Source organism: Streptomyces sp. NPDC045956 (genome assembly GCF_056430705.1).
This window is the reverse complement of the sequence record NZ_JBWKKZ010000015.1, coordinates 105,750-199,116: the sequence shown is the minus strand read 5'-3', so window position 1 is coordinate 199,116 and position 93,367 is coordinate 105,750. Positions and strand designations below refer to the sequence as shown.

At 73.7% G+C, this 93,367-nt stretch carries 89 protein-coding genes and 1 pseudogene; 37 read left to right on the top strand and 53 right to left on the bottom strand.

What is annotated here, in order from left to right; translation table 11 throughout:
- Together AC07FV_RS32280 and AC07FV_RS32275 are read right to left on the bottom strand one after the other, a co-directional pair.
- Positions 1 to 648: maltotransferase domain-containing protein (locus AC07FV_RS32280; protein WP_479091144.1), on the bottom strand; the 648-nt coding region annotated here is incomplete at its 3' end.
- Between the two features lie 52 nt (positions 649 to 700).
- Positions 701 to 1,021, bottom strand: coding sequence for a DUF5133 domain-containing protein (locus tag AC07FV_RS32275; protein ID WP_479091142.1), 321 nt, complete (start codon positions 1,019 to 1,021; stop codon positions 701 to 703).
- Positions 1,022 to 1,254: 233 nt separating this feature from the next.
- Between AC07FV_RS32275 and AC07FV_RS32270 the strand changes: the two genes are divergently transcribed.
- Together AC07FV_RS32270 and glgX are read left to right on the top strand one after the other, a co-directional pair.
- Positions 1,255 to 1,779: a pep a2 gene (locus AC07FV_RS32270; RefSeq protein ID WP_479091141.1), complete on the top strand. Its 525-nt coding sequence runs from the start codon at positions 1,255 to 1,257 to the stop codon at positions 1,777 to 1,779.
- Positions 1,776 to 3,923: a glycogen debranching protein GlgX gene (glgX, locus tag AC07FV_RS32265; RefSeq protein WP_479091139.1), complete on the top strand. Its 2,148-nt coding sequence runs from the start codon at positions 1,776 to 1,778 to the stop codon at positions 3,921 to 3,923. The genes AC07FV_RS32270 and glgX overlap by 4 nt, the downstream gene beginning before the upstream one ends.
- Before the next feature lie 13 nt (positions 3,924 to 3,936).
- On the opposite strand, the gene AC07FV_RS32260 is transcribed toward glgX, so the two are convergent.
- Complete coding sequence (locus AC07FV_RS32260) at positions 3,937 to 4,743, bottom strand: VOC family protein (protein ID WP_479091138.1); 807 nt, start codon at positions 4,741 to 4,743, stop codon at positions 3,937 to 3,939.
- A 227-nt stretch (positions 4,744 to 4,970) separates the two neighbouring features.
- Here AC07FV_RS32260 and AC07FV_RS32255 point away from each other — a divergent pair, with 227 nt between their 5' ends.
- On the top strand, positions 4,971 to 5,291 hold the full coding sequence (locus tag AC07FV_RS32255) for an ANTAR domain-containing protein (protein ID WP_479091137.1): 321 nt from the start codon (positions 4,971 to 4,973) through the stop codon (positions 5,289 to 5,291).
- A 10-nt stretch (positions 5,292 to 5,301) separates the two neighbouring features.
- On the opposite strand, the gene AC07FV_RS32250 is transcribed toward AC07FV_RS32255, so the two are convergent.
- Positions 5,302 to 6,096 carry a SigB/SigF/SigG family RNA polymerase sigma factor gene (locus AC07FV_RS32250; protein WP_479091136.1) on the bottom strand — a complete coding sequence of 265 codons (795 nt, stop codon included), beginning with the start codon at positions 6,094 to 6,096 and terminating at the stop codon, positions 5,302 to 5,304.
- 298 nt (positions 6,097 to 6,394) lie between these two features.
- Here AC07FV_RS32250 and AC07FV_RS32245 point away from each other — a divergent pair, with 298 nt between their 5' ends.
- Positions 6,395 to 6,919 carry a hypothetical protein gene (locus tag AC07FV_RS32245; RefSeq protein WP_479024189.1) on the top strand — a complete coding sequence of 175 codons (525 nt, stop codon included), beginning with the start codon at positions 6,395 to 6,397 and terminating at the stop codon, positions 6,917 to 6,919.
- Between the two features lie 18 nt (positions 6,920 to 6,937).
- On the opposite strand, the gene hemC is transcribed toward AC07FV_RS32245, so the two are convergent.
- From hemC to AC07FV_RS32225, 4 genes are all read right to left on the bottom strand, one after another.
- Positions 6,938 to 7,873: a hydroxymethylbilane synthase gene (gene hemC, locus AC07FV_RS32240; RefSeq protein ID WP_479091135.1), complete on the bottom strand. Its 936-nt coding sequence runs from the start codon at positions 7,871 to 7,873 to the stop codon at positions 6,938 to 6,940.
- 67 nt (positions 7,874 to 7,940) lie between these two features.
- Positions 7,941 to 8,720 (bottom strand): NPP1 family protein, encoded by a 780-nt coding sequence (locus AC07FV_RS32235; RefSeq protein ID WP_479091133.1) that lies wholly within the window; start codon positions 8,718 to 8,720, stop codon positions 7,941 to 7,943.
- A gap of 145 nt (positions 8,721 to 8,865) precedes the next feature.
- Entirely contained in the window at positions 8,866 to 9,846 is a 981-nt protein-coding gene (locus tag AC07FV_RS32230) for an ATP-dependent DNA ligase (RefSeq protein ID WP_479091132.1), read from the bottom strand.
- 96 nt (positions 9,847 to 9,942) lie between these two features.
- Positions 9,943 to 11,427, bottom strand: coding sequence for an MFS transporter (locus tag AC07FV_RS32225; RefSeq protein WP_479091131.1), 1,485 nt, complete (start codon positions 11,425 to 11,427; stop codon positions 9,943 to 9,945).
- Positions 11,428 to 11,657: 230 nt separating this feature from the next.
- On the opposite strand from AC07FV_RS32225, the gene AC07FV_RS32220 reads away from it, so the two are divergent.
- From AC07FV_RS32220 to AC07FV_RS32205, 4 genes are all read left to right on the top strand, one after another.
- A complete protein-coding gene (locus tag AC07FV_RS32220; protein WP_479091130.1) occupies positions 11,658 to 12,314 on the top strand; it encodes a TetR/AcrR family transcriptional regulator in 657 nt (218 codons plus the stop codon).
- Positions 12,315 to 12,495: 181 nt separating this feature from the next.
- Positions 12,496 to 12,876, top strand: coding sequence for a DoxX family protein (locus AC07FV_RS32215; RefSeq protein WP_479091129.1), 381 nt, complete (start codon positions 12,496 to 12,498; stop codon positions 12,874 to 12,876).
- Positions 12,873 to 13,340, top strand: coding sequence for a peroxiredoxin (locus AC07FV_RS32210; protein ID WP_479091127.1), 468 nt, complete (start codon positions 12,873 to 12,875; stop codon positions 13,338 to 13,340). The genes AC07FV_RS32215 and AC07FV_RS32210 overlap by 4 nt, the downstream gene beginning before the upstream one ends.
- Positions 13,341 to 13,394: 54 nt before the next feature.
- The gene (locus AC07FV_RS32205) at positions 13,395 to 15,737 is read left to right on the top strand and encodes a SpoIIE family protein phosphatase (RefSeq protein ID WP_479091126.1); all 2,343 of its coding nucleotides are present in this window, start codon (positions 13,395 to 13,397) and stop codon (positions 15,735 to 15,737) included.
- Between the two features lie 5 nt (positions 15,738 to 15,742).
- Here the strand turns inward: AC07FV_RS32205 and AC07FV_RS32200 are convergent, their stop codons facing one another.
- Entirely contained in the window at positions 15,743 to 16,573 is an 831-nt protein-coding gene (locus tag AC07FV_RS32200; protein WP_479091124.1) for an aldo/keto reductase, read from the bottom strand.
- 176 nt (positions 16,574 to 16,749) lie between these two features.
- Here AC07FV_RS32200 and AC07FV_RS32195 point away from each other — a divergent pair, with 176 nt between their 5' ends.
- Entirely contained in the window at positions 16,750 to 17,739 is a 990-nt protein-coding gene (locus AC07FV_RS32195; protein WP_479091123.1) for a TauD/TfdA dioxygenase family protein, read from the top strand.
- 29 nt (positions 17,740 to 17,768) lie between these two features.
- Here the strand turns inward: AC07FV_RS32195 and AC07FV_RS32190 are convergent, their stop codons facing one another.
- Positions 17,769 to 19,271 (bottom strand): metallophosphoesterase family protein, encoded by a 1,503-nt coding sequence (locus tag AC07FV_RS32190; RefSeq protein WP_479091122.1) that lies wholly within the window; start codon positions 19,269 to 19,271, stop codon positions 17,769 to 17,771.
- A 72-nt stretch (positions 19,272 to 19,343) separates the two neighbouring features.
- Complete coding sequence (locus AC07FV_RS32185) at positions 19,344 to 19,964, bottom strand: L-threonylcarbamoyladenylate synthase (protein ID WP_356609508.1); 621 nt, start codon at positions 19,962 to 19,964, stop codon at positions 19,344 to 19,346.
- Positions 19,965 to 20,160: 196 nt separating this feature from the next.
- Between AC07FV_RS32185 and AC07FV_RS32180 the strand changes: the two genes are divergently transcribed.
- Positions 20,161 to 21,693 carry a helix-turn-helix domain-containing protein gene (locus tag AC07FV_RS32180; protein ID WP_479091120.1) on the top strand — a complete coding sequence of 511 codons (1,533 nt, stop codon included), beginning with the start codon at positions 20,161 to 20,163 and terminating at the stop codon, positions 21,691 to 21,693.
- Positions 21,694 to 21,841: 148 nt separating this feature from the next.
- Here the strand turns inward: AC07FV_RS32180 and AC07FV_RS32175 are convergent, their stop codons facing one another.
- From AC07FV_RS32175 to AC07FV_RS32165, 3 genes are read right to left on the bottom strand one after another with little or no spacing between them, the layout of a single operon-like run.
- Complete coding sequence (locus AC07FV_RS32175; protein ID WP_479091119.1) at positions 21,842 to 22,882, bottom strand: NAD(P)-dependent alcohol dehydrogenase; 1,041 nt, start codon at positions 22,880 to 22,882, stop codon at positions 21,842 to 21,844.
- Between the two features lie 55 nt (positions 22,883 to 22,937).
- A complete protein-coding gene (locus AC07FV_RS32170) occupies positions 22,938 to 23,723 on the bottom strand; it encodes an SDR family NAD(P)-dependent oxidoreductase (RefSeq protein ID WP_479091118.1) in 786 nt (261 codons plus the stop codon).
- Positions 23,720 to 24,397, bottom strand: coding sequence for a TetR/AcrR family transcriptional regulator (locus AC07FV_RS32165; RefSeq protein WP_479091117.1), 678 nt, complete (start codon positions 24,395 to 24,397; stop codon positions 23,720 to 23,722). The genes AC07FV_RS32170 and AC07FV_RS32165 overlap by 4 nt, the downstream gene beginning before the upstream one ends.
- A 404-nt stretch (positions 24,398 to 24,801) precedes the next feature.
- On the opposite strand from AC07FV_RS32165, the gene AC07FV_RS32160 reads away from it, so the two are divergent.
- Entirely contained in the window at positions 24,802 to 26,460 is a 1,659-nt protein-coding gene (locus AC07FV_RS32160; protein WP_479091116.1) for a catalase, read from the top strand.
- Between the two features lie 22 nt (positions 26,461 to 26,482).
- Here the strand turns inward: AC07FV_RS32160 and AC07FV_RS32155 are convergent.
- Positions 26,483 to 27,027: pseudogene (locus tag AC07FV_RS32155) on the bottom strand (fructosamine kinase family protein); the annotation flags it as partial.
- A gap of 190 nt (positions 27,028 to 27,217) precedes the next feature.
- Between AC07FV_RS32155 and AC07FV_RS32150 the strand changes: the two are divergent.
- Entirely contained in the window at positions 27,218 to 27,541 is a 324-nt protein-coding gene (locus AC07FV_RS32150) for a hypothetical protein (protein WP_479091114.1), read from the top strand.
- A gap of 68 nt (positions 27,542 to 27,609) precedes the next feature.
- Positions 27,610 to 28,371, top strand: coding sequence for a maleylpyruvate isomerase family mycothiol-dependent enzyme (locus AC07FV_RS32145; RefSeq protein ID WP_479091113.1), 762 nt, complete (start codon positions 27,610 to 27,612; stop codon positions 28,369 to 28,371).
- A gap of 159 nt (positions 28,372 to 28,530) precedes the next feature.
- On the opposite strand, the gene AC07FV_RS32140 is transcribed toward AC07FV_RS32145, so the two are convergent.
- Both AC07FV_RS32140 and AC07FV_RS32135 read right to left on the bottom strand, forming a co-directional pair.
- Positions 28,531 to 29,847, bottom strand: a complete 1,317-nt coding sequence (locus tag AC07FV_RS32140) for an SLC13 family permease (RefSeq protein ID WP_479091111.1) — start codon at positions 29,845 to 29,847, stop codon at positions 28,531 to 28,533.
- A gap of 301 nt (positions 29,848 to 30,148) precedes the next feature.
- Entirely contained in the window at positions 30,149 to 31,483 is a 1,335-nt protein-coding gene (locus AC07FV_RS32135) for an MFS transporter (protein WP_479091110.1), read from the bottom strand.
- 321 nt (positions 31,484 to 31,804) lie between these two features.
- Between AC07FV_RS32135 and AC07FV_RS32130 the strand changes: the two genes are divergently transcribed.
- Positions 31,805 to 32,467 carry an NAD-dependent epimerase/dehydratase family protein gene (locus AC07FV_RS32130; RefSeq protein WP_479091109.1) on the top strand — a complete coding sequence of 221 codons (663 nt, stop codon included), beginning with the start codon at positions 31,805 to 31,807 and terminating at the stop codon, positions 32,465 to 32,467.
- A gap of 93 nt (positions 32,468 to 32,560) precedes the next feature.
- Here AC07FV_RS32130 and AC07FV_RS32125 read toward each other — a convergent pair whose 3' ends face one another.
- Positions 32,561 to 33,094 (bottom strand): DoxX family membrane protein, encoded by a 534-nt coding sequence (locus tag AC07FV_RS32125; RefSeq protein WP_479091108.1) that lies wholly within the window; start codon positions 33,092 to 33,094, stop codon positions 32,561 to 32,563.
- Positions 33,095 to 33,359: 265 nt separating this feature from the next.
- Between AC07FV_RS32125 and AC07FV_RS32120 the strand changes: the two genes are divergently transcribed.
- Positions 33,360 to 33,998 (top strand): GNAT family N-acetyltransferase, encoded by a 639-nt coding sequence (locus AC07FV_RS32120; RefSeq protein ID WP_479091106.1) that lies wholly within the window; start codon positions 33,360 to 33,362, stop codon positions 33,996 to 33,998.
- A gap of 38 nt (positions 33,999 to 34,036) precedes the next feature.
- On the opposite strand, the gene AC07FV_RS32115 is transcribed toward AC07FV_RS32120, so the two are convergent.
- The 3 genes from AC07FV_RS32115 to AC07FV_RS32105 are packed head-to-tail and all read right to left on the bottom strand — an operon-like array spanning position 34,037 to position 35,777.
- Positions 34,037 to 34,762 carry a metallophosphoesterase family protein gene (locus AC07FV_RS32115; RefSeq protein ID WP_479091105.1) on the bottom strand — a complete coding sequence of 242 codons (726 nt, stop codon included), beginning with the start codon at positions 34,760 to 34,762 and terminating at the stop codon, positions 34,037 to 34,039.
- Positions 34,762 to 35,058 carry a BON domain-containing protein gene (locus AC07FV_RS32110; protein WP_479091103.1) on the bottom strand — a complete coding sequence of 99 codons (297 nt, stop codon included), beginning with the start codon at positions 35,056 to 35,058 and terminating at the stop codon, positions 34,762 to 34,764. The genes AC07FV_RS32115 and AC07FV_RS32110 overlap by 1 nt, the downstream gene beginning before the upstream one ends.
- Positions 35,055 to 35,777 (bottom strand): nucleotidyltransferase family protein, encoded by a 723-nt coding sequence (locus tag AC07FV_RS32105; protein WP_479091101.1) that lies wholly within the window; start codon positions 35,775 to 35,777, stop codon positions 35,055 to 35,057. Before AC07FV_RS32105 ends, AC07FV_RS32110 begins: the two co-directional genes overlap by 4 nt.
- Positions 35,778 to 35,919: 142 nt before the next feature.
- Here AC07FV_RS32105 and AC07FV_RS32100 point away from each other — a divergent pair, with 142 nt between their 5' ends.
- On the top strand, positions 35,920 to 36,228 hold the full coding sequence (locus AC07FV_RS32100; RefSeq protein ID WP_479091100.1) for a hypothetical protein: 309 nt from the start codon (positions 35,920 to 35,922) through the stop codon (positions 36,226 to 36,228).
- 96 nt (positions 36,229 to 36,324) lie between these two features.
- Here AC07FV_RS32100 and AC07FV_RS32095 read toward each other — a convergent pair whose 3' ends face one another.
- Positions 36,325 to 37,509 (bottom strand): PP2C family protein-serine/threonine phosphatase, encoded by a 1,185-nt coding sequence (locus AC07FV_RS32095; protein ID WP_479091098.1) that lies wholly within the window; start codon positions 37,507 to 37,509, stop codon positions 36,325 to 36,327.
- A 178-nt stretch (positions 37,510 to 37,687) separates the two neighbouring features.
- Between AC07FV_RS32095 and AC07FV_RS32090 the strand changes: the two genes are divergently transcribed.
- On the top strand, positions 37,688 to 38,101 hold the full coding sequence (locus AC07FV_RS32090; RefSeq protein WP_479091097.1) for an SRPBCC family protein: 414 nt from the start codon (positions 37,688 to 37,690) through the stop codon (positions 38,099 to 38,101).
- Between the two features lie 78 nt (positions 38,102 to 38,179).
- Here the strand turns inward: AC07FV_RS32090 and ctaD are convergent, their stop codons facing one another.
- The gene (gene ctaD, locus AC07FV_RS32085; RefSeq protein ID WP_479091096.1) at positions 38,180 to 39,898 is read right to left on the bottom strand and encodes an aa3-type cytochrome oxidase subunit I; all 1,719 of its coding nucleotides are present in this window, start codon (positions 39,896 to 39,898) and stop codon (positions 38,180 to 38,182) included.
- Between the two features lie 688 nt (positions 39,899 to 40,586).
- Between ctaD and AC07FV_RS32080 the strand changes: the two genes are divergently transcribed.
- The 3 genes from AC07FV_RS32080 (at position 40,587) to AC07FV_RS32070 (ending at position 44,437) form a co-directional block, all read left to right on the top strand.
- Positions 40,587 to 41,621, top strand: a complete 1,035-nt coding sequence (locus AC07FV_RS32080; protein WP_479091152.1) for a polyprenyl synthetase family protein — start codon at positions 40,587 to 40,589, stop codon at positions 41,619 to 41,621.
- 777 nt (positions 41,622 to 42,398) lie between these two features.
- Positions 42,399 to 43,709 (top strand): cation:proton antiporter, encoded by a 1,311-nt coding sequence (locus AC07FV_RS32075; RefSeq protein WP_479091095.1) that lies wholly within the window; start codon positions 42,399 to 42,401, stop codon positions 43,707 to 43,709.
- Between the two features lie 284 nt (positions 43,710 to 43,993).
- On the top strand, positions 43,994 to 44,437 hold the full coding sequence (locus AC07FV_RS32070; protein ID WP_384698153.1) for a hypothetical protein: 444 nt from the start codon (positions 43,994 to 43,996) through the stop codon (positions 44,435 to 44,437).
- A 100-nt stretch (positions 44,438 to 44,537) separates the two neighbouring features.
- On the opposite strand, the gene AC07FV_RS32065 is transcribed toward AC07FV_RS32070, so the two are convergent.
- Positions 44,538 to 45,701 carry a S1 family peptidase gene (locus tag AC07FV_RS32065; RefSeq protein ID WP_479091093.1) on the bottom strand — a complete coding sequence of 388 codons (1,164 nt, stop codon included), beginning with the start codon at positions 45,699 to 45,701 and terminating at the stop codon, positions 44,538 to 44,540.
- 313 nt (positions 45,702 to 46,014) lie between these two features.
- Here AC07FV_RS32065 and AC07FV_RS32060 point away from each other — a divergent pair, with 313 nt between their 5' ends.
- The 7 genes from AC07FV_RS32060 (at position 46,015) to AC07FV_RS32030 (ending at position 53,538) form a co-directional block, all read left to right on the top strand.
- The gene (locus tag AC07FV_RS32060) at positions 46,015 to 46,533 is read left to right on the top strand and encodes an SRPBCC family protein (protein WP_479091092.1); all 519 of its coding nucleotides are present in this window, start codon (positions 46,015 to 46,017) and stop codon (positions 46,531 to 46,533) included.
- Positions 46,526 to 48,145: a phytoene desaturase family protein gene (locus AC07FV_RS32055; RefSeq protein WP_479091090.1), complete on the top strand. Its 1,620-nt coding sequence runs from the start codon at positions 46,526 to 46,528 to the stop codon at positions 48,143 to 48,145. The genes AC07FV_RS32060 and AC07FV_RS32055 overlap by 8 nt, the downstream gene beginning before the upstream one ends.
- Before the next feature lie 46 nt (positions 48,146 to 48,191).
- Positions 48,192 to 49,070 carry an SDR family oxidoreductase gene (locus tag AC07FV_RS32050; protein ID WP_479091089.1) on the top strand — a complete coding sequence of 293 codons (879 nt, stop codon included), beginning with the start codon at positions 48,192 to 48,194 and terminating at the stop codon, positions 49,068 to 49,070.
- Positions 49,071 to 49,502: 432 nt separating this feature from the next.
- On the top strand, positions 49,503 to 51,020 hold the full coding sequence (gene crtI / locus AC07FV_RS32045; protein ID WP_479091088.1) for a phytoene desaturase family protein: 1,518 nt from the start codon (positions 49,503 to 49,505) through the stop codon (positions 51,018 to 51,020).
- On the top strand, positions 51,017 to 52,024 hold the full coding sequence (locus tag AC07FV_RS32040; RefSeq protein WP_479091087.1) for a phytoene/squalene synthase family protein: 1,008 nt from the start codon (positions 51,017 to 51,019) through the stop codon (positions 52,022 to 52,024). The genes crtI and AC07FV_RS32040 overlap by 4 nt, the downstream gene beginning before the upstream one ends.
- Positions 52,021 to 53,034, top strand: coding sequence for a Rieske (2Fe-2S) protein (locus tag AC07FV_RS32035; RefSeq protein WP_479091086.1), 1,014 nt, complete (start codon positions 52,021 to 52,023; stop codon positions 53,032 to 53,034). The genes AC07FV_RS32040 and AC07FV_RS32035 overlap by 4 nt, the downstream gene beginning before the upstream one ends.
- Positions 53,035 to 53,049: 15 nt before the next feature.
- A complete protein-coding gene (locus AC07FV_RS32030; protein ID WP_479091085.1) occupies positions 53,050 to 53,538 on the top strand; it encodes an MSMEG_6728 family protein in 489 nt (162 codons plus the stop codon).
- 5 nt (positions 53,539 to 53,543) lie between these two features.
- On the opposite strand, the gene AC07FV_RS32025 is transcribed toward AC07FV_RS32030, so the two are convergent.
- Positions 53,544 to 54,266: a hypothetical protein gene (locus tag AC07FV_RS32025; RefSeq protein WP_479091084.1), complete on the bottom strand. Its 723-nt coding sequence runs from the start codon at positions 54,264 to 54,266 to the stop codon at positions 53,544 to 53,546.
- Positions 54,267 to 54,507: 241 nt separating this feature from the next.
- Here AC07FV_RS32025 and AC07FV_RS32020 point away from each other — a divergent pair, with 241 nt between their 5' ends.
- Entirely contained in the window at positions 54,508 to 55,446 is a 939-nt protein-coding gene (locus AC07FV_RS32020) for a DMT family transporter (RefSeq protein ID WP_479091082.1), read from the top strand.
- Here AC07FV_RS32020 and proP read toward each other — a convergent pair.
- The 6 genes from proP to AC07FV_RS31990 form a co-directional block, all read right to left on the bottom strand.
- Positions 55,410 to 56,975 carry a glycine betaine/L-proline transporter ProP gene (gene proP / locus AC07FV_RS32015; protein ID WP_479091081.1) on the bottom strand — a complete coding sequence of 522 codons (1,566 nt, stop codon included), beginning with the start codon at positions 56,973 to 56,975 and terminating at the stop codon, positions 55,410 to 55,412. The genes AC07FV_RS32020 and proP overlap by 37 nt on opposite strands.
- Positions 56,976 to 57,107: 132 nt before the next feature.
- Positions 57,108 to 58,442, bottom strand: coding sequence for a lipase family protein (locus AC07FV_RS32010; RefSeq protein ID WP_479091080.1), 1,335 nt, complete (start codon positions 58,440 to 58,442; stop codon positions 57,108 to 57,110).
- Between the two features lie 414 nt (positions 58,443 to 58,856).
- On the bottom strand, positions 58,857 to 60,929 hold the full coding sequence (locus AC07FV_RS32005) for an iron ABC transporter permease (RefSeq protein ID WP_479091079.1): 2,073 nt from the start codon (positions 60,927 to 60,929) through the stop codon (positions 58,857 to 58,859).
- 7 nt (positions 60,930 to 60,936) lie between these two features.
- A complete protein-coding gene (locus tag AC07FV_RS32000; protein ID WP_479091077.1) occupies positions 60,937 to 61,920 on the bottom strand; it encodes an ABC transporter substrate-binding protein in 984 nt (327 codons plus the stop codon).
- The gene (locus tag AC07FV_RS31995; RefSeq protein ID WP_356609577.1) at positions 61,917 to 62,777 is read right to left on the bottom strand and encodes an ABC transporter ATP-binding protein; all 861 of its coding nucleotides are present in this window, start codon (positions 62,775 to 62,777) and stop codon (positions 61,917 to 61,919) included. The genes AC07FV_RS32000 and AC07FV_RS31995 overlap by 4 nt, the downstream gene beginning before the upstream one ends.
- Positions 62,778 to 62,879: 102 nt before the next feature.
- On the bottom strand, positions 62,880 to 63,443 hold the full coding sequence (locus AC07FV_RS31990; RefSeq protein WP_479091076.1) for an MSMEG_1061 family FMN-dependent PPOX-type flavoprotein: 564 nt from the start codon (positions 63,441 to 63,443) through the stop codon (positions 62,880 to 62,882).
- Positions 63,444 to 63,597: 154 nt separating this feature from the next.
- Between AC07FV_RS31990 and AC07FV_RS31985 the strand changes: the two genes are divergently transcribed.
- From AC07FV_RS31985 to AC07FV_RS31970, 4 genes are read left to right on the top strand one after another with little or no spacing between them, the layout of a single operon-like run.
- Positions 63,598 to 64,635, top strand: coding sequence for a FecCD family ABC transporter permease (locus tag AC07FV_RS31985; protein WP_479091074.1), 1,038 nt, complete (start codon positions 63,598 to 63,600; stop codon positions 64,633 to 64,635).
- The gene (locus AC07FV_RS31980; protein WP_479091072.1) at positions 64,632 to 65,711 is read left to right on the top strand and encodes a FecCD family ABC transporter permease; all 1,080 of its coding nucleotides are present in this window, start codon (positions 64,632 to 64,634) and stop codon (positions 65,709 to 65,711) included. The genes AC07FV_RS31985 and AC07FV_RS31980 overlap by 4 nt, the downstream gene beginning before the upstream one ends.
- Before the next feature lie 53 nt (positions 65,712 to 65,764).
- On the top strand, positions 65,765 to 66,580 hold the full coding sequence (locus AC07FV_RS31975; protein ID WP_479091070.1) for an ABC transporter ATP-binding protein: 816 nt from the start codon (positions 65,765 to 65,767) through the stop codon (positions 66,578 to 66,580).
- A gap of 14 nt (positions 66,581 to 66,594) precedes the next feature.
- Positions 66,595 to 67,626, top strand: a complete 1,032-nt coding sequence (locus AC07FV_RS31970; RefSeq protein ID WP_479091069.1) for an iron-siderophore ABC transporter substrate-binding protein — start codon at positions 66,595 to 66,597, stop codon at positions 67,624 to 67,626.
- A 10-nt stretch (positions 67,627 to 67,636) separates the two neighbouring features.
- On the opposite strand, the gene AC07FV_RS31965 is transcribed toward AC07FV_RS31970, so the two are convergent.
- On the bottom strand, positions 67,637 to 68,815 hold the full coding sequence (locus tag AC07FV_RS31965) for a spore photoproduct lyase family protein (protein ID WP_479091067.1): 1,179 nt from the start codon (positions 68,813 to 68,815) through the stop codon (positions 67,637 to 67,639).
- A gap of 156 nt (positions 68,816 to 68,971) precedes the next feature.
- Between AC07FV_RS31965 and AC07FV_RS31960 the strand changes: the two genes are divergently transcribed.
- Entirely contained in the window at positions 68,972 to 69,157 is a 186-nt protein-coding gene (locus AC07FV_RS31960) for a hypothetical protein (protein ID WP_053126814.1), read from the top strand.
- Positions 69,158 to 69,175: 18 nt separating this feature from the next.
- Here AC07FV_RS31960 and AC07FV_RS31955 read toward each other — a convergent pair whose 3' ends face one another.
- From AC07FV_RS31955 to AC07FV_RS31920, 8 genes are all read right to left on the bottom strand, one after another.
- Entirely contained in the window at positions 69,176 to 69,967 is a 792-nt protein-coding gene (locus tag AC07FV_RS31955; RefSeq protein ID WP_479091066.1) for an SAM-dependent methyltransferase, read from the bottom strand.
- A gap of 114 nt (positions 69,968 to 70,081) precedes the next feature.
- Positions 70,082 to 70,474 (bottom strand): DapH/DapD/GlmU-related protein, encoded by a 393-nt coding sequence (locus AC07FV_RS31950; RefSeq protein ID WP_479091064.1) that lies wholly within the window; start codon positions 70,472 to 70,474, stop codon positions 70,082 to 70,084.
- A complete protein-coding gene (locus tag AC07FV_RS31945; RefSeq protein ID WP_479091061.1) occupies positions 70,393 to 70,722 on the bottom strand; it encodes a maltose acetyltransferase domain-containing protein in 330 nt (109 codons plus the stop codon). Before AC07FV_RS31945 ends, AC07FV_RS31950 begins: the two co-directional genes overlap by 82 nt.
- 97 nt (positions 70,723 to 70,819) lie before the next feature.
- Positions 70,820 to 72,868, bottom strand: coding sequence for a glycoside hydrolase (locus AC07FV_RS31940; protein ID WP_479091059.1), 2,049 nt, complete (start codon positions 72,866 to 72,868; stop codon positions 70,820 to 70,822).
- A gap of 124 nt (positions 72,869 to 72,992) precedes the next feature.
- On the bottom strand, positions 72,993 to 75,038 hold the full coding sequence (locus tag AC07FV_RS31935; RefSeq protein ID WP_479091057.1) for a beta-galactosidase: 2,046 nt from the start codon (positions 75,036 to 75,038) through the stop codon (positions 72,993 to 72,995).
- 78 nt (positions 75,039 to 75,116) lie between these two features.
- Positions 75,117 to 76,460, bottom strand: a complete 1,344-nt coding sequence (locus AC07FV_RS31930) for an ABC transporter substrate-binding protein (RefSeq protein WP_479091055.1) — start codon at positions 76,458 to 76,460, stop codon at positions 75,117 to 75,119.
- A gap of 81 nt (positions 76,461 to 76,541) precedes the next feature.
- Positions 76,542 to 77,492 (bottom strand): carbohydrate ABC transporter permease, encoded by a 951-nt coding sequence (locus AC07FV_RS31925; RefSeq protein ID WP_479091053.1) that lies wholly within the window; start codon positions 77,490 to 77,492, stop codon positions 76,542 to 76,544.
- A gap of 7 nt (positions 77,493 to 77,499) precedes the next feature.
- Entirely contained in the window at positions 77,500 to 78,426 is a 927-nt protein-coding gene (locus AC07FV_RS31920) for a carbohydrate ABC transporter permease (protein WP_479091051.1), read from the bottom strand.
- 312 nt (positions 78,427 to 78,738) lie between these two features.
- On the opposite strand from AC07FV_RS31920, the gene AC07FV_RS31915 reads away from it, so the two are divergent.
- Entirely contained in the window at positions 78,739 to 79,731 is a 993-nt protein-coding gene (locus AC07FV_RS31915) for a LacI family DNA-binding transcriptional regulator (protein ID WP_479091151.1), read from the top strand.
- A 130-nt stretch (positions 79,732 to 79,861) separates the two neighbouring features.
- On the opposite strand, the gene AC07FV_RS31910 is transcribed toward AC07FV_RS31915, so the two are convergent.
- From AC07FV_RS31910 to AC07FV_RS31860, 11 genes are all read right to left on the bottom strand, one after another.
- Positions 79,862 to 80,668 carry a ribonuclease BN gene (locus AC07FV_RS31910; protein ID WP_479091049.1) on the bottom strand — a complete coding sequence of 269 codons (807 nt, stop codon included), beginning with the start codon at positions 80,666 to 80,668 and terminating at the stop codon, positions 79,862 to 79,864.
- A 221-nt stretch (positions 80,669 to 80,889) separates the two neighbouring features.
- Positions 80,890 to 81,291, bottom strand: a complete 402-nt coding sequence (locus AC07FV_RS31905; RefSeq protein WP_383648707.1) for a hypothetical protein — start codon at positions 81,289 to 81,291, stop codon at positions 80,890 to 80,892.
- A 145-nt stretch (positions 81,292 to 81,436) separates the two neighbouring features.
- A complete protein-coding gene (locus AC07FV_RS31900; RefSeq protein ID WP_479091047.1) occupies positions 81,437 to 82,660 on the bottom strand; it encodes a cytochrome P450 family protein in 1,224 nt (407 codons plus the stop codon).
- Positions 82,657 to 83,889 (bottom strand): cytochrome P450, encoded by a 1,233-nt coding sequence (locus AC07FV_RS31895; RefSeq protein ID WP_479091045.1) that lies wholly within the window; start codon positions 83,887 to 83,889, stop codon positions 82,657 to 82,659. The genes AC07FV_RS31900 and AC07FV_RS31895 overlap by 4 nt, the downstream gene beginning before the upstream one ends.
- Complete coding sequence (locus AC07FV_RS31890) at positions 83,886 to 84,506, bottom strand: GTP-binding protein (protein WP_356609607.1); 621 nt, start codon at positions 84,504 to 84,506, stop codon at positions 83,886 to 83,888. Before AC07FV_RS31890 ends, AC07FV_RS31895 begins: the two co-directional genes overlap by 4 nt.
- Positions 84,487 to 84,834, bottom strand: coding sequence for a DUF742 domain-containing protein (locus tag AC07FV_RS31885; protein WP_479091044.1), 348 nt, complete (start codon positions 84,832 to 84,834; stop codon positions 84,487 to 84,489). Before AC07FV_RS31885 ends, AC07FV_RS31890 begins: the two co-directional genes overlap by 20 nt.
- The gene (locus AC07FV_RS31880; RefSeq protein ID WP_356609611.1) at positions 84,831 to 85,238 is read right to left on the bottom strand and encodes a roadblock/LC7 domain-containing protein; all 408 of its coding nucleotides are present in this window, start codon (positions 85,236 to 85,238) and stop codon (positions 84,831 to 84,833) included. The genes AC07FV_RS31885 and AC07FV_RS31880 overlap by 4 nt, the downstream gene beginning before the upstream one ends.
- Positions 85,235 to 86,932: a sensor histidine kinase gene (locus AC07FV_RS31875; protein WP_479091042.1), complete on the bottom strand. Its 1,698-nt coding sequence runs from the start codon at positions 86,930 to 86,932 to the stop codon at positions 85,235 to 85,237. Before AC07FV_RS31875 ends, AC07FV_RS31880 begins: the two co-directional genes overlap by 4 nt.
- Before the next feature lie 176 nt (positions 86,933 to 87,108).
- Positions 87,109 to 88,422, bottom strand: a complete 1,314-nt coding sequence (locus AC07FV_RS31870) for a cation:proton antiporter (protein ID WP_479091040.1) — start codon at positions 88,420 to 88,422, stop codon at positions 87,109 to 87,111.
- A gap of 75 nt (positions 88,423 to 88,497) precedes the next feature.
- Complete coding sequence (locus tag AC07FV_RS31865) at positions 88,498 to 89,190, bottom strand: GAF and ANTAR domain-containing protein (protein WP_479091039.1); 693 nt, start codon at positions 89,188 to 89,190, stop codon at positions 88,498 to 88,500.
- Between the two features lie 118 nt (positions 89,191 to 89,308).
- A complete protein-coding gene (locus AC07FV_RS31860; RefSeq protein WP_479091037.1) occupies positions 89,309 to 89,740 on the bottom strand; it encodes a hypothetical protein in 432 nt (143 codons plus the stop codon).
- Positions 89,741 to 89,886: 146 nt separating this feature from the next.
- On the opposite strand from AC07FV_RS31860, the gene nsrR reads away from it, so the two are divergent.
- Together nsrR and AC07FV_RS31850 are read left to right on the top strand one after the other, a co-directional pair.
- Positions 89,887 to 90,333, top strand: coding sequence for a nitric oxide-sensing transcriptional repressor NsrR (gene nsrR / locus AC07FV_RS31855; RefSeq protein WP_479091036.1), 447 nt, complete (start codon positions 89,887 to 89,889; stop codon positions 90,331 to 90,333).
- Between the two features lie 97 nt (positions 90,334 to 90,430).
- Positions 90,431 to 91,627: a globin domain-containing protein gene (locus AC07FV_RS31850; RefSeq protein WP_479091034.1), complete on the top strand. Its 1,197-nt coding sequence runs from the start codon at positions 90,431 to 90,433 to the stop codon at positions 91,625 to 91,627.
- A gap of 46 nt (positions 91,628 to 91,673) precedes the next feature.
- Here AC07FV_RS31850 and AC07FV_RS31845 read toward each other — a convergent pair whose 3' ends face one another.
- On the bottom strand, positions 91,674 to 92,024 hold the full coding sequence (locus AC07FV_RS31845) for a hypothetical protein (RefSeq protein WP_356609625.1): 351 nt from the start codon (positions 92,022 to 92,024) through the stop codon (positions 91,674 to 91,676).
- A gap of 156 nt (positions 92,025 to 92,180) precedes the next feature.
- Between AC07FV_RS31845 and AC07FV_RS31840 the strand changes: the two genes are divergently transcribed.
- The gene (locus AC07FV_RS31840) at positions 92,181 to 92,870 is read left to right on the top strand and encodes an adenosylcobinamide amidohydrolase (RefSeq protein WP_479091033.1); all 690 of its coding nucleotides are present in this window, start codon (positions 92,181 to 92,183) and stop codon (positions 92,868 to 92,870) included.
- A gap of 27 nt (positions 92,871 to 92,897) precedes the next feature.
- On the opposite strand, the gene AC07FV_RS31835 is transcribed toward AC07FV_RS31840, so the two are convergent.
- Positions 92,898 to 93,158, bottom strand: a complete 261-nt coding sequence (locus AC07FV_RS31835; RefSeq protein ID WP_356609629.1) for a hypothetical protein — start codon at positions 93,156 to 93,158, stop codon at positions 92,898 to 92,900.
- Positions 93,159 to 93,367: the final 209 nt, after the last annotated feature.

The following is a 93,367-nucleotide window of genomic DNA, read 5'->3' as shown; positions in this document are numbered from 1 at the left end:
CCGCTCGGGGGTGCCCTCGGAGCGGGGGAAGAACTCGTACCAGGCGCCGTACAGGGCGCGTTCGCGTTCCACCAGCAGCGGCAGCGGGTCGGAGCTGGTGACCAGTTCCCGCAGGGGGTGCCGGGCCAGCACCGCGTCCACCTGCGGCGTCAGCGCCGCCGCCAGCCGGGTGGCCACGGGCAGCGTGTCGTCGAGCAGGGCGGTGGCGGCGGCCAGCACCGCGTCGCGGCCGGAGTCCTTCGGGACCCCCGCGGCGGCCCGCCGGTACAGCTCGGCCCCCTCCTCCAGGACGAGGCCGGTGTCGATGCCCGCCGGGACCTTGATCCGCGCGTGGTGCTTCCAGGTGGTGACCGGGTCGCTCCAGGCCTCCACCCGGTAGGTCCAGCGACCCGGGGCGCCCGGGGTGACCTCGGCGCCCCAGCGGTCGCTGCCCGGGGCCAGCTCCCGCATCGGCGTCCACGGGCCCGGCCGGCCCTCGGGGTCCTTCAGCACCACGTTGGCGGCCACCGCGTCGTGTCCCTCGCGGAACACGGAGGCGGTGACCTCGAACGTCTCTCCGGCCACCGCCTTCGCCGGGCGCCGGCCGTACTCCACCACCGGGTGGACGTCCCGTACCGGGATACGCCCGATTCCCACGGTCGTGCTCATCCGTTCTCACCTCCGCCGTGCTCGGGGCCGGGCGCCTGCCCGGCCGATGGGGTCACGCAGCGCCGGAGGGGGTCTTCCGCCCCGACGGGGAGAGCCGGTCCGCCACCGGAGGGCCCCGGCGCGCCGCCCGGGCGGCGCGGGGCCGTTCGTCCTGTTCCCGCAGGTAGGTGACGAGGTTCGTGCGCAGATACCGCTCCGCGGCGTCCGCCGCCTCGCGTGCGCACCGCTTCCCCATCAGCACGCAGAGGGTGTAGCCGGCGTCCTCGAAGGTGGCCCGGACCCGCAGGTCCGCCGGGGACGCGAGCATCGAGCGTTCCCAGGTGCGGTAACGCCGCAGCTGCCGGGCGACTTCTGTCTTCGCAGGAAGCAGCATGGCCGGTCACCTTCCGGACGGTCCGGTACGGACGAGCGAGTCTTCACACATGGTGCACGCGCGGTGACTCCCCGTCTTGTTGGATCTTCAACTTCTCTCTCCTGTTGCACGAATGGACTACCGATCCCACTCTGGAGTGACTCAGAAGCGATCAGCGCTCACGCTTCGTGATCGGGGACCCGTCCCCCAAGGGACGGGAGGAGCGAGAGCTCTCGCGGTGAGGAGCCACGACGATGAAGACCGCAGTGCCCTGCTACTACCACCTCGACGTGGAAGTGAGCCCGGAACGGGTCGGACAGGTCAGGCGCATCCTGGCCGCTCACCTCCGGTTCTGGAACCTGGAGAACCTCGTCGAACCCGTCTGCTCAGGCGCCGAGATGCTGCTGCGGGCGATCGACGAGCACGCGAGCGACAAGAGCACGTCGATCGAGATGTGGTGGAACCACCAGCACCTCATCACGGCCGTAGGGGGCAACGACCACGCGCTCCGTCCCGACCAGGACCTGCGCACCTGTCTCCAGCACCTCGCCGCGACCAGCGACGGCTGGGGCTGCTGTGCCGCCGACACGGGGGCCAAGGTCATCTGGTTCTCGCAGCGCGCCCGGGCCGGCGAACGTGTCCCGCTGGTCGCCACCGCGCCGGAACCGATCACCCAGGAGGGGTTGGAAGTGCCGCGAGAGATCATGCCGGTGGCCAGGCTGGCGCGTCCGGCCGAACGGGCCAGCACGACGTACGGCGTACTGGAGGAGGCCCGGTGACCCGCGCCAGGCCGAACTGGAAGGGGTCGCCCGTGTGGAGCGGGCACCCCTACCCCCTGGGGGCCGCGTACGACGGACAGGGCACCAACTTCGCGCTGTTCAGCGAGGTCGCCGAACGCGTCGACCTCGTCCTCGTCGACGACGAAGGCCACCACAGCACCGTCCCGCTGCCCGACGTCGACGGCTTCGTCTGGCACTGCTACCTGCCCGGCGTCGGCCCGGGGCAGCGCTACGGCTACCGGGTCCACGGTCCGTGGGCCCCGTCCGTGGGCCACCGCTGCAACCCGGCGAAGCTGCTCCTCGACCCCTACACCCGGGCCGTGGACGGCATGGTGGACAACCACGCCTCCCTCTTCGAACGGGCCAAGGGCCGGGCCGACCCGGGCGACAGCGCCGGGCACACCATGCTGGGCGTGGTCACCGACCCCTTCTTCGACTGGGGCGACGACCGCCCGCCCAGGCGCGCCTACTCGGAGAGCGTGATCTACGAGGCCCACGTCCGCGGCATCAGCCGGACCCACCCCGAGGTGCCCGAGGAACTGCGCGGCACCTACGCCGGGCTGGCCCACCCCGCGGTCGTGGACCATCTCACCTCCCTCGGCGTGACCGCCGTGGAGCTGATGCCGGTGCACCAGTTCGTGCACGACGGCCACCTCCAGGACCGCGGCCTGTCCAACTACTGGGGCTACAACACCATCGGCTTCTTCGCCCCGCACAACGGCTACGCCGCCCTCGGCACCCGCGGACAGCAGGTCACCGAGTTCAAGTCGATGGTCAAGACCCTGCACGCGGCCGGCCTCGAGGTCATCCTGGACGTGGTCTACAACCACACCGCCGAGGGCAACGAGAAGGGCCCCACCCTCTCCTTCCGCGGCATCGACAACGCGTCCTACTACCGCCTGGTGGACGGCGACTGGCAGCACTACTACGACACCACCGGCACCGGCAACAGCCTGCTGATGCGCCACCCCTACGTACTCCAGCTGATCATGGACTCGCTGCGGTACTGGGTGACCGAGATGCACGTCGACGGCTTCCGCTTCGACCTCGCGGCCACCCTGGCCCGGCAGTTCCACGAGGTGGACCGGCTCTCGGCCTTCTTCGACCTCATCCAGCAGGACCCGGTGATCAGCCGGGTCAAGCTGATCGCCGAGCCGTGGGACGTCGGCGAGGGCGGCTACCAGGTGGGCAACTTCCCGCAGCTCTGGTCGGAGTGGAACGGCATGTACCGCGACGCGGTACGGGACTTCTGGCGCGGCGAGGAGCACACGCTCGGGGAGTTCGCCTCCCGGCTGACCGGCTCCTCCGACCTCTACCAGCACAGCCGGCGCCGCCCCCGCGCGAGCGTCAACTTCGTCACCGCGCACGACGGTTTCACGCTGCGCGACCTCGTCTCGTACAACGACAAGCACAACGAGGCCAACGGCGAGGACAACCGGGACGGCGAGAGCCACAACCGCTCCTGGAACTGCGGGGCCGAGGGCGAGACGAAGGACCCGGCCGTGCGGGAGCTGCGCGGCCGGCAGCAGCGCAACTTCCTGGCCACCCTCCTGCTCTCGCAGGGCATCCCGATGCTCTGCCACGGCGACGAACTGGGCCGTACCCAGCGCGGCAACAACAACGCCTACTGCCAGGACAACGAGATCTCCTGGATCGACTGGCGGCTCGACGGCGAGCAGCGCGCCCTGCTGGACTTCGCCCGCCGCCTCATCGCCCTGCGTGCCGACCACCCGGTGCTGCGCCGCCGCCGCTACTTCCGCGGCGAGACGGTCACCCACGCGGACCAGCCGCTGCCCGACCTGGTGTGGCTGCTGCCGGACGCGCGGGAGATGACCGACGACGACTGGCAGCGCTCCGACGCGCACGCCGTCGGCGTCTTCCTCAACGGCGACGCCATCGCCGAACCGGACCCGTGCGGCCGGCCCGTCACGGACGACTCCTTCCTGCTGCTGCTCAACAGCCACTGGGAGCCGACCGACTTCCGGCTGCCCGACGTCACCTACGGCGAGCGCTGGGCGACCCTGATCGACACCGCCGAGCCGGAGGGCACCCCCGACGAGGCCGAGCACAAGGCGGGCACCGTGCTCACCGTCGAGCAGCGCAGTCTGGTGCTGCTCTCCCGGCCGACCCGCGCCGGCCGGTGAGCCGGCCGTGAGGTCAGCTGACGAGGCCGCGGGCGGTCACGGTGAACTGCGCGCCGTCGGCGTCCCGGAGCACGGCCTCCTCGTCGCCGAGGTACAGCACGCTGCCGCCGTGCCGCTCCGCGGTCCGGGCGCAGGCCGCGACGTCCCCGACCGCGAAGTGGACCTGCCAGTGCGGCCGGATGGCCGGGTCGGGCGCCGCACCCAGCGCGCCCGACTCGATGCGCGCCACCACGTCGCCCTGGTTGCGCAGGACCACCTCGTCGCCCTCGTACTGGACCTCGCAGCAGCCGTCGCGCCCCGCCCAGTCGAAGACCTCGCCGTAGAAGATGGCGGCGTCGAAGGCGTCGCGCGTGTGCAGCCGGATGAAGGCCGGGCGCGAGGTGCGCCAGGTCTCCCAGTCCGAGAACAGCTCGCCCTCCCAGATCCCGAAGGTCGCGCCGTCCCGGTCGGCCAGCAGGGCGGCCCGGCCGGGGGGCAGGGAGATGGGTCCGACCGCTGCCGTGCCCCCGCGCTCCTGCGCCCGCGACACGGCGTCGTCCGCGCTGCGCACGGCGAAGTACGGCGTCCACGCCACCGCCATCTGCCACATCGCGGCCACCGCCGCGATCCCGGCGACCGGCGCACCGTCGGCCAGGGCGATGCGGAACGGCTCGCCCAGCCTGGCGGGACGCCACTGCCAGCCCAGTACGGCGGAGTAGAACTCCTCGGTGGCCTTGAGGTCTCGGCTGGTCAGGCTCACCCAGCAGGGGGCGCCGTACACGGAGTGCGTGGACAGCAGGCTCTCCCCGCCGGCGGAGAAGGGCATGTCGTGGTGGTTCATGGCAGTCGCGTCCTGATCTCGTCCACCGGCAGCCACCGGCTCCACACCAGTGTCCGGCCGGGAGTGCGGCGGGCGCCTGCCGAGTACCCCGGCCGGGGCGCCGAAACGGTGGTGGGCGCGCCCCCGGCAGCCCGGTGGCGCGGTGCGTCACTTGTGACCACGATGGACGCGTCGGAGCCGTACCGCGCGGCACAGGCGGCGGTGACCCGCCGGATCCGGAGGTGACCATGCCCACGGACCGGGGCTCGGACCAGGTCTTCCAGTTGCAGGAGCAGGTCCGGCAGCTGAAGGAGGCGGTCGTCTCGCACGCGGTCGTCGACCAGGCCATAGGGATGATCGTCGTCCTCGGCCGGATGGCACCGGACCAGGGGTGGATCGTCTTGAAGGAAGTTTCCCAGCACACGAACATCAAACTGCGCAATGTGGCAGAAATGATACTCATCTGGGGGCGCACGGGAGTGATGCCGCCGGAGATCCGGGCCACGCTGGAGGCGTCCGTCGACCGCCACGGCCCGACGCAGATCCCCGGCGTGCCCCCGGAGGGCTGAGGCCGCGTACTCAGCGGGCCTCCGCGAGGATCTCGTCGCGGAGGCGGTCGAAGCAGCCGCTGAGCAGCCGGGAGACGTGCATCTGCGAGATGCCGAGCTGCTGCGCGATGCGGCTCTGGGTCATCCCTCCGAAGAAGCGCAGGTAGAGGATGGTGCGCTCGCGCTCGGGCAGCGCCTCCAGGCAGGGCCGGACCGCCACCCGGTCCACCACGGCGTCGAAGGCCGGGTCCGGACCGCCGAGCGCGTCCGCGAGGGCGTACCCGTCGGTTCCCGGCATCTCCGCCTCCAGCGAGAGGGCGGAGAAGCACTCCAGGGCCTCCATGCCGGTACGGACCTCGACCGTGGTCAGGTGCGCGTGCTCGGCGATCTCCTCGACGGTGGGCGCCCGCCCCGGGGTGACCTGTGCCAGTTCCTTCGCGGACTTGCGGACCCGGTTGCGCAGGTCCTGGATGCGGCGCGGCACGTGCAGGGTCCACATGTGGTCGCGGAAGTGCCGTTTGATCTCACCCGTCACGGTGGGCACGGCGTACGCCTCGAAGGCGTGGCCGCGGCGCGGGTCGTAGTGGTCGACCGCCTTGACCAGGCCGAGCGCCGCCACCTGGTAGAGGTCCTCCAGGTTCTCCCCGCGGCCCCGGAAGCGGACCGCGATGCGCTCGGACATCGGCAGCCAGACCTGGATCAGCTCGTCCCGCAGCGCCTTGCGCTCCGGGCCCTCGGGCAGCTCCGCGAGCCGGACGAAGGCTCCGGCCGTGTCGGGGGCGTCGTCGTGGGGGTGGGGCTTGGTCCTGCCGGTGATACGCGTCATGCGCACCTCCTTCAGCAAGGGCGCTGGCGAATCCTCATATATATGGATACTGAGCGCGAACGTCGCGGGCTGCCACCCGAACGGCCGCGGACCGGTGGGCGAGACGACGGCGTCCGCGGACGTGATGTGCGGCACGCCCCGGGTGATCGTCCGTCGCCGGTGCCGGCGGATCGTTCCTGGGCAGCGCTTGATCGCCGAGCAAAAGGGGTGAAGTCCCTGGCCACAGCGCATTCCGCGCATTTGACAGTGCACTGAGCGCACAGATAGGAAGCAGCGTCGAGAGGTCGAGAGGGGCACCGTGTACGAGCCGAACGTGGTCGGGGACTGGCAGGAGTACGACGAGCACGCCGGCCTGCGGGTCCGTGTCCACCGTCTTGAGCCGGCCGAGCCGCCGCGCGGCCGGGACGACGCCGCCGAGGGACTGACGTACTTCTGCGTCCGGGTGACCGTGGAGAACCGGGGCGCCCGGCATCTCGGCGTCCACCTGGAGGACGGCCAGATCGACGTGCGGATCGGTCCCGACGGGGAGAGCGCCTTCCTCGACTGGCGCAACTCCCAGTTCATCGAGGGCTTCGACGTCTACCCGCTGCGCCGGGCGACCGCCGTGCTCTACGCGGCGGGACCGGAGGCGAACCTCTCCCAGGTGGACGTCCAGGTGCAGGTCCGGGTGGACGAGGACTGGGCCGACCGCCGGGTGTGGACCGGTGGTCTCGGGCTGCCCGACGAGGGCACCGAGCCCCTGTCCGGCGGGGCGCGGGACGAGGGGCTGGCGTGCCAGGTGAGCGCCTTCCTGCGGGACCAGGCGGAGAAGGGCACCGCCTGACCCCCGCCGCACGGCCCCTCAGTGCGGGATGCCGTCGATGATCTCGCGGGCGCCCTGACGCAGCAGGGCCACGGCGACCGAGGTGCCGAGGGTCGCCGGGTCGAGCCGGCCGGCCCACTCGTGGGCGTTCAGCCGGGTCTTGCCGTCCGGGGTGAACACGCAGGCCCGCAGCGAGAGTTCCCCACTGCGGTCCACCCGGGCGCAGCCGGCGATCGGGCTGTTGCAGTGCCCCTGGAGAACGTGCAGGAACATGCGCTCCGCCGCCGCCTCCCGATGGGTCGCGGGGTGCCCGAGGCCGCTCACCGCCTCGATGAGGGCGGTGTCGCCCTCCCGGCATTGCAGGGCGAGGATGCCCGCGCCGATCGGCGGCATCATCGTCTCCGGCGAGAGGACCTCGCTGATCACGTCCCGGCGGCCGATGCGCTCCAGGCCGGCCACCGCGAGCAGCAGGGCGTCCGCCTCACCGGCGGCCAGCTTGGCGAGGCGGCGGTTGGCGTTGCCCCGGAACGGCACGCACCTCAGGTGCGGGTGGGTCGCGGCCAGCTGCGCGACGCGGCGCACCGAGGAGGTGCCGACGCGGGTCCCGGCCGGAAGCTCGTCCAGCGTGAGCCCCGCCGGATGGATCAGGGCGTCACGGACGTCGTCCCGCTCCAGGAACGCGGCGAAGACCGTGCCCGCCGGCAGCGGCCGGTCGGCGGGCACGTCCTTGACGCAGTGCACGGCGAGATCGGCCTCGCCCGAGAGCAGCGCGGCGTCGACCTCCTTGGTGAACGCGCCCTTGCCCTCCACCTGCGCCAGGTCGCCCAGCCACTTGTCGCCGGTGGTCTTCACCGGCACGACCTCGGTGCGCACGCCGGGGTGGAGGGCCGCCAGCCCGGCCCGGACGCGCTCGACCTGCGCCAGGGCCATGGGGGAGTCACGGGAGACGATGCGGATCAGTTCGGGGGCGGACATGCGGACACGATAGTGCTCTTCGGGGCGTGCGGGCCCCGCGGTTCGCCCGACCGGCCCAGCCGCCGGGTCAGGCGTACGGGTCGAAGGGGACGCCGGAGGGTTTGGCCGCGGCCAGGTGGGAGGCGAAGCTGCCGTCCTTCAGGCCGAAGTTGGCGCTGCCGAAGTCGTAGGTGCTCAACTTCTCGCGCAGCCCGGCCGGATAGCCGTTCCAGCCGACCAGCGTCGGGTACTGCCACCCGCCCTTGTGGTTCTCCGGCGGTTCGTCGCCCGAGGTCGCCGGCCGGAAGCAGTGGGTGCTGATGCCGTCCTTGTGGTAGACGATCTTCGGGTGGGTGCCGTCGAAGCGGATCGCCGACCGCGCGTGCACGCTGAACGAGCCGTGGTTGGACGTCGAGACGTACTCGACGCCGCCGCCGTCCCGCACCCACACCACGACGTGCTCCCAGTCGTGGCGGTGGCCGCCGAGGCTGCTGCCGGGCAGCGCCTGGTCCTTCTCGAAGTACAGGCCGTACAGGTAGGCGCACCAGCCGTTGTCGCACTTGGCGCGCGAGTAGCCGTTGGTGTTGTCCAGGTCGGAGGCGTCGCGGCAGTTGCCGTTCAGGGCGCCGGTCGGGTTGAGCCCGCCGTTGACCGCTCCGTCCGCTCCGATGGCCGGGGTGGGGTAGCACCCGTCGGTGTCGTAGTCGTACGCCGGCTGGTACGTCCGCTCCGCGGCGTCGGCGTTGCCGGGCAGTCCCGGGGGCGGTGCGGCGAAGGCGGTGGCGGGGAAGGCGACGACGAGGGCGAGCGCGCCGAGCGGTGCGGCGAGCCATCTCCTGCGGCGGATGCGGGGTGTTCGCGAAGACACGGGGTCCTCCTCTGGCCGGGCGCAGCCCAACCACGGTGGGGGGAAGGGGACTTCAGCGTGCCGTGTGTCCCCTCCCGTGCCAAGGGGCCCCAGGCGTCCCCGCGGTGAAGGGGAGCCCAATACTCGCCCCCTTGCCCGAGTCGCGTCACACCGCGTCGTCCGGGAGGTCGGCGGCCGACTCCTCGGGCGCGAGGTCCGGACGGAGCCTCAGCCAGGACGGCTGGCGCAGCAGGCCCTCCCGGGTGCGGGTGCTGTAACGGACCTCGCCGACCAGCCGGGGGACCGCCCAGCGCGCCCCTCGCACCGGCGGTAGGGGGTCGAAGGGGCACACGTCGGTCTCGGCGGCCCGCAGCAGCGCGGCCAGCTCCGTCCGCTCGGCCGCGCTCCAGCCGGTGCCGACCCCGCCGACGTAGCGCAGCCGGCCCGCGGCACGCTGGCCGACCAGGACGGCGCCGGGCAGGCCCGTGAGCCGCCCCTTGCCGGGCAGCCAGCCGCCGACCACGACGTCCTCGCTGCGCATGTTGCGGATCTTGATCCAGGCCCGGGAGCGGACGCCCGGCTCGTACACCGAGTCCAGCCGCTTGCACACCAGGCCCTCCAGCCCGTGCTCGCGGGTGGCGCGCAGCGCCTGTTCGCCGTGGCCGACCAGGGCCCCGGGCGTCGACCAGGAGGGGCCGTCGAGTCCGAGGGCCGTCAACTGCCCGCGACGGTCTGTGTAGGGCAGCCGCAGGAGGGAGCGGCCTCCCAGGCGCAGGGCGTCGAACAGCACCAGGTGGGCCGGGACCTTCGCCGCCCGGTGCGCCGCCCGGCCCGGGTCGTGCGCCAGGCCCATCCGGGACTGGAGCAACTGGAAGTCGGCGCGGCCCTGTTCGTCCAGGGCCAGGACCTCTCCGTCCAGGACGGCGGGGGTGGTGCCGAGCGCGGTGCCGAGGGGCGCCAGCTCGGGGTAGGCGGCCGTGATGTCCTGGCCGGAGCGGGCACGCAGCAGCACGCTGCCGTCGCCGGGCAGGTAGACCACCACGCGCTGGCCGTCCTGCTTGGTCTCGTACGCCCAGCGCGGGTCCTGCGCGGCGGGCGGCAGGGCGCCGGGCGTGGCGAGCATGGGAGGGATCAGCGGCAGCTCCACGGGTCAGTTCTCGACGACCCCGCCGGCCGCCACGCGCGTTGCCCGGCAGGTTCGCCCGAACGGCGCCGGTCCCCGCGGGAGCCGGCGCCTTCACCGTCAGCGGGCGGGAGCGGTCTCCGGCCGCGCACCGCCGGCCGGCGCCTGGTGCGGCAGGCCGGCGGCGGGGCGGTGCCGGGGGATGAAGGACGCGATCACGAGGGCGAGCAGGGCGGCGCCCGCGCCGATCGCCATGACCACCTTGAAGGCGTTCTCGGACGGCAGGGCGAAGCCGCCGAGGCTGATGGTCATCTGCGCCAGGATCACACCGGCCACGGCGCTGGCCACCGACGTGCCGATGGACCTCATCAGGGTGTTCAGGCTGTTCGCGGCGGCCGTCTCGGCGGCCGGTACCGCACCCATGATCAGCGCCGGCATGGCGCCGTAGGTGAAGCCGATGCCCGCGCTGATGACGCAGGAGAACAGCACCAGGTGCCACACCTCGGCCATCAGCACGATGCCCAGCCCGTAGCCCGCCGCGACGATCACCGTGCCGATCATCAGGGTCACCTTGGGTCCGCGGGCCTTGGAGACCTTGGCGGAGACGGGGGCGAACGCCATCATCACCAGGCCGGACGGCGCCATGACCAGGCCCGCGGTCAGCAGGGAGCGGCCGAGGCCGTAACCGGTCGCCTCGGGCAACTGAAGGAGCTGCGGAAGCACCAGGGACATCGCGAACATCGAGAAGCCGACCGCTATGGACGCCAGGTTGGTGAAGAGCACCTGGCGGCGGGCGGTGGTGCGCAGGTCCACCAGCGGCTGCGCGGTGCGCAGCTCCCAGCGGCCCCACACCAGGAGCACGACGACGGCCGCCGCGAACAGGCCGAGCGTGGTGCCGCTGGACCAGCCCCAGTCGGCCCCCTTGGAGATCGCCAGCAGCAGGCACACCAGACCGGCCGCCATGCCGATGCCGCCCGGGACGTCGAAGCGGCCGCCGGTGCGCACCGCCGACTCGGGCACGAGCGCCAGCACCAGCACCAGGGCGACGGCGCCGAGTGCGCCGGAGACCCAGAACAGCATGTGCCAGTCGAGGTTGTCCGCGATCAACGCGGCCGCGGGCAGGCCGAGCGCGCCGCCGACCCCGAGCGAGGCGCTCATCAGGGCGGTGGCGCCGGCCAGCCGCTCGGCGGGCAGTTCGTCGCGCATGATGCTGATGCCGAGCGGGATCACGGCGGCGGACAACCCCTGCATGGCGCGGCCGACGACCATCGGGACCAGCGAGTCGCTCAGTCCGCAGACCGCCGATCCGGCGATCAGGAGCACCAGGCTGAGCAGCAGCATCCGCCGCTTGCCGACCATGTCGCCGAGCCGGCCGACGACCGGCGTGGCCACCGCGGCCGCGAGGAGCGTGGCGGTCACCGCCCAGGCCGCGTCCGAGGCCGGAGCGTCGAGCAGCTCGGGCAGCTCGGGGACGATCGGGATGACCAGGGTCTGCATCAGCGAGACGACGATCCCGGCCAGGGCCAGTACCGCCACCACGGCGTTGGGCCGCGGCGCGGCGGCCGTCTCGGCGGCGCCGGGGGGTGCGGCGGGAGAAGCGGGCATGGGGGTGCCTTTCGGGTCACGGCGTGAGATCGGTGTGCGAGCACCATTTAAATCAGTCGCTTGACGTACTGTACGGGTACAAGGGAGCGGCCCGCGCGCCCGGGCCGCGCACCGTCCCGCAGCCGGGGGTGCGTAGGCTTCCGGGAAGGCGCCGCTCGACGGCGGACCTGCGACGACTCGAGGGACTGGCCGTCGCGGTACCTGAGGAAGGTCCCGGCGCGGTGGTGAGCATGGCGGGCAGGGCGGTACGGGCGGAACAGGTCAGCGCGACCCGGCAGCTGATCCTGACCACGGCCGAGCGGCTGTTCGCCGAGCACGGCGTGTACGCGGTCTCCAACCGTCAGGTCAGCGAGGCCGCCGGGCAGGGCAACAACGCCGCGGTCGGCTACCACTTCGGCACGAAGACCGACCTCGTGCGGGCCATTGCCGAGCGGCACTCACGGGGCGTCGAGGAGCTGCGGGCCCGGCAGCTGGCCGCCCTCGGCGATGCGACGGACCTGCGCGACTGGGTGGACTGCCTGGTGCGGCCCCAGTTCGACCATCTGGCCGCGCTGGGCAACCCCACCTGGTTCGCCCGGTTCTGCGCCCAGGTGATGACCGATCCGGTGCTGCGGCAGATCATGGTCGAGCAGTCCCGCGCCTCCCCCTCGCTGCGCGCGATCATCGAGGGGCGGAACCGGTGCATGCCGGCCCTGCCGGACGAGGTCCGGGCCGAACGGGGCGACATGGCACGCCACCTGATCGTGCACGTGGCCGGCGAACGGGAGCGGGCGCTCGCCGAAGGGCGGCCCACCCCGCGGGCCACCTGGCAGGAGACCGCCGACGGCCTCGTCGACGCGATCGTGGGCATGTGGCGGGCGCCCGTCACGCCCCGGGGCGGGCCGTGAGGGGCGCCTGGGGGTGAGGGATCAGCGGGCCGGGCCGGTCCTCGGCCGGCCCGTTCACCGGCATGTCCCACCGCTCTTCCGGCCGCCCGCCCGGCGCCCACCGCGACCGCACCGGCGCCGGTGCGCCCCCCGTCCTTACCGTCGAGTAATATCGCGCGCCAGGCCCCCCGGAGGAGGAACCGTGTCCCGTTCCGAACGATCGCCCCTGCTGCTCGCCGGCCTGCTGGCCACCGCGGGCGCCGCCCACTTCGCACGCCCCCGCACCTTCGACGCGATCGTGCCGCGCGGCCTGCCGGGCTCGCCCCGGGCGTGGACCTACGCCAGCGGCGCCGCCGAGCTGGCGCTCGCCGCCGGCATCGCGCTGCCGCGCACCCGCAAGGCGGCCGCGCTGGCCGCGGCCGCCTTCTTCGTCGGGGTGTTCCCCGCCAACGTCAAGATGGCCGTGGACTGGCGGCACCGCCCCACGCCGCAGAAGGCCGCCGCCTACGGCCGGCTGCCGGTGCAGGTGCCGCTGGTGCTGTGGGCCCGCGGCGTCGCCCGGGGCAGCGAGGGCCGGTCGTGAGCCGCGGCCCGGCCGTGGGCGACACGGTCGAGGACTTCACCCTGCCGGACGAGACGGGCGCCCCGCGCCGCCTGTCCGAGCTGCTCGCGGGCGGCCCGGTCGTCCTGTTCTTCTACCCCGCCGCCCTCACCCGCGGCTGCACCGCCGAGGCCTGCCACTTCCGCGACCTCGCCGCCGAGTTCGCCGCCGCGGGCGCCCGCCCCGTCGGTGTCAGCGGCGACGCCGTCGAGCGGCAGCAGGAGTTCGCCGGACGCCACGCCCTCGGGATGCCGCTGCTGTCCGACGCCGACGGCGCGGTGCGCGAGCTGTTCGGCGTACGGAGAGGCTTCGCCCTGGCTCCCACCAGGCGGGTCACCTTCGTCATCGGACAGGACCGCACGGTCCTGGAGGTCGTTCGCAGCGAGGTGAGGATGAGCGCCCACGCCGACCGCGCCCTGGCGGCGCTGCGCGCTCACCGCGGATAGCGCTCCGCCCCCGCGCGGTTGAAACCCGGCCGCAACGGGGCAATCCTGGACGCTATGGAGCATGTCTCCGCTGCGGCGACCCTGGACGTGCACGGCACGGTGACGGGGTGGAGCGAGGGCGCCCGGCGGCTGACCGGCTATCCGGCCGAGGAGGCCGTCGGCCGTTCCGCGCGGGACCTGCTCGTCCAGGAGCCGCCGCCCCGGACGCTGTCCGGACTGTCCGGTGAGGTCCTCCTCCGTCACCGGGACGGCTCCACCCTGGCGCTGCCCCTGCGCGGGCTGCCGCTGCTGGGGGCGGACGGTACCCCGTCCGGGTACGCGGTGACCGTGGAACCGTCGGACGGCAGCGGCCTGCGCCTGACCGGGGAGACCTTCCAGCAGGCGTCCCTGTCGATGTCCGTCCACGACACCCGCCAGCGCTACCTCAGGGTGAACGACATGGCGCGCCGGATGCTGGGGCTGCCGCATGAGGACCTGATCGGACGCCGGCTGTCCGACGTCATGGAGGACCTCGACGCCAACGGGGCGGGATTCCTGCGGCATCTGCGGCAGGTCGTGGACACCGGCCGGCCCGCGCACTACGAGACCTTCACGTCCTCCTCCTCCCACCTCGGCGAGCACGCCTGGACCATCGAGATGTGGCCCGTCCGCGACGCGTCCGACGAGGTCGTGGCCGTGGCCGTGGCGGGTTTCGAGAGCACCGCGCAGCACCGCACGCGGCAGCGGCTGGCCCTGCTGAACGAGGCCGCCACCGGTATCGGCACCACCCTGGACGTCGTACGCACCACCGAGGAGCTGATCGACCTCCTCGTCCCCCGCTTCGCGGACTTCGCCAGCGTCGACCTGCTCGAATGGGTGCTGGGCTCGGTGGAGCCCTTCGCGGTCCCGGCCGAGGACATCGAACTGCGCCGGGTGGCCCACAGCGCCGCCACCGAGGGCTTCCCCCGGGCGTCCGTGCACCTGGGCGGGACCGACGTCTACCCGCCGTACTCGGCGCCCGCGCGGGCGCTGCGGGAGGGGCGCGCGGTACTCACCGGCCCCGGCGACCCGGACTTCGACCGGTGGATGCGGGTCCGCAACGAGCAGGCCCCGCACAACCGGGCCTACCGCCTGAGCGTCCGCTCCACCCTGGCGGTGCCGCTGCGGGCCCGCGGTACCACGCTCGGCGTCGCGGTGGCCGTCCGCTCCGGGTCCCAGGCCCCGTACGTCGAGGACGACTTGGTGCTGGCCGAGGAGCTCGCCAGCCGGGCCGCCGTCTGCATCGACAACGCCTGCCGCTTCGCCCGCGAGCGCTCCACCGCCCTGGCCCTCCAGCACAGTCTGCTGCCCAGGGACCTGCCCGGTCAGGCGGCGGTCGAGGTGGCCCACCGCTACCTGCCCTCCGTGTCGGCGGCCGGCATCGGCGGTGACTGGTTCGACGTGATCCCGCTGTCCGGCAGCCGGGTCGCCCTGGTCGTCGGCGACGTCGTCGGCCACGGCATCCCCTCCACCGCGACCATGGGCCGTCTCTGCACGGCCGTCCGCACCCTCGCCGACGTCGACCTGCCCCCCGACGAACTCCTCACCCACCTGGACGATCTCGTCAGCCACCTCGCGGCCGGCGAGGTGGGCGAGGAAGTCGCCGAGCTGGGTGCCACCTGCCTGTACGCCGTGTACGACCCGGTCACCCGCCGCCTCACCCTCGCCTCGGCCGGCCACCCGGCGCCGGCCGTCGTCCTCCCCGACGGCACCACCCGGCTGGTCCGCATGACCGCGGGACCGCCGCTCGGCGTCGGCGGACTGCCGTTCGAGGCGACGGAACTGGAACTGGCCGAGGGCTCCGTGGTCGCCCTCTACACGGACGGCCTCGTCGAGGACCGCGACCGGGACGTCGACCACGCCACCGCGGAGCTGTGCCGTGCGCTGTCCGTGCCCGCCCACTCGCTCGACGCACTCTGCGACACCGTGCTCAAGGCCGTGATGCCCGAGGAACCCGGTGACGACGTGGCACTGCTCCTGGCCCGGACCCGGGCGCTGGGCGCCGACCGGATCCGCACCTGGGACGTCCGGCCGGACCCCGCGCACGTGGCCGCCACCCGGGCTTCCGTCAACGAGCAGTTGGCGCGGTGGGGCCTGGAGGAGGCGGCGTTCGTGACCGAACTGGTCGTCAGCGAACTCGTCACGAACGCCATCCGGTACGGCGAGCCGCCCATCCAACTGCGCATCATCCGCGACAGAGCCCTCATCTGCGAGGTGTCCGACGGCAGCTCCACCTCACCGCACCTGCGCCGGGCCCACGCCTACGACGAGGGCGGCCGCGGCCTGCTCCTGGTCGCCCAGCTCACCCAGCGCTGGGGCAGCCGGCAGACGGGCACCGGCAAGACCATCTGGGCCGAACAGGCCCTGCCCGAGGAGTGACCCGGTCAGAACTCCTCGTGCACCTCGGGATCGCCGCCGATCCGCCGGTGCGCGCGGTCCGCGACCCTGCGCAGCTGACCGGCGTCCAGGTCGAAGCCGAACACGTCGAGGTTGGCCCGCTGCCGCGCCGGGTCGGAGGACTTCGGGACGGGCACGGCGCCGAGCTGGGTGTGCCAGCGCAGGACCGCCTGGGCGGGGGTCACCCCGTGCGCCGCGGCGACCTCGGCGAGGACCGGATCGTCCAGCAGGTCACTGCCGCGGCCGAGCGGGCTCCAGCTCTCGGTGCGGATGCCCTTGCGCTCGTGGAAGGCGCGCAGTTCCTCCTGCGGGAGGAGCGGGTGCAGCTCGATCTGGTTGACGGACGGCAGCACGCCGGTCTCCTGCTCCAGCCGCTCGATGTGCCCGGCCGTGAAGTTCGAGACGCCGACCGAGCGCACCAGGCCGTCCTCGCGCAGCTTGACCATCGCCTTCCAGGAGTCGACGTACTTGTCCACGCGGGGCAGCGGCCAGTGGATCAGGTACAGGTCGACGTACTCCACCCCGAGCCGGGCCCGGGACTCCTCGAAGGAGGCGAGGGTCTCCTCGTAGCCGTGGTGCCGGCCGGGCAGCTTGGTCGTCACCACGACCTGGTCGCGGGGCACCCCGCTGTCGGCGAGGCCCCGGCCGACGCCGGTCTCGTTGCGGTAGTTCGCGGCCGTGTCGATCAGGCGGTAGCCCGTCTCCAGGGCCTCGCGCACCGCCCTCCGCGCCTCGTCGTCCGTCATCGGCCAAGTGCCCAGCCCCAGGGCGGGGAGCGAGGTGCCGTCGTTGAGCGTGTGTGCCGGGATGCTGATCACCGTGGGACCTTCCCTCGACCGTGTGCGGCGGGCTGCCGCCCGTCCAGCGTCGCCCACGGGACGACCGGTGATCAACCGGACGGCGGGGGAGAGGAGCGCGGCCCCGGTCTGCCACGATCTCTGCCGGAGTCCGAACGGACGACCGACGGGACGACCGACCGACCAACGGAGTGCGCATGACGACCGACAGGACGACGGTGGAACGTACGGCCGAGAGCAGGGCGGCGCGGGCGGCGGGGATCGAGGTGGAGCCGGCCGCCGGACACATCGGGGCCGAGATCCACGGTCTCGATCTGGCCCGCGGTCTCGACGCGGCGCAGGTCGGGGTGGTCCGGGCGGCACTGCTGCGCTGGAAGGTGGTGTTCTTCCGCGACCAGCGGCTCGACCACGCGGGGCACGTGGCGTTCGCGCGCCTCTTCGGCGATCCGGTCGTCCTGCCCAGGCGCGGCAAGGCGTCACCGGCCGGTTTCCCGGAGGTCGAGACGACCGCCGACCGGCTGGAGCTGGGGGGACGGTTCGGGATGGAGCACGACGAGTGGCTGCGGCGCCGGCGCCACACGCTGCTGCGCGGCTGGCACTGCGACCACGGCGCCCGCGTCGACCCGCCCGCCGCCACGATCCTGCGCGCCGAGACGGTCCCGCCGTACGGCGGCGACACCACCTGGTCGAACCTCGCCGCCGCCTACGCCGGGCTTTCCGCCCCGATGCGCGCCTTCGTGGACGGACTGCGCGCCGAACACCGCCTGGGCGTCGGCTACCAGCCGAGGCCGGGCGACGACGCCTACGTCCGGCACCTGCTGGACCATCAGACCGCTTCCGTGCACCCGCTGGTACGCGTTCACCCGGAGACGGGGGAGCGGGTGCTGTTCGTGAACGGCTACTACGTGGAGCAGATCTCCGGGCTCTCCCGCCCGGAGAGCGCGGCGGTCCTGGAACTGCTCCTTGAGCACGCCACCCGGCCCGAGTACACGGTCCGCTTCCGCTGGCGGCCGGGCAGCGTCGCCTTCTGGGACAACCGGGCCACCATCCATCTCGCCCCGAGCGACAACGCCCACCTCGACCACCCGCGGACCCTGCACCGGGTGATGCTCGCCGGTGACGTGCCGGCCGGGGTGGACGGCACCCGCTCGGAGGCGGTCGTCGGCAGCGCACCGGGCCGCTGGTGAGCCCGGGCCACCGGTGCGCGGCGGGACCCTCAGACGAGGGGGATCGTCACCTCGTCCTCGACCGGCGGGTCCAGCTCCTGAGCCCGGTTGCCGGTGGCGGCGTGGCACCGCAGCCGCACCGCCTCCGGGGTGACGTCCAGCCGCAGGAAGCACTTGAAGAAGGGCGGGCTGTACGTGGCCGAGCCAGGTGAGAAGAGCTGCGTGTAGATCTTGCGCACCGGCAGCCGGAAGCGCTTCTCGCGGTCGGGCCGCCGTCCGGTGCCCAGCAGGCCGGCGACCAGCCGGGTGCGCCGGGTGACCCGCGCGTCGGTCCGCGGGGCGCGCGCCGGGCGGATGCCGAGGCGCTCGGTGATCACGGCCGTCGCCTCGGCCTCCGTCAGGGTGAAGAAGCGCCGCAGCCGCAGCCGCCGGCCGTACAGCCGGCTGTAGAAGGCGAGGGAGTCGCCCCGCAGCGGATAGCAGCGGAAGTCCTCCTCGGTGACCCCGGCCACCGACACCCGGGGGATCGTGTGGGTGGCGTGCATGAACGCCCCACCGCCGCCCGCGACGACGTACTGAACGGTGCGGCCGCCCACGTCGACGGGGTAGCGCTGGTAGTTGTGGATGTCACCGCCTATCGCGGCGACGTAGTGGTGGGCGGGGTCGCGGACGATGTCGTCGACCGTCCCGCCGCCCTCGACGGGGCACGGGTGGTGCTCGCCGTCCACGTACAGCGGCGAGCCCGTGACGAGGATCTTCGGGCCCGGCGCCCGGGACACCTCGCGCAGCCACGCGCCCTGCTCGGCGTCCACCGTGCCGAGCAGCCCCGTGTCGATGCCGACGATCCGCACCGGGCCGGCGTCGATCGCCCAGTAGGGACCCGGCTGGACGGCCTGCTGGACGGGCGCGGAGCGCATCGCGCGCGCCTCGTCCAGGTGCCGGCCGTCGTCCGGACGGGGCCGGTGCCACAGCAGGTTCCGCAGCCAGGCCCGGGTGAGGGGGCGCGGAGCCGGCTCCGGCGGCAGGGGCGGGGCGTCGTCGCAGAACACGCGCATGAACGCGCCGAGGTCCTCGTACCAGTCGTGGTTCCCCGGTATCGCGTAGATCGGCGCCTGATAGTCGCGGTACGGGCGGAAGAACTTCGGGCCGTAGTCGTCGGCGCTGCCCACCGGGTAGATGACATCGCTGGCGACGACGGCGAAGCTCGTGTCCTGACCGGCCTTCAGCAGACCCGGGACGACGGCGTACTGGGGGTCGTCGCCCTCTCCGGTGTCGCCGACGACCAGGAACGAGAACCGGTCCGGGTCGGCACGCCGGACGATCCGGTCGGCCGGTGCGCCGGCCGCCGTCCGCTGTGCCGTCCAGCGGGCGCGGGTGCGGCCCGTCGGGTCCCCGAACCAGGAGGCCAGTACGCCGTTGCGGGCGGCCCACAGGGTTCGGGGACTGAGCCAGGACAGCTTCTCGGTGCGCTGCGGCATCAGCTCCCGGTAGGAGCCGCGCTCGGTGGAGCCCCAGCCGGCGCCTTCGGCGGTTTCACGTGAGGAGTTGGACACCCGGGCACGGTAACAACGCCCCGCGCGCGGGACCATGCCGGGACCCGGGCGCCAACTCCCCGCGCCGGCCCGCTACTCGAAGCGGGTCGTGTCGCCCGCGCCCCGCCGCACGATCTCCGCCTCGCCGCCGGAGAAGTCCACGACCGTGGTCGGCTCCGTGCCGCAGTCGCCGGAGTCGATCACCGCGTCCACCACGTGGTCGAGCCGGTCCTTGATCTCCCAGCCCTGGGTCATCGGCTCCTCCTCGCCGGGCAGCAGCAGGGTGCTCGACAGCAGCGGCTCGCCCAGCTCGGTGAGGAGGGCCTGGGTGACGACGTGGTCGGGGATGCGCACGCCCACGGTCTTCTTCTTCGGATGCTGGAGCATGCGCGGCACCTCCCTCGTCGCCGGGAGGATGAAGGTGTAGCTGCCGGGGGTGGAGGCCTTGATCGCGCGGAACACGTCGTTGTCGATCTGCACGAAACGGCCGAGCTGCGCGAAGTCCTGGCACACCAGGGTGAAGTGGTGCCGGCTGTCCAGCTGCCGGATCGAGCGGATGCGGTCGATGCCGTCGCGGCTGCCCAGTCGGCAGCCCAGGGCGTAGCAGGAGTCCGTCGGGTACGCGATCAGCGCATCGGAGCGGACGCTGTCGGCGACCTGGGCGATGCTGCGCGGCTGGGGGTTCTCGGGGTGCACGTCGAAGTACTTCGCCATTCACCGAGCTTATGCCCGCCCGGGCGCCCCGCCCGACAGCGCCCGGTCCGCGGCACCGGCCCGGTCGGCGGCACGGGCCCGGTTCGGCGGTGCGGGCCGGGCCGGCGGCTCCCGCCGGCGGGGCGGGCGGCGGGGGGCCATGCGGTAACGTCCCCGGTCTGGGCCGGGAAACGAGCCGAGGGCGAGGAGAAGGCCGGTGGCGGGCCGCGAGGACGGGACACGGCAGCGGGATGCCGGGGCCGGTGAGCGGGTGGAGTGGGCGGCGGAGCTGCTGGGCCACCTGCGGCCGGCCGGACGCGACGTCCGCAAGGTCGTGACCTGGCTCGCCGGCGCCGCGCAGGCCACGGTGTCGTTGCAGGACGGCACCGGCCGCCTGCTGGCCGGCACCCGGGCTCCGCTGGACGAGGATCTGCTCGCCGCTCTCGCGTCGGGCCGGATCGCCTCCGCCGCCCTGGAGGACCGGGGCCGGCACCTGCGGCTCGTCCGGGTGGAGCGGGTCCACCCGGCACCGGCCGCCGTTCTCGCGGTCGCCCGCGACAGGCCGTTCGACCGGCGGGCCGCCGACATCGTCACGCACACCGCCCAGGTGGTGGAGCTGCTGCTGGCGGGCCACGAGTCGGCCGAGGCCGGACACCGGCTGCGGCGGGCGACCTCCGACCTCCGCCTGGCCATCCTGCAACTGCTGATGGTCGAGGACACCGTCTCCGCCCGGCGCGTGGCCGCCGGGCTGTGGCCGGGTCTGCTCGACACCGACACGGCGTGCGTGTACGTCGTGGAGAGCCGCCCGGAGGAACGCGACCGGCTCGCCGAGGAGTGCCGGGCGGCGACGGAGGACCGGACGCTGGTCGTACGGTGCCCGGCCATGGACGGCCACGTCATCGTGCTCGCGCCCCGCGAGGCGGCCGGCCGGCAGCTGCGCTCGCTCGTCGGCCGCACCCCCGGCGTCTTCCTCGGCGGCAGCGCCCGCCAGAGCCTCGCCCGGACCGCCACCGCCTACGGGCAGGCCGTGAGCGCCCTCGCCGTCGCCCGGTTCCGTCCGGGGAAGGCGGCGGTGTACGCCGAGCGGACCCACCCCGAGCGCCTGATGGACCCGGCGGAGCTGCACGGCTGGACCGCCCAGGTGCTGCGCCCCCTCGACGCCCTGCCGCACCACATCCGCGCCGAACTGCTCGCCACCACCCGTCTGGGCCTGGAGTTCACCGCCGTCTCCGCGGCGAAGATCCTCGGTGTCAGCCGCAACACCGTCCGCGCCCGCATGGAGCGGGTCGAGGCGCTGCTGCGCACCGACTTCACCGACCTGAGCGCCCGCGCCACCGTCCACCTCGCCCTCAACGCCCAGGTGGGGCTGGAACAGTGCCTCACCGACGGCGGTGCCGGGAGCCCCGCTCCCGCCCGCCTCACCGACCTGCTGGCCGGGCCGGCACTGCGCGGCTGGGCCGGCGACCTGCTCGGCCGTCTGGAGCCGGACACCCGCAGGCTGCGGCGCACCCTGCGCACCTGGCTCGCCGTCGGCGCGAACGCCGAACGGGCCGCGCGGACGCTGGGCGTGCACCCCCAGACCGTGCGCGAGCACGTCCGCAGCGCCGAGCCCGTCCTCGAACGCCGGCTGCTCGCCGCCGGCAGCGACCTGTACGAGGTGGTGCTGGCCCACCTCGCGGCGGGGGACCTCGAACAGCCCCTCCTGCACGGGACGAAACCGGGCCATCCGGACTCACCTGTGCACGGGTGAGTCCGGACGGCCCGGCAGCGGGCACCGACGCGATTCACAATGGCGGAGCCGTCCACATAGGTTCGACGGGCCGCGGGGGCACGACCGGAACGGGGGACCGGTCGCGCCCCTTCGGCCCGTACGCCGGGCGTCCCGCGGGCCGGAGCGGTCAGCCGTGCGGAAGGATCACCGCGCGGCCGTCGACCTTCCCCTCGTGCAACCGCTCGTAGGCGAGCGGGGCGTCGTCCAGGGAGTAGGTCTCCGTGTGCACCGACACGGCACCCGAGCGGGCGAGGCCCAGCACCTCGATCAGCTCGCTGCGGCTGCCCCAGTAGGGGGCGCTGACCGACACCTCGAACGGCAGCAGCCCGAACCCGACGGGGAGCGACCCGCCGCCGATGCCGACCAGCGTGACATCGGCCTCGACGGCCGCGACGGCGCCCGCCGTCTTCACCGTCGGCGCCACACCGACGAAGTCGAACACGGCTTCGGCGCCGAGGCCGCCGGTCAGCTCGCGCACCGCCTCCGCCGCCCTGGCGTCCGACAGCACCGCCTCGTGCGCGCCCACCTCGCGGGCGAGGCGCAGCTTGTCCTCGCTGACGTCGAGGGCGACGACCCGGGCGGACGTCATCGCGCGCAGCAACTGGATGGCGACGTGGCCGAGGCCGCCGGTGCCGATGACCACCGCGGTCGACCCGGGGACCAGCTTGGGCAGCGACCGCTTGATGGCGTGGTACGGCGTCAGCCCGGCGTCCGTCAGGGGCACCGCCGCCACCGGGTCGAGCCCGTCCAGCGGGACCAGGTGCCGCGGGTCGTCGACGAGCAGGTACTCGGCCATCGAACCGGGCCGGCCGAGCCCGGGCGGGCGGATGCCCAGCTCGTCGGCGCGCAGGCAGTAGTTCTCCTTGCCCTCCGCGCACTTGGCGCAGGTGCCGCAGCCCCAGGGCCCGTACACGGCGACCGCGTCGCCCTCGCGCAGGCCGGTGACACCGGCGCCGAGCGCGGCGACGGTGCCGACGCCCTCGTGGCCGAGGGTCAGCGGCAGCTCGTACGGGAAGCCCTCCGCGGGCCAGCTCATCACCGCGATGTCGGAGTGGCACACGCCGGCGGCGGTGACCTTCAGCAGCACCTGGCCGGGGCCGGGTTCCGGGTCGGGGACCGTCACGACCTCGGGCGGGGCGCCGATGGTGCGGTATTGCAGTGCCTTCATGGCGAACTCCTTCGTTCTCCCCCCGGTCCGTGGTCCCCCTGGTGAGCGGGCGGTGTCAGACGGCGGTGTAGGCGCCGTCGACCAGGTGGTAGCTGCCGGCCACGAAGGACGCGCGGTCCGACAGCAGGAAGGCGATCAGCTCGGCGACCTCCTCGGAGCGCCCGAGGCGGCCGGCCGGGTGCAGGGCCACCAGCCCGTCGTGGGCGGCCTTGTCCATCTCCTTGAGCAGCGGGGTGTCGATGAAGCCGGGGCCGACCGCGTTGACGCGGATGCCCTGGGCGGCGTACTCGGCGGCGGCGGCCTTGGTCAGCCCGACCACGCCGTGCTTGGCGGCGACGTAGGCGGGGGAGCCGGCGAAGCCCACCGAGCCGAGGATGGAGGCGACGTTGACGATGGCGCCGCCGCGGCCGGTCGCTTCCATGGCGGGCAGTTCGTAGCGCATCGAGTAGAAGACGCCGTCGAGGTTGGTGCGCACGACGCGCTGGTAGGCGTCCACGTCGTACGCGCCGGTCGGGGCGCTCGGGCCGCCGATGCCCGCGTTGTTCACGGCGAGGTCCAGGCCGCCGAAGGTGTCGACGGTGAGACGCACGGCCGCCTCGACGGACTCCGGGCGGGTCACGTCCAGCTCGACGGCGGCGGCCTCGACGCCCCGCGCCCTCAGTTCGGCGGTGGCCTTCTCGGCGCCCTCGGTGTCGAAGTCGGCGACGACGACCTTCGCGCCGCCGGCTCCGAGGCGGCGGGCGGTGGCCAGGCCGATGCCGGAGGCGGCCCCGGTGACGAGGGCGGTGCGGCCCGCGAACTCGGCGGTGTGGACGGCGGGGGTGGTGTCGGTGGTGCTCATGGTGCTTCTCGCTCTTCGGTGGTGCTGTCGGGGGCCGCGGCCGCGGCCCCCGAGATCAGGGCGTCGTAGGCCCGCTCCACGAGGGCGGCGAGGTCTGCGGCTCCCGAGTCCCGGTCGTCGCCGCGCGCCCACAGGCGCAGGGCGGCGATCAGGACCCCGGCGGCGGCGTCGACGACGGCCGCGGGACGGACGTCCCGGGTCTCGTCGGTGCCGAGCCGACGGGCGACGATGCGGATCGACTCCTCCTGGGCGTCGACCCGGATGCGCTGGTAGGCGGCGAACAGGTCGGGCTCGCTGTCGGCCAGGGCCACCAGCCGGCGCATGCGCGGACGTACGTGCCAGGCGGGGTCCTCCCGGTCGGCCAGCCAGTCGCGCACGGCCCGCCGGTAGGCGAGGAGGGGCGGCTCGTCGGCGGGCCGGGCCCGCAGCAGCGCGTTGATGCGGTCGCCGTCCCGGCGGACGAAGTCGAGGGCGGCGTCCTCCTTGCCGGCGAAGTGCCGGCTGAAGGTGCGCCGGGTGACGTCGGCGCGCTCGGCGATGGCCTCGACGGTGGTCGCCGCGCACCCGCGATCGAGGATCAGGTCGCAGGCGGCGGTGGCCAGCGCGTCGCGGGTCCGCCGCGCTTTGCGCTGCCGCCGGTCCTCGGGGGCGGGGGGAGGCTTCGTCGCCGTCATGCCTCCGAGCGTACACCCGAAAATGTCCCAACGAGACATGAGGCTCAGTGGGACATGAGGCCCAGTGGGACACGGGGGCCGTGAGGGGAACGTCGCCCGGCTCGCGGTGTCGCGCCGGGCGAGACGACTGCGCCGAACGGCGCCGTTCGGGCCACGGGTTGCGGTCCCGGTCCGGAAGTGCCGTGTGCCCCGTGGCGCCCCGGGTACCCGCCCGGTCCGCGCGGCCCCTGGACCCCTCTGCAGGGTGCCCAGGGCCCTTGCGCGTGATAAGGAAACAGTACAAATCGGTAGGTGTCGGACCTTGCATGGCGGGGTACCCGGAGCGCCCATGTGCGCGGCCGACGGCCGCCTCGCAGCTCAGGGCCGCGTCCGAGGGCGGCCACGAGTCGAAGGAGCCCACGAACATGACGGACGTATCGAGCCAGGGGCCCGCCCCGGGCGACGACCGCAAGGTGCTCACCAACCGCCAGGGGCACCCCGTCTACGACAACCAGAACCAGCGCACCGTCGGCGCCCGCGGCCCCGCCACGCTGGAGAACTACCAGTTCCTGGAGAAGATCAGCCACTTCGACCGTGAGCGCATCCCCGAGCGCGTCGTGCACGCCCGCGGGGTCACCGCGTACGGCTACTTCGAGGCGTACGGCGCGTGGGGCGACGAACCGATCGACCGCTACACCCGGGCGAAGCTGTTCCAGGAGCGGGGCAAGCGCACCGACCTGGCCGTCCGGTTCTCCACCGTCATCGGCGGCCGCGACTCCGCCGAGACGGCACGCGACCCCCGCGGCTTCGCGGTGAAGTTCTACACGGAGGACGGCAACTGGGACCTCGTCGGCAACAACCTGGCCGTCTTCTTCATCCGTGACGCGATCAAGTTCCCGGACGTCATCCACGCCCTCAAGCCGGACCCGGTGACGTTCGAGCAGCAGCCCCGGCGCATCTTCGACTTCATGTCGCAGACGCCGGAGTGCATGCACATGCTGATCAATCTGTTCAGTCCGCGCGGCATCCCGGCGGACTACCGCCACCAGCAGGGCTTCGGCGTCAACACCTACAAGTGGGTCAACGCGGCGGGCGAGACCAAGCTGGTCAAGTACCACTGGATGCCCAAGCAGGGTGTCCGCAGCATGACCGAGGAGGACGCCGCCAACGTCCAGGCGCAGAACCTCGGCCACGCCACGAAGGACCTCTACGACGCCGTCACGCGCGGCGACCATCCCGAGTGGGAACTGCTCGTCCAGATGATGGACGACCACGACCATCCGGAACTGGACTTCGACCCGCTCGACGACACCAAGACCTGGCCGGAGAACGAGTTCCCGTCGAAGCCGGTCGGCCGGATGGTGCTCGACCGGATGCCGGAGAACTACTTCGCGGAGAACGAGCAGATCTCCTTCGGCACCGGCGTCCTCGTCGACGGGCTGGACTTCTCCGACGACAAGATGCTCGTCGGCCGCACCTTCTCCTACAGCGACACCCAGCGCTACCGGGTGGGCCCGAACTACCTCCAGCTGCCCGTCAACCAGGCCAAGAACGCCCACGTGCGCACCAACCAGCGCGACGGCCAGATGGCCTACCACCAGGACGGCGGCGGGGAGAACCCGATCGTCAACTACGAGCCGTCGATCACCGGCGGCCTGCGCGAGGGCGAGTACCCGACGCACGACGAGCAGGGACCCGAGATCCAGGGCCGGCTCACCCGCAAGCGGATCCCGCGCACCAACGACTACGTGCAGGCCGGGCAGCGCTACCTGCTGCTGGAGGAGTGGGAGCGCGACGACCTCGTGGCGAACTTCGTCGACCTGCTCTCCCAGTGCGACCGGCCGGTGCAGGAGCGCATGGTGTGGCACTTCCTGCTGGTCGAGAACGACCTCGGACTGCGGGTGGGCGAGGGCATCGGCATCAGCCCGCAGGACGTCCGGCACCTGGAGCCGCTGGCCAGTCAGGACCTCACCGACGAGGACCGCGAGCGGCTCGCCAACCTCGGCAAGAACCCGCCGCGGGATGTCGAGGGCCTGAAGATGACCCACTGCGTGCCCAACGAGCGGCACGTCGTGACGCGTTGACGCTCAACGGCCCGGGTGGCCACGCCGCCCGGGCCGCCGCGAGGGCCTGCTCGGCGTAGCCGCGCCCGAAGAGCACGGCGTGCACCAGCAGCGGGAAGAGCCGGTGCACGCCGACGCGCGCAGACCCGCTCGATCTCGGCCGCCTCGCCGGGTCGGACGGTGCCGGCGGCGACGGCGCGGCGCAGGTACGCCAGCGCCCGGTGCTCCGCGTACCAGCGCCACCAGTCGCTCCCGACGACGTTGCGCATCCGCGCCCGGCCGATGAACGCCTCCTCGGGTCCGCCGGGCGGCGCGGCGCCGAAACGCGGGTGCTCCGGCCGCGTGCAGCGCCGCCGGTTCCCGGCCGAACCGGACGGCCGCCCGGGCACTCGCCCGGCCCTCGGGCACGCGGTCGGTGACCAGCCGGCGCCCGTCCTCGCCGACCACTGCCGGGATCCGCATGGCGCCCGCGCCGGGCGCCTGCGTCGGCCGGCCGACGCAGGCCCGTGCCGCACCCGCGTCGTCGCCGCGCTCGACCGTCACCGTGCGTCCGTCGTCGAGGAACACCTCGGTGAGGGAGCGGACCACCGGCGCTCACCGGTCACGTCACCGGCCGACCGGTGAACCCGGCCGCGGCCGGCGCAGGCGTCGTCGTGGCACACACGGTCACCGTTTCGTGGCACACACGGTCACCAGGTCGGAGACGGACTGCCGCCGACCCGGTGAAAGACGCCCGGTGTGCCGTTGGACGCCCCGGACGCGGGGGAGCAGTGGGACTATGACCAGTTCAGCGTTCCATCGCACCATCATCCTGCCGGCCCCCGTGTGCGAACAGGCCGCACAGCACCTCGAGCACGCCGTCCAGAAGGCCATCGACGGAGCCGCGACCCCCTGGCGCGCGTTCCGCGGGGCCGACGGTGACGACTTCGCGTTCTCCGTACCGGTCGTGGAGCAGGCCGCGGGCTGCCTGCTCGTGCTGGCCGCCGAGAGCGCCCAGAGCCTGCGCCCCTCCGCCCTGCGCGCGCTGATCACCGTCGCCCTGCATCTGCGGGACGCCGTCGAGGCCGTCCGCCGGCCCGCCGTCCCCACCGTGACCTGGTGAGCACCCGCCCGAGCACCGGGGCGGAAAACACCGCGCCCCGGCCCTGAGCCTGTGCTTGGCTCTGCGGCATGGATTTCACCCGCTACCTCGACTGCCTCGCCGTCGACCACGACCGGCTGCGGGCCGTCGTGGAGAACGACGCCGACGCCCCGGTGCCCACCTGCCCCGGCTGGACGGTGGCCGATCTGACCCGTCACGTGGGCGAGGTCTACCTGCACAAGACCGTCGCCATGCGCGAGGGGGTCGAGCCCGAGCCCTGGCCGCCGCCGGAGTTCGCGGAGGAGGAACCCACCGCGCTGCTCGACCGGGGGTACACCGCCCTGCGCGCCGAGTTCGCGACCCGCGCTCCCAAGGACCCGGCCGCCACCTGGTACGGCCCCGACCAGAGCGTCGGCTTCTGGATCCGGCGGATGGCCCAGGAGACCGTCGTCCACCGGATCGACGCCGAGCTGGCCACCGGGCAGCCCGTCGCGCCCGTGCCGGCCGACCTCGCCGTGGACGGCATCGACGAACTGCTCAGGATCTTCGCCGCCTTCTCCGTCGCCGAATGGGGCGAGTACTTCGCCGACGTCCTGGACGGCTCACCGGGGCGCACCGTCCTGCTGCGTGCCGGGGACGCGGCGTGGCGGGTGCGGACGGGCCCCGGCGAGTTCTCCGTGACGGACGGGGACGGTGACGGCACGGCGGACGTGACGCTGAGCGGCTCCCCGGAGGCACTGCTGCGCCGGCTGTGGAACCGCGAAGGCGACGAGGACGGCGGTGTGACGGTCACCGGAGCACCCGAGGCGGCCGAGGAACTGCGCCGGTGCCTCGTCGTGGCGACCCAGTGACCGGCCCGGTGGCCGGCCTGCCGCCCCGCCCCGGCCCGGTGGCCCGGTGCGCCGCAAGGTCCTGCGAGTGGTGCGCCCCAGGGCCGACGGGGGGCGGGCCAGCGGGTGCGCCCAGGGACCGACGGCAGGGGCGGGCCCGCGCCGGGGGGCGCCCCGGGGTCAGGTGCCGACGACCTGGAGCGACGCCCACAGGGCCGCGGTCGAGGCGATCACCGTGGCGGGCACGGTGAGCAGGCCGAGCCGGGTGAACCGGCCCAGGTCGGCCTCGATGCCGTACCCGTGCAGGATCCGCCGCCAGAGCAGGGTCGCGAGGGAGCCGACGTAGGTCAGGTTCGGACCCAGGTTCACGCCGATCAGTACGGCGAGGACCTGGCCCGGCCCGGCGGGCGCGGCCAGCGGGAGCAGGGCAAGGACGGCCGGCAGGTTGTTGACGACGTTGGCCAGCACCGCGGCCACCGCCGCCACCCCCAGCAACGCCGGCAGCGAGTCGCCGTGCGGCAGCAGCCGTCCGAGCCCGGTGGCCGGGGCGCCCGCCATCACGGCCTGCACGACGACCCCCAGCGCCAGCACGAACAGGCAGAACAGCGGGGACGCGGCACCCACCAGTTCCCGGGGCCCGGCATGGCGCCGGGCCAGCGCCCGCCCGCCGAGCACCAGCACACCGCCGAGCGCCGCCCACGCGGGGTCCAGGCCCAGCGGCGAGGACACGGCGAACCCGGCCAGGGTCAGCGCCACGACGACGACGGTGAACCGGGGCACGGCCGGCGCCGGCGGGAGACCGGACGGCGGCTCCCGGCCGGCCGGGAGCGCGGGCGGGTGGCCGACGGGCCCGGGCTCCGTCAGGTCCGCGCGGAAGAAACGGCGGAACACCACGTACTCGACGGCGATCGCGGCGAGCCACGGCAGCGTCATGAGCGCGGCGAACCTGGTGAAGGACAGGCCGCTCGCCGTGAACGCCAGCAGGTTGGTCAGGTTGGAGACCGGCAGGAGCAGTGAGGCGGAGTTCGCCAGGTGCGCCGTGGCGTACACGTGCGGGCGGGACCGGGCGCCGGCCCGGGACGCGGTGGCCAGGACCACCGGGGTGAGCAGGACGACGGTGGCGTCCAGACTGAGCACCGCCGTGACCGCGCAGGCCATCGCGAACACCCCGGCCAGCAACCGCGACGGACTCCCGCCGCAGCGGCGTGCCACGGCCGCCCCGACGGCCTCGAACAGTCCCTCCCTGGCGCACAGGTGCGCCAGCACCAGCACCAGGGCGAGGAAGGCGACGACCGGCAGGAGCGTACGCGTCTGCTCCCACGCCTGGTGCGGGGTGACCGTGCCGAGGGCCACGGCCAGCGCGGCGGCGGGCACGGCGGCCACCGCCTCAGGCAGCCCCCGGGGACGCAGCACGGCGAAGGCCAGCACGCCCAGCAGCAGGACGATGGGAACGGCCTCGGCGAGGACGGCGGTACTCAGGGCTTCTTCTCCCCACACGTGAACCGGGCGGACCCCCGGTGATCGGCAAAGACCGCCCAGGGTCGCACGCCAGGGTAAGGACGGGACTCATGTGCACCGGCACCGCCGTCCGGGGCCGTACGGACGGTGGCGGGCCGGGATGCGACCGGCGGGAGGTGACCGGCGGGACGCCGGGCTGCGGCCGGGTCGCGGGGCGAGCGGCAGGCCACCCTCCCGAGGACCGCCCGCGGGCTCCGCCGGGCCGGTCGCGGCCACAGCGCCCACGGACCCCGTCGCGCCGCGCCGTGGCCGCCCGGCGGCAGCGCCGCGGGCCTCCCGCTCAGGCTGCCGTCCCGAGCGCCACCCTGGCGGGCACGTCCGCGTCCCCGGCCCGCAGCGCCACCCCCTCCTCGGAGCGGCGGCCGTGCAGGAGGTGGCCCGCGGTGATGGACACGGCGATGATCAGCCCGCCCGCGACCAGGGCACCGCGGGCGCCGGCCAGCTCCATCAGCAGGCCGAGCGCCGGCGGGCCGCCGAGACCCCACACCGTGCCGATGCTGCCCCACACGCCGAGCACCCGGCCCCGCAGGTGCGCGGGCGGGTCGGTCTGCAGCACCGAGGTGCCCGCGGTGTCGGAGACGGACTCCACCACGGCCATCGGCAGCACCATCACCAGCAGGACGGCAAGCGACGGTGAGAGACCGGCCACCACCTGCAACAGCCCGCCCGCCGCCGCCAGCGCGCCCACGACCCGCACGGAGGGCCGGCGCAACCGGGCGCCCAGGACGGCGCCGACGATGCCTCCGGCCGCCAGCACGGTCGACACCGTGCCGAACGACCCGGCGCCGCCCGCGAGCGGCCCGGTCACCAGCACCGCCAGCGTGAGCTGGTAGTTGCGCCCGAAGACCGCGCTGATCCCGGTGACGCCGGCCAGCGCCAGCAGCCGCGGACGGCGCGCGAAGAAGGCCAGCCCCTCCCGCACCGACAGGCTGTCCGACCGCTCGTGGCGCGCGGCCTTGCCGGTGTGCCCCGCCGCCCCGCGCGCCGGACGCAGGAAGGGGACGACCGAGGCCACGAAGAGGAACGAGAGCCCGTTGGCCGCGTAGGCGGCGGCCGTCCCGAGGAAGCCGACCGCCACTCCGGCCAGCGCGGCACCCGTGAGCCGGCCCGCCTGGTGCACCAGCGCGCCCACACCGATCGCCGAGGGCACGTCCTCCGCCGGGACCAGGTCGTTGCCCAGCAGCGAACACGCCGGGCCGTCGACGGTGGCGATGACACCGGTGACGGCGGCCAGCACCATCAGGGTCGTCACGTCGAGCCGGTCCAGCGCGACCAGGAGCGCCGTCGCGAAGGCGACCGCGCCGAGCAGGGCCTGGCTGACGGCGGCGGTCAGCTTCCGCGGCCAGCGGTCGACGGCGGCGCCGCCGAACACACTGATCAGCAGCGCGGGCGCGGCCTGGACGGACATCGACAAGCCCGTCGCGGCGGCGGACCCGGTGATCTGCAGGACCAGCAGGTTCTGCACCGTGAGCTGCATCCAGGTGCCGGCGTTCGAGACGAAGTTCGCGACCGACCACCAGCGCATGCTGCGGTACCGCAGGGACCGCCACGGCGAACGCGACGCCGGTGCGGAGGCAGGCGGGGCGGAGACGGCGGAGACAGGGGAAGAAGACACAGTGCGCCACTCGAAGACGGGTCGGGGACCCGGAAGGGAAGGGGGAGGGGGAGCGGGAAGACCGGCTGCGCTGCGCGGCCACTCCACCGAGCCGGATGACGGCGCCGACCATCGTGCCAGAAGGGACCGGCCGGTCCTCGCCGACGTCCGCCCGAGGGCATGCCCCGCACCCCCAATTCCCCCACCAAGCAAACCCTTTGACCTGCCGAGTGTGCTTGACCACAGGTCTCCGCGCGCCCCGGGTCAAGACCCGGGGGAGTGACGGTCACCACGGTGTCCTGTCCGCTCGGCCGGCGCAGGGGGCGCGGCGGACACCGGAGCATGAACGCGACCCGCCCGGGCCCCCGGGGCCCGCTCGTCAGCGCTCCGCGGCGGAAGGAGGTCGTCCGGATGATGCCGACGGCGACGTTCGGTCCGTGGTCGCACACCCGGCCGCCCCGGGACCGTGCCCTGGTGGTCGGCGGTGCGGGCTTCCTCGGCTCCCACCTGTGCACCCGCCTGCTCGACGCGGGTGCCGAGGTGGACTGCCTGGACGACCTCTCCACCGGCCGGGCCGAGAAGCTCGCCCCGCTGGCGGGCCGCCCCGGCTTCCGGTTCCTGGAGTGGGACATCTCCGACCCCGGCTGCGCGGAGGCACTCACCGGCCCCTACGACCTGGTCCTGCACCTAACGGGCCGGGCCGCACCGGCCGCCTGGCCCGACCGGCCCGTGGAGATCCTCGACGCGAGCAGCCTCGGCACCCGTACCGCACTGGCCGTCGCCGAGCGGGACGGCGCCCGCTTCCTGCTCGCCCCCTCGCCGCCGGCGTTTCCCGGCCGTGTGCCCCGCGACGCCGGGCAGGGGAGCGGGGCCGACCCGGTCGACCGCCCCGACCCGGTGCCGACCGGGGTGGTGACCACCGAGCGCGTCGGGCAGCGAGGAGCACTGAAGGCGCTCGCGGCGCCTGCCCGCTGCCCGCCGGTCGCCTGCCCGCCCCGGACATGAGGGCATGTCTGGGGCGGGCGGGTACGGGTGCCGGGGTCTCCTTCTCCGCCCGGCGCATCCTGCCGCCCGCCCCGGCGCTGAAGCCGACCGGCCCTAGACGCCCAGCTTGGCCCGGACACCCCCGGCCGTCGCCGCCGGGCGGGCCGTGGCCCTGACCGAGCGGTGCACCAGGTGCGCGTCGTGTCGCAGGCCCCGGGCGGCATGCCGGCCGCGCCACAGCAGCGAGGGGGAGCTGCCCGTGTCGTCCGCGGCGATCAGCAGCCCGCCCAGCATGGACACGTTCTTCAGGAAGTGGATGCGCTGCTGGGCGCGCTCCGACGGGTCCTCCGCCTCCCAGAAGCGGTGCCCCGCCAGCGTGGTGGGGACCAGCGTCGCCGCGACCGCCAGTGCGGCCAGACGCGGGCAGCGGCCGAGGCCGAGCAGGACCCCGCCCACCACCTGCACGGCGCCGTTGAGCCGTACGAGCTGCTCGGTGCTGTCCGGCAGAGCTGACACGCGGTCGGTCACCGGCCGGACGATCGGCTCGGCGGCGGGCGCCACCTGCGCGGGGTTGCGCAGGGATTGCAGACCGCCGGCCACGAACATCGAGGCGAGCATCGGGCGGCCGACCACACGCAAAAGACTCATGGTGCTCTCTCGCTTTCTCCAGGGATACCCAAGGACTGCCAGGAACGTGCTGCCTACTGGGATCATCAGGTGCCCGCAACGCCCGGCGCCATTCGGTGCCCGCGGCGGCGGCGACGCCCGCGGGTACCGCGCCGGGTGGATCCCGCGCAGGTCACGGGCCGGTCGGCGGCGACAGGACCGATTCCCGTCCTGGTGCGGGTGCGGCGCATCTGGCGCAGTGACCGCGCCCCTTGTGGGAGCGCTCCCAGTCGGGCAGGATGCCGCAGTGACCCCGACCGCCGCCGTACGCCCGTACCGTCCCGCCGACGCATCGGCACTCGACGACATCTGCATCCGCACCGCGCACAACGGCCGGGACAGCCGGCCGGTGTACGCCGACCCGGCGCTGCTGCCCGCCATCTTCGCCGCGCCCTACGTCCACCTCGACCCGGACCTGGCCTTCGTCCTGGACGACGGGGAGGGCCGCGCGGTCGGCTACATCCTCGGCACCGCCGACACCCCCCGTTTCGCCGAGGACTTCCGCGCCGAATGGCTGCCGCTGGTGGCGCACCGCCACCCGGCCCCCGACGGCCCGCCCCGCACCCCGGACGAGGTCATGGCCGGACTGCTGCACGACCCGGAGCGGATGATCATCCCCGAGCTGGCCGCCTACCCGGCCCACCTGCACATCGACCTGCTTCCCGACTGGCAGGGCCGTGGGCACGGCCGTGCGCTGATGCGTACGTTCTGGCGGGCTCTGCGCGTCCGCGGGGTGCCCGCCGTTCACCTGGTCATGGCGACCGCCAACACACCTGCCAGGGCCTTCTACGACCGGATGGGCTTCCACGAGATCGAGGCGGCGGGTCTGGATCCCTCCGACGTCGTCTGTCTCGGACGGACGACGCGGGAGGACGCCGCGACCTGACGCACCGGACGGGAGCCCGACCCGCGCGCGGGCCCTGGTCAGGCGGCCCCGAGCTGGTAGACGTTGAAGGCGCGGCGGATGACCGGTTGCGCCACGTTGCGCACCCGCACCCCGCCCGCCGTCATCCCGTGCTCCGTGCCCAGGTGGGCGTGGCCGTGCACGGCCAGGTCGGCGCCGGCGGTGTCGATCGCCTCGGCCAGCAGATAGCTGCCGAGGAACGGGTGGATCTCCGGGGGCTCCCCGGCGAGCGTGTCGGCGACGGGGGAGAAGTGGGTGAGCGCCACCCGGGCGGCACAGCCCTCGGCGTCCAGCTCCTTCAGAGCGGCGTGCAGACTGTCCGCCGAGCGGCGGGTGGTGCGGACGAACTCCTTCATGACCGGTTCGCCGAACTCACCGGCGCTGCGCCCGACGAAACCGCCGCCGAACCCCTTGGTCCCGGCGATGCCCACCCGTGTCCCACCGCACTCGACGACGGTCGCCTGCCCCTCCAGGACGGTCACCCCCGCGTCCTGGAGCAGGGCGGTGACCTTCTCGGGCTGCTCGTCGTGGTGGTCGTGGTTGCCGAGGACGGCCACCACCGGCACCGGCAGGTCGCGTACCTCCCGCGCCACCACCCGCGCCTCCTCCGGGGTCCCGTGCCGGGTCAGGTCACCGGCGAGCAGCAGCAGGTCGGCGCACTCGGGCAGGGTCTCGAAGGCGGGGCGCAGCAACCCCTGGCTGTCCGGGCCCATGTGGATGTCTCCGACGGCGGCGACGCGGATCATCACAGCTCCTCCGCATGGTCGGGGCGGGTCGTCTCCGCCACCACGAGGTCGGCGTGCACGGTGAGGCCGGCCAGTTCCTCGCGGGCCACGCGCAGGACGCTCTCGCGGCACTGCGCGGAGGGCACCGTGCCCGTGAGGGCGATGGCCCCGGCACGGATCTCGGCGCGCACACCCAGCTCGCCCAGCTCCTCGGCGGCGAGCCGGTCGTGCAGGTGGGCGACGCGGTACTCGACGTTGCCGGCCGCGCCGGCGGCACCGCTCGCCGCGGGCCCCTGGTGTGCGACGGGGTCGCTCATCGCTGTTCCTCCATCGTGGCGGTGGCCGGGGAGGCGGCCGAGGCGCCGGACGGAGGGATGATGTCCAGCCGTTCGAGGATGAAGAAGAACGCGGCGGGCATGGGGTCGTCACCGCACTCGCGGCGCAGCTCCGCCCAGTCGATCTTCTCCCGCAGGGTGCGGGCGATCGGCAGCACCGCACCGAAGTCGCAGTGGTGCTCGGAGAAGGCCGCCAGCAGCCCGTGCAGCAGATCGGTCGGCGACAGCACCGGCATGAGCACGGAGTCGACCGAGAGGTCCTGGGCCCGGGCCAGCAGCTCCGCCGTGACGGGCTCGTGCGCCAGCTCGAAGATCAGGTCGACCTGCTGCCCCAGGCAGTTCGCCTTCAGCAGCCAGTCCTCGGGCGGCGTGTACACCGCCAGGCCCGCCTCCCTGAGCGTCGCCGCGACGGCCTCCGCGTCGTCCGGCCGGATGCAGAAGTCCACGTCGTGCTGGAGGTTCTGGGTACCGCCGTGCGCGTAGACGGCGACGCTGCCGGCCAACGCGAACGGGTGCTCCTTCTTCTTCAGGATCGACCCCACCTGCTTGGCGGCCTGGAGGATCGCCTGGTTGCGGTCGAGCGGCAGATCCTCGTGGCGTGGGTCGTTCAGGGGGACGAAGTCGGGGTCCCCCGCGGCCAGACGGAGCTCCGAAACGCCGGCGCGCTGGTCGAGAGCGCTGTCGTCGGCGTGCTGCGTCATTGCTGTCCCCTTCCGGACGGTCACCTTCTGTGGACCGGTCGGCCGGTCCGCCCCTGGGAACCCGGGTACCCGGCGTGGTACCGCCGACACGGGACGCTGTTCCGGGGGTGAGCCGTCCGGGGGATCGGGGGACTCGGACGGCATGGACGACAAGCAGCAGCAGCCGACCGGACCCGAGGACCGACGCACCGTGGAGCGGCTGGTCACGGCGTGGCTCGCGGAGACCGAGCAGCACGATCGCGCCGCGGCCCGGGAGGCCCGCGCCGGCTGGGAGAGCGGCGCCCTCCCGGAGCGGGCCGCCCAGGACCTGGCCACCTGGGTCACCGCCAGGATCACGGACACGGGTTTCACCGAGGACGAGGGACCCTACGTGGAAGGACCCGTGCGGATCACCCCCGCCGACAAGGAGACCGTGCACGACTGGCTGCGCGCAGGGGGCCACCAGGTCTGAGACACGAGGTCCGGGACACGCCCCCGCACCCTCGGGGCGCCCGCTCCACCCGGGACCGCGCCCCCCGCGCCACCGGGGCCCCGCGCCGCCGGACGGTCAGCGGACCGGCGGACGCCACTCGAACATCAGGATCGTCGCGTCGTCCCGCAGCTGACCGCCCGACTGGGAGTCCAGGATCGAGTGGATCAGGCGGCGCAGCGCCTCGGGCGCCAACTCGCCGCCGGCCGTGGCCCGGATGACGTAGTCGGCGAACCGTTCGAGTCCGAAGAGCGTCTCCTCCCGGGTCCGCGCCTCGGTGACCCCGTCGGTGTACACCAGCACCCGGTCACCGGGTTGGAGCATCGTCTCGTGCGTCCGGCGAGGAGTGGCGGAGAGCCGGACCGGCGTCCCCATCGGGGGGTCGGCGTCCCGTTCCAGCGCGTCGGTGATCAACTGCTCGTCCCTGATCAGGAGGGGCGCGGGGTGACCGCAGTTGCTCCAGCGCAGCAGACCCGTCTCGAAGTCCAGCTGCGCGAGGACGGCGGTGCAGTACTGCTCCGGGAGCCAGCGGGCCAGGGCTTCGTCGACGGAGTTGACGAGGGTGGGCAGGTCGGCCCCGTTGCGCCGGGCGTTGCGGCAGGCCGCCAGGGCCACCGCGCTGGTCAGCCCGGAAGCCAGGTCGTGCCCCATCGAGTCGACCACCGACACGTGCAGGGTCGTCTGGGTGAGCGAGTGGTCGAAGGCGTCACCGCCCAGCTCGTAGGCGGGTTCGAGGACGGCTGTCGACACGACGTGCGAGTTGCCGATGGTGCGGGGCGGCAGGAAGGCGCGGAGCATCTCGGAGGGGAGGTGCATCGGCTCGGTGCGGGTGTGCCGGACGAAGGAGTCCTCGAAGGCCCGCTTCGAGGTGATCATCATGGCCAGCAGCGAGGCGAGGGCCCGGCCGCGGACCAGGGTGGCGGACGTGAGCGCCGAGGCGTGCACCGCCAGTACCCCCAGGCGCTCCGCCCCGTCCAGCAGGGGCAGCCACGCCGTGACACCGCCGGTCTCGGACTCCTCCACCCGCAGGGCCTGGGTCCGGTAGGCCCAGCCCGCGAGCGAGCCGTCCACGGGGATGCTCGACGCCACGTCGGTCTGCGGCACGAGGTGCCGTTGTTGCAGGTCCACGAGGTAGACCACCGCGTGTTGCAGGTCCAGGGCCTTGGCGCAGCGGGCCACCGCGGCGGACAGGTCCAGGGTCAGATGCGCGGGATCGGCGAGGAAATCCTGCAGCAGCACGTCGCTCGCCTCGGACGTGGACACCTCGTCTCCCCTCGCCGGTCCGCCCGCCGCGACGCCATGACGGGGCACGTTGCGCAGCAGTCTGGCACCGTGCACCCGGTGCCGCCCGCCGAGCCGATCATTCGCGGGGTGCTTCGGCCCCGGCGGACGGGGGCACGCGTCCCCTGGTACGACCACGAGTGCCGAGGAGTGGTGCCCCATGTCCGAGTACGAGCGTTCCCGCACCATGCCCGCCGGGGCGGAGCAGGTCTTCGACGAGGCCGCGAACGTCGGGCAGCTGGACACCTGGCTGCCGCGGGACCTGCACGTGGAGCCGGAGGACCCGCCCGCCGTCACCGTGCACGAGGACCGCACCGACCAGGACACCTCCGCCCTGCTCAGCGCCCGGCCCGAGCAGCTGCGCCTGGAATGGGGCACCCGTGACCAGGGCGCCTACGCCGGCTGGTTGCAGGTCGCCGGACTCGACGGCGGGGTCAGCGAGGTGACGGTGCACCTGTCCTTCTTCGACGAGGGCCACGACCCCGGGGGGCCCGCGGTGGACGAGGCCCTCGACAGCAGCCTGCGCCGACTGGAGGAGCGGGTCAGGACGCGCACCGGCGACACGACGGCCTGACCGGTACGGCCTCACGACGACCGCGCCCGGGGGACCCGCTCCGCCGCGCCCTGACGGGGGTACGACCCGATGCGCACCTCAGGAGGCGCGGTCCCCCTTGTGTCCCTCGCCGGGCTCCAGCACATCGCGCTGCCCCGTCCGTTCCGCCTGGTCCAGCTGGACCAGCTCGGGGTGGTGGAGGTCGAAGGCCGGCGACTCGGAACGCACCCGCGGCAGGGCGTGGAAGTTGTGGCGGGGCGGGGGACAGGACGTCGCCCACTCCAGGGAGCGTCCGTAGCCCCAGGGGTCGTCGACCCCTACCGGCCGGCCGTATCTCGCCGTCCGCCAGACGTTGTACAGGAACGGCAGCGTCGACAGACCGAGCAGGAAGGCCCCGACGGAGGAGACGGTGTTCAGCACCGTGAAGCCGTCGGCGGCCAGGTAGTCCGCGTACCGGCGCGGCATGCCCTCGGCGCCGAGCCAGTGCTGCACCAGGAAGGTGGTGTGGAAGCCGGTGAAGAGCGTCCAGAAGTGCACCTTCTCCAGCCGGTGGTCCAGCATCCGGCCCGTCATCTTCGGCCACCAGAAGCTGAAACCGCCGAACATCGCGAACACGATCGTGCCGAACAGGACGTAGTGGAAGTGCGCCACCACGAAGTACGTGTCGGTGACGTGCCAGTCCAGCGGCGGTGAGCCGAGGACCACCCCGGTCAGCCCGCCGAAGAGGAAGGTGACCAGGAACCCGGCCGCCCACAGCATCGGCGGTTCGAAGGAGAGCGAGCCCTTCCACATCGTGCCGATCCAGTTGAAGAACTTCACCCCCGTCGGCACCGCGATGAGGTATGTCAGGAACGAGAAGAACGGGAGCAGCACGGCACCGGTGGCGAACATGTGGTGCGCCCAGACGGTCGCCGACAGCCCCGCGATGGCGATGGTGGCACCGACCAGCCCCATGTAGCCGAAGATCGGCTTACGGGCGAAGACCGGGATGATCTCGGTGATCACCCCGAAGAACGGCAGGGCGAGGATGTACACCTCGGGATGGCCGAAGAACCAGAACAGGTGCTGCCACAGGATCGCCCCGCCGTTCTCGGCGTCGAACACATGGGCCCCGAAGTGCCGGTCCGCCTCCAGCACCAGCAGCGCCGCCGCCAGCACCGGAAAGGCCAGCAGAACCAGGACCGAGGTCAGCAGCACGTTCCAGACGAAGATCGGCATGCGGAAGATGGTCAGGCCGGGCGCGCGCATGCAGATGATCGTGGTGATGAAGTTGACCGACCCCAGGATGGTGCCGAACCCGGACAGCGCCAGCCCCATGATCCACAGATCGCCACCGAGGTAGGGGGCGCGCAGCGGACCGCTGAGCGGTGTGTACGCGGTCCAGCCGAAGTCCGCGGCGCCCTGCGGGGTGAGGAAGCCGCCGAGCACGATCAGGCCGCCGAAGAGGAACAGCCAGTACGCCAGCATGTTCAGCCGGGGGAAGGCCACGTCGGGCGCGCCGATCTGCAACGGCATCACGGCGTTCGCGAAGCCGGCGAAGGTCGGGGTGGCGAACAGCAGCAGCATGATCGTGCCGTGCATCGTGAACGACTGGTTGTACTGCTCGTTGGAGAGCAGTTGCAGGCCCGGCCGGGCCAACTCGGCCCGGATCAGCATCGCCAGCACCCCGGCGATCAGGAAGAACGCGAACGACGTGATGAGGTAGAGATGGCCGATCCGCTTGTGGTCGGTCGTGGCCAGCCAGGAGACGATCACCCGTCCCCTGCGGGAGCGCTTCGCCGCGGGGACCGGAGCGATCGGTTCGGTCTGTGTCGCCATCCGACCAGGGCAACCCACCCCCGGCCGCACGTGTCGACGCCACGTCACACCCTCACGCGGTTGGGGCCGATTGGCTGATCGTTTCTATCCGTCCGGGTGCGTCACCACCCCGGAGGGGCGAAGCGGCCGTCACCCGAATGGCCCCCGCGCGCTACTGGTGTCGGCCGATCCGGTGTCTCCTGGTGAGTGTCAGCGGCGTCCAGGCTGGGAGGCCGATCATGTACGAAATGTGCGTGGGCCCGGAGAAGGCGGGCGGAGCGTTGGTGTGGCACGTGATGGCCAAACAGGCAGCGGCCACCCTGTGCGGAGAGATGCTCCGCGAACGTATCGAGGCATCCGACGGTGAACGGGCGCGCCACTGCCCGGATTGCATGGCTTCCTTCGAGAAGTTGATGGCAAGCACACCGTGCTGACGGACCGTCCGCACCCGTCCGCCCCGTCGCATCCCGCGGCGGGGCGGTGGCGTACGTCCGCACCGCTTCCGGTGCGGGCCCGATTGTCGGCTGGGTGCATGGTCCCAGGGCTGGGCTGCTTCGGTGATCTTTCGCCGGGTGGTGCGCGGAGCGGGCTTCCCGCGGCGGGCCGGCCGATTGACTGGGGGCGCGGCCGGCGCGGCCCGTGCGGGCGCCGCCGGATCCCGCCGTCCGTCTTCGAGTCCTGACCGCGTGAGGAGCAGTACGTGTCGCAGATGACCGACTCGGCCCCGGTAGGTGCCTTCCCGCGTCTGGAGTGGGTCGACGACGTGCTGTCGCCCGCTCTGCGGACGGCGGTCGAGTCGCTGCCCGCCGCGGAGCGCCTGGTGGCCCGGTATCACCGGGGCTGGTGCGAGGCCGACGGTACGCCCCGCGCTTCCGTGTCCGGCGGTGGCAAGGCGGTGCGTCCGGCCCTCGCCCTGCTGTCGGCGGCGGCCGTCGGTGCGGACCCGGTGACCGCGGTGCCCGGCGCGGTGGCGGTCGAACTGGTGCACGACTTCACCCTGCTGCACGACGATGTCATCGACGGCGACGCGCTGCGCCGCCACCGGCCCGCCGCCTGGTCCCTGTTCGGCACTCCCGCGGCCGTGCTCACCGGCGACGCCCTGCTGGTCGCCGCCCTGCGCGCCCTGACCCAGGCCGCACCGCGGCGCGCGGGGGCCGCCGTGCAGGAACTCGTGGCCGCGCTGCCGGAACTGGTGGAGGGCCAGAGCCACGACGTCGCCTTCGAGGCGGCCTACGACGTGTCGGTGGCGGACTACCTGCGCATGGCCGCGGGCAAGACGGGCGCCCTGATCGGCTGCGCCTGCGCGCTGGGCGGTGTGCTGGCCGGCGCGGACGCCGTCCGGGTCGGCGGACTGCGGGAGTTCGGCCGGCACCTCGGCGTGGCCTTCCAGTGCGCGGACGACATCCTCGGCATCTGGGGCCGCACCGCTCGCAGCGGCAAGCCGGTCGGCGCGGACCTGGCCGCCCGCAAGAAGTCGCTTCCGGTCGTGGCGGCCCTCGCGGCGCCGGGTCCGGCGGCCGGACGGCTGCGCGAGCTGTACCTGGGTCCGCGCCGGCTGGAGGGGGGCGACATCGACCTGGCGCGTCGTCTGGTGGAGGAGGCCGGCGGACGGCGGGCGGCCGAGGAGGAGGCGCGTCGGCAGATGACGGTCGCACTGCGCTCCCTGTCCCTGGCGCAGCCCACCGCCGACGCCTACCGCCAGCTGCACGACATCGCCTGGTCGATGATCCTCCGCGAATCCTGAACCGCGCCGCCACCGCCCTCCCTCCCGACCGGTGGACCGGCCGGAGCGATGCGACCGCCGGTGGGTGACCTCACGTGCGGCGGACCGTTGTCCTGGCGATGACCGCTCCGTCCCCTCGCGCCGGCCGCGCCGCGGCCCCGATACGGGTTCACCGGTCGTGACGATCACTCGGCCGGGGCAGTGTCGCCGCGTCGGCCCGGGGAAGTCGCCGTTCACGCCCGGGTGCGCGGTCCTCCCGCACCGGGGCGGCGGGACGTGCCGCGGCCGGGATCCCCGAGTCGGCCGCGGCGCACCCCTCTCATCGGCCGCGCCACTCCTCCCGCTCGCCGGGTGGCGCCACCGGCCCGCCGTGATGGGTGTCGGCCACCGGACGTTATGGGTGCCGTCCCCGATGGCGGAGCAGCGGTCCGGCGTGTGACCGTGGAGCGACGCCGTGCCCCGGGGGTTCTTCGGGCGCCGGGAGGGTCGCGGGGAGGTTCGTCCCGCCTGGCCGCGTGGCCGGGGCCGGCCGCGCCGTGCGCGCCCGTGCACCGAGGCGGCCGGTGCTCGTCGTGGCGTACCGCCGGGTGCGGACCCGGGTCGTCCGGAGCGCGCCGCCCGTGCAGGCCTCGGGCGCGACGGTGCCCTGCCCCGGCCGGGAACGGTGTCGCGCCCCCGCGGTCGGCCGACGGCGCCCGACCGCACGACAGACGACGCGTCACCGATGAAGGAGAACCCGCATCCATCCCCGTCAAGTGAAGCCCTCCCGACCCTCCGCACGGTCGAAGGCGGTGACCCGTGGGACACGCTGACACCCTGCTCGCCATGGGCGGCGCCTTCCTGGCCGCCGCGTTCCTCGCCCGCCTCGGCGGCAGGATCGGACTTCCGACGATTCCGCTGTTCATGCTCGCGGGCATCCTGCTCGGTCCCCACACACCGGGCTTCGTCCTGGTCGAGGACGCGCACGACTTCGAGATGCTCTCCGCGCTCGGACTGGTGCTGCTGCTCTTCTACCTCGGCCTCGAGTTCCACCTCGACGACCTCAAGAGCGGCGGCAAACGGCTCCTGACCGCCGGCGGCATCTATCTGCTGCTGAACGTCGGTGCCGGTCTGGGCTTCGGGTTCGTCCTGGGCTGGGGTGTGCGGGAGGCGTTGGTGCTCGCCGGCGTGCTCGGCATATCCTCCTCCGCGATCGTCACCAAGATCCTCATCGACCTGGGCCGGATCGGGCGGCCCGAGACCCGTCTGATCCTGGGCGTCATCGTGGTGGAGGACATCTTCCTCGCGCTGTACCTGGCCGCCCTCCAGCCGGTCATCGCGGGCGCGCACGGTTTCGCGGACACGGCCCTGCAAGCCGGGAAGGCCTTCGGCTTCCTGCTGGTGCTCGCCGCCGCGGCCCGCTACGGCACGCGGCTCGTGGGCCGGCTGATCGCGACCCGGGACAACGAACTGCTGGTCATCAGCTTCCTCGGGGCGGCGGTGCTCGTCGCGGGCGTCTCGGAGGTCCTCGGCGTCGCCGACGCCATCGGCGCCTTCATGGTCGGCCTCATCCTCGCGGGCACCCCCTCGGGACCGCGGATCCGGGAACTGGTGCACCCGCTCCGGGACGCCTTCGCGGCCATCTTCTTCTTCGCGTTCGGCCTCGCCATCGACCCCGGCGACCTCGCGTCGGTCGCCGGCCCGGTCGCGGCGGCCGCGGCACTGACCATCGTCATGAACGTCGTCGCCGGGCTGTGCGTGGCCCGGGTGTACCGCTACGGCTCCGAACCCGCCGCCGAGATCGCCACGACCCTGGTCGCGCGCGGCGAGTTCGCGCTGATCCTGGCCGCCATGGCCGCGGGGGCGGGGCTGGACGGACGGCTCGCCCCGTTCATTGCCGGATACGTCCTCGTCCTCGCCGTCCTCGGTCCCGTCTTCGCGGGCCGGGCGCACCTGCTCGCCGGTGCCCTGCGGGCCGCCGCGAGGCTGCTGCCCGGTGCCAAGGGGTCGGCCGCGGTGCCGGAAAGCCGCGACGGCGACGGCGACGACGCGGTGAAGGGCGACTCCACTCCTGCCGCGCCGGCTTCCGCCGGGTCCTCCTCCGCGCAGCCTGCCGAGGCCGAACGGTAGAGGTCCGGGACGGGGAAGCACGTCGGTGCGCGGCCGGAATCGCGCTCCTGGACGGAGCACCCCCGTCCCGCACCGGGCCGTGGGGCGCCGGCCGGGGATCGGGGCCCGGGGAGCATGGACCGGCGTCCGGCCGGCGCGGCCCGCACGGTCGCGGCGCCGGCCCGGCGCGACCGGTTGTCACCCCGGCCGGCACGGCGCTCAGCACCCCGGTGGGACAATCCTTCCGCAGGACCGGTGTCCGACGCCGTGGTCGGAGCCGTCCGGGACCGGAGGGAGCCGTCAGGATGATCGAGTGGGTGCCGCTGAGCCACGGCGTGAGACCCGTCCCCCGCCCGGTCGGGGCTCCCCTGGTGTGGGCGGGCGCGTTCAGCGGTGCCCTCGTCCTCGTCACGCTCCTCAACGGCACCGTGGGGGTGGGCCGTCCCGGGCTCGCGCTGGCCGTGCTCTCCCTGCTGGCGGCGCTGCTGGGCATCTGGGCGCGGTTCACGGCGGCCCCCGGAACGGCCCTGCTGTGCTGGCTCTCCCTGAACGGCTTCGCCGTCCCGCCCGCCGGCACGCTGACCTGGACGGGCCGGCGGGACGCGCTCTGGCTGGCCTGTCTGCTCGGCGCGGCCCTCGTCGGCACGGCACTGGCCCGCCTGGTCCACGCGCGGGCCGCCTACCGCCGGCTGACCACGGCGTCCGGCCCCGAGACGACGGAGCCGGGCGCCGGGCCGCTCGACCTCTGACCCGTGCCCGGCCGCGTCCGACCCGCGCCCGGCGGTCGGTCGGGGCCCGCCGAGGAGGGCCCCGCCGGAGGTTCGGCGGAGCCTTCCCCGGGCGCCCGGATCAGGCCGTGTGCAGGGTCAGCCCGTAGCGGTTCAGGATCTCGTTGACCGGCTGGAACCAGGTCTCCCCGCCGCTGGAGCAGTTCCCCCAGCCGCCCGAGGTGACGCCCTGCGCCTGGTCACCGCTGAGGAACGAGCCGCCCGAGTCCCCGCCCTCGGCGCAGACACTGGTCTTGGTCATCTGGCGCACCGCGCCCTGGCTGTAGTTGACGGTCTCGTTCTTGGCCAGGACCGTGCCGCAGTGCCAGCGGGTGGTCGAGCCCGAGCGGCAGATCGAGGCCCCGACGGGCGCCTCGTTCGAACCGCGCACGAGCTGGTCCGGCACCCTGCCCCAGCCGAGCACGACCGGCACCGTCCACCAACCGCTGCCGACGCTCACCCAGGCGTAGTCGTTCTCCGGGAACGACGAGCCCTGGAAGGTGCCGATGTACGAGCGGTCCCAGCCGCTGACCCCGGCTCCCGTGCCGCCGCAGTGCCCGGCGGTGACGAACCCGCCGTGCACCGAGAAGCCGATGGAGCACCGGACGTTGCCGGTGTAGTACGGGTCGCCGCCGACGGTGCCCGCCGCGAAGGTCCGGGGAGCCGACGGCACCGACCGCACCGTGACGGGCCCGGCCTCGCGTGCCCGGTCCACGAAGCGCCGGACATCGTTGTCGGACCGCTCGCCGCCGACCACGTCGACGACCACGGTGTTGGCGGACGGGTCGACGCGCCAGCTGCTGACGCCGGCGGGCGCGTCCAGGCGGTCGATGCGCGCCTTGACCGCGTCGAGCTGCCGTGCGCTGTGCTCGACGGTCCGGACCCGCGCGCCGGTGGCACCGACCGCCCGGACCGTGGCGGCGGGCGCGTCCGAGGTGAGGGCGACGGTCAGCCGCCCCTTCGCGGCGTCGAACCAGGATCCGCCGAAGGCGTCCCCGGCGGTCCGGCGTGCGGTGGGCTCGAGGGCGGTGGCGCGGCGTTCGGCCGCAAGCCGGTCCTCGGCCTCGGCCCGGGTGAGTCCGAAGTCCCGCTCCATGGCGTCGAGGAGGCCGGTGGAGGCCGCCGGGGCCTTCGTGGCGTCGGTGGGGGAGTCGGCCGCCGAGGCCGGCAGGGTGCCGACCGCGGTGAGGCTGCCGAACAGGAGGAGGCCGGCCAGGCCGAGGTGCCTGAGTCTGCTGCGTCGCACAGGAGTTGCCCTTCGTCGTTCCAACTGGGTGGGGGTGGAACAACCGCGTTCTGAGAGCGCTCTCATCGGGTTGCTCCGAGCGTAGCCGGACCACATCGACAGGTCCATGCCAATGCAGGGCCTTTCCGTGCGGCCTCCGGACCGGCCGGCGGAAGGAACGCGGGGAACCGCCCCCGCCCACCTCCCCGGCGTCCGAGCCGCGCCGGGGCTCGCGCGGCGGGCGTACCCGGGAACTCGCCCGGTTGGCCGGTGACGAACGGGGCACTCAGTGCTGCGTCCTCGCAGTGACGGTTACTGGGCGTGGGAGGCACGCGTGGCGGTGCGGCATCGGTTGGTCCAGGCGAGCCCGCAGGCGGTGTGGGACGTCCTCGCGGACGGCAACGAGTACGCGGACTGGGTGGTGGGCACCTCGGACGTCACCCCCAAGTCCGGACGGTGGCCCGAGGTCGGCGCGACGATCGAGTACGAGGTCCGGATCGGGCCGGTGCGCTTGCAGAACGAGTCGGTCGTCAGGCGCTGCGAGCCGGGCTCCGTGCTGGAGATCGAGGCCAAGGCGGGCCGCCTCGGCACGGCCCGCATCGCCATCGAACTGCGCCCCTGGGGCGAGCAGTGCCTGGTCATCGTCGACGAACACCCGCTGCGCGGCCCCGGCGGGCTGCTGCACAACGTGGGGGTGGAGGCGCTGATCCAGGTGCGGCACCGGGCGATGCTCGCGAGGCTCGCGAAGCTGTGCGAGGCCGAGGCGGGGGAGGAGCGCCGGCCCGACCCGGCGGACTCGCCGGGCTCCGTGAAGCTCGGACCGGGAACCGCCCACGGAGCCGGCCATGCCTGACGCGGTCGTGATCGGCTCCGGACCCAACGGCCTGGTGGCGGCGAACCTGCTCGTGGACGCCGGCTGGAGCGTCGAGGTCCTGGAGGAGCAGCCCGAGCCCGGCGGGGCGGTGCGCCACGACAGCGAGGTCGCCCCCGGATTCGTCAACGACCTGTTCAGCTCCTTCTACCCGCTCGCCGCCGCCTCCCCGGTCCTCGCCGGGCTGCGCCTCCAGGACCACGGACTGCGCTGGGCGCACGCCCCCCATGTGCTCGCCCACCCCCTGACCGACGGCACCTGCGCCGTCCTGGACCGCGACGTCGCCACCACGGCCGCCTCGCTGGACGCCTTCGCGCCCGGGGACGGCGCCGCCTGGGACCGTCTGCACGAGGTCTGGGACCGCTACCGCGCCGACATCCTGGACGCCCTGTTCACCCCCTTCCCGCCGGTCCGGGCCGGTGCCCGGCTGGCGCTGCGGCTGCGCGGCGGAGGAGGGCTGCGACTGGCGCGCACCCTGGTGCTGCCGGTGCGGCGCATGGGCGAGGAGGAGTTCCGCGGCGAGGGCGGGAAACTGATCCTGGCGGGCAACGCCCTGCACGCCGACCTCGCGCCCGAGGCCGTCGGGAGCGGCGGTTTCGGCTGGCTGATGTCGATGCTCGGGCAGACCTACGGCTTCCCCGTGCCGGTCGGCGGCTCGGGCGCCCTCACCGCAGCGCTGGTGCACCGGCTGCGGGCCCGCGGCGGCACCCTGCGGTGCGGGCAGCGCGTCGAGCAGGTCCTGGTCAGGGACCGGCGCGTGGCGGGCGTCCGCACGGCCGGCGGGGAGACGGTCACCGCCCGGCGGGCCGTCCTCGCGGACGTGTCCGTGCCCGCCCTCTACGGCGGGCTCGTCGCCCCGGAGGACCTGCCCGACCAGGTCCTCGCCGACCTGCGGCGCTTCGAGTGGGACTTCGCCACCTTCAAGGTGGACTGGGCCCTGGACGGCCCGGTGCCCTGGCGCTGCGAGGACGCGGCGCGGGCCGGGACCGTGCACCTGGCCGACGGCCTCGACGAGCTGACCCGCTTCGCCGCCCAGATCGCCATGCGGCAGGTCCCCGACCGTCCGTTCTCGCTGTTCGGGCAGATGACCACCACGGACCCGTCCCGCTCCCCGAGCGGCACGGAGTCCGCGTGGGCCTACACCCACGTCCCCCACGACATCCGGGCCGACGCGGGCGACGAGGGCATCACCGGCAGCTGGGACGCCAAGGAGCAGGAACTCATGGCCGACCGCGTCGAGCGCCAGGTCGAACGCTTCGCGCCCGGCTTCCGCGGCCTGATCAGGGCCCGCCGGATCCTGGCCCCGCCGACGCTCCAGGCCATGAACGCCAACCTGGAGGGCGGTGCCATCAACGGCGGCACCACCGCCATGCACCAGCAGCTCGTCTTCCGTCCGGTGCCCGGCACCGGACGGCCGGAGACACCGGTGACCGGTCTCTTCCTGGCCTCGGCGGGCGCGCACCCGGGAGGCGGGGTGCACGGGGCGCCCGGCGCCAACGCCGCGCGCGCCGCCCTGCGCCAGCACCGCTTCGCGGGCCTCGCCCGCGCCCAGCGTGCCCTCACCCGTCGCAACCGCATCGGCGACAAGCGGTGAGACGCCCGCCCGCGACACCCGTGTTCCCCGAGGAAGGGTCGGCCCGGTGACAGACAGCCCGCTGCACAACCGCATCGTCGTGGTGACCGGCGCCGCGCGCGGACTGGGGGCCGCCCTGGCCCGCGCCTGCGCCGACCGGGGCGCCCGGATCGCACTGCTCGGCCACGAGAAACCGCGGCTGGACGACGTGGCGGCCGGACTGCCGACGCCGGCCGTCGCCGTCGAGGTCGACGTCACCGACCCCGTCGGGCTGGAAGCCGCCGCCCACGAGGTCCGCGAACGCCTGGGCACGCCGTCGGTGGTGGTGGCGAACGCCGGCATCGCCGAGGGCGGCCCCTTCGGCACGTCGGACCCCGCCGAGTGGAGCCGCGTCGTCGACGTGAACCTGACCGGCAGCGCCCACACGGCCCGCGCCTTCCTGCCGGACCTGCGCCGCACCGCGGGGTACCACCTCCAGATCGCGTCGCTCGCCTCGCTCGGCGCCGCCCCCATGATGAGCGCCTACTGCGCGTCGAAGGCGGGCGTCGAGGCGTTCACCCACTCACTGCGCGCCGAGGTGGCCCACCACGGGATCGCCGTGGGCATCGCCTACCTCAACTGGATCGACACCGACATGATCCGCGACGCCGACCGGTACACGGTCCTCCGCGAGTTGCGGGCGCACATGCCGGCTCCGGCCCGCCGCACCTTCCCGGCGGAGCACGTCGCCGCCCGGCTGGTGCGCGCCGTGGAACGCCGCCGCACGGCCGTGTACGTGCCCGGCTGGCTGCGCCTGGCGCAGGTGGGGCGTACGACCCTGCCGCCGATGGTCCTGCGCCTGTCCCGGCACGAGCTGCCCCGGCTGGAGGCGGAGGGCGCCATGGACCCCACCGGCCCGCTCGGCGCGGGCGGGCTGGCCGACCACGCGGAAGGAGCGGGGGCGTAGTGCCGGGGCGCCGCCCCGGACCCGTACCCACCGGCGTGCCCGCGCACGGTCCCGCGGAGAGGTGTCCCTGCGGACGCCTGGCTCCGGGTCCTCCGCGGCTCCCCGGACTCCGGGGACGGACACGGCTGCCGCGCCTTCCGGGACGGGGCGGGTGTCCGCCGGGCGGGTGACTGCCGGGCGGGAACGGGCCCGGGCGGCGTCGGTCCCGAGGCGGCGGGGGAAAGCATGACGCCGAGTCACCCCAGTGGCCCGTGGCCGCCGCCGGACGGTGCATCCACCGAGCGCCGCGCGGCGGAAGTAGCCGCAGCAGCCGACGTGCCCGGCACGGCTCACGCCGCGGCCGACGACGAGAGGACCCGGGATGCCCCCCAGCACCGCAGACGACGGCGCACGACAGCCGCGTGAGCGGCCGTCCGTCAGAAGGGGCCCGCGATGACCCGGACGGTCCCCGGACGCACCGACCACGTCGTGGTCGTCGGAGCCGGGCTCGCGGGGCTCTCGGCCGCGCTGCACCTGCTGGGCTCCGGACGACGGGTGACGGTGGTGGAGCGCGACCCGCTGCCGGGCGGCCGTGCCGGGCGGCACGAGCGGGGCGGATACTCGTTCGACACGGGTCCGACCGTCCTGACGATGCCCGATCTGGCCGACGAGGCGTTCGCCGCCGTCGGCGACCGGTTGGAAGACCGGGTGGAACTGATGCCCCTGCACCCCGCCTACCGCGCGTGCTTCGCCGACGGCGGGACGCTGGACGTGCACACCGAGGCGGCCGCCATGGAGGCCGAGGTCGAACGCTTCGCCGGCGCCCGCGAGGCCGCCGGGTACCGGCGGCTGCGCACCTGGCTGCGGGAGCTCTACACAGTGCAGATGCGCCGTTTCATCGACGCCAACTTCGACTCGCCCTTCGGCCTGCTCACCCCCGACCTGGCCCGGCTCGCCGCGCTCGGCGGCTTCGGCCGGCTGGACGCGCGCATCGGACGCTTCCTGTCGGACGAGCGCCTGAAACGGGTCTTCTCCTTCCAGGCCCTGTACGCCGGGGTCGCACCGGCGCGGGCGCTCGCCGCCTACGCCGTCATCGCCTACATGGACACCGTGGCCGGCGTGTACTTCCCGCGCGGCGGCATGCACGCCCTGCCCCGCGCCATGGCCGCCGCGGCCGTCGACGCCGGGGCCGACCTGCGCCTCGGACAGGACGTCACCCGGCTGGAACGCTCCGGCGACCGGGTCACCGCCGTCGTCACCGCCGACGCGCGCATCCCGTGCGACGCCGTCGTCCTCACCCCCGACCTCCCCGTCGTCCACCGGCTGCTGGGGCGCCGCCCGCGCCGCCCGGTCGGACTGCGGCACGCCCCCTCCGCGGTGGTCCTGCACGCCGGCACCACCCGCACCTGGCCGCACCTGGCCCACCACACGCTCTCCTTCGGCGCCGCGTGGCGACGCACCTTCGACGAACTCACCCGGACCGGCACCCTGATGACCGACCCCTCCCTGCTGATCACCCGGCCCACCGCGGGCGACGCCTCCCTGGCCCCCGAGGGGCGCCACCTCCACTACGTCCTCGCACCGTGCCCCAACACCGACATCGGCCCGGACGCCCGGGCCTGGGACGACCTCGCGCCCCGCTACCGCGACCGCCTGCTCACCACCCTCGAACGCCGGGGGCTGACCGGCATCGCCGCCGCCATCGAGGAGGAATGCCTGGTGACACCGGCCGACTGGACCGCCCAGGGGCATGCCGCCGGCACGCCCTTCTCGGTGGCCCACACCTTCGCGCAGACGGGCCCCTTCCGCCCCCGCAACCTGGTACGCGGCACCGAGAACGCGGTCCTCGCGGGCTGCGGGACCACCCCGGGCGTCGGGGTGCCGACCGTGCTGATCTCCGGGAAGCTGGCCGCCGCCCGCATCACCGGAACCCCGGCACGCCGTACGACGTCGAAGGGCGGCCCCCGATGACCCGGCGCGAACTGGACGCCGCGGGCATCACCGACCCCGCCCTGCGCGCCGCGTACACCCGCTGCCGGCTGCTCAACGCCCGGCACGGACGCACCTACTTCCTGGCGACCCGCCTGCTGCCCGCCGACCGCAGACCGGCCGTGCACGCGCTGTACGGGTTCGCGCGGTGGGCCGACGACATCGTCGACGACATGGGCGCCGAGGCGACGACCGCCGAGCGCGCGGCCACCCTCGGACGGCTCGAGGAGCAGCTCCGGCAGGCGCTCACCGGCACCCGCCCGGCGGACGAGCCCGTGGTGGTCGCCCTGACCGACACCGCCGCCCGGTACGGCATCGAGCCGGCGCACTTCACCGACTTCATGGCCTCCATGCGCAGCGACCTCACGGTGACCGACTACCCCACCTACGACGACCTGCGCGCCTACATGCACGGCTCCGCCGCCGTCATCGGCCTGCAGATGCTGCCCGTGCTCGGCACCGTCACCTCCCGCGCCCGGGCCGCCCCGCACGCCGCCGCGCTGGGCCTCGCCTTCCAGCTGACCAACTTCCTGCGGGACGTGGGCGAGGACCTCGACCGGGGGCGCGTCTACCTCCCGGCGGACCTGCTGGCGGCACACGGCGTCGAGCGGGACCTGCTGCTGTGGAGCAGGCGGACGGGGCGCCACGACCGGCGCATCACCGCCGCGCTGCGGGCCGCCGAGGACCTCACCCGCGCCGTCTACCGCGAGGCCGCCCCCGGCCTGGACATGCTGGACCCGGTGGCACGGCCCTGCATCCGTACCGCCTACGTGCTGTACCGCAACATCCTGGACTCGATCGCGCGGGACGGGTACGCGGTACTGCACCGGCGTGCGGTGGTGCCGCGCCGCAGGCGCGCGGTCGTCGCCGCCGACGGGCTCGCCCGGGTGCTGGCCGCCCGGCTGGGAGCGCGGGGCGCCGCCGACCGCCGGACACCGCCGGTGACGTGCAGGAACGACACCTGCTCCGCGAAGGAGGCCGGATGAGGCAGGACCCCGCCCCCCGCCGGGGCCGCTATCCCCTGCGGCTGCGCCGCCGTCCCGTGCCCTGGCAGCACCAGCGGCCGACCTGGCGCGAGGCACGCCCCGCCCTCATCGCGGGGGCGCTCAAGCGCGCCCTGGCCCGCCCCTCGGGCAACTGGTACGTCCTGGGCGCGAGCACCGACGTACGGCCCACCCGCCCGCTGTCCGGCACGGTCGCGGGCGTCGAGGTCGTCGTCTGGCGGGATGCCACCGGGCGTCTGGTGGGCGGACCCGGCGCCTGCCCGCACCTCGGGGCCCCGCTGGCCGACAGCCCGGTGCGGTGCGGCACGCTCGTCTGCCACTGGCACGGACTCGCCCTGGAGGGCACCGCGTTCGCCGGCTGGGAGCCCTTCCCGGTGCACGACGACGGCGTCCTGGTGTGGGTGCGGCTGGACACGGTGGGCCAGGAACCCCCGACACCGGCGCCCGTCCTGCCGGTGAGGCCCGCGCGGGCCACGTCCCTGACCTCCGTCTGGCGGGGGGTCGGGACCTGCGAACCCGAGGACGTCGTGGCCAACCGGCTCGACCCCTGGCACGGCGCCTGGTTCCACCCGTACTCCTTCGTGGACCTCACCGTCGTCGGGGCGCCCCGTGACGGCGAGGACGACGACGACCGCTTCGCCGTGGACGTGTCCTTCCGGCTCGCGGGACGTCTGGTGGTGCCCGTCCGGGCCGAGTTCACCGCTCCCGAGCCCCGCACCGTCGTCATGCACATCACCGAGGGCGAGGGCACCGGGTCCGTCGTGGAGAGTCACGCCACGCCGCTCGGCCCGGACGAGCACGGCCGGCCGCGCACCGCGGTCGTCGAGGCGGTCATGGCCACCTCCGACCGGCCCGGTTTCCCGGTGGCCCGCCGCCTGGCACCGGCCCTGCGCCCGCTGATGCGCGCCGCCGCCGGCCGGCTGTGGCGCGACGACCTCGCCTACGCCGAACGCCGCAGGCAGCTGCGCGACCAGGGCCGGTTCCCCGGCTGACCGGACAGGAGCAGCATGCAGACCTTCCTCCCGCACCCCGACTTCGAGGAGTCCGCGCAGGCCCTGGACCGCCGCCGACTGGGCAAGCAGCGGGTCGAGGCGCTCCAGGTGCTGCGCGGACTCACCGTGCCCGGCTACGGCTGGCGCCGTCATCCGGCGGTGCGGATGTGGACGGGCTACGAGGAGGCACTGGTGCGCTACGGCCTGGAGGTCTGCCGGGTCTGGCGGGAGCAGGGCCACCAGGACAGCTGCGCGGCCTCACTCGTCGCCGGTCTCGCCGTGTGCCGTCCGGGTGAGCCGGTGCGGGACCAGCCGGAGCTGGCGCGCGCCGGGGAGTTGCCGCCCTGGCTGGGCGACGAGGCCTTCCACCGCAGCCACCGCTCGGCGCTGGTGCGGAAGGAACCCGAGGTGTACGCCGAGCTGTTCCCCGGCGTCCCGGACGACCTGCCCTACGTGTGGCCGGCCTCGGACCGGACGGGCGGGACGGAGGGGGCGGGGGAGTAGCGGGGTCAGGCCCGCTGCCCGCCGGCCACTTCCTTCAGGTCGACGGTCTGGCCGGCCGGCGGCTGCTCGGGGCTCACCGGCTTGCCGTAGTCGCTGAAGGTGACGCTGCCGGGATTTTCGCCGCCCTCGGTCTCGGTCCTGAGGATGTAGGGCTCGCCCTCGGTGGCGACGTACAGCGCGAGCGTCTCGCCGGAGCTCTTCTCCTTCGTCAGCTTGAGCGCCTCCTCGCCGTTCACCTCCGTGGTGTCGCCGCGCTTCATGCCCTGGCGCTCGGACTTGTCCTCGTCCATGGCGGCGACGAAGCCCCGCTTGTCGCAGACACCGGCGGCCGCGGCGTCGTTCGCCGGCATCTTCACCCACTTGCCCTGGAGCTCGGGGGCCATCTTCTGCGCCGCCTCGGGCTGCTGCTTCAGGGCGTTCTGCCAGTACTGCTCGTCCCCGCGCAGGAAGAGGGCCGCCTCGGTGTGCCGCACGTCCGCGCGGGTGTCGGCGGCGCCGATGGTGCCCTGGCAGTTCTTCTCCTGGTCGACCGAGACGTCGATGGTGACGGTGCTGCCGTCCCCCAGGCGGGTGTCGCCCTTCACGTGCATGGACTTCGCCTGCCGGGTGGCCTCGACGGCCTTGGCTGCGATGTCGTCGGCGCTCTGTCCGTCGAACGGCTTGCTGTCGCCACCGGAATCGCCGCCGCAGCCGGCCAGTAAGGCGACGGAGACGCTCGCGGTCGCCACAGCGGTCGCTACCTTGATGCCGCGCACTGACAGCCCCTTCCCATGTCTGTTCATAACCGTCAAATCCCTTGGTTTGCCGATGTGTTGGCACCGGGACGTTCCGAATACCCCGGATACCCACGACATGCACGTGAGGGAGGGCCGGTGATGACCGTGTGAGGGCGGCGCCCTCGATTGGTCCCCGAAACCGCCCCGGAAGTGGACCCCGTGCGGGTCCGTCGCGCTCCCTAGCGTCTTCGTCATGAACGCCACCACCACGCGCGGAGCCCTGCTCGCCGCGATCGCCTGCGTCCTCGTCGGAGGCTCCTTCACCGCCAACAGCCTGCTCGGCGACTATCCGTACGCGGGAGGCCAGTTCCTGCGCTACGGCCTGGCCTTCCTGCTGCTGGTCCCGTTCGCCGGCCGGGGCGCGGCGGCCCGGCTGCGTGCCCTGGGCGCCGGCCGGTGGCTGCGCCTCGCACTGCTCGCGGCCGTCGGCATGGTCGGTTTCAACCTGGCCGTGCTCGCGGCGGAACGCAGCGCGGAGCCGGCGGTCCCCGGCGTCTTCGTGGGCTGCGCCCCCGTGGTCGTCGCGGTCGTCGTCCCGCTGCTGGACGGGCGTCGGCCGAGGCGCGTCGTGCTGTACGGGGCGTCGCTCGTGGCCGTCGGGGCCTTCACGGTCCAGGGCTGGGGGCGCACCGACGGCGCGGGTATCGCCTTCTCCGTGTGCGCCCTGGTCGGGGAGGTCGGTTTCGCCGTCCTCGCGGTGCCCGTACTGCGGCCGCTCGGCCCGCGGCTGCTGTCCACGGTGGTGTGCGGTGTCGCGGCGGCCGAGTCGGCGGTGGCCGGCGTGGCGGCCGACGGCGCCGGGTGGTTGCGGCGGCCGGACACCGCCGAGACCGGGGCGCTGCTGTGGCAGGCGGTGGTGGTCACCGTGATCGGGTTCGTGTGCTGGTACATGGGCATGCAGCGGATCGGCGCGGAGCGGGCCACGCTGTACTCCGGCCTGATCCCGGTCGCCGCCGCCTGCACCGCGCCGCTGGTCGGCACGGGCTCCTACGGCGCCCCGCAGGCCGTGGGCAGCGCCCTGGTCTGCGCCGGTGTCGCCCTGGGCTCGGGCGTGTCCCTCCGCCTCGCCCGCCGGGGCGGTGCCCCGGCGACGCGTCAGCGGACCTCGGAGCGCTCCTTGGAGAGGCTGTAGAGGTCCTTGGAGGTGGTGATGAGTTCCCGCCGCTCCTGCCGGGAGCCGACCATGGGCTGCGAGCCGTTGAGCGGCACCTGGGCGCTCTCGGGCAGGAAGCGCACGGTCACCAGGCCGATGACACCGGCCACCATCAGGTAGAAGGCGGGCACCAGGTCGTTGCCGGTGACGCTGACCAGCGCCTCGGTGAGCAGCGGCGTGGTGCCGCCGAAGGCCGCTACGGCGAAGTTGAAACCGATGCCCATGGCCGCGTAGCGCACGGCCGTCGGGAACAGGGCGGGAAGGGTCGCGGCGCTCGGCGCGGCGAAGCAGGCCAGCAGGGTGGCCAGCAGCAGGACACCGGCGACCGGTGCCCAGGCGCCGTCCGCCCTGAGCAGCAGGAAGGCCGGTACGGCCAGGACGATCATCGCGACGGCTCCCACGGCGTACAGCGGGCGGCGGCCGACGTGGTCGCTGAGCCGGCCGAGGAAGGTGATCAGCAGCACGATCCACACCATGCCGATCAGCACCAGCACGTCGGCGAAACCGCTGGAGCGGCCCAGCGTCTCCGTCTGGTACGTGGGCAGGTAGCCCGTGACCATGTAGTTGGTGACGTTGTAGAGCAGCACCAGGCCCATGCAGATCAGCAGCGGACGCCAGTGGTCCTTGACGATGGTCTTGAACTCGCTGCCCGCCGACTTCTGGGCGAGGCTCTTCTCGTGCTCGTCGAGCTGCTGCTGGAAGGCGGGGGACTCCTCCAGCCTGAGCCGCATGTACAGGCCGATGAGGCCCAGCGGACCGGCGATCAGGAACGGGACGCGCCAGCCCCAGTCGAGCATCTGTCCGTCGGTCAGCAGCAGGTTCAGCACGGTGACCAGCGCCGAGCCGAGCGCGTAACCGACGAAGGTGCCGAAGTCGAGCCAACTGGAGAGGAAGCCGCGCCGCCGATCGGGTGAGTACTCGGCGACGAAGGTGGTGGCGCCGCCGTACTCGCCGCCGGTGGAGAAGCCCTGGAGCATGCGGGCGAGCAGCAGCAGGACCGGTGCGGCGATGCCGATGCTCGCGTAGCTCGGGATGAGGCCGATGGAGAAGGTGCCGATCGCCATCAGGATCATGGTCGTGGCGAGCACCTTCTGCCGGCCGAGGCGGTCCCCGAGCGGGCCGAAGACGAGGCCGCCGAGCGGGCGCACGACGAAGGCGGCGGCGAAGGTCGCGAAGGACGAGACGACCTGGGCGGTCGGGGAGGCGTCCGGGAAGAACACCTTGCCGATGGTGGCGGCCAGGTAGCTGTAGACGCCGAAGTCGAACCACTCCATGCAGTTGCCGAGCGCCGAGGCGCCGACCGCGCGTCTGAGGAGGGGCCCCTCGACGACCTGGACGTCCTCCTCGCGGAAGGCCCGCCGGTTGCGGCGGAGCCGGCGGGTCAGCTCCTCGCGCACCTGCCGCGGCAGGTGCGCGACCGTACTCGGAATCCTCGCCGGCCCCGGGGGACCGGACCCGCCGTCCGGCTTCGCGTCCGCCACGCCGTCGCCTCTCTCTTGCCGCACCATGACTGGCCTGAGCGAATTCTGTGCCGCACTGATCGTTCGGCGCATGCCGGAGCCGCTGCCCGGGTGCGTGCCCGTCACACGCGGGGGCCCCGGCGGACGTCCGCCGGGGCCCCGTACGCGCGCGGGTGGTGCTCAGGGCTGTACGGGCAGGCTCCAGCAGTTGGAGCCCGCCGGCTCCCCGGAGAGCCGGTCGGTGAGCCAGGAGATCGCCTTGCCCTGGTCGGCGAGGAGCGGGGCGAAGTGGTTGAGCAGACCGCTGCCGACGCCCGGCAGCACGACCGGGTCGTAGGTGACCTTCGCGCCCGCGCCGCACCAGTCGACGGCCAGTCGGCGGGACTGTCCGTGGGGGACCAGGTCGTCGCTGACGCCGGTGGCCACGCGGACGGGCCCGGCCGGCTTCAGCCTGCCGATCCGCTGCTCGGCCAGGAAGGCCTGGAGGGTCGGCTCGGCCCGGATGATGTCACCCAGCGACTGCCCGGTCTTCGTCCATGCCGTGCTGCTGTCGCCCCCGTACGCGAAGAGCGCGTCGCCGACGCACATGGTCGACAGGTCCTTCAGCGCCGCCTCGCCGGCGGCGTTCACGTACCGCTCGGCGATGGGCCGCAGGGCGGGCTCGGTCTGGAGGAAGCCGTTGAGCGACCACCCGAGGGCGCCCGCCAGGTCGCTGCCGTCGATCGCCTCGGTGACCTTCGTCAGGTCGGCGGGCGGAGCGCCGGCGTAGGTGCCCGCCAGCGGGACGTCGGGTGCGTAGGACGGCTGGAGTTCGGCCGCCGCGGCCGTCGCCCCGCCGCCCTGGCTGTACCCGAACAGGCCGACGCGGGACTCGGGGGTGACCGACGCCGAGTCCAGGGAGCGCGCGGCGCGCACCGCGTCAAGCACGGCATGCGCTCCGTCCACGCGGTTGACGTAGGTGTGCAGCCGGTCGGTGGTGCCGAGGCCGACGTAGTCGGTGACGACGACGGCGACACCGCGCAGCAGCAGCCGGTAGACCGACAGGTCCTCGTAGCCCACCGAGACCGTCTCGCCGTTGAGCAGCAGCGGGTGTTCCAGAGCCATGGAGGCGGCGCACTGGTCGCCCTGGCCCATGGTGCCGGGCGCGACGGCGACCAGGGGCCGGGGTCCTTCGCCGCGCCACTTCGCGGTGGGCTCGATGTAGGCGCCGGTCACGGCGACCGGTTCGCCGTTGGCGTCGGTGGACTTGTACATCATCCGGGTGGCCCGCCCGGGGAGCGGGCCGCCCAGGCTGGGCAGGCTGAGGGCCAGGCGCAGCGGCTCGCTGCGGATCAGCGCGCCGTCGGCGCCCGGCAGCGTGGACGGCGGGGTGTAGAAGGCGGGGATCTCGACGCCGCGGGACACCTCCGCGGTACCGGTGGCCGCTGTGCCGGCCGCTGCGGCCGGGACGGCCTGGGCGCCGAGGGCGAGTGCGACGGTGACCGCCGCGGCGAGCGTGCGGGGGCGTGGGGGCATGGCGAACCTCCTGGGGAAGGGCCGGAACCGGTCGTCCGCGGTCCGGGGGAGTCAGGGCCGTGGTCGCGCTGCTCCTGTGGGGTGACGGGACCGTACCCGGCCAGGGGTTACCGTGGGTAGCACCATGCTTATTACGGTTGAGTAACTTGACGCGTCGTCTAACAACGGTGACCGAGGACCCGAGGTCGGCGCGGTGGCTGCCGTGGAGGATCGGGGCGGGTGAGGCGCCGGCCGGGCGCCCGGTGGGGGAGCCGGGCGCCCGCGGCCGGTCCGCCGCCCGGCGGGCGTCGGCCGGGCAGGCCCCGTCCCGGGGACCGCGCGGTCCGTTCGCCGACCGCCGGGCGGCCCCGCGGAGCGGACCAGGACGCCCGGCCATCGGGAGCGGCGGCGTCGGGTGACGGGCCGGGGCCGCGGCTACCGGCGGCTGCGCACCAGGAGGTACAGGAAGTACGGCGTGCCGATGATCGCGGTCATGAGGCCCGCTCCCAGCTGGGCCGGGGCGATCACGGTGCGGCCGATCAGGTCGGCCGCGCACACCAGCGAGGCGCCGAGCAGGATCGCGACCGGTACGACCCGCGCGTGCCGGCGGCCCACGAGGGCACGTGCCGCGTGCGGGGCCACGAGCCCGACGAACGCGATGGTGCCCGCGCAGGCCACGGCCGTCGAGGTGAGCACGACGCTGAGCACCAGGAAGCCGAGGCGCCCCGGGGCCAGCCGCAGGCCCAGCAGGCGCGGGGTGTCCTCGTCCAGCGAGACCAGGTCCAGCTCGGTGCGCCGCGCGACGGCCACCACGATGCCGATCGCCAGCGCGCCGGCCACCGGCGCGATGTCCGGCATCGTCCGCCCGTACGTCGAACCCGACAGCCAGGTCAGCGCCTTGGTGGCGTTGAACGGGTCGGTGAGCACGATCAGCAGGGAGATGAGCGCCGTGGTCGCGGCGGCGACGCCGATACCGACCAGGACCAGCCGGTTCTGCTGGAAGCCGCCGCGGGCGGCGAGCCCGAAGACCAGGACCGCGGTGAGGCCGGACCCCGCGAACGCGGCGCCGGCCACCCCCCAGGTCCCGGCGACCGGCGCGGTGGTCACCAGGATCACGGCGCCCAGCGCGCCGCCGCCGGTGACGCCGAGGACGCTCGGTTCGGCCAGTGGGTTGCGGGTGACTGCCTGGACCAGCGTGCCGGCCAGGGCGAGCGCCGCACCGGCACAGAGCGCGGCCAGCACCCGGGGCACCCGGGTGTCCAGTACGAAGGACACGGTCCGTCCGGCGCTGCCCTGCGCCCAGTTGACGACGTCACCGAGGAGCAGCTTGCTGTCGCCGACCAGCACGGCGGCGATCACCAGGCCGACCAGCACGGCCGTCAGGGCGGCCACGGTGGCCAGGAAGACGGTCCGGCTCGGGATGCGCAGCCGGTCCGGGGCGCCGGACCCGGCGGTGTCCCGCAGCCGCAGCGCCATCGCGACCAGGAAGACGGCGCCGACCAGGCTGGTGACCACGCCGGTGGGCACCGCCACCGACAGCTCGTCCTTGATCAGCGACCGCAGCAGCACGTCGGAGCCGAGGACCAGGGCCATGCCGGTCAGCGCCGCGGCCGGCATCGCGACGCGGGAGCGGGCGAAGCCGCGGAAGTGCCGGGAGAGCGGACGGACCAGGGCGGGCGCGCACAGGCCGACGAAGCCGATGGGCCCGGCCAGCGTGACCGCGGCGGCCGACAGCAGCGCCGCCAGGACCACGACGGTGACCCGGGTGGCGCGGACCGGGACGCCCAGGCCCCGCGCCGCGTCGTCGCCGAGGGCCAGGGCGTCCACCCGGCGGGCCGTCAGCATCAGGCCGACCAGTCCGACGAGGACGACGGGCAGCATCTGGAGGACGCCGTCGAAGCCGTTCTGGGCGATGCTGCCCTGGTTCCACTGGTAGAGGCCCTCGGTCTGCTCGGGGAAGAGCAGGAGCAGGCCCTCCGTCATGGAGTTCAGGCCCAGCATCAGCGCGGTACCGGCGAGGACCAGCCGGACGGTGCCGGTGCCGAGGCCGGAGAGCCCGAGCACGACGGCCGCCGCGAGCAGTCCGCCGAGGAAGGCGACCCCGGAGGAGGCGATCATCGGCAGCGAGACGCCGGTGGCGCCGGCGAGCCCGAGGGCCAGGTAGGAACCGGCGTTCACGGCCAGGGTGTCGGGGGAGGCCAGCACGTTGCGGCTGACCGCCTGGAGCACCGCCCCTGCCATGCCGAGCGCGGCGCCGACCAGGAGGCCGGCGGTCATCCGGGGCAGCCGGGAGGCGATGACGACGGACGCGTCGTCGGGGTCGGCCTGTCCGGTGAGGGCCTTGAACACTTCGGACGGGCCGACGGCGGCGGTGCCCTGGGCGATGTCGACGACGGCCAGGGCGGCGACCAGCAGGACGAGCCCGGCCGTCACCGCTGCCGCGCCCGACCGGGGCGTGGGTGCCTTCGTCGAGGGACGGGCAGCGGGTTCGGTTGCGGTGACGGCCATGGCCTCGCTACTTCGTCAGCGCGCCGACGACGGCGTCGATGTACGCCTCCATCGACCCGGGACCGCCGAACATCCAGATGCCGTCGTCGAGCCGGTGCACGTCGCCGGCCTTGACGAAGGGCAGGGACTTCCACACCGAGTTCTTGGCCAGGGCGCCGGTGAACGGGGTGGCGCTCGGGTCGTCGTCGTTGCCGATGTAGGCGAAGTGCACGTCCTTGGGCAGGGCGGTCAGGCCCTCCACGTCGGTGGTGCCCAGGCCGTAGGCCTCGTCGCCCTTCACCTTCCAGGCGTTGGTCAGGCCGACCGCCTCGTTGACCTCGCCGAGGAGCGAGGTCGCGGTGTAGGGGCGGATCGAGACCTGGTTGGAGGCGACGTAGCCGTCCGCGAAGGCGATCTGCTCGCCGGCAAGTCCGGCGTCGGCCAGGGCCTTCTTGCCCTCGGCGACCTTCGCCTCGAAGCCCTCGCGCAGCGTCTTGGCCCGGTCCGTGGTGCCGGTGGCCTGGGCGATCAGGTCCACGTTCTCGAGCATCTGCTCGATCTGGCCGGTGCCGTCGGCGGACGTCACCTCCATCACCGGGGCCACCTCGCGCAGCTGCTTCACCGCGGCGGGGGGCAGGTCGGTGGTGGCGACGATGAGGTCGGGGGCCAGGGAGGCGACCGTCTCCACGCTCGGCTCGCCGCGGGTGCCGATGTCCTTGGGCTCGTTCTTCAGCGGTACCGCGCTGTCCCAGGTCTTGTAGCCCTTGACGTCCGCGACACCGACCGGGTCGACACCCAGGGAGACGAGGCTCTCGACGACGTTCCACTCGGTGGCGACGACCTTGGCGGCCGGGCCGTCGAGCTTCACCTCGGTGCCCTTGCCGTCCTTGAGCGTGATGGCCTCGGAGGACTTCTTCTCGGACTTGTCGGCGGCGGGTTCGGTGGTGCCGCAGGCGGCGAGGGTGAGCGCCGCGGCGGTGGTGGCGGCCGCGGTGAGCAGGAGGCGTCTCATGAGGTGGTGCCGAGCCTTTCGGTTCGTATGTGGTGGCGGCCGATCGGGCGGGTGCGCAGCCGGCCGGTGAGGGGGTCGGTGTCGACGTCGATCCGGATGCCGTAGACGGCCGTCAGCCGCTCCGGCGTCAGGACGTCCTCGGGCGTGCCGTCGGCGACGATCCGGCCCGCTTCGAGCAGGGTGATCCGGTCGGCGACGGCCGCGGCCTGGTCGAGGTCGTGCAGCACGACGCCGACGGCGATGCCGTGGACGTCGGCCAGGTCGCGGATGAGGTCGAGGAGTTCGACCTGGTAGCGCAGGTCGAGGTAGGTGGTGGGTTCGTCCAGGAGCAGTACGCCGGTCTCCTGGGCGAGGCAGCTCGCGAGCCAGACCCGCTGCAACTGACCGCCGGAGAGGTGGTCGGCGCCGCGGTCGGCGAGACCGTCGACGCCGGTGAGGGCCAGCGCCCTGTCCACGGCGGCCGGGCCGTCCGGGTCCGGCCGGCCCCAGCGCCCCCGGTAGGGGTAGCGGCCGAACTCGACGACGTCGCGCACGGTCAGGCCGCCCGGCGTCGGGCGGCCCTGGGTCAGCAGGGCGACGTACCGCGAGAACTCACGGGACGTCAGTGCCATGCCGTCGGTGTCGCCGTCGATCCGCAGCGTGGCACTGCGGGCTCGCTGGAGGCGGGCGACGGTTCGCAGCAGCGTCGACTTGCCGCTGCCGTTCGGCCCCACCAGGACGGTCACCTCGCCGGGCCGCAGCCCGATCGCCGCGTCGTGCACGACGTCGGCGCCGTCGTACGCGACGGTCACGCCCGTGGCCGAAAGCTCATGTCCGCGCAGGCGGCCGCCGCCGGCTTCGTCTTCACCAGATCTCACGTGGCGAAGGTTAGCCTAACCTAAAAAGAGCTGGTAGAGGCGGGGCTCACACGGCACCCCGGCGGCCGTGCGGCGGGCGGGCCGGCCGGGCCCCCGGCTGGCTCAATTCGCCTGCCAGGTCTGGGGTTTCCACACGCCCGACCGGTTCAGGGACTGCGGGCAGTGGAGGTAGATCTCGTCGATCCGCAGGACCAGCGCGAGGTCCGGCCGGCGGCCGTCCCGGGCCAGGGCGTCGAAGAAGGGCGCGTCGGTCAGGATGCGGGCTCGGCCGTTCACGCGCAGCACCTCCTTGCCACCCGGGACGAGGTACAGCAGGCCCGCGTGCGGGTTGTCGAGGATGTTGTGGAAGCTGTCCCCGCGCCGGTTGCCCGGCCGGTCCGGCAGGACGAGGGTGCCCGGGTCGAGGACGTGGGTGAAGCCCGGTGCGTCGCCGCGGGGCGACACGTCGCAGTTGCCCGCGGCGTCGGAGGTGGCCAGCAGGCAGAAGGGGGAGCGGGCCAGGATGTCCAGGTCCATGTCCGTGAGCCGGTCGTGCACCTTGTCGATGACGACGGGCCAGGGCTCGCCCAGCAGTTCGCGCAGCTCGGCCCGCGAGCCGAGTTCGGCCCAGCCCTCCTCGGTGACGGTGCCCGGTCGGTCTCCGGTCGCGTCGATCGTGTGCGGCAAGGAAGGCTCCAAAGGTTCGTGCCGCCGGGGGTGTCGAGCCCCGGCCGTTGGTTGCACAGAAAACATTATCTGATGTTAGGTTCCCCTTACCTAACCTCGGAACGGAATCTTCCGGTGCGTTGGGCCGCTCCTGTGCCTTCCCGAGGATTCGTCCATGCCCCCAGCCCCACCCGCCCGGCCCGGGCACGCCTCCAGACGGACCGTCCTGAGCGCCGGGCTCGGGGTGCTCGCCGTGCTGCTCCTCGCGGCCACCGCCCTCAGCCTGGCCGTCGGCTCCGGCGACGTCCCGCTGCACGACGTGGTCCACGGCGTGCTCGACCCCGACCGCTCCGTGCGCGGCCAACTCGTGGTCCAGGAGGTCCGGGTGCCCCGCACCCTGGCCGGGCTGCTGGCCGGCGTCGCCCTCGGGCTCGCCGGCACCGTCATGCAGGGCGTGACCCGCAACCCGCTCGCCGACCCCGGGCTGCTCGGCATCAACGCGGGCGCCGCCGTCGCGGTCGTCTTCGCCATGAGCGTCCTCTCGCTCACCGAGCCGGAGCAGTACATCTGGTTCGGCTTCCTGGGCGCCTGCCTGGCGGCCGCCCTGGTGTACGGCGTCGCGAGCTTCGGCCGCGAGGGCGCCACGCCGGTCAAGCTCGCCCTCGCCGGAGCCGCTGCCACCGCGCTGCTGGTCTCCGTCACCGACACCATGCTGCTCACCGACAGCCGGACCTACGACCAGTTCCGCTTCTGGCAGGTCGGCGCGCTCGACGGCCGCGACCTCGACGTGCTCCTCCAGGCGCTGCCCTTCGTGGCCGCCGGCACCGTCCTGGCGCTCGGTCTCGGGCCCCGCCTCAACGGGCTCGCCCTCGGCGACGACGTCGCCCGCGCGCTGGGCCAGCGCGTCGTCGTCGCGCGGCTGGTGGGCGCGGCGAGCACCGTGCTGCTGTGCGGGGCCGCCACCGCCGTCGCCGGACCCATCGCCTTCGTGGGCCTCGCCGTCCCGCACGCGGTGCGGATGGTCACCGGGCCCGACCACCGGTGGGTCCTGCCCTACTCCGCGCTCCTCGCGCCGGTGCTGCTGCTGGTCGCGGACGTCATCGGCCGCGTCGTCGCCCCGCCCGGCGAGGTGCAGGTGGGCGTCGTCACCGCCGCCGTCGGCTGCGTCCCGTTCATCCTCCTGGTCCGCCGACGAGGGAAGGCAGCCCTGTGAAGACGCCCCGCGTCGCCTCCGCCCCCACCCCCGTCGCCCGCCTCGCCGACGCCAGCGCGCGCATCGACCGCCTCAGACGCGCCCGGCGCGCCCGCTTCGGGCTCGTCTGCGCCTGCCTGGCCCTGGTGGCGCTGGCCTCCCTCGTGCTGTCCCTGACCGTCGGTGACATCGATGTCCCGCTCGCCGACGTGTGGGCCGTCCTCGCCGGGGGAGGGGACGGCGGCAGCCGCTTCGTCGTGCACGAACTGCGCCTGCCCCGGGCCCTGCTGGCCCTTCTCGTCGGCTGCTGCTTCGGCCTGTCCGGCGCGGTCTTCCAGGCCCTGTTGCGCAATCCGCTGGCCAGCCCGGACATCATCGGCGTCAGCGCCGGCGCCAGTGCCGCCGCGGTCCTGGCGTCCCTGGCCTTCGGCCTCAGCGGTCTCGCCCTGTCCGGCGGAGCGCTGGCGGGCGCGCTGCTGGCGGGCGCCCTCATCTACCTGCTGGCCTGGCGGGGCGGCGTGGCCGGCGGCCGGTTCGTCCTGATCGGCATCGGTGTCTCCGCCGGACTGGTCAGCCTGCGCTCCTACCTGATGACCCGTGCCGAGGTCACGGAGGCGCAGAACGCCTTCGTGTGGCTGGCCGGCAGCCTCAACGGCCGTTCCTGGGACCAGCTGTGGCCCCTGCTGGGCTGCGCCGTCGTACTGGTGCCGCTCACCCTGGCCGCCTCCCGGTCGCTGACGGTGCTCCAGCTCGGCGACGAGGCGGCCGGCGGCCTCGGGGCCCGCGTCGAGCGCGGCCGGCTGGCGCTGCTGGCCTGCGCCACCGCCCTGGTGGGCGTCGCGACGGCGGCCGCCGGTCCCATCGGCTTCGTCGCCTTCGTCTGCCCGCCGATCGCCCGCCGCCTGCTGCCCGGCCACGGCGCCGCCCTGCTGCCGTCCGCGCTGACCGGCGCCGTGCTGGTCTGCACGGCCGACTTCGCCGCCCAGCACCTGCTGCCGCACACCCAGCTCCCGGTCGGCGTGGTGACCAGCGTCGTGGGCGCCCCGTACCTGCTCTACCTGCTCGCCCGGGCCGGCCGCGCGGGCCGGGGCGGCTGACCGTGCCCCGCCCCGCCCGCCCCTGCCCCGACCCCACCCCCGAGGAGCCCACGGTGACCTCCCAGCACACCCTCCGCACCCGTGGCCTCGGCCTCGGCTACGGGGAGCGTGAGATCATCTCCGACCTCGACGTCGACCTGCCGCCGGGCCGCCTCACCGTGGTCGTCGGCCCGAACGCCTGCGGCAAGTCCACGCTGCTGCGCGCCCTGGCCCGGCTGCTGACGCCCACCGCCGGCACCGTGCTGCTCGACGGCCGCGACATCCACGCCACCCCGACCCGGCAGGTGGCCGCCACCCTGGGCATGCTGCCGCAGACCCCCGTCGCCCCGGACGCCATCACCGTCGCCGACCTCGTCGGCCGGGGCCGCTACCCGCACCAGGGCTGGTTCCGCCGCTGGACGGCGGCCGACGACGAGGCCGTCGCCGCCGCCCTGGCCGCCACCGACGTTCTCGACCTGGCCGACCGCCCGGTGGACGAACTCTCCGGCGGACAGCGCCAGCGCGTCTGGATCGCCATGGCCCTCGCCCAGGAGACCGACGTCCTCCTGCTCGACGAGCCCACCACCTACCTGGACATCAGCCACCAGCTCGACGTCCTGGACCTGCTGACCGACCTCAACCGGGACCGCGGCGTCACCCTCGCCGTGGTCCTGCACGACCTCAACCTGGCCTGCCGCTACGCCGATCACCTGATCGCCATGAAGGCCGGCCGCGTCGTGGCCGAGGGCGCGCCCGCCGACATCGTCACCGAGTCCCTCGTGGACGAGGTCTTCGGCCTGCGCTCGACGGTGATCCCGGACCCCGCGTCCGGAACACCGATGATCGTCCCCCTCGGCCGCCACCACACCCCCGACCAGGACCCCCGATGACGGAAAGAGCCCCCATGTCCGCGCACCTCCCCGCCCGCCCCGGCCGCCGCCTGTGGCGCCTGTGGGCCGCCGCCCTGACCGCGCTGCTGCTCGGCGCCCTCACCGCCTGCGGCTCCGGTTCCTCCTCCGACGACTCCGGGTCCGGCCCTTCCGGCGCCTCCGGCGGCGAGTCCGGCGCCTTCCCGGCGAAGGTGGAGACCAAGTTCGGCACCGTCACCGTAGACGCCCGCCCGAAGCGGGTCGTCGCGCTCGGCTGGGGCGACGCGGAGACGGCCCTCGCCCTGGGTGTCCAGCCCGTCGGCCAGAGCGACTGGCTCGCCTTCGGCGGCGACGGCGTGGGCCCCTGGGCCGAGGGCCGCTACGACAGGAGCCCGCAGAAGATCGGCACCCTGGAGCCGGAGTACGAGAAGATCGCCGCCCTCGACCCGGACCTGATCCTCGACGTGAAGTCGAGCGGCGACCGGACCCGCTACGACACCCTCAGCAAGATCGCCCCGACCATCGGCGTGCCGAAGGGCGGCGACCAGTACAAGATCGCCTGGCAGAAGCAGACCGAGATGATCTCCACCGCGCTCGGCACCCCGGACGAGGGCGAGCGGCTCGTCACCGAGACGGAGAAGAAGTTCACCACCGCCGCCGCGGCGCACCCCGAGTTCAAGGGCAGGACCATCACCCTCGGCTCCCGTACCTCGGCCGGCTGGGGCGCGTACGTGAAGGGCACCGACCGGGTCAACTTCGTGGAGCGGCTCGGCTTCCGCAACAACCCGGAGGTCGAGGCCGAGGCCGGCGCGGGCTTCTCCGTGTCCGTCTCCGAGGAGAACCTCCAGATGCTGGACGCGGACCTCGTCGTCATGGCCCCCATCGGCGTGGACGCCGCCAGGATCTCCTCCGACCCGCTCTTCACCTCCCTCCCGGCCGCGAAGCAGGGCCGCACCGTCGTCTTCGACGACCCGGACGTCAGCCAGGCCTTCGCCACCAACTCCGTGCTCTCCGTGGGCTACGCCCTCGACAAGGTGGTGCCGCTCTTCGCCGACGCCGTGAAGTGACGCGCCGGGCTCAGAACGCGTACCGGACGCGCAGCCAGGGCGTGTGCGCCTCGACCAGCGCACGGACCCGGGCGACCGCGTCGGCCTTGACGCCGACCCGGTAGCGCACGTTCAGCGCGCCGTTCTCGGAGCGCTTGGCCTGCTGGAGCTCCGGCCGCCACAGCACCTCCTCGGCGCGCGGGTGCCAGCCCAGGTTCACCTCGTGCAGCTCCCGGTTGTGCGTCAGCATGATCACCTCGGCGGCGGCCTGCCGCTTGACCCGGTCCGGCAGGACGTCGTCGAGGTGGCGCAGCAGCTCCGCCCAGGCCTCCTCCCAGCCCGGCCGCAGGACGACGGGGGAGAGGTTGAAGTGCACCTCGTAGCCGGCGTCCAGGAAGTCGGCCGCGGCGGCGATCCGCTCGGCGACCGGGGAGGTGCGCAGGTCCAGCAGCCGGGAGTCCTCGGGCGGCATCACGGAGAAGCGGACGCGGGTGCGGCCCCGGGGGTCGAGGGCCAGCAGGTCGGGATTGACGAACTTGGTGGCGAAGGACGCCTTGGCCGTCGGCCACTGCCGGAAGGCATGGACCAGATCCGCGGTGTTGTCGCAGATCAGGGCGTCCACCGAGCAGTCGCCGTTCTCCCCGATGTCGTAGACCCAGGCCTCGGGGTCGCACTGGTTCGGCTCCGGCTTCGGGCCCTGCCGGGCGATGTGCCGGCCGATGTGGGCGATGATCCGGTCGATGTTGGTGAAGACCGTGACCGGGTTGGCGTACCCCTTGCGCCGGGGCACGTAGCAGTAGGCGCAGGCCATCGCGCAGCCGTTGGAGGCGCCGGGGGCGATCCAGTCGGCGGACCGGCCGTTGGGCCGGGTGGTCGGCGCCTTGCGCTCGCCCAGCACCAGCGTCTCGCCCTTGACCCGCACCCAGCGCTCCACGTTCCCCTCGTTGCCGTGCAGGCCGGGGATGCGCCAGTGCGAGTCGACCTCGATCACCCGGGCGTCGGGGAACCGGGCCAGGACCTGCCGGCCGCGTTCGGACGCCGCCGCCGCCGGTTCGGCGTGGATCTCCCGGACCGGCAGAAGGCGGCGCGCGGTCGCCGAGTCCCGGAAGAGCGGTCCGGTGGGGGCGGGTACCGGCGGGCCGGGGACGAGTGCGTCCAGGCCGAACAGGGTGCCGGAGCCGTCGTCCGGCGCGGAGGACGGGTCGTGCATGAGGTCTCCGGAGCGCTGGTGCGGAGGGACCGGACGGTGGTGCCGCGGTCCCGTCCCTCCACTCTACGAAGCGCGCGGCGACGGCCGCCGTGTCACGCGGCCCGTCGGGGGCATACGCGTGGCACGGCACCGCCCCGGTGCCCCCGATCCGAAGGGATGTACACCGTGCTGGCCATCATCGCGGCGGTCCTGTTCCTCATCGCCTGGCTGATCAACGCGGCGGAGGTGTCGACCAACGACGTCTTCACCTCCACCAACGTCATGCTCGTCGGCCTGGCCCTGCTGGCCCTGCACGTCGCCGGCATAGGCAGCGGCTGGGCGGCCCGGGGGCGCCGCCGCTGAGCCGCCGTCCGGTCCCGGTCAGGGAATGCGGGCGACGCCCGCGTAGATACCGCTCTCCTCCGGCGCGGGCCGCTCCTGGTCCGCGCCGCACCATTCGGTGGCGGTGACCAGCCCGGGCGGCAGCAGCTGAAGTCCGTCGAAGAAGCGGGCCACCTCCGCGCGGGTGCGGAAGCCCAGGCGGATGCCGCCCTTCGCGTACTGGGCGATCACCTGCTCCGCCAGCTCGGGGAAGATGTCGATCGCGGCGTGCGACAGGACGAGGTGGCTGCCCGACGGGAGCGTCTCGACCAGCCCGCGGACGATGCCGTGGGCGTCCTGGTCGTCCGGCACGAAGTGCATCAGGGCGATCAGCGACAGCGCGACGGGGCGGTCGAAGTCCAGGACCTCGCGGGCGCGCCGCACGATCTCCTCCGGCTCGCGCACATCGCCCTGGATGTAGTCCGTGGCGCCCTCGGGGCTGCTCACCAGCAACGCCTCCGCGTGCCGCAGCACGATCGGGTCGTTGTCGGCGTAGACGACCCGGGCCGCCGGAACCGTCCGCTGGACGATCTGGTGGAGGTTGGGCTCGGTCGGGATGCCCGTGCCGATGTCCAGGAACTGGTCGATGCCCCGGGCGGCCAGGTGGGCCACGGCGCGGTTCATGAAGGCGCGGTTCTGCCGTGCCGCGGCCCGCGCCTCGGCCGGCAGCGTCTCGCCCACCGCCTCGTCGACGGGGTAGTTGTCCTTGCCCCCGAGCAGCCAGTCGTAGACCCGGGCCGGGTGCGCCCGGCTGGTGTCGACGTGGGGAGGCTCGGAATGGTCCGTCGTCATGGCAGGCTCCGTGGTCCGGGAGGTGACGCATCGCCGCGATTTTCGATCATCGTACTGCTCCGCGAAAGGTGTCACGGGCCGGACCTGCGACCGGAGTTGACGGCCGCTACGGCGTCACCGGTCGGCCCGGCGCGCGGTGCGGGGCGGACGGTGGGCCCACTCCCGGTCCGCGTCCGTGATCTCGCGCGTCACCCGCGCGGGGCTCCCGGCGACGACCACCATCGGCGGCACGTGGGCCGTCACCACACTGCCCGCGCCGACCACCGCTCCCCGGCCCACGGTCATCCTGGGCAGGAGCAGCGCGCCGGCCCCGATCCACACGTCGTCCTCGATGCGCACCGGCGCCGAGAACTGCGTCCCGTCCCGGCGCAGGTCCGGGTGGACGGGGTGCCCGGTGGTGCTGACGGTCCCGTGCGGGGCGAACATCACCCGGTCCCCGACGAACACCTCCACGTCGTCGACGAGGGTGAGGCCGAAGTTGGCGTACACGTCGTCGCCCAGGTGCACGTGGTTGCCGTAGCCACGTGCAGCGGCGGCTCGATCCGCACGCCGCTCCCCACGGAGGCGAACAGCTCCTCCAGGAGGGCCCGGCGGCCGTCCTCGTCCCGGGCCCCGGTCCCGTTGTAGGCGTCGGCCGGCACCTTGCCCCGCAGGCGTTCCTCCGCCGGCCCCTCCAGGCCGGGCGCGCCGTCCGAGTACAGCTCGTGCGCCGCCATCCTGCGGCGGACCTCCCTCTCGCGCGGGTCGGTCGTCATACGTCCTCCTCCGCACGGTGCGTGCGGGTCGGCCCCCCCGGACCGCACCGCCTCCCGGGAGGCGGTGCGGTCGGGTACGCGGGTGCCGTGAGAGGTGTCAGCCGGTCTGCCCGGTGGTCACGTCGGTCACCGTCCAGCGCTGGTTGGCGCCGGAGTTGGGCGGCCACGTCGTGACGGCGGCGCCCTCGTGCGTCGCCTGGCCGCCGACTTCGAGCAGACGCCCGGTGCCCGCGTTGACCAGGGTCCAGGTGCCGTCACCGGTGGTCGACATGATCCACTCGGCGGCCCGGTCCCGCTTGCCGGTGTCGGGTTCGGCCACCGGGACGTCGTCGCGCACGGCCAGCCGCGTCCCGTCCTGCGGGTTGGTGAAGACGTGGCGGTCGAGGACGCCGCTGTCCCGGCGGACCGCGCTCAGCCGCCACCGCTGGGCGCCCGTGTCGGCCTCGGTGCCGAGGACCAGGTCCCGGTCGTTCTCCCCGACGGTGACGGCCCTGCCGCTCTGGACGCCGGTCAGGGTGTACGTGTGCCCCTCGCGCAGCGGGGCGGCGTCGTCCGCGACGCCGGAGACACCCTCGATCGCGAAGGAGGTGACGGACCGGGCCGGCACGGTGACGGTGGCCGTGCGGTCGCCCACCCTGACCGGCGCCTGCCGTACCAGCTTGCCGTCGGCGCTGGTCACGACCGGGGTGACGGTGGCCCCGCGGCGCACGTCGCGGAACTTCGACAGGTCGACGGTGACCGTGCGGGCCGCGTCGGTGCGGTTGACGTGGACGAGCGAGGCGCCCTTGCCGTCGCGGGTGACGGCGGCGGCGCTGGAGGTGTCGTCCGTCCCGATCAGCCGGTCGCCGGGCCTGATGAAGTGGGTGAAGTTGCGGGCGGTGTCGAACTTGGTGTTGGTGCGGATCGGGCAGGTCTCCAGGGTGTCCTCGGCGGTGCAGTCGAACGGGAGCTGGATACTGCCCCAGTTGCCGCCCTTCGCCGACTCACCGCCCGGCTTCATGTTGTCGTAGTCCTCGACGGGCTGCCAGAACACCCAGGCGCGGGGCTCCAGTTCACGCAGGTCGTCGACGATCTGCTGGGCCAGGCCGAGACCGGGCCGCATGTCCTCGAAGTCCTGGCCGTCCCCCCAGTCGCCGCCGACCTCGCTCATCCACAGCGGCTTGTCGGCGGCCTTGGACAGGTCCCGCACGGTGGTGCGCTGCCCGGTGCCGTAGGTGTGGACGTTCATCTGGTCGACGAGGCCGCGCTCGGTCTCGTCGTAGGCGCTCCAGTTCCGCGCGAAGGTGCCCGGGTTGGTCTCGTCCATCGCCGAGATGCCCGCTCCGACCTTCGCCTTCCGCAACGCGGGGGCCAGGGCCCGCAGGACCTGGCGCTGCGACTCGGGCCCCATGTGGGCGCCCTCCTGCCGGCCGCCGACGGGTTCGCCGTCGGCTCCCAGCCGCGTGCCCCAGTACGAGGTGTTGGGCTCGTTGAACGGGTCGACGGTGTCGACCTCGATGCCCTCGGCACGCTCCAGCCGCCGGGTCGCCCCGGCCACGTAGGCGGCGAAGTCGTCGACGGACTCGGGCTTCAGCTGGTCGGCCGAGGCGTCGAAGCCGCCCGAGACGTAACCGCTCACCGTCATGAACCAGGGCGGGGAGTTGCTGAACGTCTCCCAGTGGTCGATGTCGTCCTTGATGCGCTCGACCCACCAGCGCTGGGTCGCGTCGGCGTCCTCGTTCCAGTCGGCCGGGTCGTCGGCGCTCCACCAGTCGGTGTCCTCGCGGGTGGTGCCCGCGGGCGCCTTCCACCAGCCCTCCACGGCACCGCCGGCCCGCAGGTAGTCCTTCACGTCCGGCGCGTTGCCGCCGCCGATGTTGTAGCGGGCGATGTTCAGCCCCAGACCGTCGTCGTCGAAGAGGAGGCGGGCCAGCTTCTCGCGGATCTCCGGCGGGTAGCCACCGGTGGCGTTGGCGAACCAGACCAGGCTGGTGCCCCAGCCCTCGAACCTCTCCTGCCGGTACGACGGGTCCAGCCGTACGGTGACCGAGGAGGCGGCCGTCGCGGGTTCGGCCCGGGCGGGAACGCTGATCAGGGCGGCCCCCGTGGCCAGGGCGGTGAGGGCGGCGGCCCCCAGGAGGCGTCTGCTGCGGGTACGGCGTGCCATCGTGTGCTCCCAACGGGAAGGTGTGGACGCTGCGGTGGCCCCCGCCGCCGGCGTCCGGGCAGCGGAGGACGGCCCCGGAGCGGTGGGTGCGCTCCGAGGAGTCGGTGAGGGGGCGGGTGGGGGCTCAGGTGGTGGAGGTGCGCAGCACCGCCACGTCCCGGGGGCCGAGGAGGACGGCACCGCCGTCTCCGGTGGCGCCCACCAGGACCTCGCCGGTGAGTCCCGGCACGGTCACGGACCCGTCGGTCCGGTTGACCAGGAAGAGGAACCGGCCGCCGGGCCCGCGGCGCACCGTCGCCTCCACCGATCCCCTTACGGAGGCGGGCAGTTCGCTGCTCACGCCGGCCGGTTCCAGCAGCCGCGGCAGCAGCGGGGCGAGCCCCTCGGGGCCGAGCCGCGTCGAGACGTAGGCGGCCGAACCGCTGCCCGCGGCACGCCGGGTGACGGCCGGCCGGCCCGCGTGCGGTCCGGTCGCGTAGTGGGCCAGCACCTCCGTCCCCGGAGCGGTGACGGTGATGTGGTCGGTCCACAGGGTGCCGGTGCTCGTGTCGTCCAGCTCCACGCTCTGCCCGGCGGGCAGCGGGCCGAACTCCTCGACGCGGATGCCGAGCAGGTCCCGCAGGGCGCCCGGGTAGCCGCCGAGCCAGATGTGGTCGTTCTCGTCGACGACACCGGAGAAGTACGTGGTGACCAGGTGGCCGCCCTGCTCGGCGTAGCGCGTGAGGTCCTTGGCCAGCTCGGCCGGGACCAGGTGCAGTACGGGCGCGATCAGCATCCGGTGGCGGCCGAGATCGGCGCCGGTGGTGACGACGTCGGCCCGGACGCCCAGGGCGAGCAGCGCGGAGTACCAGTCGAGCGCCTCCCGGTGGTAGTCGAGCAGCGACGTGGGGTGCGAGTCCTGCTCGCTCGCCCACCACGACTCCCAGTCGAAGAGGATGCCGACCTCGGCGGGCTCCCGCTCGCTGCCCGCGACCGGCGCCAGGACCTTCAGGGTGTCGCCGAGCGCGGTGACCGCGCGGAACAGGTCGCTGTCGGCGCCCGCGTGCGGCACCATCGCCGAGTGGTACTTCTCGGCGCCGGCCGCGGACTGGCGCCACTGGAAGAAGCAGACCGCGTCCGCGCCGTGCGCCACGTGCGTCAGCGAGTCCCGGGCCAGCTCACCCGGTCGCTTGGCCAGGTTGACCGGCTGCCAGTTCACGGCGCTCGTCGAGTGCTCCATCAGGAACCAGGGCCGGCCGCCGGCGATCCCGCTGGTCAGGTTCGCCGAGAAGGACAGCTCGTCGCGTTCCCGGCCGCTCGGCACGACGTAGTGGTCGTTGGCGACGAAGTCCACCTCGTCCGCCCAGTCCGCGTAGTTCATGCCCTTGGTGCCGGGCATCACCATGAAGTTGGTGGTGACGGGGACGTCCGGCGTCAGCTCCCGCAGCACCTCCCGCTCCGCGCGCAGGTAGTCCTTGAGCGCGTCCGACGAGAAGCGCTTGAAGTCCAGCTGCTGGGTCGGGTTCGGGTGGGAGGCGGCCAGCCGGGGCGGCAGGATCTGCTCCCAGTCGCTGTAGCGCTGCGACCAGAACGCCGTGCCCCAGGCGTGGTTGAGGGCGTCCAGCGTGGTGTACCGCGCGCGCAGCCAGTCGCGGAAGGCACGGGCCGCGTCGTCCGAGAAGTCGTGCGCGTTGTGGCAGCCCAGCTCGTTGTTGACGTGCCAGGCGACCAGGGCGGGATGGCCGGCGTAGCGGGTCGCCATCTCCCGGACCAGGCGCAGGGCGTGCTCGCGGAAGACCGGCGAGGTGGGGCGCCAGTGCTGGCGCGCACCCGGCCACAGTGTCTCGCCCCGGTCGGTCACCGGGAGGATCTCGGGATGCGCGGTGGTCAGCCACGGCGGCGGGGACGCGGTGGCGGTGGCCAGGTCGACGCCGACGCCGTGGCGGTGCAGCAGGTCCATGACGTCGTCCAGCCAGGCGAAGTCCCAGACGTCGGGCCCCGGCTGGAGCCGGGCCCAGGAGAAGATGCCCACGGACACGATGTTCACGCCCGCCTCGCGCATCAGCCGTACGTCCTCCTCCCACACCTCCCTGGGCCACTGCTCGGGGTTGTAGTCGGCGCCGAACCCCAGACGGGGGACGGGCGCACCGTCCGCCCCGCCCTGGAGACGGGAGAGGAGGGTGGAGATCATGGCGGTCCTTCCGGTGGGGTGCGTGCGGTGCGGGGGCGGCGCGTGCCGCGCCGGGCCCCCGTGCCGCTGCCGTTGCTGCTACTGGTCGACGGTGAAGCCCTGCTCCTTGCCGTACTTGACGGACGCCTCCTGCCAGGACTTCAGCCCCTCGGTCAGCGTGGTGCCGGACACGTACGCCTTGCCGACGGTGTCGTTGAAGACCGAGTTCGCGTACACCTGGTAGGGCAGGTACGACCAGTCGTCGGGGACGTTGGCGGCCGACTCGGCGAAGATCCTGTTGGCCTTCTGGCCGCCGAAGTAGGGGAACGCGGCGTCCTGGAACTTCGCGGACCGGAGGTCCGCGGTGGTCGCCGGGAAGGCGCCGGCATCGAGCCGGGTCTGCACACCCTCGCCGGCGTTGGCGTACTCGACGAACGCGTACGCCAGCGCCTCGTTGTCGCCCAGTTCCGGGAGCGCGAGCGCGCTGCCGCCGTTCTCGGCGCTCGTCTGCCCGCCCGCCTTCCACTGGGGCAGCGGGGCGACGCGCCAGTCTCCGGCGGCGTTCTTCACGCCGGAGGCGAGGTTGGCGGGCATCCAGGCGCCGGTGGCCAGGGTCGCGATGGTGCCGTCGCCGAGGCCCTTGTACCACTCGTCGGTCCAGCTGGTGACGGGAGCGAGCAGCTTCTCGTCGATGAGCTGCTGCCAGGTGTCGGTGAAGGCCTTGGCGCCCTGGTCAGAGAAGTCGATCCCCACCTCGGTGCCGTCGACCGTGTAGGGGCGCGAGCCGGCCTGCCAGAGCATGCTGGTGGCGAAGCCCGCGTCACCGGTGTCCGCGGTGATGGAGGCCCTCGGGTCGGCCTCGCGCAGCTCGCGGGCGGCGTTCAGGTACTCGGCCCAGGTGGTGGGCACCTCGATGTCGTGCTTGTCGAAGACCGTCTTGTTGTAGAACAGCGCCATCGGGCCGGAGTCCATCGGGAGGGCGTAGACGCCCTCGCCGCCGGCCCGCACACCGTTCCACGGCCCGGGGGAGTACTGCGCGGAGAGCTTGTCCGCGCCGAACGCCTCGAGGTCGGTGAGCTGCTCGGTCAGGGCGTACTGGCCCATGGCGTAGTACTCGATCTGGGCGACGTCCGGGACGCCCTTCTTCGCCGAGATCGCGTTCTGCAGCGCGGTGTACTGGTCGTTGTTGGTGCCCGCGTTGACCAGCTCGACCTCGACGCCGGGGTGCTCCTTCTCGAAGTCGGCCGCCACCTGTTCGAGCGTGGGCTCCCACGCCCAGACGGTGAGGGTGCCGCCCTTCTTCAGGGCGGCCTGGACGTCCGCCTGGGAGACCGCCTTCCGGTCCGACCCCCCGTCGTCGGATCCGCCGCAGGCGGCGGCCCCGAGGGCGAGGGCGCAGAGGAGGCCTGTTCCGCGCAGCAGGCGGCGCGAGTGCTTGGGCATGGGTGTGCTTCCACTTCTTCGTGGCCGTGACCGGCACCGTTGGGGGTCGGAGGGAGGGGCGGGGGAGGGGGCGGGCGAGGGCTACCCCTTGACGCTTCCGGCGGCGAGTCCGGACTGCCAGTACCTCTGGAGCAGCAGGAACGCGGCGATCAGCGGCAGGATGGTGAGGAGGGAGCCGGTGACGACCAGATGGAAGACGGCCTCGCCGCCGGCGGTCGCGGCCTGGGCGTTCCAGCTGTTCAGGCCCAGCGTCAGCGGATACCAGTCGGGGTCCTTGAGCATGACCAGCGGCAGGAAGTAGTTGTTCCAGGTCGCCACCATCGTGAACAGCAGGACGGTGACGATGCCGGGGGCCAGCAGCGGCAGCACGACCCGGAAGAACGTGCGCACCTCGCCCGCGCCGTCGATGCGGGCCGCCTCCATCAGCTCGGTCGGGACGGCCTCGCTCGCGAACACCCACATCAGGTACAGGCCGAACGGTGAGATCAGGGACGGGATGATCACCGCCCAGGGCGTGTTCGTCAGCCCCATCTCGCTGAACATCAGGAAGGTCGGCACCGCGAGCGCCGTACCCGGCACGGCCACCGCGCCGATGACGACGGCGAAGACGGCACGCCGGCCGGGGAAGTCGAACTTGGCGAGCGCGTAGCCGCCGAGCACCGCCAGAAGGGTGGCACCGCCCGCGCCGAGCACCACGTACAGCAGGGTGTTCAGCAGCCAGCGGGTGAAGACGCCGTCGTCGTAGGTGAACGTCTCGCCGATGTTCTCCCACAGCGCGAAGTCGCTGTCGAACCAGAGGCCGAAGGAGCGGGACAGGCCCTCCTGCGTCTTGGTGGCGCTGATGGCGAGCCAGACCAGCGGCACCAGGCTGTACAGGAGCACCAGCCCGGTCAGCACGGTCAGCAGGACGCTGCGCCGGGGTCTGCCGGGGGAGTGCCGGCGCCGTGGAGCGCGCAGCCTGGGGGTGGAGCCCGGAGCGCCGGACGGTGCGGTCGCGGAACGGCCGGTGACGGTGGCGACGGGACCGGTCATCGCTGCTTCACACTCCCTTGCGCATGCCGCGCAGCTGGACGACGTAGGCGACGACCATGGTGATCAGCCCCATGACGATGGCGACCGTCGCGGAGTAGTTGTGCTGCTGTCCGTTGAAGGACAGCGAGTACGTGTAGAAGTTCGGGGTGTAGTCGGTGGTGAGGGCGTTGGGGGCCAGCGGCCGCAGGATGCTGGGCTCGTTGAAGAGCTGGAAGCTGCCGATGACCGAGAAGATCGTCGCGATCACCAGGGCCCCGCGGATGGCCGGGAGCTTGACGGCGGTGATCACGCGGATCTGCCCGGCACCGTCGATCTGGGCCGCCTCGTACAGCGAGTGCGGGATCACGCGCAGCGCCGCGTAGAAGATCAGCATGTTGTAGCCGACGAACTCCCAGGTCACGATGTTGCCGATGGAGGCGAGCACCAGGTCGGGGGAGAGCGGGTCGGGCAGCGAGACGCCGAACGCGCTGTTGATGTCGCCGACCAGACCGAAGCGGGTGCCGTACATGAAGCCCCACATCAGGGTGGCCACCACGGCGGGCACGGCGTACGGCAGGAAGATGGAGATGCGGAAGAAGTCCCGTCCGTACAGGCGTCCGCTGTCCAGTGCCAGGGCCACCAGCAGCGCGATGCCGAGCATGACCGGCACCTGGACGGCCAGGAAGAGCGAGACCCGGCCGATCGCGGCCCAGAACCGGTCGTCCTGGAGCGCCTGGGTGTAGTTGTCCAGTCCGACGAACGTGTTGCCGCCGATGAGCTGGTCGCGGAAGAGGCTGAGGTACACGGAGTACGCGATCGGCGCGAGGAAGACCAGGGCGAACACGGTTACGAAGGGGCCGAGGAAGCCCCACCCCGTCCAGGAGCGGCGGTCCCGCCCGGTCGGCGGCGGCGCGGGCCGCGGCCCGGCGGCTACCGGTTCTTGCAGCGTCGTCATGTCGTCCCTCGCTCGTCCACTTCCTGGAACACGGGCGTCGGCCGGAGGGTCTCCCCGCGGGCCGCGCCCTGTGATGTTTACGCAAACATCGACCGCCTGGGAAGAGGGTGGTGAGTGGTTATGTTTACGTAAACATCCGGTGGCGGCATGTCTACACTGCCCGGATGACGACGGTCAAGGGTTCGCGGAGACCCCGGACCGTGCGGGGAACAGAGAGGTGGCGGACGGCGAGTGGGCACGGCAGAGAGGGCCATGGCGGATGCGCCGGCCGCGAGCGCGAGACGGAGCCGCGGCGCCGGCCGGACGGCCTCGATGGCGGACGTGGCCCGGCTGGCGGGGGTCTCCTCGCAGACCGTCTCCCGCGTCTCCAACGGCTACGCCGGGGTGAACGAGGAGACCCGGCAGCAGGTGCTGGCGGCCATGAAGGAGCTGGGCTACCGGCCCAACAGCGCGGCCAGGGCGCTCAAGCGCGGCGAGTTCCGCACCATCGGCGTCATCACCTTCTCCCTGGCGACCACGGGCAACGTGCGGACCCTGGAGGCCATCGCGACCTCGGCGGCGGGCGAGGGGTACGCGGTGACGCTGCTGCCGGTCGCCGTCCCCACCCAGGACGAGGTGCGCGGCGCCTTCTCCCGGCTGGAGGAACTCGCCGTCGACGCGGTGATCGTCATCATGGAGGTCCACCTGCTGGACGCGGTGACCCTCCAACTGCCGCCGCACGTCCAGGTCGTGGTGGTCGACTCCGACGCGGGTGAGCACTACACGGTCGTCGACACCGACCAGGCCGGCGGCACCCGCGCCGCCGTGCGCCATCTGCTGGACCTCGGGCACGACACGGTGTGGCATCTGGGCGGGCCCGAGGGCTCCTTCGCGGCACAGCGCCGTACGGACGCCTGGCGACGCACGCTCACCGAGGCCGGCCGCACCCCGCCGCCGCTGTTCCGGGGCGACTGGTCGGCGGAGTCCGGCTACCGCGCCGGCCTGGAACTGGCCGCCCGCGAGGAGTGCACGGCCGTCTTCGCGGCCAACGACCAGATGGCACTCGGCCTCCTGCGCGCCCTGCACGAACGCGGCCGGCGCGTCCCCGCGGACGTCAGCGTCATCGGCTTCGACGACATCCCGGAGGCCGGCTCCTTCCTGCCGCCGCTGACCACGGTGCACCAGGACTTCGCCGAGGTGGGCAGGCTCTGCGTGCGGGCGGTGCTGCGCAAGATGCGCCAGGAGGGCCCGGAGCGGGGCACGACACTCGTGCCGACGCGACTCGTGCCCCGGGCGAGCGCGGCGCCGCCGCCCGGGCGGGGGTGACCGGAAGGGCGGCCGGCGCCGGGTGATCGCATACGGGGCGAGGGCGTGAGCGCGGCCGGTGCCGGTGGCGCGGGGGAAGCCGCCGGACGACCCCGAGCCGTACGCCCGTGGCGCGCACCGCCGCACGCTGTCAGTCCCGGTCGATGCGGTCGATGTTCCGGGTCCACCAGTGGTGCTCGCAGAACCAGTGGCCGACCATCGAGCCGCCGAAGACGACGAACCCGACCCCGATCAGCCAGGACTCCACCACCAGGACGATCCCCACCGTGCCGTAGCTGATCGCGTTGTCGAGGATGAGCGGCGTGAAGACGAGGTAGGAGAAGCCCCGCAGGCCGATCAGGCCCGCCACCGTCGCGATGGCCCCGGGCAGCAGGTCCCGCCAGCGCACCTGGCTGCCCAGCAGGAAGTGCTGGCCCCACCAGAAGAACAGGATGCCCGTCGCCGTGGACAGCGCGATCCGCAGCGAGCCGTGCAGGGCGGTCCGCGTCTGCACCTCCTGGTAGAGGTAGGCGGTCAGCGCGATCACCCAGGTCAGTTGCCGCCAGACGCGGTGCCACGGGCCCGAGGGGAGTTCCCAGATGCGCTCGTAGCCGTTCTGCACGCTCGCCGCGAAGGACACGCCGAACACGGCCAGCGCGATACCACCCCACACGCTCGTCGTGCCGACCACCTTGGGCGGCGGACTGAAGATGTCGGTCAGTACGCGGGCGGAGCGGCCGGACAGTCCCATGCCGTCGGACAGCCAGGACGCGAACCCTCCGCGTCCCAGGGGGTCGAAGGCGGCCACCACGATCAGCAGCGGGGCCAGCGTGACCAGCGCCAGGGTGGCGAACCCCATGGCCCGGTGCATCAGCTCCAGGTCCCGGCCGCGCCGGACGAGGGAGGACGCGGCCAACCGGTCCCACACTCGGTGGAACGGCTGCCAGAACCGGTTCACGGGAAGCTCCTCGGGCGGGCCCCTCGACGGCGCGCGGACGCGCAACTGAGTGACCCGGGCGGCGACCGGACAAACGTGCCGCCACCCGGCCGCCCGCCGCACGCCACCCGGACGGCCCTCGCCGTGGGGCCGTCCGGGAGGGCGGCGCCGCCCGACACGGCCCCCGGCGCCGAGCCGTACGGAGGGGCCCGGCGCGCCCGTGGTCCGCCTCGCGGCCCGGGTCAGGGGTCCGTGCGCTGCTGCTCGCGCATCCGCTCGTTGTGCCAGGCGATCGCGGCGCGTATCTGCGGCTCCTGGAGGCCGGTCCGGCAGCCGAGCTGGTCCATGGAGAGTCCCGTGGGACCACTGGTCAGGGCGCGGGTGAGCTTCGCCGCCCACAGCTCCTCGGTCACGAAGGGCCGGTGCGCGTAGCCGTTCCTGATCACCTCGAAGTGGGCGTCGCAGCACGCGGTGACGCGCCGCAGCCCGTCGAAGCAGGCCTCGGTGGCGTGCGCCGCCGAGGAGTCCGGCACGTAACCGCCCACGGCCTCCTTCTCGGGGAAGACCCTGGCGCACAGGTCGCACAGCTCCACGGGGACCGGCTTCGCGGCCCGACGGCTCTTTCTTCCCTTGCGCTTCCACATGGCGACTCCCGGGGTGCCACACAGCAGTGTCGACGCCGGCGTGCCGATTCGGGTTCGGCGTCCGAAATGCCGGAGTTACCCGCAGGGCGGGGGGCAAACGCCCCGCGGGTACGCCCCTGGTCAGGCCCGGTGCGCCGGACGCCGGTCAGCCCAGCCTGACCGGCAGCTCGAAGAGGTCGTTCTGCGTGACCACCGGCTTGTTGCGCAGTTCCGAGGCGGGCACCGCCAGGTCCAGCCGCGGGAAGCGGGCGTAGAGCGCCGGGAGGGCCACGCCCGCCTCCAGCCGGGACAGAGCGGCGCCGGGGCACACGTGCGGGCCGTGCCCGAAGGAGATGTGCCGGCTCTGCGAGGCGCGGGTGATGTCGAACTCGCCGGCCGAGGGACCGTGCGCCCGCTCGTCCCGGCCCAGCGCGCCGTACGACACGATCAGCGCGTCACCGGCGGGGATCACCCGGTCGCCGACCGGGACGTCCTCGGTCGCGAAGCGGATCAGGACGTGCGAGGTGGGGGTCGAGTAGCGCAGCGTCTCCTCGACGACCGCGGACCAGTCGGCCTCCCCGGACAGCACCAGGTCGCGCTGGTCGGGATGGGTGGACAGGTTGACCACGGAGTTCACGATGAGCGAGATCGTGGTCTCGTGGCCCGCGGCCACCATCAGCTGCAGCGTGGAGACGATCTCCTCGTCGGTGAGGTGGTCACCGTCCTCCGAGGCCAGGATCAGGGCACTGGTCAGGTCGTCACCGGGCGCGGCGCGCTTGGCGGCGACCGTGTCGGCCATGATCCCGGCCAGCTCGGTGAGGGTCGCCACGACCTCCTCGGGCGGCGTCTGGGTCGAGAAGAACTTGTCGAACAGCACCTTCAGCCTGGGCAGCCGCACCTCCTCGATCCCCATGAGGTCGGCGATGACGTACATCGGCAGCGGGTAGGCGAAGGCGGCCTTGAGGTCGACGACACCGCCGTCCGCCGGCAGTTCGTCCAGCAGCCGGTCGGTCAGCTCGGTGATCCGCTTGCGCATGTGCTCCACCCGGCGCACCGTGAGCGCCTGCGCCACGAGCGTCCGCAGCCGCCGGTGCTCGGCGCCGTCCACGGTGAGCATGGAACGGCCCGGGTTGGCCAGCCCGATCAGCGGCCAGTCCGCGGGGATCTCGCCGCGCTGCCACGCCCCCCACACGTTGATGTCCTTCACCAGGCGGGGGTCGGTGAGGAGGGCCTTCGCCTCGGCGTGGTGGGTGACCGCCCACACGGGCACGCCGCCCGGCAGCTCCACCGCGGCGAGCGGACCGGCCGCGCGCAGCCGGGCGCTCTCGCCGTCCAGGTCGGTGACGAACGGGTCCAGCGGTATCCGGGCTTCTTCGGTGCCGGTCGTCATGCTGACGTGCCTCCCAGGGCGGTGGTCGGGGTGAAGCGCACGGGCAGTTCGGTCAGCCCCCGCAGCCAGGGCGAGGGGCGACGGGTGAGGGACCCGGCGGGTACGGCCAGGTCGATGTCCGGCAGCCGGTCGAGGACGACCTCGATGCCCGTGCGCGCGATGACCTCGGCGACCTCCTGGGCGGGGAACGGGCAGCGGTGCTCACCGTGGCCGAAGGAGAAGTGCGCGTTGTTGCCGCCGGTGAGGGCCGAGCCGTCGGTGCGGACCTGCGGATCGGAGTTGGCGCCCTGGAGACCGAGCAGCAGCAGGTCGCCGGCGCGGACGCGGCGGCCGCCGAGCTGGGTGTCCCGGGACGCCCACCGGCCGGCCACGTTCTGGGTCGGCGTGTCCTCCCACAGCACCTCGTTCATCGCCTCGGCGACGCTGTTGCGGCCACCGAACAGGGACGCGGCGAAGCGTTCGTCGGTCAGCATCAGGCGCAGCGAGTTGCCGATCCAGTCCGCGGTCGGCTGGTGCCCGGCGGCCATCATCACCATCAGGTCCTGGGCGATCTCCTCCTCGCTGAAGCCGCCGGTGTCGGCCAGCATCCGGGAGGCGACGTCGTCGGCGGGCGCCGCCTTCCGGTCGGCGAGGAGCCGCGCCATCGACGTGCCGAGGTGCGTCTGGCCGGCGATGGCCCGCTCCCTGCCGTCGATCATGTCGTTGAGGGCGGTGACGAGCGCCGGGCCCTCCGCGTCGGAGAAGCCGAACAGGCGGGTCAGCACCCGCACCGGCAGCAGCATGGCGTAGTCGCCGACGAGGTCGGCCTCGCCCTTGGCGCAGAGCCGGTCGACCAGTTCGTCGGCGAACCGCTCGGCGTGGCCGCGCAGCACGTGCGGGTCGACGGCCTCCAGCGCGTCGCTGATCATCGCGGCGCGTTCCCGGTGCCGCTCGCCGACCGTGTAGAGGATCGACGGCTGCTTGCGGCCGATCATCGGCAGCAGCGGCCAGTCGGCGGGGATGTTCTCCCACTGGTTCCACAGGTCGGAGTCCCGGCTGAACAGCACCGGGTCGCCGGTCACCTGGTGCAGTTCCCGGTAGCCGAGCACCAGCCACGCGGGGACGTCCCCGTCCAGCAGCACCGGGGTGACGGCACCGTGCTCGCGCCGCATCTGCCGGTACAGCAGGGCGGGTTCGGTCTGGAAACGGGGACCGCTGAGCGGTACGGCGTCGGTGGCGTCGGTGCTCACGCGAACTCCTGTCGGGGCTGGGCGGCGTAGGACGCCTGAAGGTGCTCGACCAGCGCGATCAGCACCTGCTTGCTGGATTCGCGGGACCGGGCGTCGCAGGAGACCAGGGGCACCCGGGGGTCCAGGTCGAGGGCCTCGCGGACGGCCTCGGGGGAGTGCCGGGGGCCGCCGAAGTCGTTGCAGGCGACGATGAACGGCGTGCCGTGGTGCTCCAGGCGGTCGATGGCGTACCAGGAGTCGTCGATGCGGCGGGTGTCCACCAGGACCACCGCGCCCAGCGTGCCGGAGAACAGCCGGTCCCACAGGAACCAGAAGCGCTCCTGACCGGGGGCGCCGAACAGGTACAGCACGTTGCGCGTGTCGAGGCTGATGCGGCCGAAGTCGAAGGCCACGGTCGTCGCGGTCTTCCCGCGCACCTCGCTGATGTCGTCGACCGCCTCGCCGGCCTGCGTCATGGTCTCCTCGGTGTTGAGGGGACGTATCTCGCTGACCGAGCGGACCATGGTCGTCTTGCCGACACCGAACCCGCCCACGACCACGATCTTCAGACCGTTGTCGGCGGACGCACCCAGCGGTGTGCGCGCCGGGGTGGAGGCGTCAGAGATTGCGGAGTCCAACGAGCACCTGCTCCAGGATGTCGGGATCGGGGACGGCTGCCCTGCGCGGGTGGCGCACGCTCACACGCCCTGCGGCGTGCAGGTCGGAGAGCAGGATCTTGGTGATGCTCACCGGCAGCCGCAGTTCGGCGGCGATCTCCACCACCGCCGTGGGGGCGTCGGTCATCCGCAGGATCGCCGTGTGCTCCGACTGCATGCCGGGCCCCGGCTCGCACTCGGCGACGATGAGCGTGACCAGGTCGAAGGGGCTGTCGGGCCCCGACCGGCTGCGCCCCTGGGTGAGGGTGTACAGGCGGTCGGGTGCGTCGTCCCTGCCGGGGCGGCTCATGACGTGCGGGGCTGCGCGGTGAGGTGCTCGCCGAGCTGCTCGATGAGCTCGCTCATGTTGTGCCCGACGAGCCCCGCGTCCGCGTCCTCAGAGGTGACGACGGCCAGGTGCGCGCCGTCGCCCGCCTCGACGATGAAGAGGATGCCGCCGTAGAACTCGGTCATGGCCGAGCGCACACCGCCGCTGCCGTCCCCGAACTCCACGGACGCGCCGTGGGACAGCGACTGGATGCCGGCGGCGATCGCGGCGAGCTGGTCGGCCTGGTCGACGGAGAGCTCGGGGGTGCGGCACAGCTTGAGTCCGTCCCGGGAGAGGACGAGCGCGTGCCGCGCGCCCGGAGTGCGCTCCAGGAGGCCCTCGATGAGCCAGGTGAGCTTCTCGTCGGCGGTGGTCGAGCCGGTCATGAGGTGGTGTCGCCTTCCGGGTGCGCGTGCGAGTGGGACGGGTGGTCGGGGGCCGTCTCGGTGGGTGCGGGGGCGGCGGGCTCCGGCTGCGGGGCGGTACCCCGCGAACCGGTGGGGCCGGCCGGCCGTACCGCCTGGCGGAAGCTGCTGAAGCGGGCCGCGCGCACCTTCGCGTCGTCGGCGGGCGGGGCGGGGCGGGGCTCGTCGGCCCCGGTCGTGGAGCGGCCGCGTTCGGCCGCGGCCAGGGTGCGGCCGCGGCGCCGCTTGGGCAGCTCGGTGGCCGGCTCGGCCGACCCGCCCGGCCCGCGGTCGGCGGACTCGTGCACGGGAAGGGGCTCGGAGACCCCGCCGGCGGGGGCGAGGCCGTCGAAGCCGCCGGTGGCGGGTGACACTCCGGGGAGCGACGGGTGAGCCGCCGTCGCCGGGGCCGCGGCGGCCGGGTCCGTGGGGGTCTCGACCGAGGCCGCCGCGGGCGCGGCGGTCCGGCCGGAGGCCACCGGGTTCGAGGCTGGGCCCTCGGGAACGGCCGAACCGCTCAGGATGTCCTGGGGGATGAGCATCAGCACGCCGGTGCCGCCGCGCGCGGACGGCCGGAAGGACACCTTCAGCCCGTACTTCGCCGACAGCCGCCCCACCACGGCGAGGCCCAGCCGGGTGCCGGTCAGGCCGCCGATCCCGGCGGTGTCGCCGGAGACCGCCTTCTGGGCGCGGCGCAGTTGCACCTCGCCCATCACCAGTCCGCTGTCCTCCACGGACACGATGACGCCGGCGGGCACCTCCTCCACGTACACGTGGACCTCGGCGGTCGGCGGGGAGAAGTTCGCCGCGTTGTCCAGGAGTTCGGCCAGGGCGTGCATGACGCCCTCGGCGGCGTGCCCGGCCACCGCGCGGTCGCTGGCCGAGTGGACGCGCACCCGCTGGTACCCGGCGATACGTCCCATCGCCCCGCGCAGGATCGACTCCATGCCGATGGGCCGCGCCCAACGGCGTCCGGAGCGGGCGCCGGTGAGGACGGCGACGGAGTCGGCCAGCCGGCCCGCCTGAGCGGTGCGGTGGTCGAGGTGCAACAGGTCGGTGAGGACGTCCTCGTCGCCGTGCCGCTCCTCCATGGCCCGCAGGTCGGCCAGCATCCCCGTGGCCAACGCCTGCATCCGGCCGGCCGCGTTGGCGGTCGCCGAGACTGCGGCGGCGCGCTCACCCGTCGCCCGCTCCAGGTCCGCCCGCAGCCGGTCGGCCTCCTCGGTGAACCGGTCGGCCTCCTGGGCCCGCTGCTCGGCCAGACGGCGGCGCTCCTGCTCGAAACCGTCCGCCAGGCGCTCCCGCTCCCGGTCGAACTCGGCCAGCAGCGACGCCCGTTCGCGGTCGGCCTCCGCCCGCAGGCGCTGCTGCTCCCGTTCCGCCCGCTCGGCGAGGTGGGCGCGGTCCCGGGTGAGTCCGCTGACGTCCGCGCGGGCGGCGTCCAGCAGGCGGCGGGCGGCCCGTCGTCCGCGCACGGCGTGCACGGCCACGGTCACCGCCACGCAGAGCAGGATCGCCGCGGCGCTCGCGCCCAGGCCGAGGGGGACCCGTACCGAGGGCGGTGCCGCGGCGACGGCGCCACCGACGACGAGCGCCGAGACCACCGCGCAGGGCAGGGCCGTGGATACGAGGGCGCGGGGAGCGGTTCGGTCGCCGGGGCGGGCGGGCGCGGTCATCAATCGGGTCCTCGCCAGGCCGCCGGAGCGGCCCTCGTGTCGTCCATCGGGGCGCGTGCGGGCAGGCAGCTCTCACACGGCACGCAACTGGCGATCACTATACGAGAGTCGGCGATCCGAATGAGAAGGGTCTTGCTCAATTCCCGCGCGCTTTCCGTCGGTTTCTCGCGATGCGGTCACAGACGCTCGCCGGCCACGTCGGTTTCGCTCGGCGTCCGCCCGGGCTCCCCGCGGCTGTGCGCCCTGAGCGTCCGCAGCCGGTCGAGGCGGGCGATCACGGGAGAGGCGGTCACTCCGTGCAGGACGACCGAGGCGAGGACGGTGAAGGCCACGACGGCCCACAGCTCCCCGGCCGGGACGTGGAAGCCCTCCGTTCCGAGGGCGTGGGCGAGGTAGAACAGCGAGCCGATGCCGCGAATGCCGAAGAAGGCGGTGACGATCCGCTCCCGCGGTCCCGCGGCCGTCCCGAGCTGCGCGACCCACCCGGCGGCCGGCCGTGCCACGAGCAGCAGGAGCAGGCCGACGGCAGCGCCCCGCCAGGTCAGGTCGGCCAGCGCGCCCTGCGCGACACAGACCCCCAGCAGGAAGAGGAGCCCGGCGGTCAGCAGCCGTTCGACCTGCTCGACGAAGTCGTGCAGCACGGCGTGGTAGCCGTGGTCGCGTTCGGCGGCGCGCACGCTGCACGCGGTGACGAAGACGGCCAGGAAGCCGTAGCCGTGGGCGAGTTCGGTGACGCCGTAGGACAGGAAGGTGGCGCCCAGGGCGACGAAGCCCTCGCGGTGCTCGGACAGCCGGAACGACTCCGGGCCGGCGCGGAAGAACAGCCAGCCGAGCAGCTTCCCGACGGCCAGACCCGCCAGGACGCCGACCACGCACCCGTACAGCAGGTCGACCAGCAGCCAGTGCCCGACCCAGTCCCCGGACACGCCGGTGCCCGCGGCCGCCGTCAGTGCGATCGCCGCCATGACGACCGGGAAGGCCAGGCCGTCGTTGAGACCCGCCTCCCCGGTGAGCGCGAAGCGGACCTCGTCCTCGTCGTGCTCGGAGTCGGTGGGCGCGCCCACCCGCACCTCGGAGGCGAGGACCGGGTCGGTGGGTGCCAGCACCGCGGCGAGCAGCAGCGCGGCGGCCGGCGGCCAGTCCAGCAGCCACCACGCGAGCAGCCCCGTGGCCGCGATGGTGAGGGGCATGGTGATGCCGATCAGCCGCCAGGGAGCCTGCCAGCGGCGCAGGCCGAAGGGGCGGTTCAGCGCCAGGCCGGCCCCCATCAGGGAGATGATCACGCAGATCTCGGTGAGGTGCTCCACCCACACCCGGTCGCGTACGAGGTCGATCTCGGGCAGCGGGGTGGGGAGCAGTTGCAGGGCGATGCCGCAGAGCAGGAAGACGAGCGGCATGGACAGGGCCCGTCCGGCCACCAGCCGGGGTATCACGGCCGCCCCGAGGGCACCCGCTCCCAGTACGGCGAAGGAGAAGTCGGCCAAGGTCATCGCTGTCGTGTGCCCGCTGCCGCCGGGCCGTACGCCATCCGGTGCGCGTCCCGGCCCGGGGCGCGCACCCGGGGATCAGGGCGGGCCGCCCCGTTCGCACACCTGGCGGGCGACGTCGCGGAGCTTCACGTTGTGGTCCTGCGAGTACCGGCGCAGTACCGCGAAGGCCTGGTCCTCGGTCAGCCGCCGGCTGCCCATGAGGATGCCCATGGCCTCGCCGATGGTGTGCCGGCTGCCGATCGCCTCCTGCATCTGCGCATGCGTGCGGGCGCTGGAGAAGGCGACGGCGGCGTGGGAGGCGAGCAGCCAGCCGGCCAGCTCACTGGCATCGGTGAACGCCCCCGGCCGGTACGAGTAGAGGTTCAGGGCACCGAGGTCCTCGTCCTCGGTGAAGAGCAGGAAGCCCATCATGCTGCCGAGCCCCAGCTTGCGGGCCTCGGGCACGTACTTGGGCCAGCGCCGTGCCTGGTCGGTGAAGTCGGCGATACGGAACTGCCGCTGCCCCTCGGAGGTGCGCGCGGCGTCGAAGCACGGACCTTCCCCGACTCGCCCTTGGAGATCGTCGCTGTCCACCACGACCTGGTCGGTGGGGGCGAGCGACTGCACCTGGTCGCCGCGCAGGATGAGGATGCCGGCGGCGTCGCAGCCCTCCACCAGTTCCGTGGCCGAGCCGGTGATGCGCTCCAGGGTGTCGTTCACCGATTCCTGGGCCAGCAGGTCGCGTGCCAACGACGCCATCTGCTGGGCGAACCCGCGCCAGTCCTCCATATCGCCACCTCCTCGTCCCTCAAGGGGTGCCCAGAGACGACCGGACGCAACAGTGGGGGACCCGAACGCCGTAACCCCGTTCCCCGTTGCACGCGAGCCGGGCCGGCCGCTCCCGGCCTCAGGTGCCATCGGGCCGGAGCCGGCCGGCGGCCTCCGGGGGCTGGATCCGCATACCGGGGCGGCGTCGGTGGACGGTCAGGTACGTCAGCCCGTCCGGGCCGGCGTGCACCGCGCGCGTCGAGCCGTGCGGCAGCCAGGTCAGGGCGCCGGCGCGCAGGGGCTGCCGTCCCTCGGAGCCGACGAGCGCGCCCTCACCGTCGAGGACGAGCAGCAGGACGTCGAGGTCCGGCTCCGTGTGGGTGTCGACCCGCCCCGCCGCCGGGATGCGGACGACGTTGGCGTCGAGCTGGCGTCCGGGCTCCGCGAGCCTCCACAGGGCACCGGTCGACAGGTCCTCGCCGGGCGGCAGGAGGTCCGCGAGGTCGCACAGCACCCGGGGTGACGGTGCCGGTGCCGCCGGCTCGGGGGAGTAGCGGTCTTGCGCTGTCATCAGATGCACCGTCCGATGTCGACTGGGTTGTCCCGCCGATCCGTTGAGCGGCCGGCCCCGGCGCGGCCGGTCGAGTGACGCACTCCACAGGCCGAGGGCGCGAGGTAAAGACGAATCTAACATGCGTATTTGATAGCGTCCGGGTTGTGCGGCTGACGAAGTTCACCGACCTGGCGCTGCGCTCCGTGATGCGCCTGGCGGTCGTGAGAGACGGGGACGACCCCCTGACCACCCGCGAGGTGGCCGAGGCGGTCGGTGTGCCGTACACGCATGCGGCGAAGGCCATCACCCGCCTCCAGCACCTCGGTGTGGTCGAGGCGCGGCGCGGGCGCGGCGGCGGCCTCACGCTGACCGGCCCGGGGCGGCACGCCTCGGTGGGCCGACTGGTGCGCGAGCTGGAGGGCGACGGTGAGGTGGTCGCCTGCGAGGGCGACTCGCCGTGCCCCCTGCGCGGGGCCTGTCGCCTGCGGGGCGCGCTGCGGGACGCGCAGGAGGCGTTCTACGCCGCGCTCGACCCGCTGACCGTGACCGACCTGGTGGCCTCACCGACCGGCCCGGTCCTGATCGGCCTGACGGACCGCTCCTCGGGGTGATTCCTGTGCCTCGGTGTGGCCGGTGGACCGTCGGTCGGGGGCCGGTGGCGAGCCGCACGCGAAAACACGAATATTGGATACCAGTTAAGGAGTCACCGTGCTCTCCGAACAGTCGGTCCCCGTGGTCCGGGCCACCCTCCCGGCGGTGGGTGGAGCCATCGGCGACATCACCACCCTCTTCTACCGCAAGCTGTTCGACGCCCACCCCGAGCTGCTGCGGGACCTGTTCAACCGCGGCAACCAGGCCAGCGGGGAGCAGCAGCGGGCGCTGGCCGGTTCCATCGCAGGGTTCGCCGGCCTGCTGCTGGACCACCCCGACGAACGTCCGGACGCGATGCTCTCCCGCATCGCGCACAAGCACGCCTCCCTCGGCATCACGTCCGAGCAGTACGAGATCGTCCACCGCCATCTGTACGCCGCGATCGCGGAGGTGCTCGGCGACGCCGTCACCCCTGAGGTCGCCGCGGCCTGGGACGAGGTCTACTGGCTGATGGCCCACGCGCTCGTGGCCCTCGAAAGCCGCCTCTACCGGGAGGCGGGTGTGGCCGAGGGGGAGGTCTGGCGCCGCGTGGAGATCGTCGGACGGCAGGAGCAGGGCCCCGACGCGGTCTCCCTCGTGCTCCGGCCCGCCGACGAGCACCCCGCGCCGCCGTTCCGCCCGGGCCAGTACGTCAGTGTCCGGTCCGAACTGCCCGACGGCTCCCGCCAGATCCGGCAGTACAGCCTGTCCGCCGGACCCGGCCGGTCCGACCGGCGCATCACCGTCAAGCGGGTCCGGGGCGGCGAGGGACCCGAGGGCGAGGTCTCGTCATGGCTCCACGCCCACGCGCGCGAGGGCGACGTCCTCACCGTGTCCGCACCGTTCGGCGACCTCGCGCTGGCGGACGGCGACGGGCCCCTGCTGCTGGCCTCGGCCGGCATCGGGGTCACCCCCATGCTGGCCATGCTGGACCACCTGGCCGCGTCCGGCTCCACCCGCCCGGTGACCGTGATCCACGCCGACCGCGACCCCGTCGCGCACGCCCACCGGCAGGAGCAGCTCGACCTGATACGCGCGCTGCCCGGCGCCCGGCTCCACCTCTGGTACGAGGTGCCCGGCGACCGGGCACCGCACGCCTCGGCCGGCCGCGCCGACCTCGCCGGCGTCGAACTGCCGCCGGGCCTGACGGCCTACCTGTGCGGACCGGTGCCCTTCATGCGCGCCGTCCGCGGCGACCTGCTGCGCCGCGGTGTGCCGGCCCAGGACGTCCACTACGAGGTCTTCGGCCCCGACCTCTGGCGCGGACAGCCCTGACGGGCGGCGGAACCCGCCCTTCTCCGGTTCTTCCGGTTCCTCCGGTCTAGGCCGCCGCGGTGAAGGCGGTGCTGATCGCGGTGTCCACCCGGGCGTGGACGACCAGCCGCGGGCCGGAGGTGTCGGCGTTGTTCTCCAGCAGCCGCCGGACGGGCGCGCTGTGGGTGACGACGCTCATCAGGACGCCCAGGCGGCCGCACCACTGGTGGGCCCGGAGCACGGCACTGACCGCGGCGGGGCCGGCTGCCCGGTCGGTGAGGACGATGACGACGGGGGTCGGCTTGTGGGCGTCGACCAAGTGGGTGATGTGCGTGGTCAGCGTGGCCCGCCCGTCGATTCCCGGGTCCTGGTCCACCGTGATGACCAGGACCCCGTGCTCCAGGGTGTGGGACAACATCGCGGCCTCCGATCCGACGCCTCATGGCGAAGTTGTGTCCAGTGAAAGTGCCGGGGACCGGGTCCGCAATACGCCCGTCCCGGAGCCGGAGCGAGGGTTCCGCGCTGAGTACGATCAACCGGTTCCGCCCCCGACCGCCCAGAGGAGTTCCCGCCGGTGCCCGCCCTCCTGCCACCGCCCCGTACCGGGCCCCCGCTGCTCACCCCTCGGCGCCTGACCCGCGAGGAGGACGGGGAACGGCTGCACGCCCTGCTGTGGTGCCCGGGCCCGGGCTGGCGGGCGGCCAGCAGCGCCGTGCTGGGCGGCGGGATAGGTGAACGCGCCTGGGTGCTCAACGCCCAGGTCGCGCACGGCTATCGGCGCACCGACCCCGCGCGGCACCTCGCGGACCTGGCCGGCGCGGCCGGCGCCCGGGGGCCGGGGGTGGGCCTGATGACGGCCGCCGACGTGTCCGCACCCGGCATCGGGAGGGACGGCGGCGCGGAAGCCGTGGTGACCGCGGGTGTCTCGGTGCGCGGCTGGGCGGCTTCACCCGCCGAGGGCGCCACCGGCACCGCCGCACCGGGCACGATCAACATCGTCGCCGCCCTGCCCGTCGCGCTGAGCGACGCGGCCCTGGTCAACGCTGTGATGACGGCGACCGAGGCCAAGGTCCAGGCGCTGCTCGAAGCGGGCCTCGACTGCTCCGGCACACCCACGGATGCCGTGTGCGTCGCCGCCCGCGTCCCGGGGGCGGACAGCGAGGTCCACTCCTTCGCCGGACCGCGCTCGCAGTGGGGCGCCCGGCTGGCCCGAGCCGTCCACCGGGCCGTGCTCGCGGCGCTCCCGCTCCCCGCCGCCCGGTGATCCTGGGGCCCTACAGTTCCGGGGTCCTCACAGTGACGTCCTGCGACGCGCCGCGCGTGCCCGCAGCGCCAGCGCGGTGGCGAGCAACACCCAGGCCACGGCGGAATAGGCCCAGGCGGTCCCGCCCCGGACGGCACCGACGGAGCTCCACACCGCCCACAGCGCGAGCACCACGCACAACGCCGTCCAGGCGATGTCGGCGACGCGGCCGTGCAGCTGCCCGCGCTGCCGGGTCCCCGGTTCCAGAGTGCCGAGCCCGTCGTCGACGGGTGCCTTCCCCTTGTTCACGTCAGGCTCCTTCGAAGGTCGCTGCGGAGTGAACTCCGCTTACCCCGAGGGAGGTTGCGCATGCGGTACGGGTGGCACGGGTGCGGGGGGGGGGGGGGGGGGGGGCACCCCCCCCCCCCCCCTTCCCCCCCCCCCCCCCCCCCAACCCCCCCCCCCCCCCCTCCCCCCCCCGCCACCCCAACCCCCCCCCCCCACCACCCCACCCCCCC

Coding starts and splice junctions, on each gene's coding strand:
- AC07FV_RS32165 (WP_479091117.1), bottom strand. CDS start 24,397: ATGACGGCGACGAAGCCTCCCCCCGCCCCCGAGGACCGGCGGCAGCGC.
- AC07FV_RS31935 (WP_479091057.1), bottom strand. CDS start 75,038: ATGATCTCCACCCTCCTCTCCCGTCTCCAGGGCGGGGCGGACGGTGCG.
- AC07FV_RS31940 (WP_479091059.1), bottom strand. CDS start 72,868: ATGGCACGCCGTACCCGCAGCAGACGCCTCCTGGGGGCCGCCGCCCTC.
- AC07FV_RS32020 (WP_479091082.1), top strand. CDS start 54,508: ATGAACGCCACCACCACGCGCGGAGCCCTGCTCGCCGCGATCGCCTGC.
- AC07FV_RS32010 (WP_479091080.1), bottom strand. CDS start 58,442: ATGCCCCCACGCCCCCGCACGCTCGCCGCGGCGGTCACCGTCGCACTC.
- AC07FV_RS31870 (WP_479091040.1), bottom strand. CDS start 88,422: ATGACCTTGGCCGACTTCTCCTTCGCCGTACTGGGAGCGGGTGCCCTC.
- AC07FV_RS32205 (WP_479091126.1), top strand. CDS start 13,395: ATGGAGCATGTCTCCGCTGCGGCGACCCTGGACGTGCACGGCACGGTG.
- AC07FV_RS32005 (WP_479091079.1), bottom strand. CDS start 60,929: ATGGCCGTCACCGCAACCGAACCCGCTGCCCGTCCCTCGACGAAGGCA.
- AC07FV_RS32250 (WP_479091136.1), bottom strand. CDS start 6,096: ATGACGCGTATCACCGGCAGGACCAAGCCCCACCCCCACGACGACGCC.
- AC07FV_RS32195 (WP_479091123.1), top strand. CDS start 16,750: ATGACGACCGACAGGACGACGGTGGAACGTACGGCCGAGAGCAGGGCG.
- AC07FV_RS31865 (WP_479091039.1), bottom strand. CDS start 89,190: ATGGAGGACTGGCGCGGGTTCGCCCAGCAGATGGCGTCGTTGGCACGC.
- AC07FV_RS32115 (WP_479091105.1), bottom strand. CDS start 34,762: ATGATCCGCGTCGCCGCCGTCGGAGACATCCACATGGGCCCGGACAGC.
- AC07FV_RS32110 (WP_479091103.1), bottom strand. CDS start 35,058: ATGAGCGACCCCGTCGCACACCAGGGGCCCGCGGCGAGCGGTGCCGCC.
- AC07FV_RS32260 (WP_479091138.1), bottom strand. CDS start 4,743: ATGAACCACCACGACATGCCCTTCTCCGCCGGCGGGGAGAGCCTGCTG.
- AC07FV_RS32150 (WP_479091114.1), top strand. CDS start 27,218: ATGACCAGTTCAGCGTTCCATCGCACCATCATCCTGCCGGCCCCCGTG.
- AC07FV_RS31965 (WP_479091067.1), bottom strand. CDS start 68,815: ATGCACGACCCGTCCTCCGCGCCGGACGACGGCTCCGGCACCCTGTTC.
- hemC (WP_479091135.1), bottom strand. CDS start 7,873: ATGTCCGCCCCCGAACTGATCCGCATCGTCTCCCGTGACTCCCCCATG.
- AC07FV_RS32220 (WP_479091130.1), top strand. CDS start 11,658: ATGGCGGGCAGGGCGGTACGGGCGGAACAGGTCAGCGCGACCCGGCAG.
- AC07FV_RS32100 (WP_479091100.1), top strand. CDS start 35,920: ATGGACGACAAGCAGCAGCAGCCGACCGGACCCGAGGACCGACGCACC.
- AC07FV_RS32030 (WP_479091085.1), top strand. CDS start 53,050: ATGCAGACCTTCCTCCCGCACCCCGACTTCGAGGAGTCCGCGCAGGCC.
- AC07FV_RS31985 (WP_479091074.1), top strand. CDS start 63,598: ATGCCCCCAGCCCCACCCGCCCGGCCCGGGCACGCCTCCAGACGGACC.
- AC07FV_RS32040 (WP_479091087.1), top strand. CDS start 51,017: ATGACCCGGCGCGAACTGGACGCCGCGGGCATCACCGACCCCGCCCTG.
- AC07FV_RS32225 (WP_479091131.1), bottom strand. CDS start 11,427: ATGCCCGCTTCTCCCGCCGCACCCCCCGGCGCCGCCGAGACGGCCGCC.
- AC07FV_RS32270 (WP_479091141.1), top strand. CDS start 1,255: ATGAAGACCGCAGTGCCCTGCTACTACCACCTCGACGTGGAAGTGAGC.
- AC07FV_RS31905 (WP_383648707.1), bottom strand. CDS start 81,291: ATGTGGAAGCGCAAGGGAAGAAAGAGCCGTCGGGCCGCGAAGCCGGTC.
- AC07FV_RS32145 (WP_479091113.1), top strand. CDS start 27,610: ATGGATTTCACCCGCTACCTCGACTGCCTCGCCGTCGACCACGACCGG.
- AC07FV_RS31945 (WP_479091061.1), bottom strand. CDS start 70,722: ATGACGACCGACCCGCGCGAGAGGGAGGTCCGCCGCAGGATGGCGGCG.
- AC07FV_RS31900 (WP_479091047.1), bottom strand. CDS start 82,660: ATGACGACCGGCACCGAAGAAGCCCGGATACCGCTGGACCCGTTCGTC.
- AC07FV_RS31960 (WP_053126814.1), top strand. CDS start 68,972: ATGTACACCGTGCTGGCCATCATCGCGGCGGTCCTGTTCCTCATCGCC.
- AC07FV_RS32055 (WP_479091090.1), top strand. CDS start 46,526: ATGCCTGACGCGGTCGTGATCGGCTCCGGACCCAACGGCCTGGTGGCG.
- AC07FV_RS31885 (WP_479091044.1), bottom strand. CDS start 84,834: ATGAGCCGCCCCGGCAGGGACGACGCACCCGACCGCCTGTACACCCTC.
- AC07FV_RS32000 (WP_479091077.1), bottom strand. CDS start 61,920: ATGAGACGCCTCCTGCTCACCGCGGCCGCCACCACCGCCGCGGCGCTC.
- AC07FV_RS31845 (WP_356609625.1), bottom strand. CDS start 92,024: ATGTTGTCCCACACCCTGGAGCACGGGGTCCTGGTCATCACGGTGGAC.
- AC07FV_RS32160 (WP_479091116.1), top strand. CDS start 24,802: ATGACGGACGTATCGAGCCAGGGGCCCGCCCCGGGCGACGACCGCAAG.
- AC07FV_RS31915 (WP_479091151.1), top strand. CDS start 78,739: ATGGCGGACGTGGCCCGGCTGGCGGGGGTCTCCTCGCAGACCGTCTCC.
- AC07FV_RS31860 (WP_479091037.1), bottom strand. CDS start 89,740: ATGACAGCGCAAGACCGCTACTCCCCCGAGCCGGCGGCACCGGCACCG.
- proP (WP_479091081.1), bottom strand. CDS start 56,975: ATGGTGCGGCAAGAGAGAGGCGACGGCGTGGCGGACGCGAAGCCGGAC.
- AC07FV_RS31920 (WP_479091051.1), bottom strand. CDS start 78,426: ATGACGACGCTGCAAGAACCGGTAGCCGCCGGGCCGCGGCCCGCGCCG.
- AC07FV_RS31955 (WP_479091066.1), bottom strand. CDS start 69,967: ATGACGACGGACCATTCCGAGCCTCCCCACGTCGACACCAGCCGGGCG.
- AC07FV_RS32035 (WP_479091086.1), top strand. CDS start 52,021: ATGAGGCAGGACCCCGCCCCCCGCCGGGGCCGCTATCCCCTGCGGCTG.
- AC07FV_RS31880 (WP_356609611.1), bottom strand. CDS start 85,238: ATGACCGGCTCGACCACCGCCGACGAGAAGCTCACCTGGCTCATCGAG.
- AC07FV_RS32105 (WP_479091101.1), bottom strand. CDS start 35,777: ATGACGCAGCACGCCGACGACAGCGCTCTCGACCAGCGCGCCGGCGTT.
- AC07FV_RS31875 (WP_479091042.1), bottom strand. CDS start 86,932: ATGACCGCGCCCGCCCGCCCCGGCGACCGAACCGCTCCCCGCGCCCTC.
- AC07FV_RS32090 (WP_479091097.1), top strand. CDS start 37,688: ATGTCCGAGTACGAGCGTTCCCGCACCATGCCCGCCGGGGCGGAGCAG.
- AC07FV_RS32255 (WP_479091137.1), top strand. CDS start 4,971: ATGCCCACGGACCGGGGCTCGGACCAGGTCTTCCAGTTGCAGGAGCAG.
- AC07FV_RS31925 (WP_479091053.1), bottom strand. CDS start 77,492: ATGACCGGTCCCGTCGCCACCGTCACCGGCCGTTCCGCGACCGCACCG.
- AC07FV_RS31970 (WP_479091069.1), top strand. CDS start 66,595: ATGTCCGCGCACCTCCCCGCCCGCCCCGGCCGCCGCCTGTGGCGCCTG.
- crtI (WP_479091088.1), top strand. CDS start 49,503: ATGACCCGGACGGTCCCCGGACGCACCGACCACGTCGTGGTCGTCGGA.
- AC07FV_RS32070 (WP_384698153.1), top strand. CDS start 43,994: ATGATCGAGTGGGTGCCGCTGAGCCACGGCGTGAGACCCGTCCCCCGC.
- AC07FV_RS32130 (WP_479091109.1), top strand. CDS start 31,805: ATGAACGCGACCCGCCCGGGCCCCCGGGGCCCGCTCGTCAGCGCTCCG.
- AC07FV_RS31930 (WP_479091055.1), bottom strand. CDS start 76,460: ATGCCCAAGCACTCGCGCCGCCTGCTGCGCGGAACAGGCCTCCTCTGC.
- AC07FV_RS32275 (WP_479091142.1), bottom strand. CDS start 1,021: ATGCTGCTTCCTGCGAAGACAGAAGTCGCCCGGCAGCTGCGGCGTTAC.
- ctaD (WP_479091096.1), bottom strand. CDS start 39,898: ATGGCGACACAGACCGAACCGATCGCTCCGGTCCCCGCGGCGAAGCGC.
- AC07FV_RS32185 (WP_356609508.1), bottom strand. CDS start 19,964: ATGGCGAAGTACTTCGACGTGCACCCCGAGAACCCCCAGCCGCGCAGC.
- AC07FV_RS32125 (WP_479091108.1), bottom strand. CDS start 33,094: ATGAGTCTTTTGCGTGTGGTCGGCCGCCCGATGCTCGCCTCGATGTTC.
- AC07FV_RS32080 (WP_479091152.1), top strand. CDS start 40,587: ATGACCGACTCGGCCCCGGTAGGTGCCTTCCCGCGTCTGGAGTGGGTC.
- AC07FV_RS32170 (WP_479091118.1), bottom strand. CDS start 23,723: ATGAGCACCACCGACACCACCCCCGCCGTCCACACCGCCGAGTTCGCG.
- AC07FV_RS32175 (WP_479091119.1), bottom strand. CDS start 22,882: ATGAAGGCACTGCAATACCGCACCATCGGCGCCCCGCCCGAGGTCGTG.